This window comes from Alloprevotella sp. Lung230 (assembly GCF_014385435.1).
Taxonomy (GTDB): domain Bacteria; phylum Bacteroidota; class Bacteroidia; order Bacteroidales; family Bacteroidaceae; genus Alloprevotella.
Genome location: NZ_JACSUD010000011.1, coordinates 1 through 85,839 on the forward strand (window position 1 = coordinate 1; position 85,839 = coordinate 85,839).

Below are 85,839 nucleotides of genomic sequence, written 5' to 3' on the forward strand. Positions count from 1 at the left end.
ACTGTAGGCGATGAGGGCCATCGCCTGACGAACCTACGGAAAGCCGAAGGCGACATCCCCGGATGTTTCTGCATAGGTAAGCTCCCACGTTCCCATCATCTCCCCATCTCCCCAAAAGGGGCGGCACGTCGAATGAACGTGTCGCCCCTTTCGTTTTCAGTAGGTGTGTTCCCTTCACTTTCCCTTCCACCAATGATATATGCGGCGCACGATGCGTCCCAGAGAGGTGTAGCGGATGCCCCAATCGCGGATGGCTTCGGCGAAAAGGCTTTCGATGCGCGCATCGGTTTTCGGTTCGCGTGGTGAAAGGGCGAGAGGACGCTGCAACACAGGGCGGTCGTAACTGAAACGCTGCAAGCAGGAATAGGCGCGAGAGAAGTGGGTTCCGTCGTTCAGGCCGAGGTTGCGCACCAAGGTGTGGGCAGGCGCCAAAGCCAGTCCACCGGCCCGATAGACCGCGATTTCCCAGCACACATCCCAAGGGATAGGCCGGCGGTCGAGGGTGTTGAGGGCTGGAAATGCGCCGCCGTATTCCAGCGCATCGAGGTCGGAGGGGGTGAGTCCGCGGAGGGCTTCAGCGCGTGAGGTATAGTGGATGAAGTGCCCCTGCCAGCGGTCGCGCCACGTGCCCCAGCCCCAGCCGCCGACGTGGTGGGTGAAGTAGGCCTCGTTCTCGGCATCCACCAGTTCGGGGTGCTCGCCGAGGAGGTCGAGATGAGTGAAACCGGTGACGTGCATCACTTCCGGCCGGTCGCGATAGAGGGCGAAAGCTTGGTTCATATAGGCCAAGAAGTGGGGGGCGGTGCAGATGTCGTCCTCCAAGACGATGAGGGTGTCGTGGTGGGCAAACACCTGTGCGATGCCTTCGATGATGTTGCGCTCGAGGTAGAAATTTTCGGGACGCTCCACGAGGGTCACGCTCTTGAACCAGCCCTGGGCTTTGGCGCGATCGGCAAACTCGTGGAGCCAACTGCGTAGGCGGCGCACGGTCTGCCACGAAGCCTCATCGCGTCCGCCGTCGGAGAAGACGTAGAGGTCGGTGTCGGGCGCTAAGGTATTGGCCGCCAGCGCTTGCAGCGTTTGGCGGGTGTGATCGAGGCGGTTGTAGACAAAGAGGGCTACGGGCGAAAAGGAGTGTTCCATAGTGTCGGGCGGGTTTAATCGTCGATGGTGAACTCGGCGCTGTGCTGGTGGATGGTGTCGAGGTCGGGCAGGTGCATGTAGTTCCCAAATTTACGCCGCAGATAGGCATCGCTGTCGGCCGGGATGGGAGCAGAAAATCCATCGAAGTCGGCGCGCTTCAGCGGGAAAGTTTCGTGCGCATAGATGGTGTTGTCGTAGGGGATGCCGGGGCTGTAATTGAGTTTCTGTGTGGGCCAGAGTTTGGCCAAAAAGCGCAACACGGGAAACACCCACCGGTGGTTGAAACGATAGATGGCGTCGGTTTTGCGAATGAGCTGTTGGGTGTTGTATTCAGGATTGCGCATCACCTTGTAAATGCGACCGAAAGTGCGGTTGGAAATCCAGAGCAGGGGGAGGGGCATCTTTTCGTAGGGGAAGATGTCGATGAAAATCCCGCGATAGCGGAAGATGCGGTCGTAGTCGTTCGTCTCCGACAGGTGGCTTCGGGTGTCGCGCACCTTGGCAAAGCAGAAGAAATAGCCGGGGTCGGTGTCGTGGTTTTGCAGACGGAGGTGTTCGGGGAGTTCGCGCGGCAGGATTTCCATCAGTCGGTCGTAGTCCTCGCGCAGGACTTCGATGTCGAGATCGTCGTCCCAAGGGATGTAGCCGCCGTGGCGGATGCAGCCGAGCAACGTGCCCGAACAGAGCCAATAGCGGATGTTGTGTCGGCGGCAGATGGCGTCGATTTCGCGCAGCATTTCGGTCATGCGATCCTGCATGCGGCGCAGGGGCGACCCATCGGGGTTGAAGCGGACTTTGAGGGCTTCGGCATCGAAAGTGGGGGTGGACATAGGCAGAGGGTTTGGGGAGAGATTTACGGGGGCAGCGGGGCACTTAGGGGCTTCGGCGCGGCGTGCGTGTCTGAGGTAATCATCCTTTCAATGGGTGGAAAAAGTGTTTTCAACGTGTTGAAAAGGAACTTTCAACACGTAGAAAAATAATTTTCAACACGTTGAAAATTTGCCTGCCTCGTTCGAGAACGTCGCAGCACACCGCCGAAACGGCAACAGTCGTTGCCCTGAAAGCTGGAAAACACTTCACCCGCCGAAAGCTTGTGCGAGCGGCCGGCGCAAAGGAGCGCGCAGGCGGCAGAACAGGCTTTCGACGGGTGAGCCGAGAGAGACTATGCGTTGAGTTTTTGCTTGACTTCGACCTCTTGGAAGGTTTCGATGACGTCGCCTTCCTTGATGTCGTTGCAGCCTTGCAGGGAGATACCGCACTCGAAGTTGGTGGTCACTTCCTTGACGTCGTCCTTGAAGCGCTTGAGGGCCGCAATTTCGCCAGTGAAGACCACCACACCGTCGCGGATGAGGCGGGCTTTGTTCTGACGAGACACCTTGCCATCGACCACATAGGCACCGGCGATGTAGCCCACCTTGGAGATGTGGAACACCTGGCGCACTTCGACCATGGCGGTGACTTCTTCCTTGACGATGGGCTTGAGCATGCCTTCCATGGCTTCCTTAACTTCCTCAATGGCATCGTAGATGATGGAATACTGGCGGATGTCGACGCCATCCCTTTCGGCGAGCTTGCGCGCACCGGCCGAGGGGCGCACCTGGAAACCGATGATGACGGCCTTGGAAGCGGCGGCGAGGGTGACGTCGTTTTCGGAAATCTGTCCCACGCCCTTGTGGATGACGTTGATGGCGATGTTCTCGGTCGAAAGTTTGATGAACGAGTCGCTGAGCGCCTGCACAGAGCCGTCCACGTCGCCCTTGATGACGAGGTTGATTTCCTGATAGTCGCCGAGTTTCAAGCGGCGGCCGATTTCGTCGAGAGTGAGCATCTTGGAGGTGCGGAGGTTTTGCTCGCGCTGGAGTTGCAGACGCTTGTTGGCCACGTCGCGCGCTTCCTGTTCCGACTCCATGACGTTGAACTGGTCGCCGGCCTGGGGAGCGCCGTTGAAACCGAGCACCGTGGCGGCGTGGGCGGGACGCACCTCTTCGACACGCTGGCCGCGCTCGTTGAAGAGGGCTTTTACGCGGCCGTGGTTTGTGCCGGCCACAATGATGTCGCCCTGACGGAGCGTTCCGTTGGAAACGAGCACCGTGGAGACGTAACCGCGGCCCTTGTCGAGCGAACTTTCGATGACCGTACCGACGGCGCGGCGGTTGGGGTTGGCTTTGAGTTCGAGCATGTCGGCTTCGAGCAGCACCTTCTCAAGGAGTTCGTAGACACCGATGCCTTTCTTGGCCGCAATGTCTTGGCTCTGGTACTTACCGCCCCATTCTTCCACGAGGTAGTTCATCGAGGCGAGCGTGGTCTTGATGGCATCGGGGTTGGCGCCGTCTTTGTCAATCTTGTTGATGGCAAAGATGATGGGCACACCGGCTGCTGTGGCATGGTTGATGGCCTCCTTGGTTTGGGGCATCACGTTGTCGTCGGCCGCAATGATGATGATGGCAATGTCGGTGACCTGGGCACCACGGGCACGCATGGCGGTGAAAGCTTCGTGACCGGGAGTGTCTAGGAAGGTGATCTCGCGGCCGTTCTTGAGTTTCACGTTGTAGGCTCCGATGTGCTGAGTGATGCCGCCGGCTTCGCCTGCAATGACGTTGGCGTTGCGGATGTGGTCGAGCAGCGAAGTCTTACCGTGGTCGACGTGCCCCATGACGGTCACGATAGGAGCGCGCTCCACGAGGTCTTCGGGGTTGTCCTCCTCTTCGACGATGGCTTCCTGCACTTCGGCTGAAACAAACTCGGTGGTGAAGCCAAACTCTTCGGCCACCATTTCGATGGTCTCCTGGTCGAGGCGCTGGTTGATGGACACCATGATGCCGATGCTCATGCACGTTCCGATAACTTTTGTGACAGGCACGTCCATCATCGTGGCCAATTCGTTGGCCGTCACAAACTCGGTGAGTTTCAGTACGCTGCTTTCGGCATCGCGCTTCATGAGTTCCTCTTCCTGACGCTCGCGGGCGGCATCGCGCTTCTCCTTGCGGTACTTCGCGCCCTTGCCCTTGCTGGCGCCCTTGGCTTGAAGGCGGGCGAGGGTCTCCTTCACCTGCTTGGCTACGTCTTCGTCCGAAGGCGGTGTGACCACAGCGGGAGTCTTTCCCTTCTTGCCCTTGGTCTTCTGGCCCTGCTTCTGCGCGTTCTGTGCGTTGTTCCTGCCGCCCTGAGCACCCTTGCTGGCGTTGCCCTTCTTGGCTTCGGCGTTCACATCGACACGCTCGGTGCCGCCGATGCGGGTGCGCTTCTTCTTGTCGTCGCCTTGGTGGCGCTTGCCGTTGCGTTCCTGTCGTAATTCTTCCCTCGACTTCTTGGGCGGACGCGTACTGGAATTGATGCTCGACAAGTCGATGGTGCCGAGCACCTTCGGGCCTTCGAGCTGCGGACTGCTGTTGAGGCGATAGACACCCTCTTTATTCTCCGTGCCCATGGCTGCGGCGCGTTGCTCCACCGTGGGTTTGGCCGGGGCAGACGTGTCTTCTGCTTCGGGCATTGCGGTTTCGGCCGGCTGTGGGTCGGCAGTTTCCACGATGGGGGCAGGCTCGGGCGCTACGGTCGGAGCTTCCGCCACCTCTGGCTGTGGCTCGGGGGCGGGTGTCGCTACCGGTGCCGGCTCCTCGGCCTTCGGTTCGGGCGTTTCCTCCACGGCAGGCGCGGCAGGTTCGGGCACGACGGCCTCCGCCTTCTTCTGCTTCGGGGCAGAAGTGGTCTCCTTTTCTTCATGGTCGTGGCGACCTCCGAACAAGGCAGCTGCTTCTTCGCGCTGCTTCTTGTCTTGGCTGAACTGCGATTGGAGGATGGCGTATTGTTCGTCAGAGATTTTGGTGTTGAGATTTTCTTCAATCTCATGGCCTTGTTCTTTCAAAGCAGCCACGGCGCGTTGAAGCGTTACATTAAATTCTTTTAGAGCTTTGCTTAATCTCATTTTGTTGGGTTGTGATTGGGGGGAATGAAGAGGAGAAAAGGGAGGATAAGGGTGCGCCGGAGCGCGCAGTTTCAACAACGCGTTTTGCCGACGATGGTATAATCGTCGGCAAAACGGTGAAATCAGCTTTCTCCCTCTTCAAATTCAGCACGAAGCACACTGAGGACGTGGTCGACGGTGTCTTCTTCGAGGTCGGCCTTTTCGACAATCATGTCGCGAGGAGCATCGAGCACTTCTCGGGCAGTGCGGAGACCCATACCCTTGATGGCATCGATGACCCACTGATCGATTTCGTCGGCAAACTCGTCGAGATAAATGTCTTCTACGTTTTGTTCGCCTTCAATCTCGCGGAACACGTCGATGGTGTAGCCCGTGAGCATGGAGGCCAGTTTGATGTTTTGTCCCGCCTTACCGATGGCCAGGCTCACCTGGTCGGGTTGGAGGAACACTTCGGCTTTCTTTTCTTCCTCGTTGAGCACAATCTTCGACACGCGTGCCGGGTTGAGTGCACGCTGGATGTAGAGCGTGGGGTTGGAGGAATACTGCACCACGTCGATGTTTTCATTCTTGAGCTCACGCACGATGCCTTGGATGCGGTTGCCCTTCACGCCGACGCACGCTCCGACGGGGTCGATGTTCGGGTCGTTCGTGCCGACAGAAATCTTGGCGCGTTCGCCGGGGATGCGCGCCACGTCATAGAGCGTGATGATGCCTTGCTCAAACTCGGGCACTTCCTGCTCGAGGAGCGCGCGAAGAAATTCGGTGCTGGTACGCGAGAGGTAAATCTTTGGATTGCCGTTCGTGTTGTCCACACGATCGATGACGGCACGCACGAGTTCGCCTTTATGATAGAAGTCGCGGGGTATTTGCTGGTTCTTGGGCAGGAGCAGGTCGTTCTTGTCGGCATCGACCAAGAGCGTTTCGCTCTTCCATGTCTGATACACTTCGGCCGCCACAAGCTGTCCCACGCGGTCCTTATACTTATTATATAAGGAGTCGTGTTTGAGTTCGAGGATTTTCGAAGCCAACGTTTGGCGCAAGGTGAGAATGGCGCGGCGGCCGAAGCTCTCAAATTCGATGTGCTCCGACACCTCTTCGCCTTCCTCAAAGTCCGGCTCAATCTTTCGCGCTTCGGTCAGACCGATTTGTCGGTTGGGGTCTTCGACGGCATCGTCGGCCACAATCTCGCGTTCGCGCGTGATTTCGATGTCTCCCTTGTCGGGATTGACCACTACGATGAAGTTTTCGTCCGAGCCAAAGAGTTTGGCGATGACACTGCGGAAACTCTCTTCGAGCACCCCGAGCAGTGTGGTACTGTCGATGTTTTGCGTTTCGTTGAAATCGGTAAACGTCTCAAGCAATGAGCGCGTTTCTTCTTGTTTTTTTGCCATATTATCAGAGGGAGAGCAGACAATCGCGCGGCCCTTACAGGTTTTCATCCCCGCGGGTGGCGGTCGTCTTGTATCAGGGAGGGTTTACTTAAAATCGATGTAGAGTTTCGTCCACTTGATGTCGACAAAAGGAAGCGTGTGTTTCACCTCTTCCTGTCGGGGGCGCTTCTCGCCGGGGACTTTCACCTTCTCGGTCGTGGTGAGTACAAAAGCGTCGTCGCCCACTTCGGAAAGCACACCGGTGAGCTTGCGACCCGCGGCCGTGAGCACTTCTATCTGGTCGCCCACGTGGATGTCGTATTGTCGGCGCACCTTGAAAGGCTGTCCGATGCCGGCCGAACCCACTTCGAGCTCAAAGTCGGCTTCGTCGCGGTCAAGCCCCTCTTCAATGAAGCGGGAGAGCGCTACGCAGTCTTCAATCCATACGCCCTCCTCGTGGTCAATCTCCACAAGGATGCGGTCGTCGGCCGTGATGGTCAGGTCGCAGAGGAAATAGTCTTTGTCGGCCAGCCATTGGTCGACCAATGTTTGTACAACTTCTTTACTGATCATTCAGTTTGCTGATGTTTTTGAAGCAAGGGTCGCGTCGTTGCGCAACAGTCTTGCCGAAATCAATGGATAAGAAAAGACGTGAGGAGCTTGGTCAGCCCCTCACGTTCATATCTTGACACTGCAAAGATAGGCATTATGTGCGAAACTACAAAACATTTCTACGTTTTTGTCGCGATTTCTTAAAATTATCACCCGAAAGAAAGCCGAGAACGAGCAGTGCCGATGTCAAATCTCCTTATTCGCCCCAAGACGTACCTCCCTCCATATAAAAGCCACCATCTACACTGAATTCCTTCAAGTTCTCTTGAAGCGCTTCTTCCGGCATGCGTTCAAGCGTTTGCCATTCATAGACCAGAAGGGATTGTCCGGTCTTTTGATCATGAATTACACTGCCTCTAGGAGACAGCGTCTCCATAGTGTTCGCGGTCAGGCGCAGGATAATGACTTTCCAAAGTTCTTTTTTTACCAAACTTCCATTATCCAAAAGCAGTGCATTGCGGGAAGCATCGTAGGAAGAAACAGCATAGTCGGAATAATAATAAACAAGACGGCCGTCGGCAAGCATCCCGGAGGTAAACGCGCGCATCATCTCCTTTTTTAGGTAAAAGCTGTAATCATTCGGGGCTCCGATACGAGGATTTCTACCACGATAAACAACTCGACCATCAGCGGTAACACAAACATTGCCATAGTCATGTTGTTGGCTATTTACCTTACGCCGCCAACCATATCCGAGGGCATACTTCTCGAAATCCTCTTTGGAAACGGGGACGCGACGTTCGGCAATGATTTCTTTCAGCGTCAGTCTTTCTCGATTGCCGAGCAGCACCACGGGGCTGTTCGGGTTTGGTTGCATGTCCTGCTTTTCCGATGCCGTTTGTTCGGTTTTCGGCTTGTCGGGCACGGGAGAGGGCGTGTCGTTGTCGCAGTCGCAAAAGGCGAGCAACACGAACAAAGAATACAATAACTTTTTCATAGGCCGACATTTTTATGAATCGTGTGCTGCAAACTTACTGAAAAGAAATGAGGAAGGCAAGGGGAATTGCAGAAAAATGTTGATGTCCTGAAAAAATCTTTTATTGCTGCGTGGGCCACATTACTTTGCGTGTGGTGCCGTCGCTCATGCGGAGGAGATTCAAACCGGGACGCGGGGCGGAAAGACGGCGACCATCGGGGGAGTAGACCGCAAGAACCGTTGGGGGAGTGGGAGAATCCCCTATCGGAGCAATGGCCGAAAGCGTGGGACGAACGAGAATCTCGCGGGCGGCACGGCCGGCGGCATCGAGGACCACGTTTTCGTGCTTGTAGAGACCGATATGAGCACCCGAGGGCTCGGCAAAGGCGCAATCGGCCAACAGAATCTGCCCCCAGTGGCCGAGGGCAAAAGAATAGTCATAGGTGTTGCCCACGGCATGTACAGTCGCATTGCGGATGGAAAACGTGCTGGTATAGCAACCTTTGATGCCGTAAGTGCCTCCGCGCACATCGAGTGTACAATCCTCAATGCTCACAGTAAAGGTGGCGCAAGTGTTGAGGAGCAATCCGACGCCCGGCGCATCGATGGTGAGTCGTCCGCCTCCCGTGATGAGCATAGGGAAATTGGTGCAGATACCGGCAGAGGTCGCTGTATTGTACACGCGGATGGAGCAATCGCCCTTGACGACCAGCCGCAGGTCTTCGACCTTGTTGAAGAGGGCGGTTTCGTGGTGGGTGATGTGGGCGTTGTCGAGGGTGAGGATTTTGTTTTCGGCATCGTAGACGATACTGCCCGTGATGCCCGGCCCTTCGAGTTGTCCGCTTACGTCGTAAGTCTTGCCGGCGATGTCGACTTCTTGGGCGGAAGCGTGGAGATTCCAAGCGGCAGCGAGGAGGAAGGCGAGGAGGAGAAAAAATGTGTTTTGCTTCATGGCGTTGTAGGTAGTAGGGAAAGTGCTGCTAAGTAGGTGTCAAAGTAGAGAACCCCCTACGCAGAAGATAGTTACGTTTAATTTTGAAGATTTACTTATATATAAAATGTGTATCTGAAGTATAGGGTACAAATGGCAGCGGCTTTCGTCTGCCCATGTGCAAAGATACGGGTTTTGGGCGAGGGCGACAAGGGAGGTCTTCAAAAAGTCGGGCTCACACGAGATTTCTCTCTTTTTCGCCATCTCGCCTTTGTTTATCAGTCGTGTATCCGGAGGCTGCGGCATCTCCTGCCGCAGACGCTTTGTTTGCCCCTTTCCCACCTTGCGACCGAGCTATATGTCGAAGAAAGTGTCTCTGATTTCGTGTTATTTGGCTTTCCTTGCGATTGTTCGCTCCTTTTTGTGTATCTTTGCAGTAAAATACAGAATTATGTCAGCGCCCAAAATTCTCATCATCTACACCGGCGGAACCATCGGCATGATGGAGAACCCCAAGACCGGTGCTCTCGAGGCTTTCGACTGGGAGCACATCAGCAATTTTGTGCCCGAACTTCAGCGCTTCCACTACCGGATAGACACCATCACTTTCGGTCCGCCCATCGACTCTTCCGACATGGAACCGAAGTTTTGGGCGCGGATGGTCGAACTCATTGCCGAGCACTACGATGCCTACGATGGTTTTGTGCTCCTCCACGGCACCGACACGATGGCTTTCACGGCCTCGGCACTCAGTTTTATGCTCGAAAACCTCGCCAAGCCTGTCATCGTCACCGGCAGCCAGCTCCCCATCGGACAGCTCCGCACCGACGGCAAAGAAAATCTCCTCACCAGTATCGAGATTGCCGCTGCGCGCCATGCCGATGGCACACCTGTGGTGCCGGAAGTGTGCATCTTCTTTGAAAATCAGCTCATGCGCGGCAACCGCACCAGTAAAATCAACACCGAAGGGTTCAACGCCTTCCGTTCGCACAACTTCCCGGCTCTGGCCGATGTGGGCATCCACATCCGCTTCGATGAAAACCATATCCTCCGGCGCGACCCGGCGCTCCCCTTCAAGCCCCATTACATGCTCGACACCAACATCGCCATCCTCACCCTCTTCCCGGGCATCCCGCAGACGGTGGTCGATGCCGTCATCAACATCCCGGGCTTGCGTGGGCTGATCCTGAAGACCTATGGTGCCGGCAACGCTCCTCAGCGCCCTTGGCTGTTTGAGCGCCTCAAAGCCCTCAACGACCTCGGCGTCATTATCGTCAACACCACCCAATGCGCCCACGGCGCGGTGGAGATGGGGCGCTACGAAACCTCCCTCCAACTCATCGAAGCCGGAGTGCTTGACGGCCACGACATGACCCTCGAAGGCGTGGTGACGAAACTCATGTTCCTACTCGGCCACAACTGCTCGCCGAAGCACATCCAGCAACTCATGAACACGTCCATCGTGGGCGAAGTGACCCTCGCCACCCGCTAATCTCCCTTTTCTCCCCAATGCCCATTCTTTCCGCTCTTTTGCGCTCCACTTTCGGACTCGTACTGCTCCTTTCGGTGCTCGTGGGCTGTGCTCCCACGGTGCCTCATGAGGGCAGTAACCTGATGAAGCACGCCCGTCGGCTCACGCTCTTCGAGACTGACTCGATGGTGGTGGCCACCGTGCGCAACCCATGGGACACGACCGCTGTGCTGCAACAATATGTCCTCGTGCCGCGCGATCGCCCCCTGCCTCGCGTTTTGCCGAAAGGCATCCTGCTGCGCACGCCCCTTCGCCGCACCGTGATGCAGAGCAGCGTCCATGCCGCTTTGGCCGAACACCTCGGCACAGCGCGCCGGGTGCAGGGCATCTGCGATGCGCGTTTTGTGGTGAGTGAGCGAGTCAAATCCCTCCGGCTCACCGACTATGGCAGTTCCATGCAGCCAGATGTGGAGCGCCTTGTGGTCGACAGCGCCGATGCGATTTTTGTTTCGCCCTTTGAGAATGCCGGTCATGGTGCGCTTGACCGTATTGGCATTCCCCTCATCGAGTGTGCCGACTATATGGAGACGACGCCCCTCGGCCGCGCCGAATGGATGCGTTTCTATGGTCGCCTTTGGGGATGTGCCGAACGCGCAGACAGCCTGATGGCCGCCGAAACCGAACAGTACGAAAGTTTGTGCCGCAAGGTGGCTGCCGCCCGCGAGACCGCTCCCACGCTCCTCATCGACCGCAAAGAAGGGGCAACGTGGTACGTGCCGGGCGGCGACAGTTATTTGGCCACCCTCTATCGCGATGCCGGTGCCCGCTATGTTTTTGCCGCCCATCGTGGAGCGGGAAGTGTGGCGCTCGATGTCGAAACCGCCCTCGCCGAAGGACGAGATGCCGACCTTTGGGTCATTAAATATGGTGCACCGTCCGACCTCACCCTTACCGCACTGGCTGCCGACAACGCCGCCTATCGGCAATTTCGTGCCTTTCGAAAGGGGCACGTGATGGGTTGCAACACGCTCCACCGGCCTTACTATGAGGAGTTGCCCTTTGCCCCCTCGCGCTTGCTTGCCGAATGGGTGCGCCTGCTCCATCCCACGCTCGTGCCCTCCCCCGTTGCCGAACCTTTCTTCACACCGCTGCGAGAACGTTGACACCTCATGGTCGCATCCGCTGTGGGTGGCACAATGAGGCATAAGGAGCGAAAGCTTCACTCTCCGAGTAACCCCATCTAAAACGATAAAGAACCGATTTATGAATTGGCAGGAAAAAGCCTTAGCGCTCCTTGAGAGAACTCTGAAACCGATTCCCCAAGAACTCAATGAGATGGATTGGAAAGGCGGCCTTTCTAACGATAAAGAACGGCTGGCTCAACATATTTCGGCCTTCTCCAATCTGTCCGGAGGGGGTACACTCGTGTTTGGCATCCACAACGATGCCACTTTTGCCGAACTGATGCAAGCGGAAATAGAGAAGACGGTGACAAGGCTGGACAATATCGCTCAAAATCGGATGTCTATGCCCATCCAGATTGAACATGCCGTGTTGGAGTATGAGGGTCATCCACTTTTGTTTGTCCACATTCCGGAAGCTCGTGAAAAGCCGGTGCATCTGCGTGGAGGAGATATTTACAATTGCTACATCCGCTCTGCCGGTCATACCGTGAAGGCGGCTCGCCAGTTCGTACGCCGATTGGTGGCGGAATCAGAAGGAGTAACTTATGAGGAAAGAAGTGCAAAAAGCGGCCTTACGCCAGATGAAGTTCTGCGCTTATTGGACTATCATAAGGCGTTTGAACTTCTCGGTCGTCAAGTACCGTCTACTTCGGAGGCTGTTTTGAGTTTCATGGAGGAGTTGGGAATTTGCAGCAAAGAGATTGTGGGATATATGATTACTCACCTGGGGGCTGTTCTCTTTGCTCACTCATTGGCCGAATTCGACAATATGCAAGCACGAGCGGTCATCGTGCGGCGATATGTCGGGAATAACAACCGGCAACTGCTCTGGGAGCAAAAAGGTGTTATGGGGTATGCCGTAGGACTCGAAGGGCTGATTTCTTTTGTCATGAAGAATACAGGTTCCGAGAAGATAGATGGCGCCGTCAGAGAATTAGTGCCAACGTACCCTCGTGTCGCCATCCGAGAATTTATAGCAAATGCCCTCGTCCATCAGGATTTTGATGTCAAAGGTATGCCGATTACAATAGAAATCTATGGTAACAGACTGACCATCACTAATCCGGGCTACTCTTTGAATGACGTAAACCGCCTCATCGACCTGCCGCCTCATTCACGCAATGAAAAGATGGCACAGCTCATGCTGCAACTCGGATTGTGCGAACGCCGCGGCAGTGGTGTCGATCGTGCAGTAGAAGCCATGGAGAAAATGCTCCTTCCTGCTTATAAGGCAGAAAGTGGTAGCAATTTTACCCGCGTGACTCTCTATCCATTGAAACCTCTTGCAGAAATGACCAAGGAAGAGCGGGTGGAGGCTTGCTACCAGCACTGCTGTCTGACTTATACCGATAATGCGACGATGAACAATCAGTCTGTCCGAGAGCGTTTCGGATTGAACAAAAATCAGAGTACAATCGCATCTCATATCATCGCGGATACCGTGGCCAAGGGATTAATCAAATCGTCCAATCCTGATTCCGACTCAAGGAAGTTTGTTTCCTACGTGCCTTTCTATGCTTAGTTTTATTTTCGCAGAAACTCCAATAGGTTTGTAAGAGGCTGTAAAACAGCTCCTTTCTATCTTCGCAGAAACTCCCTGCAAGAAATGGCATGGCGAGAATAAACCCCAAAAGACCACTATAAGGCTTTGCTTGTCGTTCAAATTTTGTATCTTTGCTCCAAGGACAAAAAGTACCCATTTTCACCATCCTTCCCTACCCATAAAAAGAGATAACTTACCAGCCTTTGAAAAAAACATAGGTCGCAGAAAAAACTACCTCAGAGGTAGAAAATTTTAGCTCAGAGATAGAAAAAACTACCTCTGAGGTAAATTCACCCCCTCCTACGGCCGCCTTGTCCGGCCGTTGTTATCGTGTTTCCTCTTCAATGCCCTGCCCCATCATGATGCGCTTCCTTTTTCTTGTGGCCTTAGTGCTCCTGTTGGCTTTGGCCAATCTGCTCATGGGCAGTGTCCGGGTGAGTGTGGCAGAGGTGTGGCAGGTGCTCACGCATCCCGCGACGGAGAGCACCGCGAGCTTCATCGTGCTCCAACATCGGTTGCCCCAGTTGCTCACGGCCTTGCTGGCCGGGGCTTCGCTGGCCGTGGGAGGCGCGGTGCTGCAAACCCTCTTCCGCAATCCGCTGGCCGATCCCTCGCTCCTGGGCGTCAACGCTGGGGCGAGCCTCGGTGCTGCCGTAGCCCTGTTGCTTTGGGGTGGGGTGGTGAGTGCCGGAGGTTGGGTGCTGTCGGGCTTTGTGCTCACCTTGGTTTTTGCGCTGGCCGGTGCGCTGGCCGTGCTCTTCCTCCTCGTCGGGGTGGCGCGGCGCCTGTCGGGAGCGGGAGGACTGCTCATCGTGGGCGTGATGCTCTCCTTCATCGCCTCGTCGGCCGTGTCGCTGCTCAACTTTTTCGCCACGGCCGAGGGCGTTCGCTCCTATATGCTCTGGGGCATGGGCGACTTCTCCACCCTGGGAGCGGATCGTCTTCCCCTTGTGGCTGTAGCGCTACTGCCTGCCTGGATTGGTCTGATTGTGGCCATCAAGCCCCTTGATGCCCTCTTGCTGGGCAGCGACTATGCCCGCTCGATGGGAGTGGATGTGGGGCGCACGCGGTGGCTTCTGCTGCTGGCCGTGGGATGGCTCTCGGCCCTCGTCACCGCCACCTGCGGCCCGATCGCATTTTTAGGTTTGGCCGCCCCCCATCTGGCACGCCTGCTCTTTCGCACGGCCTTGCACCGCACCCTGCTGCCTGCGGCTTTCCTGACCGGAGCAGCACTGGCCTTGCTCTGCCTGCTCATCAGTCGATGGCCGGGGACAGACAGCATTCTCCCCATCAACGCCATCACCCCCCTCATCGGTGCACCGCTGGTCATCGTCCTGTTGCTCAAAAAATGAAGCACAGACCGCTGGACAGCCGAATGCATCTCCGATGGAGAAGACCGATTACGTCTTTCGTCGAAAGAACGCTTTCCGCCTTTTCCTTTCAAAACTTATCCCAAAATATTCTTCGCTTATGCGTCCGCTTATTCTCCTTTCCAACGACGACGGCTATCAAGCCCAAGGCATTAACGCCCTGATTGAAAGCCTCCGCCCCTTGGCCGATCTCTTGGTGGTCGCTCCCGACGGCCCACGTTCGGGCAATTCGGGTGCCATCACCTCTCTGCTGCCGCTCTACAACCGTTTGGTGAGCCGCAGTGAAGCCACCGACACGCTCGGTAGTGTAGAGGTTTATGCCTGCTCGGGCACACCGGTCGATTGCGTCAAAATGGCCTTCAACATCCTCTTGCCGCGCCTCGGCCGCACGCCGGCCTTGGTGGCTTCGGGCATCAACCACGGCGACAACTCCTCGGTCAATAATTTCTATTCCGGCACGATGGGTGCGGCTTCCGAAGCTGCGTTGCAAGGAGTGCCGGCGGTGGGATTTTCGCTCTGCAACGAGCACGCCCACGCCGACTTCTCGCCTTGTGCGCCCTACATCGCCGAAATCGTGGCCAAGGTGCTGCGCGAAGGGCTGCCGACTTTCTCGACGCTCAACGTCAATTTTCCCAACACACCCGAATATCGCGGTGTGCGCGTCTGCCGTATGGCACGCTCGCGGTGGGTCAAGGAAGTGGCGGAATCCCTTCGTCCCAATTCGCAAAAACCACATTATTGGCTTACGGGCGAACCCCTCGAACTCGAGCCCGAAGCCACCGACACCGACCGCTGGGCGTTGGCACACGGCTATGTGGCCGTCACTCCGCAAACGCTCGACGTGACCCACTACGGCCTGTTGAAAGACTGGAAACTGGACGGCGCAGAAGGGTAGTGGGGCATCGTGCGCTCTGACACCGATTGATTTTTGTTTTCACAAACCCTCTCTACTTCCCCTTTCTCGACCATGCGCTATTTTCTCATTGCCGGTGAAGCCTCGGGCGACCTCCATGCCGCCCACCTCATTGCCGCCCTCCGCCAAGCCGATGCGAAGGCCGAATTTGTCGGTTTCGGCGGCGATTTGATGGAAGCGGCCGGTATGCGCCTGCTGCGCCATTATTCCACCCTCGCTTTTATGGGATTTGTGCAGGTAGCGCTCCATTTGCCCACCTTGCTGGAAGGACTGCGCGAGTGCAAGGCCGCCATCCGCGAGAGTCGTCCGCACGCGGTGATTTTTGTGGACTATCCCGGTTTCAATCTCCGCATCGCCGCGTGGGTACGCCGCCATCTGCCCATCCCCACCATCTATTATATCGCCCCCAAAATTTGGGCGTGGAAGGAAGGGCGCATCCGCAACATCCGTCGCGACATCCAAATGCTCCTTTCCATTCTCCCCTTTGAAAAGGAGTTTTTTGAGGGCAAACACCACTATCCCATCCACTATGTGGGCAATCCCACGCTCGATGAGGTGGAGGCGTTTCGCGAAGCCTATGCCGAACCACGTGAGGACTTCTGCCGCCGTTTGGGACTCGACGAGCACCGTCCACTGCTGGTGCTGATGCCCGGTTCGCGCCAAAGTGAAATCCGTGCCAACCTCCCGCGGATGCTGCGTGCCGTGGGCTTGGCCGACCCTCAGGGGCTGCAACAACTGCTCTTGGTGGCCGCTCCCGGACTGACACCGGAGTTTTACACCCCTTATCAACAGGACAATTTGCGCCTGCTCTTGCAAACGGAGACTCCCCTCCCCGCTCACCCCGCTGCCTATCCTGCGCTGTTTCATGCCGATGCGGCGCTGGTGACCAGTGGAACGGCCACCCTCGAAACCGCCCTCTTCGGTACGCCTCAGGTGGTGTGCTATCATCTGCGCGGTGGGCGGCTCATCAATCGGTTGCGGCCGTATTTTCTGCGCTGTCCCTTCATCTCGCTCGTCAATCTCATTGCGGGGTGTGAGGTGGTGCCCGAACTCATTGCTGCCGACACTGCTCCTGCCGTCATCGCACGGCATCTCGCGCCCCTGCTCGACAACGCTTCGGTGGAGTGGCGCAACCAACAACTCCACTACGCCCAACTGCGTGAACGCCTCGGTGCCCTCGGTGCGCCCCACCACGCAGCACAACTCATCGTGGAGCGTCTCCACGAACGCCCCCAATAGTGCGCAGCGCCACTGCCTGCGATACTTTCTTCTGCCGGAAGACCGCTGTGCCTTCCTACGATATTCCTATCTTTCGTCAAAAAAAACAAACACAAGATAATGTACAAAAAGACCAAAATTGTCGCCACCATTTCGGATATGCGTTGCGACGTCGAATTGCTCCAAAAACTCTATGATGCCGGTATGAACGTGGTGCGTCTCAACACCGCCCACCAAGCCACCGAAGGTATGCGTCGTGTCATTGAAAACGTGCGCGCCGTCAGCCCCAACATCGGTATCCTCATCGACACCAAAGGCCCCGAAGTGCGCACCACGGCCTGCGAAGCACCCATCGAGTTCCAGAAGGGACAGACCGTGCGCATCGTGGGTAATCCTCAGCAACTCACCACGGCCGAATGTATCGCGGTGAACTACGTGGACTTCGTGAAGGACCTCAAGGTGGGTGCTCATGTGCTCATCGACGATGGCGAATTGGGTTTCATCGTTTACGGCAAAGAGGAAAACGAACTCATCTGCACCGTTGAAAATGACGGTACACTGGGTTCGCGCAAGAGCGTGAACGTGCCGGGAGTGCGCATCAACCTCCCTTCTCTCACCAAGAAAGACCGCGCCAATCTGGGCTTTGCCATCAACAACGGCATCGACTTCGTAGCCCATAGTTTCGTGCGGTCGAAGGAAGACGTGAACGATGTGCGCGCCATCCTCAATGCCGGCAACAGTGCCATCCGCATCATCGCCAAAATTGAGAACCAAGAGGGCGTGGACAACATTGATGAAATCATCGAGGCTGCCGACGGTATCATGGTGGCCCGTGGTGACTTGGGCATCGAGGTGGACTATAAGTTCATTCCCGGTATTCAGCGCCACATCATCGAGAAGTGCATCCGCGCCCATAAGCCGGTCATCGTGGCCACACAGATGCTCCAGAGCATGATCAAGAACCCGCGTCCCACGCGCACCGAAGTGACCGACATCGCCAATGCCGTTTATTCCCACACCGATGCCCTCATGCTCTCGGGCGAAACGGCCTATGGCGACTACCCCGTGCAGGCCGTGGAGGTGATGGCCAACATTGCTTTCCAGGCTGAGAAGGACATCCACGCCGACGGCGGTAAAATCGACATTCCCCTGCCTGCGCGCCCCTCAATCACCGAATTTTTCGCCAAAGAGGCCGTTCAGGCTACGCAGATGATGAACCTGCGCGCCATCATCATGGACAGCCTCACCGGTCGCACTGCCCGCATCGTTTCGTCCTATCGCGGACAAAACACCGTCTTGGCCATTTGCTACAAAGAGGAAACCACGCGTCACCTCGCCCTCAGCTACGGCGTGAGCGCCATATATATGCCCAACAAAAGTACAGGCCACGAGTTTCTCCAAGCCGCCCTGCAACACCTCCTCGACCACAAACTCCTCACGCTCGAAGACCGCATCTGCTACCTCGGTTCGCACCGCAAGGAGCAGAGCACGAGCTTTATGGAACTGGACGAAGTGCGCGACCTGCTGCCCGACTACGAAGCCACGTGTCAAATCTAAAATCTCGGTAGATGCGGGATGGGGAAGCAGCGTAGGCGCAGGAGATAGATGCTCGCTTTGACCTGCCGCCTATGCCCCATCTGCCCCCTCCCTCATCTGCTCTCGTTTTCCTATCTCCCCACCCTCCAATTTTTCCTGTTTATGTCTACCATCGCCCATCAATTTGCCGAACTCCTTCTCGACGTTCAGTGCATCAAACTCCAACCCGAACAGCCCTTCACTTGGGCCAGCGGATGGCTCAGTCCTTTCTATTGCGACAATCGAAAGACCCTCGCCTATCCTCACGTTCGCACCTTTGTGAAAGACCAATTGGCCGCCCTCGTTCGTGAGCGCTATCCGCAAGCCACAGCCATTGCCGGTGTGGCCACAGGTGCCATTGCACAAGGGGCTCTCGTGGCCGATGCCCTTAATCTTCCCATGTGCTACGTTCGTTCCAAGGCCAAGGACCACGGTATGGGCAATCTCATCGAAGGCACGCTGCCCGAAGGCGCCAAAGTGGTGGTGGTCGAAGATCTCATTTCCACCGGCGGCAGTTCGTTGAAAGCCGTTGAGGCGCTCCGTGCCGCCGGATTTGAAGTATTGGGCATGGTGGCCGCTTTCACCTACGGTTTCCCTATCGCTGCCGAAGCCTTTGCCGCTGCGGGCGTTGAACTCACCACGCTCACCCACTACGAAGCTGTGGTCGAAACCGCCCTTGCCTCAGGCTACATCAACGAAGCCCATAAGCCCCTCTTGGCGGAATGGCGCGCTAATCCCGGTGCGTGGGGCAAATAGGCTTTATTTACAACACATCCTTCTGACATGACTAAGTACGAATCGCAAATTTACACCATCAATGCGCCGCAGGATCAGGCTTATGCCCGCATGGCCGACCTCCGCAGTTTTGAGCGCATCAAACTCGCCCTTTCCAATCCCGCAGCGTTGGAGCAAATCCTCGCCCAACTGCCCGAAGGCAAGATCAAGCCGGAACAGATTGAGCAGGCACGTGAGCAAATCGAGAAAATGGAGTTTACCGAAGACACCCTTTCGGCCGATTCCAAACTGGGTCCCATCACGCTGGCCATTGTGGAGCGCGATGCCCCCAAACTCGTGAAACTTACCACGCAAAATGCTCCCGTCAGCGCCACGCTTTGGGTGCAGTTGCTCCCCAAGGGCGAAGCACAGACGGCACTGAAAGTGACGGTGGGGGCTGAACTCAATTTCTTCATTCGTAAAATGGTGGAAAAGCACCTCAAACAAGCGCCCGACGGCATTGCTTCTTTCCTGAGCAATGTCTTGGCCGTGGGGTAGCCCTTTCCGTACCTTCTTCTTTCTCGACAACGACGGAGCGCACCCCTATCCCTTAGAGGTGCGCTCCGTACTTTTTCTTTTCGTCCCGATGTTCAAAGCGTTTTTCTCCTTTCTCTGTGCGCTCCTGCTGGGGCTGATGAGTGCCTGCACGAACGATGTGGTGTCGGTCTATGCTCCGCACCCCGCCTTTCTGCGCTATGCTCCCGTGCCCACAGCGCCTCCGTTGCTGTCGGCGCTCAACAGTCCCGGCCAGTGGTGCTCCATCACCTACACCCACCTACAATACACCATCGCCGCGCCCGGCCACACGTCCATCACCACCCCGGCCACCGCGCTCGATGTCTACGGCCGCCCACGCAGCATTGCCGGTTTTATCGTGGGTACGCCCTCGCTGCCCGAAGCCACCGGTCTGCATGAAGCCCGGGCTTATGACCTCGTTTGCCCCTCCTGCTATCGGACTTTGAGCATCGCCCGTGCCCTCACCCTCAGCGCTACTACCCCCGATCGGGCTGACTGCCCGCGTTGTGCCCGCCGCTACAATCTGGCCACAGGCACGCAGGAAAATGCCCCCAAGGACAACCAAGACAATGCGCCCCTTTATCGCTACCGCTTGGCCTACAATCCCGCCCAAGGCGTGATGGTCATCCAAAATTGACCCTTCGCCTAAAAACTCTGCAATCTTCCTCTGTTCTCCTCGTTCTGCAAAAAATAAGACCGTACCCGAAGCTAAAAAGCTGGGCGCGGTCTTTTAGGTTGAAAAACCTTCGGCATATAGCCTTATTGTGATAAGATGTATAATCGCGAGCAAAAATAAGCAGAAAAAGTGATTCTTCAAAACTTTTTAAACAAAAAATTGTGGGGATAGAAAAATAAGTGTACTTTTGTGCTGTGAGAATGTGCTTTTTTGTGTTCTCTGGTTCTCTTTTGACGATACAACCTACTTACCATTTACAATCTCCTCATCATCTAATTTCCATATTTTTCTATGCAACGAGTTTTAGGCATCGATACCGGCACCAACAGCCTTGGATGGGCTGTCGTAGATCGCAACGCCAATGAACAAGGCGACTACGCTTTGATTGATAAAGGCGTCGTTATTTTCGAAGAAGGCGTGAACAAGGGCAAGGAATCTTCTAAGGCGGCCGAACGCACCGGGCATCATGCTCTTAGAACCGGCTATTTTCGTCGCCGACTGCGCAAAATCGAAACCCTGAAAGTGCTGATTGCCCACGAGCTTTGTCCGGCATTGAGTGAGGAGGACCTGCACCGCTGGAGAACAAAGAAGATCTATCCCTTGACAAAAGACTTCATGGCGTGGCAAAGTACGAACGAGCATGAAGGACGGAATCCCTATGCCTGCCGCCATCGGTGCCTACACGAACAACTCAATCTTGAAGACACGGCCGACCGCTTCGTGTTGGGTCGTGCGCTCTATCATCTCTCCCAACGAAGAGGCTTTTTGAGCAACCGTTTGGACAGTACGCCCGAAAAAGAGTCGGGGGCAGTCAAGGAGGGCATCAAAGATCTTTCGGCCGAAATGCAAAAAGCGGGTATGGAGTATTTGGGTGATTATTTCTACCACCTTTATGCTACAAAGGGCAACACCGTGCGCCTACGTGCGCGTTACACCCATCGCGAGGAGCATTATTATAAAGAGTTTCAAGCCATCTGCAGAAAGCAGCAGCTCCCCCAATCTCTGTGTAAAGCCTTGGAGCGCGCCCTTTATTTCCAACGTCCTTTGCGTTCGCAACGACAAACAGTGGGGAAGTGCCCCTTCGAACCCAACAAGTCACGGTGCGCCCTGTCGCATCCGGCCTATGAGGAGTTTCGGATGCTCCAGTTTGTCAACAACATCAAAGTGGTGGACATCGATGCTGCCACCGACCCGCTTGGCGAGCAGAAAAAACTCCCTATGCGCCCACTCAATCCGGAGGAGCGAGCACTGGCCATCAGTCGTTTCACCTTGAAATCGCACGCATCAAAATCGACCATCGACTTTGAAGACATTGCCAAAGCGATTGCCGGCAGGGGACAGTATCAGCATATTTCGGACCCCGGCGAACGTGCCTACCGCTTCAACTATCGTATGAAGCAAGGGTTTGCCCCTTCTCGTACCACCATTGCACTTCGCCAACTATTTGGTGAAGACTATCGCGCCGGTATTGCCGAATGTTACACCCAAAACACCCATCGCGACAACACACCCAAAACTTTGGACGAGATGGTGACCGATGTGTGGAACATCCTTTACTCCGTAGAAGAAGACAAACATGTGGTGCGTTGGGCAAAGCGCTACCTACAATTGTCGGATAAAGAGGCTGAGCAGTTTTCTGAAATTCGTTTGATTTCCGGTTTTGCAAGTTTGAGTCTTAGCGCCATTCAGAAGATGCTGCCTTTCTTGCGAGAAGGCTATCTCTATTCTCACGCCGCGTTCTTGGCCAATGTATCTACCATCGTGGGGAGTCAGACTTGGACAGCACACCAAGATGAGATTTTGCACGATATCCGTTGTATTTTCTCCGATGAAAGCATCCGCGGAAACGATGGCGTCTCACAAGCCATCAAGGATTATCTCAAAGACAATTGGACCGATGAGCCGGGGGCGACCGATCGACTCTACCACCCCTCGCAACTGGAAGTATATCCCGACGCCAAGCGCAATGCGCAAGGCATTCTGCAACTGGGGTCGCCACGCACTTCGTCCATCCGCAACCCCATGGCGATGCGTTCGCTTCACGAAGTGCGCAAACTCATAAACTTCCTGCTGCGTGAGGGGCTCATCACGCCCCAGACGGAGGTGCACATAGAGTATGCGCGTGAACTGAACGATTCCAACAAGCGCGCGGCCATCAGAGATTGGCAAAAAGATCAAGAAAAACTTCGTGCCAAGGCAGTGAAAGAGGTGAGTGCCGTGCTCAAAGGAGGTACGCCCACGGAAATGGACATTTTGAAATATCAGTTGTGGGAAGAACAAGGACGTTATTGTTTGTATACAGGAGATCAAATTGCGCCCAGCGACTTCCTCTGCGCCAATCCCCTTTACGATATTGAGCACACCATTCCCCGCAGTGTGGGTGGAGATAGTACCAAAGAAAACCTTACGCTTTGCAATCGTCGCTTCAATCGCGAAGTGAAACAGGCCAAACTGCCCACAGAACTGGCAAACTACGAAGACATCAAAGAGCGCCTGGAACCCTGGCGTGAGAAAGTGGAGAAACTGCGGAAGGCGCTCGACAAAGCGCGCACTTTCCAAGGCATGACGAAGAAGGCAAAAGATGACACCATCCAGAAACGCCACAAACTCAAGATGGAACTCGACTACTGGGAGGGTAAGTTGCGTCGCTTTGAGATGACGGAAGTGCCCGAAGGCTTCAGTCTGCGTCAAGGTATAGGGATTGGGTTGATCAGCAAATATGCCGGTCTGTTCTTGAAATCACTTTTCAAATCCGAACATCTTGACCGCAATGGAAAGAAAGTGCCCAATGTACGTGTGATTAAAAGCCCGCTTACAGCAGAGTTCCGCCGTTTGTGGGAACTGCAGGAAGATTATGAAAAGAAGTCGCGCGACAATCACGTGCACCATTGCATCGATGCCATCACGATTGCCTGTATCGGTGCTGCAGAAGCACGAGATATGGCTGAGTTTTATCGCGCAGAAGAGGCGATGCGTTGGGGACGTTCCGGCAAACCGCATTTCCGCAAACCATGGGCTACCTTCACTGAAGATGTTAAAGCCATCGCTCAAGATCTCCTTGTGGTGCACCATACCGCCGACAATCTGAACAAAGCAGCGCGGAGAAGGGTCAAGGGGAGTGATGGCAAACTTCACCTCTCCATCAGCGACTCTGCGCGGGCGAGCCTGCACAACGACACGTATTATGGTGCCATTCAACAAGGAGATATAGTGCGCTATGTGCAGCGTCGTCCATTGTCGGGTATGAAAGAAACCGATATTAAAAACATCATCGATGATGCTGTGCGCGAAAAGGTGGAAACCGCCATTCAAAAATGGGGAAGCCTTGCCAAAGCCATTGAACAAGGTATCTTTATGAACGAGGAAAAAGGGATACGCATTCAAAAAGTGCGCTGCTATGCACCATCTAAATACTCTAATTTAGCGCATATTCGTACCCACCGCGATGAGTCTCGCCATGATTATAAACGTACTTTCCATGTTGCTCCCGATGGTAACTATATGCTTGCCATTTATGAAGGCAAGGTAGGTTCCCGCATCAAACGCTCATCGCAAATCCTATCCTACCTCGAAGCCACCAAACTTTTCAAAAAAGGAGCAACTCGTTCCACATTGTTTCCTGCAACCTACGAGGGACTGAATTTGAAATACACCCTTACCAAAGGACAAATGGTACTATTGCTCAATGAAGGAGAAGAACATTTGGACTTCAGTAACAAGAAGCTGCTGGCTCAACGATTGTTTGAAGTGGTTGGAATAGCGTATGAAGTAGCAGCAAAACGAGGTTTTATTACGTTAAAACATCACCAAGAGGCTAAACCCTCTGGAGAGTTGCAGTTTCAAAAAGGTTCTTTTTCATCCGAATCTTGGAGAAGCACATATATACAAGCTCATACTCAATTCCGTGCGCTCATCGAAGGACGAGATTTTCTCATTTCCAACGATGGAAAAATCAGCCCCCGATGAAACGTGTGCTGGTTTTCACCCATCCGTGCCGGCTTAAACTGCATTTGAGCCAAATCGTCATTACTCGCGAAGAGGAGGAAGAGCGCAAAGTGCCCATAGAAGATGTAGGTCTATTACTATTGGAGCATCAGCAAATCTCCATTACCCTTCCCTTGCTCAATGCACTTGCCGATGCCGATGTGGCGGTCGTCATTTGCGATGAGGGGCATGTTCCCAACATCTACTGCCAAAGTATGAACAGCCATAGTTTGCAGGGCGAACAACTCCAACAGCAAATCGATGCAGGACGGGTGCTCAACAAACAGCTGTGGCAGCAAATCATTTCGCAAAAGATTGCCAATCAGGCTGCCGTACTCACTACAGTTGGGCAATCTCCACTTTCGCTCATTCACCTCTCCCGTCATGTAAAAAGTGGCGACGCAGATAATAAAGAAGGGCAGGCAGCCCGCATCTACTGGCCCCTACTAATGGGAAGCGATTTTCGCCGAGAGCGCGAGGCAAAGGGTGTCAATGCCTTGCTCAACTATGGTTACGCCATCCTGCGTGCCGCTACAATTCGTGCTTTAATCAGCTCTGGTCTGCTCCCGGCTTTGGGTATTTTTCATCACCATCGCAGCAATGCCTATCCTTTGGCCGATGATGTTATGGAGCCTTTTCGCCCTTTTGTTGACCACATTGTTTTCTCTTTGGTAAAAGAGGATGAAATGGAATTAACGACTTCTGTCAAACAGCGATTGGTGCGAGTGCTCTTCTCCGATACCATCATCAAGGAAGAACGTTCCCCTTTGATGATAGCCCTCACGCGTACCACCGCTTCATTGGCTAATTCATACGCAGAAAAGTCTCCTCTCCTCCTTCTTCCCTCTTTTGTGGAAATGGGGTAAGACTTCTTCTCTCGGCTTCACCATTCCTCTTAATTTCTCCCCATTATGTCTGAGGTTAGATTAAATGCTTATCATATCATGTGGCTGATAGCAATGTTCGATTTACCCACCATGACAAAGAAAGAGCGCAAAGATGCTGCGCTTTTCCGTAAGAATTTAGAGCAAGATGGGTTTGTGATGTTTCAGTTTAGTGTCTACATGCGTTTCTGTGCCTCGCTTGAAAGCGCAGAGGTTCATCTCGAGCGTGTACGCCTGTCTGTCCCAGATCATGGGAAGGTGAGTATCCTTACGATTACCGACCGACAATATGGCAATATCGTCAACATTTGGGGAGCTATCGAGAAAAAGAAAACGCCTCAACCCATACAACTGGAATTTTTTTAGTAATTTTGCCAAGATAAGATACTTACATTTCCACTTCTTAGAGAACTCTGCACTTGTTATTTCATTGTCTTTTAAACCTTTGCATTTCCTACGTTGTGGTTTGATGTATAACCGCCAATAGAAACACTTGAAGCGTCTACGACTCCATTGGCAAGACGGTTGTGGTTTGATGTATAACCGCCAATAGAAACACTTCGCGCTGCAAATTTAGCAAACAACTTACGGTTGTGGTTTGATGTATAACCGCCAATAGAAACACTCACTTCCCGGATCGTCTCCCCGAGATGAAGGTTGTGGTTTGATGTATAACCGCCAATAGAAACACTCAGTCGTAACCGAGTATGACGTGGATTATAGTTGTGGTTTGATGTATAACCGCCAATAGAAACACTAATCACTCGTACTAATGTCACCCTTGTTCAGTTGTGGTTTGATGTATAACCGCCAATAGAAACACTCAATCTCATTACGTTCCTTACCAAGCTTGGTTGTGGTTTGATGTATAACCGCCAATAGAAACACTAAATGTAACCCCACTTTGTAATCCCACGTGGTTGTGGTTTGATGTATAACCGCCAATAGAAACACTGCCATCGGTTCAGTCGTCCCAGTCATCGGGTTGTGGTTTGATGTATAACCGCCAATAGAAACACTGAAGCCGTCATATTCTCTTTACGCCAATCGGTTGTGGTTTGATGTATAACCGCCAATAGAAACACTGCATGTGATGGTGGTCGTGAGCAAGAGCGAGTTGTGGTTTGATGTATAACCGCCAATAGAAACACTCAAATAGTTGAAATCATGAAGAAATCACCGTTGTGGTTTGATGTATAACCGCCAATAGAAACACTGATGCTCGCCCAGGCTGGTCTTACCGAGTCGTTGTGGTTTGATGTATAACCGCCAATAGAAACACTGGAAATATGGACAGATAAACTCCGTATTCTGTTGTGGTTTGATGTATAACCCGGTAAGGCGAGCGGAAAAGTAGCAAAAGATATTTGAACAGATTTGTTGGATTTCTCACTCGACAGAGCGATCCCAAAAGGAGTGTCCTATGGACGGAAATCGAACAAATCTGTTCAAATCAAACAAATCGGAATGTTTTCGTTCAGCCGAACGTACTGAGACGAAAGAGGAGTTTTGAGCAATTCCGTGACGAGAAAACATCTGTAAAACGAATGTTTTCGTAGGATGAATCGGGACGAATACGCTGCTCGCGACATCGGGTTTCTGCTTATCTTCCTCAGAGGTAGTCTTTTCTATCTCAGAGGTAGTTGAATTTAGCTCTGAGGTAAAATTTCCCCGCTCCTATTGCTTTCTCTCGCGCGCGTATGCGCGCGTCACTACATGTAAGTCGTGTTTTTTGCCTTCACTGCCTTCACCTGGAGAGACAAACTGTTGAAAATAAAGATGTTATCAATGAAGGCGAAGCCGGTGAAGGAGGTGAAGGATGAAACACCTCTTGCCTTCACCCGCAACTCGCTGTCGCTCTGGGACTTAGTTCTTCGGGTGAAGGCAGTGAAGGCAAAATGCACACACTATTGTAGGGATACGCGCGCGAGGAAGGGGAAAGGATGGGCAGGTTTCGGGTGCGTTGCTCTTTGTGGAAATAGAGGTTTAAGAGTGGTTGGCCTACACCTCCATCGTGTACCATCCGGCCCAGGTGTCGCCGGGGGCAGTGTGCTGGATGTAGGGACGCCCCTCGATGTTGCCGGCAAATTCCTGCGGGTCGCAGAGGCCATACCAAGGTTCGACGCAGAGGAATGGGGCGTGCTGTCCCTGGGGCGACCATACGAGCCAAACCGGGGCCGAAGAGGCGAAGCGCGCGATGCGTTGCTTGCGAAGGTCAAGCACCTCGATGGCCGATAGTTGGTTGCGGTCGAAAATCAGTGCCTCGTTGGCAAAGGTGGTCACCGAGATGGGCACGAGGGCATTGACGGGCTGGTGGCGGGCAAGGGCGTTGGAGGTTTCGATGTCGTTGCTCCAGGGGATGGGCACGCGCTTCGGTTCGGTGCACCCTTGGAGGGAAGCGCGGAGGAGGTCGATGGGGCGACCTTCAAAGCGGAGGTAGCCCTGAACGTCCTGTCCTTCGGCTTTCCAGTCGGGGAGGAGGAGCGAGGGATGTCCGCCCATTTGGAAATAGAGGGTGGAGGCGGAGGAGGGGTTGTGCACACGGAGGTCGGCACGGAGTGTGCGGCTCGTGAGAGAATAGGTCACTTCGAGGTGATAGGGCCAGGGGAAGATGGCCAACTCTTCGGCCGTGTTTTCAATGGCAAAGGTGATGCTGTTGCCTGCGGGTGCATTTCGGGTTTCGGGAACGCGCGTCCATTCGCGCTTGCGCACAAACCCATGTTTGGGGATGGCGTAGGTTTGACCGTTGATGCGGCAAACACCGTTCCACATTCCGCCTACGATGGGGAAGAGGATGGGGGCACGGCCCTTCCAATAGGCTGGGTCGCCCTGCCAGCAGTATTCTTGGCCTGTGTTGCGGTCGGTGAGCGATTGGAGTTCTGCACCTTGGGCAGAGAACGTGGCTTGTAAGTGCTCGTTTTGGAGAGTGAAGAGTTTCTGCATAGTTCAGAGGATGTTGGTGGAGCAATCTCCTGTGGTTATACTTTTTCGTACTAAGGGTTACACGGGCAAAAATACAAATAAAATTCGGAAATGTGCGCTCTGACTGTTAAAAAAATCACGCCCCACATCTTTACGGATATGGGGCGTGTTGAGGAGATCAGAAAAAGGGGAATTTCCTTTTTGTAAAATAGCATCAATTCTTACTGATGCGCGCCTGCTGCCAAGTGCGCCAAAGCGCGAAAGCGAGGGCGAGTGCCAGCAGGGCGAGCGCAGCGTAGGCAATGGCATCGGTGGTGGCCACCGAAGTCGGGCGGAACTCCAGACGGAGTTCGTGGCGGCCGGCGGGGATGCGGAGGGCGCGGAGCACATAGTTGACCCGTCCGATTTCGACCGGCCGGCCATCGATGGTGGCCGTCCACCCCGGATAATAGATTTCCGAAAGTACAAGTACACCGCCCTTGTCGGTCTGTGCCGTGTAGTGGAGTTCGTTGGGGGCATAGTGGGTGAGCTGCACCGACCCTGTGCCGAGGGGCGAACCATCGAGTTGAGCCTTGAAGCGCACATCGGCCACGGCCGCCGTCTTCGTGTCGAGACCTTTGAGGGCCGCGATTTCGGCATCGGCGTTCGGCACGAAGCGAAGTCGGTCGACAAACCACGCATTGCCGTTGGCCGCGGGATTGCGCATCGCGATTTTGCCCTCGGAGAGGATGAACCAACGGGCGTTGAGCATGTTGAGGATGGGCGTTTGCGCCTGGTCGGCATAGGCTTTGCTCACTTCGGCCATCATCGAGGCTTCGTCATGGATGCCGCGCGCAGCAAAGTGGAGACTGTCGGCCATGACAGCCTTTTGGGCCGACTCGATGCCGCGGTGGGCAGCGTTGCACTCGGCGATGAGGTAGCGGTCGATGAGGTCCTGATAGCGGTGGAGTTTGGCCGCATGATAGCCGCCGATGGACTTGTGGCGGAAGGCCGTTTGGTTGGTCGATTCGTTGAAGGGGTTGCCCTGTGTGAGGTTGAGCACACGATAGTCGAGGGCTTTGTCGGAGAGGATGGTCTTGTCGGCCGGGGTTTCAGCAAAACCTTCGAGGCGTTCGTTGGGATCAGAGAAATTGTCGTCGTTGAGGTAGCGGCGATTGACATTCCACAAGTCGCCCAAGGTGAGGACGAGGAGCACGATCACTACGCTCCAAGCCGGCAACAACTTGGGTTTGCGTACATAGAGCAGCAAGAGAGCAGCGGCCACGGTGATGAGGGCGAAAGAGCGCCAAGCGGTGGTCGAGAGTATGGCGGCGTGCATCGTGGCGATGGCACTGCGGTAGCCCGTCAAGAAGTCGGCCGGCATACCGAGATTTTGCATTTGATCGAACATCTGCAGGTCTTGTGACGACATCAGGTTGGCCAGACTGGGGGCGAGGGCAAAAAGGAAGCAGACGCCTGCCGTAAGTGCTAAACTGATGCCGGCACCGATGCGGTTGCGGCGTTCTTTCCACACGCCTTCGGGGTCGCTCAGCACGCGCGACAGTCCGAGGATGGCGAGCAGCGGCAGGGTGAACTCTGCCACCACGAGGGCCGAGGAGACGGTGCGGAACTTGGCATACATCGGCAGATGGTCGATGAAGAAGTCGGTGAGAGGCATGGTGTTTTTTCCCCAAGCAAAGGCGAACGAGAGGAGGGTGGCGGCCAAGAGTGCCCACTTCATCGGTCCGCCCACGATGAAGAGGGCGAGCACGGCGAGAAAGACAATGATTGCGCCCACATAGACCGGTCCGACGGTCATGGGCTGGTCGCCCCAATACTGCGACATGCCGGGCAGATAACTGCCGCCGGTGGCTTGCTGCAACTGCGAGGCGTGTTGGTAGAAGTCGTCGTAGCCTTCGAGGTCTTCGACGCCCTCGCGGTCCATAATGCTCTGCGAACCGCCGCCTTTGAAGTCGGGCATGAGGAGGGTGAGCGTCTCGTCCACGCCATAGCTCCACTGCGTGATGTAGTCGCGCTCCAGTCCGCCGGTGGCCGCTTTGCCATCGGTGGGTTGCGCCTTCGTGGTGAGTTCTCCCTTTCCACGCATCGACTCTTTGGAGTATTCCCACGTGTGGTAGAGGTTGGGGAGGTTGATGAGCGCACCGAGCAATCCGCCCACCACCACAGCGGCAGTGGCTTTCGCCCAGTGTCCCCACTGTCGCTGCCGCAGGGCGTCAATGCCATAGGCCACGACGATGAAGAGCATCGGGAAGAGGAAATAGTAGGTCATCTGGATGTGGTTGCTCAGCACCTGCAAGGCGGTGAACAGCCCCGTGACAATCAGTCCCCAGAGGTATTTGCCGCGATAGGCGAGCACCAATCCGGCGATGGTGGGCGGGATGAAAGCAAGGGTATTGACCTTCCAAATGTGTCCTGCCGCGATGATAATCAGAAAGTAGGTCGAGAACGCCCACGCCGTAGCGCCAAACGCCGAAAGCAAGGGGCGGAAGCGGAAGGCACGCATGAGCAGATAGAACCCGAAGAGATAGAGAAAGAGGTAGGAGAGCGGACCGGTGGTGAACAAGCCCACGATGCGTCCCACCCAGCCGAGGGTTTCGGTCGGGCCGTAGGTCGGTGCAATCTGGTAGGTGGGCATCCCCGAAAAGATGCTGTTCGTCCAGCGCGTACGTTCGCCCGTGGCTTCATAGAAGGCCGCTTGTTCCTGCCCTTGCCCCATGCCGGCCACCGTGTCGTGACCACCGAGCACAAGCCCGTCCAGAATGGGCGTGGCAAAATAGAGGAAACTCAGCAGAAGAAAAGACAGCACGACCAGCACATCCGGCCATGAGCGTTTGAGGAGTTCTTTCATGATTTTGGAAGTTGGGTAATGGTTTTACGTGCAAAGATACATCAACCTCGGCGAAAAATACGTATATTTGCCGGAAAATATCATCCCCAACCTTATGAAACTTGGAATTATCTCTGCCATGACGGTAGAACACGAGCAAATGTGTCGTTTGCTTTCCCACGCCACCACGTTCACCGCTGCCCACTACACCTTCACCCAGGGGCGCATCGGACCCCACGAAGTCACCCTCATGCAGTGCGGCATCGGCAAGGTCAATGCCGCTATCGGCGCCACCCACCTCATCGCCCATACCCGCCCCGATGCCATCATCAGCACCGGTTGCGCGGGAGGCATCGACACGTGTTTGAACGTGATGGACGTTGTGGCGAGCAGCGCCCTGGTCTACCACGACGTGTGGTGCGGCGAAGGCAATGCCTACGGGCAGGTGCAAGGCTTGCCGGAGCAGTTTGCCGCAGATGCCCGCCTCCTGGCGGCTGCCCGTTCCTTGGCGGAACATCCCGAGGTGAGCACTCCCATCCACTGCGGCCTCATCTGCACGGGCGATAAGTTCATCACCGACCGCGCCCAACTCGATCACATCAAAAGCGAGTTTCCCGAAGGCTTGGCGGTCGACATGGAAAGTGCCGCCATCGCCCATACCTGCCACTTGCACAACGTCCCCTTCCTGAGTTTCCGCATCATCAGCGACACCCCCGGTGTTGAAGCCCACTGGGAACAATATCAGGACTTCTGGGGCGAAATGGCACACCGTTCCTTTGGTGTCACACACACATTCTTAGCACAACTGCCCGAACAATTGTAAGAGGTGCACTGCCCTCAGCGTCTACGCCCCTCCCCTTTCGTTTCATCCCCTTCCCGCCTTTTTGCACCATGTCTTCGTCTTCCTGCATTTTTCGCTTCAGTCTCCGCCTTTTCGGCCTCGCTTTCCTGCTCAGCACACTGCCGGCAGTCTTTTCTCTACGAACGAACGCACAGCCCTTGACGGCCGATACCCCTGCCGCTACTGCTGCCATCCTCGACACGGCTCAAAGTCGCACCCTACGTTTGGAGGTCGAGGGCATGGCGTTCTTTCACGACAACGAGTTCGACGGCACCATCAGCAAGGGCTATTCGCTCCCCGGATTTCGTGTGCAGCCCCGCTTGGTCTATCAGCCGTTGCCCCACCTCCGCTTGGAAGGAGGATTTCACGCACAGGTCTATGAGGGCGCGGGAAAATATCCCAACTACGCCTTCCACGACATCGCCACGTGGAAGGGCACACAATGGCAGGAAGGGGCTCACCTGCTCCCGCTCCTCCGCGCCACCGCCCGCCTCAGTCGCTCCACCACGCTCGTGCTGGGACAAGTCTACGGCAGCACGCACCACGACCTTTCCCTCCCCCTCTACAATCCCGAACTCGCTCTCAGTGCCGACCCTGAGATGGGCGCACAGTTGCTCGTCGACACCCGGCGCTGGCAGATGGACGCGTGGGTCGATTGGCAGAGTTTTATTTTTGAGCAGGACACCCACCAAGAGGCATTCACCGTGGGGATGACCCACCGCCTTTGGCTCACTCCGCGCGCCCACCGCAGTTTTACGCTCTCGCTGCCGGCGCGCCTCCTCGTGCAGCACCGCGGAGGCGAACAGGACCTGCCGAGTCTCAACCTCGGCGTGCAAACCCTCAGCAACGCTTCGCTGGGACTTGCTGCGCGGTGGGAGCGCCCTTCGGGAGCGTTGCGCGCGCTTGATGCCGAAGCCTCGGCGTTGGTGAGCTACCAGCAGGCCGGCCGGCTCTGGCCTTGGACTTCCGGTGGTGCGGGCTGGCTCTCCCTCACGGCCGACTGGCGCAGCGGCTGGCGCACACAGTTGGGGTTGCTCTATGCCCACCGCTTTGTTTCGCTCTATGGTGCCCCCTTCTTCGGTGCCCTCTCGCTGAAAGAAAAAGGCGGACGATTTTCCTATATGGGCACCGGCTACGTGGGGGCGGAATACGCTCGCTCTCTCGGCGCCGGTTACTCCTGGGGGGCGCACGTCTACCTCTATCTCACGCGGCAGGGACGGCTCACCTTCCCCGATGCCCGCCCTGCGCAGGCCGAGCGCTGGGGGAATGCCTTTTCCTTCGGCCTCTTCCTCCGTTTCCGTCCCTCTTTCCTGCTCAAGAGGTGGTGAATGCTGTTGATTCCGGCGTAAGGAGAAAATAGCAGATGGTAAGTAGGTCTTCAAAATTAGACATAGCAATCTCAGAGGAAGTAGAATTTATCTCAGAGGTAGTTTTTTCTATCTCAGAGGTAGTTGAATTTAGCTCTGAGGTAAATTTTCCCCGCTCCTATTGCTTTACTCCCTCGCGCGTACGCGCGCGTCACTACTATGTAAGTCGTGTTTTTTGCCTTCACTGCCTTCACAGGGAGAGACAAATGTCTGCAAATGAGGGAGTTTCCGGTGAAGGCAAAGCCGGTGAAGGAGGTGAAGGATGGGACATCTTTTGCCTTCACCCGCAACTCGCTGTCGTTCTGTGATTTATCTCATCGGGTGAAGGCGTGAAGGCAAAATGCACACACTATTGTAGGGTACGCGCGCGAGGAAGGGCGGGACTGTTTTCTCCTCTCGTTTTGTGCGAATTGCAGGAAGTCGGTGAACGAAATGAAATTATTGATGTCCGGTAAAAGTTTTTTTGCTGTAAAAAAATAAGGCTGAAATCCTCTTGTAGGATTTCAGCCCTGCACTTTCAAAATCGAAGTGCAAAAAAAGAATGAATCGTTACACTCCGATTTTTAAAGTACAAATTGACTCTACGTTGAAATTTATTGTTACATTTGAGGTGTCCTTAATCATTTAACCAACGTAAGCCCATGAAACGCTTTCTTTTTCTCCCTTTGTGGCTGATTTTATGCTGCTACTGTTGCATTTGCAATGCGCAAACTTCCTTACCTACCAATGCGATTAAGATAGGAAAATGTGTGGTACGAGGCAAAGTGCCTGCAATGCTCGCTATGAAGTTAAGTTTAACCGTGGTGTATAACGATTTCTTTGCCTCTAATGCTGACACGTATGATTTAAGTATTGACGCTGAAGGCAATGTAAGTGGAGAGCTTCCTCTGCATTCGCTTTATGCGCATGCTGCTGTGCAGCTTGATTTGGAGGAGAACAGTCAAACAGAGTTTGTTTTGCTTTCGCAAAATGATACTTTGAGAGTTTGGGTAGATAATCAAAAGAACTTGAAGGCAGAAGGGGCAAGATGTTCTTCTGTTTTTAAGAGTTTCGATTGGCTAACCTTTGTGTTTGCTTCTGATCGATACCTTCCCCAAAAGCAGTCAAGCGTAATCGCCAAGTTCCCTGTTAAAAAGATAAGTGGCTATCCTTCTGCAACTACTGCTGAAGATAGGAAGATTCTTGTGAATAAGTTGAAGATTAGCTATTATGCTTCTATGTTGAATATAATGAAAATTCGAAAGGTTAAACTACCTGCTAGTGCTTATGCTTTTCTCAACGATATTGTTTTTGACGACAAAATCCTCTATGCCTCACCTGACACTGATGATTTCTTCTATTTTCTTTTATCTGATAAATCACTGAAAATTCCAAGTATAGGCGATACTCCGATTCCGGAATGGAAAGAAAAATTGCGTTGTCAATTGGCTAAAATCCCCTACAAGCCGAACGAACTGTTTTGTGACTTGATGGCATTTAGCAGTTACTATTTTCAATTGGAGAATGGTAAACTATTAACAGCACAACAACTACAGAATATCCATACAGGATTTTCGAGTGGAGAATGGGATAAACTCTTGTTGTTGTATCACGAACAAGAGGTAAAAACGCAAGCGCGAAGTGGACACTTCGTGAACTGTGCAGAAAATGGACAACCTCAAACCCTGGAAGAGATATTGGTTCAGCACAAGGGAAAGCCTGTGATTGTTGATTTCTGGTATGGTGCTTGTGGACCTTGTGCCGTGATGAGCAAACTTCTCTATAAAGTGCTTGCAGAAGAGGGATTTGAGAATGTGGAACTCCTTGATATGACAAGTCCGAGACTGACGAGTATGGAAGCTTGGCAAAATATGAAAGGAAACCATGGAGGTTGGCACTATATGCTGAAAGATGCGGAATTAGAGCGCGTTATGCAGCAACAACAAGCAGAGGGTTTCCCCACTTTGATGTTCTATGACAAATCCCATCAATTGGTGAAAACAAAAGTAGGACAGATGAGTGAAAATGAATTGCGAAGTATTGTGCAACAAATAGTACACATCCATTAAGCGGTTCTTCATATTAGTGCCTTTTTGTTCAAGTTCAACTCATATTCTTTGCAGAAATCATCTGCAATACAATAAATTTCCGTAACTTTGCTGATAAGTTTTATAGAGGATTGTTATATCATTATCTGTTTGATTATCAATAATATATGTATGAAAAAACAATCCTCTTTTGGGGCTTTTTCTGAAACTATTTTAAGGCAAAAAACAAGAATTCCTTATCCCGAATTGGGGTTATTACGTGTCCTACCATAACGGTCTAATGATCGATTTGGGTTAATTTATCTATTTTGATTCACGACAACCTCCTTTTGTTCCTTTTATCGCTTACCTCTTCTCTGGTAAACAAAAAAATCCCCACTCATCTTTTGCAGGTGAGTGGGAATTTTGTTTATATTAGTCGTTAGAGATTAGAAAACAGTCCAATCAGGGTGGAGAGTTGTTCCAGTTTTTGGTCAATCAGTGAGAGGCGGCAGTCCAGTTGTTCGCGCTCACTGTCGTTCACCTCAAGATAAGAAGCACGGTTGTTGGCATACAACTGTTGTACCGCAGACACAGCACGCGTCAGCGCAGCATATTGTTCACGTCTGTGACCCTCCACCAACGACAAATGTTCCAATTTGGCGAGCGCAGCGTGCGTTTCTATAAAAGCCCCCAAAAGCGTCTTCTCATAGTTGTAGAGCGCATTGAGTTGCTGCGCATCAGCCTGAGCAAACTGTGCACGAATCGCCCGCTTGTTGATCAGCGGAGCCGTCAGACTTCCCAGCGCGTTCCACACCACCGACTCCGGCAGTCGCACCAAATACTTCGGGTTGAAAGCGTCCAACCCCAAAGAAGCCGACACATTCAGTTGCGGCAAAAACTCCTTGCGCGCTGTCTCCACATCCCATTTCGCAGCTGCCAGAGCGTGCTCAGCCTGCACCACGTCAGCCCTTTCCAGCAAACGCTCCACCGCCAAAGCCCCTTGGGCAGAAGGCAAAGACAAGTCCGCAAAATCTTTCTCCTTGCGCACAATCGCCTGCGGCAAACGCCCCAAGAGCAAGTTCAGCGCGTGCTCACGAGCCGAAATCTCCTCGCGCAGTCCACACTCATCCGCTTCCCCCTTCGCCACCTCAGCAGCAAATTTCTCCACCGCCAGTTGCGTACCAGCGTCCGCATCCTTTTGAATCTTAGCCAGTTGCACCGCCTTCTTTTGCAGCGCAACATATTGCAGCATCACCTTCCGTTTTTCGTCCAGTGCCAAGAGCGTGAAATAGTTTTCCACCACCTCAGCCACCAATTTATTCCTCACCGCCCGTTGTCCCGCTTCCGAAGCCAGATAGCGTTCCACCGCTGCCTTTTTGTCGCTTTGCAGTTTGTGCCAAAGGTCGATCGTCCAATCCAGTTGCACCCCCGGAGCCCAGTCCGGAACCACCGTCGGCACGTTGTGACCAGGCGTCATCTCCGTCGAAGCATTGCCTGCCCCTTCCGCCGTGTAGCGTCCAGGCTTCGAGAGTCCCAGTCCCACTTTGCCCGAGAGCACAGGGCGCAAAGCCCCCTCCTTCGCCAAGATGGTGCTTTTGGCAATCGCCAAATCCTGCACTGCCATTTTCACATCGTGATTGTTTGCCAAAGCCGTGTCGATGAGCGTTTGGAGCGTGGAGTCGTCAAAGCGTTTCCACCACATCAGCGTGTCCTGCGTGTCCTTGTGCGCAGTGTCCCCCTTGAGCAATCTCTCTTTCAAATCAGACTTCACCACAGTGGCTTGCGGCGTCTGGCAAGCTCCCAAGCCCAACAAAACCACCGCAGTGCACACTGCCACATTTATCTTATTTCTTTTCATCGTCGTCATCTTCTTGAACGTTTTGAGCATCATCTTGCGTCGAATCATCTTGGGCAAAATCATCTTGCGCCAAATCATTTTGCTCCAAATCATCTTGCGCTATCTCATCTTGCGCTGCACCCTCAGCCGCTTGTGCTGAATGCTGTCGAGACAAATCTTCCACCGACAGTTCTTCTAGGAAAAACACCTCATCGTCCCCAGTCTTCGTAGCCCTCCTCTTGCGGTAAGCCACATCCTTCTCCTCACTCAGCGGTTTCTCCTTCTGATAGTGCACCAATTTGTCGGCCATACCGGCAAAGAGATAATACAGTCCCGGTATCAACACCAGTCCGCCCAGCGTGCCGAGGAGCATCCCTCCCACAGCAGCCGTGCCGATGGTGCGGTTGCCAATGGCACCAGCTCCCGTGGCAAACACCAGCGGAAGGAGTCCTGCCACGAAGGCAATGCTCGTCATCAAGATGGGACGGAAACGCGCCACCGCTGCCGAGATGGCCGCCTGCACAATGCTCTCACCGGCATTCTTGCGCTGCACGGCATATTCCACCATCAGCACCGCATTCTTGCCCAGCAGCCCAATGAGCATCACCAGTGCAATCTGCGCATAGATGTTGTTTTCCAATCCACAGATTTTCAAAAGCAAGAACGCGCCCAAGATGCCCACCGGCAAGAAGATAATCACCGGCACGGGTAACAAGAAGTTTTCGTATTGTGCTGCCAAGATGAGATAGACAAACACCAAGCACACCATAAAGATGATGATAGCCGTGTTGCCCTGTTCAGCCTCGTCTTTCGAGATACCCGCCCAGTCGTAGTCATAGCCCTTGGGCAGCGTGCGCTGTGCCACCTCTTGAATGGCGCGCAACGCCTGACCGCTCGAATAGCCCGCAGCCTGCGCTCCCGTCACCTCAGAAGAGTTGTAGAGATTGTGGCGCGTGATTTCGCTCATACCATAAGTGCGCGACAGCGACATAAAGTCGGCATAAGGCACCATCTCTCCGTCCTCATTTTTCGTGTAAAGTCCCATCAAGTGTTCGGGGAAATCGCGATATTGCGGAGCCGCCTGCACAATCACCTTGTAGGGTTTGCCAAATCTGATGAAGCCCGTTTGATAGTCCGACCCCACCAAAATCGACAGGTTCTCCAAAGCCTTGCCCGGTTGCACACCCTTCTGCAAAGCCGCATTGTCGTCCACGTGGAGCATAAACTGCGGATAACTGGCGGAATAGAACGTGAAGGCATTGCCTATCTCGGGACGTTTGCGCAGTTCTTTCACAAAATCCTTGCTCACGCGCTCCATCTCGTGATAGTCATTCTTCCCCGTCTTGTCGAGCAGGCGGAGTTCAAAACCACTTGCCGCACCATAGCCCGGGATAGAAGGCGGTTCGAAGAACTCGATGTTGGCCTGCGTGATGGTCTTGCACTTTTCTTCCAAATCGCGGATAATCTCCTTGGCCGTGCGCTTGCGGTGCTTCCAATCTTTGAGGTTGATCAAGCAACTGCCGGAGTTGGCACTCGTGCCTTCCGAGAGGATTTCAAAGCCTGCCAACGACGACACACTCTCCACACCCTCTTCTTCCTTGGCAATTTTCAGAAAAGCCTGTGCAGCAGCGTTCGTGCGCTCTATCGTGGAACCCGGAGGCGTTTCCACCACGGCATAAATCATACCCTGGTCTTCTTGCGGAATAAAGCCTGAGGGCAAACCCAAGTTCACCCAGTAGGCGAGTCCGCAGCACGCCAATATCGCCCCAAGCGTCAGCGCCTTCATCCGTACAGTGCGACGCACCACGCGCTCATAGCGTTGGCTACCGCGGTCGAAACGCGCATTGAAGCGTTGCAAAGCCTTGCCCACAAAGCCCAACTTCACGTTGTGCTCTTGCTCTTTGGTCAAAATCAAGGCGCACAAAGCCGGTGTCAAGGTCAGTGCCACAAAGGCAGAGAACAAGATGCTCGATGCCATCGTGATGGAGAACTGGCGGTAGAACATACCCTCGGGCCCTCCCATAAAGGCCACGGGGATGAACACCGAAGCCATCACCAGCGAAATGGCAATGATGGCACCGCTGATCTCCTTCATCGCCTTCTCCGTGGCTTCCACAGGGGAGAGTTTATTGCGCAGCATCTCCACATTCACCGCTTCAATCACCACTATGGCGTCGTCCACCACAATACCGATGGCCATCACCAAGGCAAAGAGCGAAATCATATTGAGCGTGATGTTGAACACCATCATCGCGATGAAACTTCCCAACAGCGAGATGGGGATCGCCAAAATCGGAATCACCGAAGCGCGCCAGTCGCCCAAGAACACAAACACCACGATGCCCACCAGCACAAAGGCTTCAAAGAGGGTGTGAATCACCTTCTCGATGCTGGCGTCCAAGAAGCGGCTCACATCGTAGCTCACTTCATAGTGCATCCCTTTGGGCATATCTTTTTGCAAACGCGCCATAGCGGCTTTCACCTTGCCAATCACGTCGCGTGCGTTGCTGCCGTAGGCTTGTTTCAGCGTCACAGCAGCCGAAGGCCTACCGTTGAAACTGGAATAGATGTCATACACCTCGTTGCCCAAATGCACATCGGCAATGTCTTTCAAGCGCACGGCATTGCCGCCTTTCGTGCTTTTGATGATGATGTTCTTATATTCATCTTCTGTGGTGTATCGACCTGGATATTTCAACACATATTCCTTCACCTGTGGGCGCAGTCCGCCACTTTCCCCCAACTTACCCGGCGACACTTCCACATTTTGGTCTTCCAAGGCATCGCGCACATCGTCGGTGGAGAGACCATAGCTCATCATCTTGTCGGGATGCAACCACACGCGCATCGCATAGTTGCGCGTGCCCAAGATGTCGAGGTCGCCCACACCGTCCACGCGGAGCAGTTCGGGGGCTATGTTGATGTCGAAATAGTTGTAGAGAAAACCCTGATCCGCCGTGGGGTCATCGCTGTAGAGGTTGATATACATCAAGATGTTGGGCTCTTCGCGAGAGATTTTCACCCCTTCTCGGATCACCTCAGGCGGCAACTTGTTCGTGGCAGACGACACGCGGTTTTGCACATTCACAGCGTCCACATTGGGGTCTGTGCCCAACTTGAAGATCACGTTGAGTGCTGCTTCACCGTCATTGCCGGCATCGCTCTCTATGTATTTCATCCCTGGCACACCATTGAGGGCTTGTTCCAAGGGGATGATCACTGATTTCACCAACAATTCGTTGTTCGCTCCGGGATAGTTCGCCACCACATTCACCTTTGGGGGCGAAATGGAGGGAAACTGCGTCACCGGCAGATTGAACAACGCCAACACGCCAATGAAGGCGATGACCAGCGACACCACAATCGACAACACTGGTCGGCGAATAAAGATCTTAAACATAAGCGTTGGTTTTTAGTCTGCGCTGAGTTGATTCATTTTCATTGCCGTGCGAGGGTCCACTGTTTTGAAGCGCACCACATCGCCATCGTTCAGTTTTTGGAGACCATCCACCAAATAGCGTTCACCAGCCGAGAGACCACTGTTCACGACATAGCCCCCCGAAAATTCTGCCCCAATCGTCACTGCACGTTGGTGTACACGGCGTTGCTTGTCCACCACAAACACATATTTGCGATCTTGCTCCTCAAACACTGCCACTTGGGGTATCATCAGCGCGTTGCGCTTCTTCACCATCAACCGCACCGTCCCCATCTCGCCATTGCGCAGCAAATTGTCGGGATTGGCAAACTCCGCCCGCATCGCAATCGTCCCTGTGCTTGCATCAAACTGTCCACCCAGATCCACAATGCGGCCTTGCGCACCAAACACATCGCCGTTGGCCAACACCAGTTGCAGACCACTCTGCGTGTAGCGTTCAGGGTGCAGGCGATAGTCCAAATAGTCCGTTTCCGAGATGTTGAAATACACCATCACTCGGCGGTTGTCCGACAAACTCGTGAGCAAATCGCCATCGTCCACCAGACTCCCCACTTTGAGCGGAATGCGTCCCAAAATGCCCGAAAACGGTGCTTTGATGAGCGACAAATGTTTGCGCTTCACGGCCAATTGATAGTCCGCCTCTGCACTCCGCAGTTTCGCCTCTGCCATACGCTTCGCATTGACCGACACCACCTTGTTGTCCGCCAGTTTCGTCACATTTTGCAGGTCAATCCTCGTTTGTTCCATCTCCGCCTTCGCCTTGGCAATTTCCTCATCCACGCCCACGGCAGCAATTCGAAAGAGGGGTTGTCCGGCTTTCACATATTGTCCTTCGCTCACGTAGGCCGTTTGCAACAGCCCCTTCTGTTGGGAGCGAATCTCCACGTTGCGCAGCGAATTGATGTTGGCGGCATAGTCTTTGGGCAAATCGATGCTGTCCACCAGCGGGGTAGTGGCAGTGTAGGTGGTTTCCACCTGCTGTTCCGCTTTTTTTTGGCAGGCGGTCATCGTGAAGAGACCAGCGCAGAGTGCGGAGAGCAAAAATTGTTTCATCTTCATTGTTTGAAATAGCGTCTTAATTGCACAAAGGTCTTGTTCGACTCTTTGTTGCAAAGTCCTGTAAGGAAATGAGGGAGGCAGTGCCTTGGATTTCATCCTTCGTTTTCTCGCCATGGCATAACTCAAGCAAGCTCGATTATGCTCATTTGGCTTAACGAAAACGTTCCGATTGCGAGAGCAAAACTACATTTTTCCGTTTACCCTCCCTCAGTGCGATAGTAAAAAAAATGTTAGTCCGCTGTGTTTCGTTTCATTTTGTGGTGCTAGCCCCTCCAAATTGCGATTGGAGTTTACAATATCGGCTTTTAGACGTTAGAGATTAGACGTTAGAGGGTCGCAGACCCTTTTATGCTCGCCCCGACAAGCGGGGCTCGATTCCTCGGAGGGCTAGTGCTTCTAGTCTTTCTAGAGCTTCTAGAGTTTCTAGTCTTTCTAGAGTTTTCTAGTTTTTCTAGAGCTTATAGTCCAACCGCGCAGCCCGAGCCACTTCGTGGCGAGCGAAAATGGGTCCGTGACCCCGAGCGAAAAAGGGTCCGCGACCCCGAGCGAAAACGGGTAGTACTTTCAAAATCGAAGTGCAAAAAATCCCTCTGTTTTCCATAGGTTCTAATCTATGAAAAACACCTGGGGAGGCCTTCGCGGCCGGGGCGAGCAGCCCCAAGAGCGATACCAGCAATACGAAAAAAGGAGTTCCCCTTTGAGAACTCCTCGAGATTAATTATCTTTGTATTGCTTATGTATAAACAACTAACCTCAGAGCAAAGGTCGCAAATCTTTGCCTTACTGCAAAGAAAATGCCCAAGAAAAGAGATCGCACGTATCGTGGGAACCCGTAGAGTCAACCTTGTATATTTCGTTCTGCAACGGGGTATAGTTGTCCAGGCTGTGGTGCTCAAAGGGTTATTCATTCCTTGCTGCACGGGCACTTTGCAGAAGCTATCAGCTACAATTATTTTCTTCCTTTTGTTGCAGTGTTTTTGCTTGTTTTTCAGAGCCTTAGTTTTTTTGAAAAGGGTAAAGTTATTCGTACCAGACTTTCGAGCACTTCTGCTATCTTTGTCTATGTGTTGATAACCCTTTTCTGGGTCATCATCCGAAATTTATATCAGTGCTAACTACTTCATTCCACTGAAAATAGCCGTACCAATGCAGAGTATTGGTACGGCTATTTTTATTCTTCACCATCAAATTTTGTTGATGGCTAATTCAATGTGTAAGACAGTACATAAGTACCACTTAAGCATATTGACTAAGGGCAAGGAGCATTGATTGATAATTCTTCTCGCGAGTTGCATCCATAATCAAGAATAAATCGATGATAGCCCAAATTCCACAGCCGCCAGCGGTGAGAAGTTTTCCAACTCCGAGACCAACGTCACCGATGTAGAAGCGATCGACTCCGAGACCGCCTGCAAAGAGAGAAATCAATAATACTGTTGTTGGGTCTTTCAAATCAGAAGCTAAGAAAGGTACACTTGCAGTTTCTGGGAGTTGCAGCATGCGATTGCGCAAGTCTACACACTGTTGTGCAGTAAAATATTTGGAATTTGCTGCAAAAAAGTTGTTGATTTGATTAGCATCCATTGGTTAAATATTTTTAAGATGTGAATGTGCTGTGCTAATTTAGTGATAATGTTGGTTCCGACAAAGTGAAAGTGTATTTTTTATTGCTGTCTGGTAAAAGTTTTCTTGCAGTAAAAAATAAGGCTGAAATCCTCTTGCAGGATTTCAGCCTATTTTGTTACTTTGCTTGTTGCAAAAAAACGCTAGTAACATGAGCAAAAGTACACATTTTACCGGACAGCAATAGCTCAAAATGAATGGAGACAAGGATTGTAGTCATTCATTTTGAGCACCTATTTATGTTCTTAAGTGGAGAGGGAGGTCAGAAAACGTAGGTCTCGATGCAGGAGAAACGCTCGCAGTCGTGGGGTTCGATGCGGACACTACGATTGGTGGCCGGGAAGAGGATGCTTTCACCGGCACGCAGGGTGCTGGTGTTGCCCTCGCTGTCGATGAGGCGGGCAGCCCCTTCGAAAGCCACGAAGATGACAAAGGAGTCGATGTCCGAGAAGTCCGTTTCCACCGGCTGGGTGCAACGGTAGAGAGAGGTGGTGAACTCGGGGTGCGACTCCAGCACAACGCGGGCATTGTCGCGGGGCGTGTAGTGCGTGCGGTAGTCGGGACGCGAGGTGAAGTTGAGCGCTTGTCGGGCCTGTTCGGTGTGGAGCGGACGTTTTTGTCCGGAGGCATCGACGCGGTCGAAGTCGTAGACGCGGTAGGTGAGGTCGCTCGACTGCTGGATTTCCACGATGAAATTGCCGGCACCGATGCTGTGGATTTGTCCGGCGGGCAGGAAGAAGCAGTCGCCGGGGCGGGTGTTGTAGTGGGCGAGTGCCTCGGTGAAGCGGCCTTCGGCCATCAGTTGGTCGTAGGCCTCCGGCGAGAGGTCGCGGTTGAAACCCGAAAAAAGTTCTGCGCCTTCGTGCGTGCCAACCACGTACCACATCTCCGTCTTTCCGAAGGGTTTGCCTTCCACACGCTGTGCCATGGCATCGTCGGGGTGCACCTGGATGGAGAGGGCTTGGTCGGCGCTGATGAACTTGATGAGGAGGGGGAAGTCGGTGCCGAAGCGCTCGAAGTTGCGCCGACCGATGAGTTTTTCGCCATCGCGCTCGATGAGCCGGGCGAGGGTCATGCCTCGGTCGGGGCCTTCAGCCACCAGACTTTCGTCGCCGGGCACGCCAGAGATTTCCCAACTTTCGCCCACGAGTTCGGGCGAGGAAAGACCTTTGAGCTGCACGATGTCGCGACCGCCCCAAAGGGGAGTTTTCAGTACGGGTTGAAATTTGTAGGGTGTCATAGGATAAGTTTTTTAGGGAAGAGAAGCAATGCTGTCGGAACTTAGGGTGTCGCGAGGCGCACGGCTTTGGAAACTTGCGGAATGGCCGTAAGATGTGCCGTGAGGCGGCGCACATCGTCGGTGTTGTGGAGGGCGATGATGAGGTTGCCCTGGAAGATGCCGTCGTGGGCCGTGAGACTGATGGCGCGGAGATCAAAGTCGGGAAACTCCGTCAGAATGTCGGTGATGGAGCGGAGCACCCCTTGTGCCGAGCCCTCGTTGCCAATGGGCGTTTTGGCGTCTACGCCTTCCAGATAGATGTTGGTTTCGAAGGTGCGCACCGTGCTGCGGGCGGTGTCCCATTGCGCGGCAATGATGTTGTTGCCGTCCCGGGTCTTGTGTTTGAGGGCCAGCGGGCAGTCGCGGCGGTGGATTTCGAGGGTGTGTCGCGGAGTGATGTAGCCCATCACCTCATCGCCGCAAATGGGGTTGCAGTGGGGGCAGCAGACAGACTGTTCGAGCACGGCATCGGTGAGGAGGAGGGTCTCCTTGCGGTTGAGTTGCTTGACAAAATCGGTCGTGGCGGTGGGCAGTTGTTGCGGAGCCGGAAGGGGTTGTGCTTTGAGAAACGGCACAAAGCGTCGCCAACCTCGCGAGGGCTGAGTGCTCTTGCCGCGCAGATAGGCCAAGTCGAGTGGTGAGAGGGTGAGCGCCCCTTCGCCCAGCGCTTGGAGGAAAGCCGCCGGCGTGTCGAAATGGTGGAAGTCCTTGAGTTTGTTGATGAGTGCGGCCGTCGGTTCGAAGTCGTGCTTGCGCAAGAAGTCGTTGAGGAGGTCTTCGCCTTGTTTTTGCCTTTCGCGAGCGGTGCGGCGCAGTGCGGCAGCGATTTTTCCTTTGGCCTTTCCTGTGGTGACATAGGAGAGCCACTCGGTGCGGATGGTGGGCGTCTGGGAAGTGAGGATTTCAATTTGGTCGCCGCTGGTGAGGCGGTGGCTCATCGGGACGAGGTGGTGGTTGACTTTTGCACCGATGCAGTGACTGCCAATCATGGTGTGGATGGCAAAGGCAAAGTCGAGCACGGTGGCGCCTTGTGGGAGGGTGATGATTTCGCCCTTGGGGGTGAAGACGTTGAGCTCGCGGGCAAAGAGGTTGAGCTTGATGGTGTCGAGCAGGTCGAGCGTGTCGGGCTGTGGGTCGTCGAGGATTTCCTTGATGGAGTTGATCCACGTGTCGAGTTCATGCTCATCGTAGGCCGCGTTCTTGTCCTTATACTTCCAGTGGGCGGCAAATCCCCCTTCGGCAATGTCGTCCATGCGGTCGGAGCGGATTTGCACCTCAATCCACTTGCCTTGGTGGGACATGAAGGTGTTGTGGAGGGCCTGGTAGCCGTTGGCTTTGGGAGTGGAGAGCCAGTCGCGGAAGCGCGAGGGATGCGGCTTGTAGATTTGCGTGAGTGCGGCGTAGATGCGGTAGCACTCATCGATTTCCTGTTGGCGGTCGCGAGGTCGGAAGATGATGCGGATGGCCAAGATGTCGTAGACCTCCTCAAAGGGGATGTTCTTGCGCTGCATCTTCTGCCAGATGCTGTAAGGGCTCTTGATGCGGGCTTTGAGTTCGTAGTCCACGTCCATCCGGTCGAGCGCCTCGCGGATGGCTGGTGTGAAGTCGTTGATGGCATCGTCGCGCTCCATCTCGGAGCGTTTGAGGTTGTCGAGCATGAGCTGATAGTCGTCGGGATGCTCGTATTTGAAGGAAAGGTCTTCCAGTTCGGTCTTGATGCGGTTGAGTCCGAGACGGTCGGCAAGGGGCGCGAAGATGTAGAGGGTTTCGCCCACAATCTTGTACTGCTTGGAGGGCAGCATGGACGAAAGTGTGCGCATGTTGTGAAGGCGGTCGGCAATCTTGACGAGGATGACGCGGATGTCGTCGCTCATGGTGAGGAGAATCTTCTTGAACGTCTCTGCCTGCATCGAGGCGCGGTCGCCAAGGAGGCCACCCGACACCTTGGTGACGCCTTCCACGATGTTGGCCACCTTCTCGCCGAAGAGATTGGCCACGTCTTCGCGGGTGTAGTCGGTGTCTTCGACCACATCGTGGAGCAAGGCGGCACAGATGCTCGTGGAGCCGAGTCCGATTTCACCGCAGATGATTTGTGCCACCGCGAGCGGGTGGAGGATGTAGGGTTCGCCGCTACGCCGACGGACGCCTTTGTGAGCCGCCTTTGCAAAGTGGAAGGCGCGGGTGATGATGTCGGTCTTTTTGCGATGGGGAGAGGCGAGGTAAGTGTCCAGCAAGCGCTGGAAGGCGGCCTGGATTTTGGCTTCGTCTTGCTGTTCTTGAGGGGTGAGAGGGCGGGTTTGGTCCATGGGTCGAAAGGGAGGAGGGGAGAAGCGCCAAGGGCACCGGGGCAAATGGTATGGTTGCACCCAGTGCCCTTGTGTAGAGGGAGGTTGTGTTTTTTTATTTGAGGCGGAGCTTTTCGCCGGGCTTGATTCGGTCGCCTTTGATTTTGTTGGCTTTGCGAAGTTTGGCCACGGTGGTACCGTGCTTCTTGGCAATCTCTTCGAGGGTGTCGCCCGAGCGCACGCTCACCTGTCGAGATGTGCGCTCTTTCTTGTGCTTCTTGGAGCGGCGGGCTTCACGCTCTTCTTTCTTGCTGTGCCTTTTTTCGTGCTTACTGCTCTTTCGGTCGGGGGCAGTGGTCGGTGTGTCGACCGGAGTCTCGGCCGTAGTCCGGGCTTCGGCCTGCGCCTCGGCACGTGCGGCAGCGCGCTCACGGCGGGAGAGGGGGCGTGCCGTTTCGGCCACTTCCACTTGTGTGCGGCGGGTGAGATAGCGTTCGGCCTCGTAGTTGTAGACCGAGTCGCCCAATTCGATGAAGTAAGAGATGGCGCGTTCGGGCAGGCGCAGCGCACAGGGTTGGCTGTAGCCCGGGATGAGGTCCGTGCGATACTGTGGGTTCATCGCCACGAGGGCTTCCATCGAGACGTTGCACAAAGCCGAAACCTGATGCAGGCTGAGGTCGCGCGTTATGGTGACGGTATCGGTCTCCGCCGGTTGGATGATGGTCATCGGCGGAATGTTGTGCTGGCAGTAGTAGTGCATCACGTAGTTGGCCGCGATGAAGGCCGGCACGTATCCGCGCGTCTCGTTGGGGAGATAGGGGTAGATTTTCCAATAGTCGCGCTCCCCTCCGGCACGGGTGATGGCTTTGCGCACCATCTTCGGACCGCAGTTGTAGGCGGCCAAAGCCAGTGCCCAATCGTCAAACTCATCGTGGAGCTCTTTCAGATACTGTGCGGCGGCGGTACTGGATTTGAGCGGGTCGCGGCGCTCATCGAGGAGGCTGTTGATGGTCAGGTTGAAGCGCTTCGCGGTGGGCGTCATAAATTGCCAAAGACCGGTGGCACCGACACGACTCACCGCGGTGGGGTCGAGTGCACTTTCGACGATGGGGAGGTATTTCAGTTCGAGCGGAAGGCCTTCGGCTTCGAGGGCTTCTTCAAAGATGGGGATGTAGAAGTTTTGCGCGCCGAGCATGAAACTCACCGATGAGCGCAGCGTGCCGGTGTACTGCTCAATGTACTCTCGCACCACCTCGTTGTAGGGCATCTCAATGACTGTGGGCAGGCGGCGCAGACGGTCGGTATAGACCTCGGGAGTGACTGCCGGGTTGGGGCCATCGGGCAGAGAGGGATCGATACGCATGTATTCCTTGACGTACCACGCATCGAGCAGACCCTCGGTGGCGTGAATCATCCCTTCCGTGGGGACGATGCGCGGAGCGCGTGCCGAGATGAGGGGGTGCTGTGTGGAGCGTCCGCCTTCGAGGTCGTCCTCGTCGGGCACATCGTCTTGCTGCGTGGTGTTGTGGAGTTGCGGGTCGCGGTGTTGCGCACGGAGGGGCACCGTGGCTATGAGGAAAAGGAGAGAAAGCAGGAGGGGGAAGGATTTCATGCGTCTGGGCTCAAAAAGTGAGGATGGCACCCACGCCGGTGGTGAGCGCGCCATTGCGGGTTTCGAAAGTGGTGGGGGTGATGCGCAGCGAGAGGTCGGGACTGATGTCGAACACCGAAAGTTGCGCATCGACGTAGGCATCGATGACCGACAGCAGATAGACTCCGACAAAGCAAAAGGCACTTAAATCGCGATAGCGGCGGTAGCGGTCTTTGCGGTTTTTGAAAATCGTCTTGAAGCGGTCGAGGTTGCTGTTGAGGTCATACCCCGGAGGGAACATGTTGCGGAAACTATTGGTCGTAGGGTCATCGTCCATGATGTCGAGATAGGCTTGCGAATAGTCCATGTACATCTGCTGATTCCAAAGGAAAGCGTAGGTGCATCCCAAGAAGCCTCCATAGACTAAGGGCAACTTCCAATACTTCCGATTGTAGATTTGCCCGGCTCCGGGGAGGATGAGCGAGAGCCAAAGTGCGCGCTGAGGGTCGGGGAGAAATTGCTTTTTACCCGCCGTCTGCAGCGTCTGCACCGCCTTTTGCACCTCGTTGGGCTTGAGGGCAGAGGGGCGCAAGGCCGCGGTGTCGGCCGGGAGCATCATTTGCTGCAACGTCTCGACTTGCGCAGCGGTGTGCACCCCGATGGTGTCGGTCGAGTCGACCGGTGCAACCGCCGTGTCAAACGCTTCAGCCGTGGGCGCAAACGGCAAATGCAGTGTCCGAGCTGTCGAGCACAACCCTTGCACCGCCAGGCACAACAAGAGAACCGCAACAAGGCGGCACCGGGAGAAGTTCATGTCAGGAAAAGGGAGAAGGTCCGCGCTGCACAATCAGCGCATTTTGTCGAAAAGGGTGATGATGCGTTCCAGTTCTTCTTCGCTGGCAAAGGGGATGGAGATGCTGCCTTTGCCTTCGTGGCAGGTCATGGCTACCTTCGTTTGGAAAAAGTCGGAGAGGCGGTCGCGCAGGGGCACATACTCTTCGGCCAACATCTTCTTGCGATCTTTAAGCGCTTTGCGACCGCTCTTCACCGTCTCGCCGGCATTGATGGCCTTCACCATCTCCTCAACCTGACGCACGGAGTAGCCTTTCTGCACAATTTCGTTGAAGAGCTTCACTTGCAGGGCGGGCTGCTGGATGCCGAGTAGGGCACGGGCGTGCCCTTGGTCCATCACGCCTTTTTGGATGGCCATTTGTACTTGTGCCGGCAGTTTGAGCAGGCGTAGGTAGTTGGCCACGGTGGCGCGTTTCTTGCCCACCTTTTCGGAGAGGGCGTCCTGCGTGAGATCGTATTGTTCAATGAGGTTCTGGTAGGCCAGTGCGATTTCGATGGAGTTGAGGTCCTCGCGCTGGATGTTTTCGACCAGTGCCATCTGCATCATGCCTTCGTCGTCGGCCGTACGGATGTAGGCCGGAATGCTCGTCAGACCGGCAATCTGAGAAGCGCGCCAACGGCGTTCGCCGGCAATGATTTGATAGGTCCCATCCTCCATCTGGCGGAGAGTGATGGGCTGAATGATGCCAATCTGGCGAATGCTTTCGGCCAACTCCTCCATCGCTTCGGGGTCGAAGTCGCGGCGCGGCTGGTTGGGGTTGGCTTTGATTTGATAGATGTCGACTTCGTTGATGCTCGACGAACCGTTGGTTTTCACTTCGCCCGTCGAAATGATGGCGTCGAGCCCACGTCCCAGTGCGGGAAATTTCTTTTTTACGGCCATAGGAAGGTAGGTAGGAATAGGCTTTGGAGAAGACGTTTTTTAGCTGTTGCGCTGGATGATTTCGCGTGCCAGGCTCAAGTGGTTGACCGCACCGATGGACTCGGCATCGTAGAGGATGGCGGGGATGCCGTGGGAGGGTGCTTCGGAGAGCTTGACATTGCGCTGGATGACGGTTTTGAACACCAACTCTTGGAAGTGGCGCTTCACTTCATCGTAAATCTGGTTGGCCAAACGCAGGCGGCGGTCGTACATGGTGAGTAGGAAACCTTCAATCTCAAGGTCGGGATTGAGGTGCATCTTAATCATACGGATGGTGTTGAGCAACTGGGTGATGCCTTCCAAAGCGAAATACTCACACTGCACGGGGATAATCACCGAGTCGGCGGCCGTGAGGGCGTTGACGGTGATGAGACCGAGGGAGGGGGAGCAGTCGATGAGGATGTAGTCGTACTCCTCTTTGACGGCAGCGAGCATGTTGCGCACCACGTATTCGCGGTTGTCCACTTGCAGGAGCTCCACATCGGCACCGGTGAGGTTGACGTGCGAAGGCACAATGTCCAGCCCCTCAATGTCGGTGGTGTAGATGTTTTCGTGCACATCCACTTTTCCAATCATGCTCTCATAAATCGATGATTCGATTTTGCCCACATCGACACCGATGCCGCTCGATGCGTTGGCTTGGGGGTCGCAGTCAACGAGGAGCACTTTCTTTTCGAGCGTAGCCAAAGAGGCCGCAAGGTTCATCGAGGTGGTGGTTTTGCCCACGCCTCCTTTCTGATTGGCGATAGCGATGATTTTTCCCATACGTTTTGTCGGTATTGGGGCAATGCCCTGATTTTGGGGCAAAGTTACTAAAAAAAGCGCTGTTTCACGCTGTTTCACGCGTTAATTTTGTTTTTTGCTCCTTCCATTTGCTCTTCTGCAACCCTTCTGCAACAGCGAAGCCAGAGAGAAGGTGGCAGGGGCCTTCTATCCGTAAGTAGATGAAGGAGGTGCTTAAAATAATTTTGAACGCCTACTTACAAGCACAAAAGAGGAGACGGCAGCGAGTGCCGTCTCCTCTTAGTGAGCGTCTTAGGGAGGCTAAGCCTTAGGGCAGGCGCACCTTAGCGACTTGGTTGTTCACCTTCACCACGTAGATGCCGGGGAGGAGGTGGAGAGAAGTGGTGGAGGCAGAAGCCTGGCCGGTGAAGGCCTGACGACCGTCGAGGGTGTAGACATTGATGCTGCTGTGGACAGGAGCGTCGATGAGGAGTGTGCCGGCGGTGGCTTTGATGCTCACTTGGTCGGCAGCAACTTGCTCGATGGCAGTGGGCACAACCTTCACAAAGTTGGTGTACTGATAGAGGTTGGGATACTTCTCGTTGGTCATCACGCAGACGAGCTTGTCATAGGCAGTGGCAACCTTGAAAGTGGTCACGCCGTTGTCGAGCGTGAATTCATCGTTGAGTTCCAACTCTTCGCCTTGAAGCATACCTTTGACTACATTGACGTTGCCGATGAACCAGTGGAAGACAGTGGGCGTGCCTCCTACAGCGGCTTCAGTGCTGAGGTCAACTTTGCCATCGGCACTCTGCTGCACCTCAATGGGTGCTTGGAGACCATAACTGAAGGTGTTCTTGTAAGTACCATCGGGCGCAGGAAGCGTGGAGAAACGGAACTTATTGCCCACGAGGTTGAGCACCTGGAGTTTCGTATTCTTCGATACGTCGATGTGGCAGAGTTGGTTTCTCATCACCCAAAGTTGGTTGAGTTCGGGCAGGCGACTGAGATCTACGCTCTCAAGCACATTGTCGGCGAGGTCGAGGCTCCAGAGGTCGGGGTTGTCGAAAGTGACCTTGCTGAGGTAGTTTCGCGTGAGGTCGACCACTTGCAACTTCTTGCTGTTGCTCAAGTCGATAGTCGTGAGCTTGTTGCCGTTGAGAGAGAGGGCGGTGAGTTCGGGATATTTGTCGAGGTCCAGCTTTCTTAGAGAGTTACCTGTGAGATTGAGTTGGCGAAGGGTGGATGACTGCGGGAAGTTGAAGCTGGTAAAACCGGCATCGGCAAGGGTGAGCGTACGCACTCCCTCAAGCTTGTCAAAGTTGGGATCGGTCATTTTAGCTCCTGAAATGCTGAAGACAGTGAGTGTGTCGGTGTCTTCGGCAACAAGCACACGCACCTTGGCACCGGGCTTCGTTGTGGCTGCGAATCGGGTGTAGGTCGTGGTGAGGGGATATTGCGTCACGGTGCCGTCTCCCTTCCAGTCGAAGTAGACGGAAGTATCGTTGTTCTTTGCCGCGAGGGAGAGTTCCACCTTGTCGCCATCGTTGGGAGTGGTGAACGAGGCGATTTCGATGGCAGGCATAGCAATGGGCTGCACGAGGGTTGTCTTGAGCACCTTATTGCCTGTGAACGAGGGGAGTGCAGGATGGCTCATTTCACAGTAAACCTTGCCGGCCGTGAGCGTGATGAATTTGGCCACACCATTCTTCATCGTGTAGTCTGTACCGGGAACGAGCGTTTGTCCGCCCTCGGTCTTCCACACATATTGCGTTTGATGGCCGTTGCGGGTGACGTTCTGCTCAGAGAGGTCGATACCCGGAGATTTAGTAGCAATCTTCAGCGCCTGCTGAGGGGCATAGATGAAGTGGGCATCATCCAGTCCAAATCCATCGGGGAGGTTGGCCAAAGTGAAGAGGTTGCCACTGAGGTCGTAGTACTGCAGAGGCGCTACGGCGGGGATGTAAATCTGCGTGAGTTTGTTGTTCGACACGTCCACTCGTTGGAGCAGTTCACTGTGGTTGATGGCCAACTTGGTGAGCTTATTGTGCGAGAGGTTGAGGGTGAGCAGCGCATCGGCATTGCCGATGGGGATGTTGGCAATGTTGTTGTAGCTCAAGTCGAGATGCTCAATCGAAGCAATCTGATCGAAGGAGAGCGAGTCGAGTTTGTTGTGGCTCGCGTTGAGATAGGTGAGATGCCCTTTGTAGAAGTAGCTGGTCGGGCCTTTGAGCGAGAACTTGGTCAAGTTGTTTCCACTAATATCGATTGTCCGCAGCTCGTAGTTGTGGCCGAGGTCGATGCTGTAGAGATCTGCGTTCTTCAGCTTGACGGAACGGAGGTCGGAGAGGTCGGAGAGGTCGATGGAGGAAATGTTCAGGCCATCGCTGTGGAAGGCGGTGACGTATTCATCCTGAGGCACGAAGATGCGGATGTTGGCATTGCCGTTGCGCACGCCCTCCACATTAGGAGTGGTGGGGATTTCGTCCGTGACCACCTTGTCGACGAGGGTGCCGTCGCCGAAGTCCACTTTGACCGTGATGGGGCGAGTGACCGAAGCGTTCTTCACACCCACGCCCAGTTTCACCGTTGTGCCGGTGGAGGCAATGGTAGAGAAGTCGATGGCTTTGATGTCTTTGCCAAAATCGGCGGCACTTCTCACGGTGAAGGGCTCAGTGACCATATCGTAGTCCTTGAGGATGGTGTTGTTGTAGCGGAGCATCACCTGCCCGTTGGTGGGTTTGAGAAGGGTGATTTTGCCGTTCTTGTATTCGTAGTAGCTCTCATCGAGGGGCACCATGTTGACGGGGTTGTCCTTGGGGATGCTGAACAAGCGGGCCAAGGTCACTGTGCCTCCACGGAGCACACGGCTGCTGAGGTCGATGACATCGCCCACCTTGTAGGTGTCGTTGAGGACGAAGGGATGTTGATCATAGTAGTACTCATTCCACGTGCCGGGGTTGAAGGGCAGCGTGGAGAAGTCCATATCGTTACGACGGAGATTGACGATGTAGAGGTTCTTGTTGTTGCTCACATCGAGACGGGTGAGGTGGTTGTCGTTGCAAGAGAAGGTGAAGAGTTTGGGGTTCTTGCTGATGTCGAGACTGGTAAGGTTGTTGCCGGCACAGTTGAAGTGGTAGAGCTCAGGGTTGTGGGTGAGGTCGATTTGGTCGAACTTCACATCGGTGTTCACCGAAGCCGAAGCGTGCGACATGTAGAGTTCACTCAAATAGGGGTTCTGGCTCAAATCGAGCGTCTTGACACGGGTGTCGCTGACATTGAGCACACGGAGCTTTGGGTTTTTCGTGACATCAACGCTTTCTACTTTCGTCATGTCCAGACTCAGACGTTGCAACTCGGGGCACTGCGTAGGATCGGCCGTCAGCAAGTTGGTGCAGTGGAAGGCATCGAACGAGACGAGCGAGGGGAAGTTCTTCAAGTCGAAGTGAGGAGACACGTATTCGCATTGTGCCATTTCGAGCACGATGAGTTTGGGAAGTTTGCCAATCATCAGTGGAGTTTCGCGCGTAAAAGGATTGTCGCGAAGGTAGACGAACTGCAGGTTTTGAAGATGGTCGATGTTCAATGCCTTGATGGTGTTGTACTCCAAGTCGAGGATATGGAGATTCAAGTCCTTGTGAAACTCGATCTTGTCGATGCTGCAGCCCGTGGCTCTGAAGTAGTCAATCTTTTTGGGATCGCCATAAATCTTGACCACTCCTTTGCTCGATACGGTGCTGGCGTAGTCTGTGGCTTGCACATTCTGTTCGCTTAGACGGGCGAAGCCGACTTCCAAAAAATCCCTGCCAAAACCGCAGTCGATGTCGACAGGCACATCTTTTTCCACTGCACCCAGAGAGAAAGACACCTTGGGAGAGGCTCCCTTGCTGTCGTCATAGACCGTGGTGTGGAAAGTGATGATGGGCTCCTCGCCCTGGCTTTGTGCCAGGACGGGGAGAGACATCATCGCCATCAATCCGAGAAGGATTGAGGAGAAGAGGGAGAAACTTTTTTTCATACGAGGTTTAATAGATAATGACGCGTTGAGCATCGTTGTTGTTCACCTTGATGAGATAGACGCCTTTGTTCCATTGACTGCCATCGAGATGGGCTTCGTTGCCCTCTTTATGCAGGCTGTGGATAAGTTGTCCGCTGAGGCCGTAGACGCTCACATTCATTTCGTGAGCACCGGCCAAGAAGAGGTTGAAAGCACGGTCGCCGGCAGGCGTGATGAGCACCTGCGGCTTTTCGGCATAGAGCTGTCCGACGCTGCTCGTTCCCTTGCGACGGAGCACTTCCTTCAGTCCGGCGTAAGCATCGAATTTGCCGGCTCCCCATTGCACGGGGTCGCCTGCGCGAACATCGTCGTCGACGACTGCCGTCTTGCGCACAATGTCGATGACATCATCAATCTTGAGAGTGGGGTCGGCTTCGAGCCAAAGGCCGATAGAGCCAGCCACAACAGGAGTGGCCATCGAGGTGCCGAGCGATTGATGCCAGTAGAGCTTCTTGCCGTCGACTTCGGCCTTGCCTTGGAGGGTGGCATCGGTAACGCCTATTTTGGGGTTTTCGGCGTAGTAGCTGTTGACGGACGAAATGATGGACGCACCGGGAGCACAAACGTGGGGCAGGTTGCGGCCGTCCTTCAGCGTGCCGTAGGAGGAGAAGAGAGAGGCTTGCCCTACGGGGAATTCGTTGTGATTGTAGCCATAGACATTGCCATCGAGCGAAGCCCAGTGGTCGCGGATGTTGTAGCTGCCCACGGTCAGGACGTTTCTGGCGCAGGCCATGTCGCTGATGGTGCCGTTGCGTGATCCGTTGGTAAATCCGGGGATGTCGTAGTTGTCGAAATAGACAAACTGTGCATCGCTGTAGACGTCGACACGCTTACCGGGTTTGCCACTCACGAGGAGCCCAAGTTTGTACTTGCCATCGGCATTGTTCGTTTGGTTGTCGGTGGTGAGCAGGCGCACGAGCACTTGGTAGCGCTTCGTCTCGGGATCGATGTTGGATCCGAGCGCCACGTAACCATCAAAGTAGCGCTTGAAGTTGGGATTTTCGATGGCATCTTGAATCTTGTAGTCGCCGCCTGAGGAGTAGACCACGGGCTTACCTTGCGTGTTGCTGTCGATGCCCAGACGGGCCACAATTCTCTTGCGCACCTCACTGTAGATGACCACTTGCACCGAGATTTCGCTCTCATCGCCGCTATAAGCGATGAGTTGGCCGGTGCGCAGGTTGTGATAGACTGTGCTGCCGCCGGGAGGCGTAAATTCTCCTTCATAAACTGGGCGAAGGAAGGTCTGCACCTGTTCGTCTTTTTCAGCAAAAATCTTGGTGAGTGCCACGGTGCGGTCGGCTTCATTGCCGGCTGCCAAGCAGATGATGGCTTCCTCACCGCAAGCCCCCAAGAATTTGTTCATGATACTTGTAGAGTCGTGGGGACCGAGATTGCTGCCCAAGGAGAGGTTGATGACGCAGGGTTTGCGATTGTTGCTGGAGAGGTGGGCATAGTTGATGATGTCGTTCATGCCCAGGGCTATGAACTGGTCATAAAGGTTGCCGCAAGAAGCCACAAGTTCCGACTCGGTGGCAATCCCATAGAAGGGATTTTTGCCCGTCAGGTTCTGTGCCGTCTTGTTGTCTTCGGTTTGGGCAAAAGAGATGTTGCCCAGATAGCCACCGGCCATGATGCCCATGGTGTGGGTGCCGTGGAAGGTTTCACTGTTGTCGGTGGTGAAGTCCTCGATGGCAAAGTCGTTTTGGTCCTTGTTGGGAAGGCGGTCCAAGTCGACCTTGGGATAGTAGTTCTCATAGAGATACCCATCTTTGGCAGCCTTGTTCTCAGTGATTTTGCTCAGATAGCCGAAGCGCGTTTTGCCGTCGGGAGTGAGGAAATTGAGGTTGTTGGGGTCCAGGCCGCTGTCCACGATGCCCGTCACCACGCCCTTACCGGTGTAGGCTTGAGGCAGGCCGATGCCTTGGTGGATTTTATTAATGCCCAAGGCTTCGCGCACAAGGTTCATCTTCTGCTGCACCTTGCGAGGCAGTTGTAGACGCTTCACATACTTCTGTTCGGAAATGCGTTCCACGTCAGCAATGCGCATGGTCACAATGGCAATGCCTCCACGCACACAGAGCACTTTCACATCCTTGTTGGCTTCGAGTTGCTGCTGAGCATCTGGGCTGTTGAACTCAATCATAGCCATCGTGTGCGTGCGTTGGGGAGCAATGCGTTCAAAACTACGCGTGCGAGCGTTGTAAGTTGGGATGGGCTTTTGGCTATTGAGCTCAAGCAGCGTCATCTGACTTTCCAAATCGAGTTTCGACTGTGCGAAAGCCGAACCTACGAATCCTGCGAAGAGGAGAGGGAGATAAAATTTTTTCATACTTATTTGAGGATAGTTTTCTTGCCATTGATGATATACAAACCACCACGTGAGGGGGCCGATACGTGTCGGCCGTCGAGGGTGTAGATGGTTTGCTGTTGTGGAGCGTTGAGCGTGTCGGCAATGCCGGAAACCACGCCTTTGAGCAGGATTTCGATGCGGTCGCCGTTCTTGATGTTGAGCTGAAGGGCAGCATTACCCTTGTAGGTGGCGTCTACCACCTTTCCATTTTGCTTCACCACCATTTTGCTCAAATCGCTGCCGTACACTCCGAGCATGAAGGGATTGTCGGCGGTCGAGAATTGGATTTCGTTTTCACCCGTCTTCACTTCCACATTGGAGCGGTCGGTGCGTTGGAGGTAGAAGGTGTAGTTGGCCACCGTGATGTCGTCAATGTAGACCGTAGCTTTCTGGTCGCGCACAATGGCCGATGTGGTCACCTCAATCTCCATGCCTTCTTTGAGCCTGATTTGATAGGCGCCGCTGTAGTCGGGGCTCATGGTCGTGCCGTTGACGGTGAGCGACTCGATTTTGCAACCGCTGTTGGGCTTCACCTCGACAACGCTGTTGGTTTCGCTCACCTCCAGCGCGTTAAGGCCGGCTTTCACGGCAATCTGCTTGCCCGACCAACTGCTGCCTTCGTAAACGGTGATGTTGGCCGGATTGTCCACACGGAAGTTGGCCTTGATGGTGCCATACTTGTGGGCTGCAATGTCGAAGGTCGTGGCAGCGGTGATGATGAAGCTGATTTCGCCATAGACATTGTGGCGCACACCGTCGTGCTTGAGGCTGTCGAGGGAATAGTTCTGTTGGTCGAACACCAAGGTGATTTTCGAACCCGCTTTGACAGCATAGTTGTTGTCAAGGTAGTTGGTCACCACAACATCGTTGACCTTCACGGCTTTGAGCGCCTCCTTGGCTTCTTCTTTGGAGAAGTTGAACACCACGGGGAAGTCCACATCAGGATATTCGGCCAAGATTTCGATGACGCAACCCTGGGTAGGCTTCACTGTGTAGCGACCTTCCAGCCCCAGCACGTTTTGGCCGTCTTTCAGGACTTTGTAGAGCGGTACGGGATTGCCGGAAGCAGCCGAAAACAAGAAGGGTTCTTCCACGCCGGGCATCCATTTCACCGTGTTCTCGCCGTCTTGCAAAGGCACTTGTTCGTAAGAGCCCGTCCGCATAAAGCCGATTTTTGCAGCCTTGTCCGTCTTGATGGTGCATGAAGCGGTGCGTGCCGCATCGAGATTGCCCGAAGTGATGGTGATGACAGCGCCTTCATCTGCACCTTCATTGACGTAGACCGAACTGGTTTTCATCGAACTGATGTACTGTTCGGAGGCTTTGCCCTTGGCATCGGTCTTCATGACCTTGCGCAGGAAGTTGCCGGCCTTGGCTTCCACCTGTACAGAACCATATTGTGGCACCGTGAGGTCGTTCATGCCGGTCACCATGCCCTGTACTTCTTGGTTGTTGACCATCACTTTGACACGTGAAGCATCGTCCACGTCGACTTTGACGTGGGTGTCTGCGACGGCACGTTGTGTAAAGCAACATAACAACGTGAGCAAGAGAAAAGAGTAGATTTTCTTCATAAACATTGAATTTTAGAAATGAAAGAAATATAGGAGCGTTCGAATTTGTTTATGTAAGAGGAGCAGCGGGGGCTGAAGTTAGATTTAGAAGAAGGCTAAATTGTCAATGATATTTTCGTCACTACGAAAAAAAACCGTGTGCGGCAAAGTTAAACAAAAAAAGAGAAATAAAAGCCCTTGTGCGTACTTTTTTTTAATTCTCCTCAAAAAAAAATACATTTCTCTCCTTTTTCTCGCGAGGATGTGGTGTACAAATCATAACCGAAGGAAGGGGCGCGGTGAAGGCTGGGAGGGAGCGCTGCCCGGCTCCGAGAGGAACAAGACGTGGGCAAAAAAAACGCAGCGGCAACCCGAAGGCTGCCGCTGCACGGGAGGGGAGAAGAATGTGGTCAAAATGGATCGCTGCGATTTTAGTCGTAGGCGGTTCTCTACTCTGACACTATCTTTGCTTCCCTTTTCCGTCATCTCGCGTTTGTTGATCAGTCGGGTAGCTCGCTACACTCCTTTTTCACAAAGACGACCTGACGAAAAATGGAAACAAATCTAGTATCAATTCACTTCGAACATCTACTTATCAACAGAGGATTTCGCTATCGGAGTGGATCAGTGCAAACGCAACTGTGCCGAAACGGATAGCGCGGAGCAGTCCATTTCGGCACGGATAAAGGGGGGCTCTCTGTTTTGAGGGTATCTTAGTTTCAGAAAGAAAGAGATTTAGCAAAGATACCCCAACCATTGTTGGAAAGGGAGGTAGCTTAATCCAAACATTGCCACCAAACAGCACAATAGTCCGGCGGCATGCAGCATCACTTTGCGCCAATTCTGCAGACGGAGGTTCACGAAGCCTTTCCTCAATTCGTCATACCATCTATGCCCTACGTGGGCCGGGGGCACTAGGGTCAGCAAGAGCAGTATGCGAGCCCAGAAATCCACACCGCAATCGGAAGTCGGAGCAGTGGCCACGATATAGGTGAGAAATAGTGCAAAACACAAGGAAAGCAGTGCCCCCAATAGACGCCAAAGGTAGTCTGTTCGCTTCCCTTTTCTATCCCATAAGCTATGCAAGAAAAGATAGGTCACTGAGAGGGGAGGAAACAGGAATATAAGCATTCCTATGCGTTGAAATAGTGAAAGTTCATCCATTATTAACTGGCAATAGCTAAACAAACGCCAAATTCAGCAACAGTAATCGAAACTCCGATGACACCTGACAGCCGAGTGGCTACTTTTTTGATACTTTTCTTGAGAACTCTCTCCACAATTTCTCTTGTCATCCTTTTGCCTGTTAAAGCTTTACGCATATCTTCAAGAACATCTAAGCCTAATGCAGCAGCACCACAACTAGCAACATCGTTCCAATCGAGACTTCTTGTTGCGACAGATGTACGTTGCACTTCTATCTTTATCTTGAAATACAGGACGCGGTGGAACTTTCGTCTTACAGACGTTTTCTTGCCACGGCAGTGCGTTTCGCAAAAGGGATGAAGGAGCGCGGAAAATTTACATAGGAGATAGAAAAATTTACCTCAGAGGTAGTTTTTTCTATCTCTGAGGTAAAAAAAACTATCTCTGAGGTAAATTTCAGGGGGTGTAGATGCCCTCAATTTCGATGACGTAGAGGGTGTGCAAACCGCCTTGTTCGGGGCGGTAGCAGCGGTCGAGGATAGTGCGGTCGATGAAGTCCTCCGCACGCAGGTCGGTCTGGAAGAGTTTGCGCCCTTCGAGGGTGAGCCGTGCCTGAGCGTAGGTGGTGCTTCCCAAAGGTGTGGCAATGGGAGTCAATCCTGTAGCCGCCGCTTTGTCGAGGTCGCGCCCACTGCGCGTACCGATGAGTTTGTAGGCCTCCCGCGCCTGGGGTTCGTTGCCCAAGAAAGCGAGGGAGATGCGTTCGTTGCGGGCGATAAACTCGTGAGTGTAACGCTCAGGACGTACGAAAATGAAGGCCACGGGCTTGTTCCACAAATGGCCGATACCGCCCCAAGAAGCGGTGAGCATATTGAAGTCGTCGGGAGTACCGGCGCTCACCAGCATCCATTCCTGCCCGATGGCAGCAATGATGTCTTCTTCCGCAAGGCGTGAAAGCGGTTGTTGTTGCATGGAGAAAAGGAAAAAGTAAAGAGTGGTTCTGAAAACTGTTTTTGAAGTGCGGTGGATTTCGGAAGAAGCGCCCGCTTCCCCCTTTCACCGCTTATCCCACACTACCTTCGAGCGAAACGGCAAGGAGTTTCTGCGCTTCGACGGCAAACTCCATGGGGAGTTTGTTGATGACTTCGCGCGCATAGCCGCCCACAATGAGATTGACGGCATCTTCAACAGGAATGCCGCGCTGTTGGCAGTAGAGGAGCTGGTCTTCGGAGATTTTGGACGTGGTGGCTTCGTGCTCTACAATGGAGTCGTTGTTGTCCACATCAATATAAGGGAAGGTGTGCGCGCCGCTCGTGGAACTGAGCAGCAGGGAGTCGCAGGAAGAATAGTTGCGGGAGTTGTGCGCCTTTTTTGACATACGCACCAATCCGCGATAAGAATTCTGGCTTTTACCGGCCGAGATACCTTTGGAAATAATGGTGGAACGCGTGCCGGGGGCAAGGTGAATCATCTTTGTACCCGTATCGGCCTCTTGGTGGTTGTTGGTGACGGCCACGGAGTAGAATTCCGCTTGTGAACCTTCGCCGGAGAGAATGCAGGAGGGGTATTTCCAAGTGATGGCGCTGCCCGTTTCGACCTGTGTCCAAGAGAGGCGGGCGTTTTTGCCGCGCAGATGACCGCGTTTGGTCACGAGATTGAGCACACCGCCGTTGCCATCGGCATCGCCCGGATACCAGTTTTGCACGGTGGAATACTTCACCTCGGCATCGGCATTGACCACAATCTCAACGATGGCGGCATGGAGTTGGTTTTCATCGCGCATGGGGGCGGTGCAGCCTTCGAGATAAGACACGTAGCCACCCTCGTCGCAAACGATGAGGGTGCGCTCAAACTGCCCCGTGTTGCGCGCGTTGATGCGGAAATAGGTGGAGAGTTCCATCGGACAGCGCACGCCTTTGGGAATAAAGACGAAGGAACCGTCGGAGAAGACAGCCGAGTTGAGGGCAGCGAAGTAGTTGTCGCGATAGGGGACAACGCTGCCCAAGTATTTGCGCACGAGTTCGGGATTTTCCTTGACGGCTTCCGAAAAACTGCTGAAAATGACGCCCTTCTCTTGAAGGCGCTCTTTGAAGGTGGTCTTGACGCTCACCGAGTCCATCACGGCATCAACGGCTATTCCTGCCAATGCCATGCGCTCGTGGAGAGGAATGCCGAGTTTGTCGAAGGTTTTCATCAGTTCAGGGTCAATCTCCTTCTTGTCGTTCTTCTTTTTCGTAGGGTCGGCATAATAAGAGATGGCCTGATAGTCGATTTCGGGCAAACGCACGTGCGCCCAATCGGGCTGAGGGAGCGTTTGCCAGTAGCGAAAGGCGGTGAGTCGAAACTCCAGCAGCCATTCGGGTTCTTCCTTTTTGGCGCTGATTTGGCGGATGACGTCTTCCGACAGACCGGCTTCGATGATTTCGGTCTCCACGTCGGTAACAAATCCGGCTTCATATTTTTGTTGCGTAAAGTCGCGTAGATATTCGTTGGCCATGGGCGGTGATAGCGTATATATAAGAGATGGGTGAATGAAGATGTGCAATGAGGCAATGGCCTCCTGACAAGGAGAAAATCCACTGCGGCATCGGGCTACAAAATTACGATAAATGCAGGGGCGCTCCAAATTTTCTTTAGCTTTTTTGCCACCCATGGACGCAATTTTGAATAAGTTGTGAAATGAAAGTCAAAAGGCGAAAGTCGGCCGTGGGATAGGCACCGCCGGCACTCCTGTGGCAGGACGATGCACCGAGTGCCGACGAGAGAGGGAGCACAAAAGCAGAAATCCAGCACCTTTTGCCGACAAAAAGCGTGGGAGGGAGGTGTTTTTCAGAAAGAATGCGTAATTTTGTCTCCACATTGCCGATGGAACGGCAAAGCACAACGCGAAAACCGGAAAGGACAGCGGCAAAGGACGTTGCGCCCATCCGAGCCCCATTTACTTAATCATAAAATTTAGATTATGCTCATCCTCCACTATCCCAAATGCAGCACCTGCCGCAAAGCCCTGAAATGGGTGGAAGACCACGGCCTGCAAGCCGAAACACGCCACATCGTGGAACAACGCCCCACCGAGGCCGAACTGGCCGAATGGATCGACCGCAGCGGTCTGCCGATACAGCGATTTTTCAACACCTCCGGTATCCTCTATCGGGAGCGCGGACTGAAAGACGTGGTGAAAACCGCCTCGCGCGAAGAACTCCTGCACCTGTTGGCTGAAGACGGCAAACTGGTGAAACGTCCTCTCGTGGTGCTCCCCGACCGCGTGCTGGTGGGCTTCAAAGAGGCCGAGTGGGAAGCCGCTCTGCTGTAATCTACACTGAGGCAGGTGGAGAGAGGGTGCAACAACCGTCTGTCCGCCTGCCTTTTTTGTTGTTCTGCTGTCTGTCCCCCTTCAATTCCCACCGCTATGCTGTCCAAACAAAAGCTCAATCAGATTTTTCTGAAAGACACTTCGTTCGTCAATTTGATGACGCGCCGCGTGTTTAACATCCTCATCTTGGCCAACCCCTACGATGCCTTCATGCTGGAGGACGATGGGCGCATTGACGAGAAACTCTTCGACGAATATGCCGCACTCTCGCTGCGATATCCGCCTCGCTTCATGCTGGCCGCCTCGGCCGAAGAAGCGTGGGGCGAACTGGAGCGCACACCGTTCGACCTCGTCATTGTCATGCCGGGCACGGACAACGGCGAAACCTTCGACATCGCCCGCGCCATCAAAGAGCGCTACACCGCCATCCCCCTCGTGGTGCTCACGCCCTTCAGCCACGGCATCACTGCGCGTATGGAGCACGAGGACCTGAGTATCTTCGAATACGTCTTCTGCTGGCTGGGCAACACCGACCTCCTCCTCTCCATCATCAAGCTCATTGAGGACAAAATGAACCTCGATCACGACATCGAGGAGGGGGGCGTGCAGATGATTCTCCTCGTGGAGGACAGCATCCGCTTCTACTCCTCTGTGCTGCCGGAACTCTACAAGTTTGTGCTGCAACAAAGTAAGGATTTTGCCACCGAAGCCCTCAACGGCCACCAACGTACCCTGCGCATGCGCGGTCGGCCGAAGATTGTGTTGGCACGCAACTACGAAGAAGCCCTCGCCCTCTACGAGCGCCACCCCAAACAGGTGCTGGGCGTCATCACCGATGCGCGCTATCCCAAAGCCGGACAGGTCGATGCGCGAGCGGGCGTGAAACTGCTGGCCGAACTCCGGACGCGCGACCCTTTCCTCCCCCTCATTCTCCAATCGGCCGAGACGGAGAACATGCATAGTGCTGCCATCTATGGAGCCGACTTCATCGACAAAAATTCGAAGAAGATGAACATCGACCTGCGCGACGCCATCAAGGTGCACTTCGGCTTCGGCGACTTCGTCTTCCGCGACCCCACGACCTTCGAACCTGTGGCGCGGGTGCGGACGCTCAAAGAACTGCAAACCGCCATTTTCAAAGTGCCCGCCCAATCGCTGCTCTACCACATCTCCCGCAACCACGTGTCGCGCTGGTTGCGCAGCCGCGCCATGTTTCCGTTGGCCGAACTCATCCGCTCCCTCTCGTGGAATGAGTTGCAGGACCTCGATGCCCACCGACAAATCATCTTTGATGCCATCGTGAGCTACCGCCGCATGAAGAACCAAGGCGTGGTGGCGGTGTTCGAACGCAATCGCTTCGACCAATACTCCAACTTTGCCCGTATCGGCGAAGGCTCGCTGGGTGGAAAAGGACGCGGTTTGGCCTTTATCGACAACATCATCAAGCGCCATCCCACGGTCAACCGCTTCGACAATGCCACGGTGATGATTCCGAAGACGGTGGTCCTCTGCACCGACATCTTCGAGGAGTTCATGGACACCAACGACCTTTATCCCATCGCCCTCTCCGATGCCGACGACAGCGAAATCCTCGCCGCCTTCCGCGCTGCCCATCTGCCGCGCCGCCTGCTGGGCGATTTCCTCACCTACATCGAAGCCACGCAAAGTCCTGTGGCCGTGCGCTCAAGTTCGCTCCTCGAAGACAGCCACTACCAGCCTTTTGCCGGTATCTACAACACTTATATGGTGCCCTATCTCGACGACCGCCGCCGGATGCTCCTCATGCTTTCTGATGCCATCAAGGGCGTCTATGCTTCGGTCTACTTCAAGGACTCGAAAGCCTACATGCAGGCCACGCGCAACGTCATCGACCAAGAGAAGATGGCCGTCATCATCCAAGAGGTCGTGGGGCAGCAACACGGCACGCGCTTCTATCCTGCCATCTCGGGCGTGGGGCGCTCGCTCAACTACTATCCCATCAACGATGAGCGCGCCGACGAAGGCATCGTCAGCCTCGCCCTCGGTCTGGGCAAGTACATCGTCGACGGCGGCCTCACCCTCCGCGTCTGCCCTCACCATCCGGCCAAGGTGCTCCAAACATCCGAAACGGAGATTGCTCTGCGCGAAACGCAGACGCGCTTCTACGCCCTTGACCTCACCAACAGGGGCGACAACTTCTCCATCGACGACAGTTTCAATCTCCTTCGCCTCCCCGTCAAGGAGGCCGAAAAGGACGGCAGCCTCCAATTCATCGCCTCCACCTACAATGCGACCGACCAAGTCATCTATCCCGGCGTCTATCCCGGCGGCCGCAAAATCATGAGCTTCGTGGGCGTGTTGGAACACGACGTGGTGCCGCTTCCCACCCTCCTGCAAGAGATTTTGCACCTCGGACAGCAAGAAATGCGCCGCCCCGTCGAGATTGAGTTTGCCGTCAATATCAACGCTGCCGACCGCTCCTGCACTTTCTATCTCCTGCAAATCCGTCCGATGGTCGATGTGAAAAGCGACGTCCACATCGACCTGTCCACCATCGACGATGCCCGCGTTATCCTCCGCAGCGACAACAGCCTCGGCCACGGACAGCCGGACGACATTGCCGACATCGTCTACGTCAAAACCGAAGGCTACCGCCCCGCCGACAATCCCACCATCGCGCAGGAGATTGAGCGCATCAACGCCCGCTTCCTTGCCGAAGGCCGCCACTACGTCCTCGTCGGCCCCGGCCGTTGGGGCTCGAGTGACCCTTGGCTCGGCATCCCCGTGAAGTGGCCGGCCATCTCCGCTGCCCGCATCATCGTGGAAGCCGGACTCACCCACCACCGCGTCGAACCCTCCCAGGGCACACATTTCTTCCAAAACCTCACCTCTTTCGGGGTGGGCTATTTCACCATCAACGACTTCATCGGCGACGGCACGTACCACCAAGCCCTCCTCAACGACCTCCCTGCCGTCGAGGAGACGGACCACGTGCGCCACGTGCGCTTTCCCCGTCCGCTCACCATCAAGATGGACGGCAAGAAAAAGCTCGGTTTCGTCCTCCTCCCCGAGGAGTGATGCCGTGATGTGCCGCGTTCATTGCGGCATACAGTCATCGACATTTACGACGGCAGCCCGCGTTGCTGCGCCTGAATTGTGCATCGTCCCCTCGCGAAGGAACAAACGTCTCTTCGCGAGGGGACGAATGTCTCTTCCCGAAGGAACGAATGTCCCTTCCCGAAGGGACGAACGCTGCCTGAGGTTTGCGGGCGCGGGCGACACAGCGCAGGACGTGCGGCAGCTTTTGCGAAACGCTGAAACGGCTCTCGCGGCAAAAAAACTCCCTGCAAAATTTGGTGCGCTCAAAAGTTTGCCGTACTTTTGCAGCAGACATGACGACAACGTGCCGAATGAAGCCCGCAAAGCTCCATTCGGCATCTCATCTACCCACATACATAACATACACATAACTCTTTAAATTCTTATCACAATGGCTCACATTATCTCTAACGATTGCATTGCCTGCGGCACTTGCATCGACGAATGTCCCACTGCCTCCATCAGCGAAGGCGAAATCTATGCTATCGCTGCCGACACCTGCATCGACTGCGGCGCTTGCGCAGACGTTTGTCCCACAGGCTCGATTTCTCAGGCTTAATCGCACTTCGGTGCTCACCCCAACGACAACGGCCGGCTTTCCTTGCGGAGAGCCGGCCGTTGTCGTATGGGCGAGGGTGGTGCGGAGGGGAGATTGCGCGAAGCATGCTGCCCGAAGCGAGGAGCGCGTGCGTGTCGCTATTCGGGGTGCAACTCGCCGGCGAGAGGGAGCGGCCTCCAGCCTTCGCCGTAGGTGGCTTGGGCATCGCTCACAATCACAAAGGCGCGAGGGTCAACCTCTTGCACCTTGGTCTTGACCGCCGTAATTTCCTTGTTCGACACGACGAGGAAAAGCATTTCCTTATCTTCCTGCGTGTAGAGGCCGCTGCTTTTGATGCGGGTGGCCGAGCGGTCGAGCGTTTGGAGAATGAATTCGCGCAACTCCTCATTGGGGCGGCTGGAGATGACGAACACGAGTTTGTCGTCCTGCGCTCCGTTGATGACATAGGCGATGGTTTTTGATGAAACGAAGATAGCGATGAGCGAATAGAACGACAAGTGCCATGAGGGAGCGTCGCCGCCGGCTTCCACATTGCCCAAACCGAGGCCGAACACGAGCAAACCGGAAAGCACCACGATGGCATCGCAAATCAGAATGCCGTTGGAGAAGCGCACGTTGAGGTATTTTTGCAGGAACATCGCCACGATGTCCGTACCTCCCGTGGTGGCTTGTTGGCGCACCACAAAACCGCAACCCAATCCGATGGTGGCCGCACCGATAATGGTGGTGAGCATCAGGTGTTGGCTCATGTTGATCACCCCTCCGCAAAGTTCGGCAGGATTGAGCGCGTGGAGCGCTTCGGCATTGGGATAGGCCAAATCAGAGAGGATGTTCATAATCAGAGGCGTGATGAGCGCCGCAAAGATGGTGCGCGACCCAATTTTAGAGCCTAAGAAAATGGCCGCAAGGATGAGGAGGGGGACATCGAAAAACCAACCGAAAGTTCCGACCTGGATGGTGGGAAACAAACTGTGGAGCACGATGCCGGCGCCATACACACCGCCGGGAACAATGCGGTAAGGGTTGATGAAAAACACGAAGCCGGCACACATAATCGTGATGCCCACAATGATTTTAATCCAAGTGAACCACCAGTTGAATTGTCGGGCGGGCTGCGTCCAATGCGCCATGCCTGTTTTGAAGTTGTTCATGCGTTAAGTTGAGGTTGAGGCAAGGGCGGAAGGCCGATGCCGAGAGTGTGAAGTGAGGGAAGAAAATTAAGACTTGACCACTTTCTTTTCGCGGAAGATGATGAGGAAAGCCACCGCTACGAGCAGCGCGTAAACCGCAAAGATGCCCCACACCGTAGACCAGTTGCCCACCATCACGCCGCCTTCGTTGCTGACGTAGCAATTGACCACCCATTGTGCGCCGAGTGTACCCACCGAAGCACCGATGCCGTTGGTCATGAGCATAAAGAGCCCCTGTGCACTGGAGCGAAGGGCAGGATCGGCCTCCTTGTCGACGAAGAGCGAGCCGGAGACATTGAAGAAGTCGAAGGCCACGCCGTAGACAATCATAGAGAGGATGAAGAGGGTAACACCCGGGAAGGCGGGATTGCCCACGGAGAAGAATCCAAAGCGAAGCACCCAGGCAAACATGGCGATGAGCATCACCGTCTTGATGCCGAAGCGGCGGAGGAAGAAGGGGATGAGCAGGATGCAGAAGGTCTCGGAGATTTGCGAGAGAGAGATGAGCAGATTGGCGTGGTCTACGAAAAACTCACCCTTATAGGCTGCATCGACACCGAAACTGGTGATGAAGGGGTTGGCATAGCCGTTGGTGATTTGCAGGCTCACGCCCAGCAACATCGAGAAGATGAAGAAAAGTGCCATGCGACGTTGCCCGAACAAACGGAAAGCGTCCAGTCCCAAAGCCTGAACGAGGTCTTTGCGTTCGCCCTTCGGTGCCGTGGGGCAGGAGGGGAGGGTCAGCGCATAGGCTGCCAACAGCAAACTCCAAGCGGCGGAGACGAAAAATTGGATTTCGGTGCTTTGCCAGCCCGACAAGTCCACAATCCACATGGAAATGATGAACCCGATCGTACCGAAGATGCGGATGGGCGGGAAAGCCTTGACCGTGTCGAGCCCTGCGCGGTCGAGGGCGTTGTAGGAAACGGAATTGGTCAACGCGAGCGTGGGCATATAGGCCGCTACGCTGAGGGTGTAAACCGGAAAGAGGGTGCTGAAATTATGGTGTCCCAAAGCGGCCAACACACCTACGGCAATCATCGAAATCGCCGCGACGAAATGGCAGAGGGAGAGCATGCGTTGTGCCGGTATCCAGCGGTCGGCCACAATGCCGACAATGGCGGGCATGAAGATGGACACAAGTCCTTGTACGGTGTAAAACCAACCGATGTGAGCACCCATACCGACACCTGCAAGGAAAGTTCCCATGGAAATCAGGTAGGCACCCCAAACGGCAAATTCGAGAAAATTCATCGCGATGAGTCTCGCTTTGATGAAATTGTTGTTCATGTTGTTTTGGTAAAGATTAGGGTTGTGAAGTGAGTTCGAAATGCAAATTTAGTGCAAAAGCCGAAGAATGCCAAGTAGACGTGCAAGTTTTTTCGATATTATGCGCACAAAGGCGGTGTTTCAGCGCGAAAAGCCCTGAAACACCGCCTTTTTCGGGGAGGGAGGGAAGTCAATTCAATTTCTCACTCAGGTAGCGAGCGGTGTAGCCCTTGCCGGCGCGCACCATCTCTTCGGGCGTACCGGCAAACACGAGTTCGCCGCCGGCAGCACCGCCTTCGGGGCCGAGGTCGATGACGTGGTCGGCGGTTTTCACCACATCAAGGTTGTGCTCGATCACCACCAGCGTGTGGCCGCGCTCGATGAGGGCATCGAAAGCGCGGAGCAGGCGGTGGATGTCGTGGAAGTGAAGACCCGTGGTGGGCTCGTCGAAGATGAAAAGCGTGGGTTCGCTGCGCTCCTGGCTGAGGTAGTAAGCCAGTTTGACGCGCTGGTTTTCACCGCCCGAAAGGGTGGACGACGACTGCCCCAGTTTGATGTAGCCCAGCCCCACGTCTTGCAGCGGCCGCAGGCGTTTGGTCACCTTCTTGGCCTGATGGGCATCGAAAAACTCGATGGCCTGATCGACCGTCATGTCGAGGATGTCGTAGATGTTCTTGTCGTGGAATTTCACTTCCAATACCTCGGATTTGAAGCGCTGACCGTGGCAACTCTCGCACTCCAGCACGAGGTCGGCCATAAACTGCATCTCGATGCGCACGGTGCCCTCGCCCTTGCACTCCTCGCACCGACCGCCGTCGGTATTGAAGGAGAAGAAGGCGGGTGTCATCTCCATTTGTTTGGCCAAAGGCTGGTCGGCCATCAAGCGCCGGATTTCGTCGTAGGCCTTGACGTAGGTCACGGGGTTGGAGCGCGAGGACTTGCCGATGGGGTTTTGGTCGATGAAGTCGACAGCCCGGAGGGCATCGAGATCGCCGGTGAGGTCGATGTGCTCCCCGGGGCGGTCGGCACCCTCCCCGAGGTGGCGTTGCAGTGCACGGTAGAAGATGTCGCGCACAAGGGTGGATTTGCCCGAACCCGACACACCGGTCACCACGGTGAGCACATTGAGCGGGAAGTCCACGTCGATGCCTTTCAGATTGTTGTGGCGCGCACCGACCACGCGGATGGCGCGATTCCACCGGCGGCGTGTGGCGGGGACGTCTATCCTTTCTGCCCCCGTGAGAAAGTTGAGGGTGTGGCTCTGCGGGTGGGGTGAATTTACCTCAGAGGTAGTTTTTTCTAGCTCTGAGGTAGAATTTTTTACCTCTGAGGTAGATTTTTTTAGTACTGAGGTAGTTTTTGCGGCAGTGCTTTTCCCCTTCAAAGCCGTGGTCACTTGTCCCTTCCAGACCACCTCGCCGCCCAAGCGTCCGGCATCGGGACCAATGTCGATGAGATAGTCGGCCGCGCGCATAATGTCCTCATCGTGTTCCACCACAATCACCGTGTTGCCCAAGTCGCGGAGGGCTTTGAGGACGTGGATGAGGCGGTCGGTGTCGCGAGAGTGAAGCCCGATGGAGGGCTCGTCGAGGATGTAGAGGCTGCCCACGAGCGAACTGCCCAAAGAGGTGGCGAGGTTGATGCGCTGACTTTCGCCGCCAGAGAGGGAGTTGCTCAGGCGGTCGAGGGTGAGGTAGGACAGGCCCACCTCTTGGAGGAAGCGCAGGCGGGTGCGGATTTCGGTGAGCAGCCGCGTGGCCACCTGTGTCTCGTGGGGCGTGAGGGTGAGGGCGTCAAACCACGCCGCGAGTTCGCTCACGGGACGGCGCACCAGTTCGGCGATGGTCGCGCCTCCCACCCGCACATAGAGGGCTTCGGGGCGCAGTCGGGCACCGTGGCACGCAGGGCAGTCGGTCTTGCCGCGATAGCGCGCGAGCATGACGCGGTATTGGATTTTGTACTGATTTTCTTCGAGCATACGGAAGAACGTGTCGATGCAGACATCGCCTTCTTCGTCGCTCCATGCCATCCCTTCACCGCCATGCCAGAGGAGGTCGCGCTGTGCGGGGGTGAGGTTGAAGTAGGGCTCAAAGATGGGGAAATTGTGGGCAGCGGCTTTGCGCATGAACTCTTGCAGCCAGATGCCCATCTTCTCTCCGCGCCAGCACATCACCGCCCCATCATGGACGGAGAGGGCACGGTTGGGCACGACAAGACTCTCGTCGATGCCGATGACGCGGCCGAAACCCTCGCACTTGGGGCAGGCACCCACAGGGGAGTTGAAGGAAAAAAAATTGTCGCTCGGGTCTTCAAATTTGATACCGTCGGCTTCAAAGCGGGTCGAGAACCTTTCGAGCGCGCCGTCCGGATAGAAGCGCAACAGGCATTCCCCATCGCCTTCAAAGAGTGCCGTTTCGACAGAGTCGGTGAGGCGCGAAACGCCGTCCTTCGAACTGTCCACCACCAAGCGGTCGAGCAGCAGGAACAAACGGCCTTCGGCCTGCGCGGCTTCGTGGCGGGCAATGGCGGCTTCGCTTTCTATCGCCTCGTCCATGCGCACCATCTCGCCGTCGAAATCGAGACGTGAGAGTCCTTGCTGCATCAGCACCTCCATTTGCTCTTTGAAACTGCGGTCTGTGCGGGGTGGGAGAGGGGCGAGCACCGTAAATCGTGTGCCGGCAGGGTGGCGGAGGGCGGCGGCTACGACATCGTCGGCACTGTGGCGGCGCACCTCCTCACCGCTCACAGGCGAAAAGGTGCGGCCGATGCGGGCAAAGAGGAGGCGGAGATATTCGTAGATTTCGGTGCTTGTGCCCACGGTGGAACGAGGGTTGCGGCTTGTCACCTTCTGCTCAATGGCAATGGCGGGAGGCAGCCCTTTGATGTAGTCGCATTCGGGTTTGTTCATGCGGCCGAGAAACTGGCGGGCATAGGCCGAAAGGCTCTCTACATAGCGGCGCTGCCCTTCGGCATAGAGGGTGTCGAAAGCCAACGACGACTTGCCCGACCCCGAAAGGCCGGTAATGACCACCAGTTTGTCGCGCGGGATGTCGATGTCGATATTCTTCAGGTTGTTCACGCGCGCGCCTTTCACGATGATGGCATTGTCCATAAGCAGAGAGGATGAGTAGGTGTTCAAAATAATGTACGGATGAGTAGGCAAAGGTACGAAAAAAGTTTGATGCTGCACCGCTTGCATTTCCTTTTTCCCCTTCCACGTGGTGGTTGCTCCTGCTTTTGCTTTCCCTAAAATACACTTGCGACGCAACTACTCAAAAAGTAATTGCGTCGCAAGAAAACGTCTGTAAGACGAATGCTTAGGGTCGGTTCAAAGTTTCCTCGTTGTCCCAGATAGAACTGCCATCGTAGCCGTTGCTGAGTCCGCCGGGTGAGGTGGCTTCTTCTTGGTGGGAGGAAAGTGCCATCATGTGTTCAGAAGCAATATGGAGAAGGGTAACTTTGGGGGCGATATAGGATTTCATAAGTAGAATTTGCTGAATATAAGGTGTATGAGGTGGATTGTGCGGAGCGTGGGGGAAATGGTCTTTTGGAATAAGATGCCGGAGGTTTTGCCTCCCACGCTTCGCCAATCGTTGTTTTTTATTTCATAACTTTCTTGCCGCCGACAATGTAAATGCCGTGGGTGGGGTGGGTTACGCGGCGACCGGAGAGGTCGTAGATGGGGGCATCTTGCGTGTTGGGAGTTTCAACGGCTTCAATGCCGGTCACGATGGGATCCACGAGTGAGAAACCTTGTGCGCCACCGCTGGCGAAGGGAAGGCTGAGGTAGGCGTGTCCGGCTTGAACGGTAGCACTGTTGCCGCCAGTACCCATTTCCCAATAGAAACCCACGCCTTTGCTACCTTTGTTGAGGATATAAATCTTTTGACCGGCTGTTGCCGTAACATCTTTCTCTTCAAGGCAGCCTTGGAGGATATTGCCAGTGGTATTCGCTGTACCTTCTGCAGTTTCAAGAGGTTCAGCTACATAAGCACCGGCCTTAGCTTGGAGCAGTACAGCAGTATTGGCATTAACCACTTGTTCTGCGAGTTCTTTTACCTTAATTCCATTACCATCGGCTTCAACAATGCTGGCTTTCACTCCTTGAGGGAAGCGAACATTTTTGTTAGCATAGAAGGTGGCATATCCTGCGCTTGTAATGGTAAAAGGAACAACTTCTTCGATGTGAAGACCACCAATTCCGATATTTCCTGTTTTTTTCTTGTTATAGAGTAGTTTTACAGCTGTAACTCCTGCAGAAATTGATACTACATATCGATTTGTCTGTAATAATGTGGGGGTAACGTCACTAAAGATTTTGTGTTTAGGGTCGGTAGAAATTTGTACGTGAAAAGTATTCGATGTGACATTACCATTTTCTCTGTAATTATACCAAAAAGTTAATCCTTGGTGAGAGGGTAAATGAAAGGTAAGAGATGATCCTTTTTTATCAAATTTGAGTTTAGTTTCTGGATGGCTTTTATAATCACTGCCTAATTTATCTTGAATCACTCCTTCAGGAAGGTCTTTCTGACCGCCATCATAACTAAAAGGCAAACTAATGGTCTGAGCCATCACAAAGAATGGTATCAGCGCAAGAAACAATGTCGTAAAAATTTTTTTCATAAGAATAGAGGTCTTTATGGGTTGAATAAGTATATCTGCAGGCAAAGATAAGGAATTATTTTGAAATGGGAAGAGTTATTTAGAAAAAATTCCACTTATGCTTCTCTAATGAGTTGGGAGGATTCCGAAGGATATCAGCGCGTGCTGAAAGCCTTGCATTTTCTGCCAAATTCGTTATGCATTTTCTACCGATTTCTTTATTTCGATATAAAAAGCATCTTTTTTGGCTTTCATCCTCAAAAATGAGGAGAAAATGGTGGTAGAAGAAAGAAAAGTTGTTTATATTTGCACCATCTCAACAACCATAGACATCATGATAACGAACAGATTCCTACAACGACTACCGCGCTTAGGCCACCGCGCCAAGGTGGCTCTGCTGCTCGTGAGTGGGGTTGTGGTGGGCTTAGGCGGACTTTTCCTCTATCTGCTCAGGTTTCACACCTATTTGGGAGATGACCCCTCGGCCTGTGTCAACTGCCACATCATGACCCCCTACTACGCCACGTGGATGCATGGGGCGCACGCCCGCAACACCACGTGCAACGACTGCCACGTGCCGCACGACAATGTCTTTCGGAAGTATTTCTTCAAAGGCAAAGACGGCATGAACCACGTTTACAAGTTTGTCACGCGCCAAGAGCGACAGGCCATCCGCGCCATTGACGAGAGCGCTGAGGTCATCATGGAAAACTGCGTGAGGTGTCACGCCACGCTCAACACCGAACTGGTCAATACGGGGCGCATCACTTACATGGACGTCAAGTGCGATGCCGGAAAAGCCTGCTGGGACTGCCACCGCGATGTGGCGCACGGCAAGATGAACTCCCTCTCTTCGACGCCCAACGCCGAGGTGCCGCTGCCCGACTCTCCGGTTCCCGACTGGCTCCAGAAGATGGTGAAGTAAGTTCCCTCTTTTCTCTTTATGTAAAAACAACATCTGCATAACAACAACATAAAAGACACACAAAATCATGGCACAACAATTGAAACGCTGGCAAGGATGGCTCCTGTTCGGAGGCTCAATGGTCGCAGTCTTCGTCCTCGGACTCATCGTTTCCTCCCTCCTCGAGCGTCGCGCCGAGGTGGTGAGCATCTACAACAATCGCAAACACATGTTTAAGGACTCCATCGTGTCGCAAAACGAGAAGTTTGCCGAAGATTTCCCCCGCGAATATCAAACGTGGAAAACGACCGAAGACACCACCTACCAAGGTGAGTTCAACAGTTCGCAACGTGTCGATGTGCTGGCCGCACGCCCGGAAATGGTCGTGCTTTGGGCGGGCTATTCCTTCTCGATGGAGTACAACACGCCGCGCGGTCACAAGCACGCCATTGACGACATGCGCGAAATCCTCCGCACCGGTGCGCCCGGTGTGAACGGCAACAAGGACACGCAGCCCGGCACCTGCTGGACCTGCAAAGGTCCCGACGTGCCCCGCATCATGAAGGAGAAGGGCATCGCCGAGTTTTACAAAGCCCCTTGGAGCCAATGGGGCGGCGAGATTGTGAACACCATTGGTTGCTCCGACTGTCACGATGCCCGCACCATGAACCTCAAACCGGCACGTCCCGCCCTCTACGAAGCCTGGGCTCGTCGTGGTCAGGACGTCGACAAGCAGTCGCACCAACACATGCGTTCACTCGTTTGTGCACAATGCCACACGGAATACTACTTCAAGGGCGATGGCAAATATCTCACCTTCCCACAGGACAAAGGTTGGACGGTCGACGACATAGAGAAGTACTATGATGAAATGGACTACTCCGACTACACCCACTCCCTCTCGCGCGCTCCTATCCTCAAAGCCCAGCACCCCGACTACGAACTCTGGCGCATGGGCATCCACGGCCAGCGCGGCGTGTCGTGTGCCGACTGCCACATGCCCTATGTGAGCGAAGGCGGCGTGAAGTATACCGACCACCAGGTTATCAGTCCGCTTGCCCGCATCGACAAGACCTGCCAAACCTGCCACCGCGAAGATGCAGAAACCCTTCGCCAAAACGTCTATGATCGCCAGCGCATGGCCAACGACGTGCGCAACCGCGTAGAGAAAGAACTCGCCAAAGCCCACATCGAGGCCAAATATGCTTGGGACAAGGGCGCCACAGAAGCTGAAATGAAGGCCGCTCTGCAGGCCATCCGCAAGAGTCAGTGGCGTTGGGACTTTGCCGTGGCCAGCCATGGTGCGTCCTTCCACGCTCCTCAGGAAGTGACACGCATGCTCGGCCAGAGCCTCGGCTACGCCCAAGAAGCGCGCATCGCCATTGCCAAAGTGTTGGCCAAACACGGATTCTCCGGCGATGTGCCGATGCCCGACATTTCGAGTAAGGAAAAGGCTTGGGCTTACATCGGTGTCGATGGCAAAAAACTCCAAGCTGACAAGGCCAAGTTCCTCAACACCGTTGTGCCCAAGTGGGTACAGTCGGCCAAACGCCAGGGCAAGCTCATCGAACTCTGAGTGGAATCCCTCGGCCTGAGACATCCTTGAATTTCCTCATCAGCGCGGCGGCAGACTTTCCTCCTCTGTCGCCGCGTTCACTCCAATCTCTCTCGCTCCCATGTTCAACCATATTTGGAAAATGAAAGAAGGTTTTGCCTTCGGCGCAGGACTCCTCCTCGTCGGGCTGGCGCTGCAATCGGCCGTCGGGCCTGTGCGGTGGTCGGACTTCGCCTTCCCGCTCAACGCCATTTTCCTCGTTCTCTTCCTCCTCGCCCTCCTTGCGGTCTATGTGCTGCGCCGCCGGGTGCGCCTGTTCCGTTTCCTCCTCACCACCGAAGCCGCCGTGCCCACTCTTCTCTATGCTGCCGTGCTCACCGTGGTGATGGGGCTCACTCGCCAAGTGTCTGCCCACGAGCGAGCCATCGATCCCATCGGACTCACGCAGATGCTCGCCTTTTGGCCGTTTGTGCTCATCTATCTCCTCCTCGCCGCCATCGTGGGGCTCATTGCCTTGCGGCAGATGTGTCATTTTCGCCTGCGGCAGGTACCCTCGCTGCTCTGCCACCTCGGTCTTTTCATCGCCATTGTGGCCGCCACGCTCGGCAGTGCCGACATGGAGCGCGTGAAGCTCAAGGCCGGCACCGACATGCCCGAATGGCGTGCCACCCACGAACAGGGCTTTGTCGAACTTCCTCTGGCCATCCAGCTCGAGAAGTTCACCATCGACGAATATCCGCCCAAGCTCCTCCTCATCAACAGCCAAACCGGACAAACCATTCCCGCCAAAAAGCCCGAAATCGTGCTCGTCGACAAGCACTTCCGCGAAGGGTGCCTCTCGCAGTGGCGCATCCGGGTGCGCAAAAATCTTCCCCTTGCTGCTCCTGTGGTGACGGGCGACACAACAAAATACGTGGCCTGGGGCTCGTCAGGCGCTGTGACGGCTCTCTTCGTCGAAGCCCAACGTATGGAAGGCGATCGTCCTGTGGGCCGGCCCTCTGTGGGATGGGTGACCTGTGGCAGTTACCTCTTCCCCTTCCAAGAACTCAAGCTCACCCAACATCTGAGCTTGGTCATGGCTCGCCGCGAACCGGAGCGCTATGCCTCGCGCATCCACATCTACACTCGCTCGCAAAAGAACATTGTCGCCACCGTCGAGGTGAACAAACCGGTCGCCGTAGACGGCTGGCGCATCTATCAGCTCAGCTACGATGAGGCCATGGGCCGATGGAGCGAAACCAGCACTTTCGAACTCGTCAAAGATCCTTGGTTGCCGGCCGTCTACGTAGGCATTTATCTGCTGCTCGCCGGTGCTGTGCTCATCTTCGTTGTGGCGCAAAAGCGGCGCTGAGGCAGCCTCGCCCTTCTCTCCACCTCCTTCAACTCTCCCACCATGACTTGGAATTCCTTCCTCTTCTTTGCTCTGCCCGCCCTCGCGCTGTGGGCAGGCGGTGCTTGGACGGCTTGGAAAAAGCGTCCCCTCCCCACCTATCTCCTCACCCTGGCCGGTCTGCTGGTCTACTTTGCCTTCATCCTCGGTCTGTGGATTTCGCTGGAGCGTCCGCCCCTCCGCACCATGGGTGAAACCCGCTTGTGGTATGCCTTCTTCCTGCCCACCGCCGGTCTGATTGTCTATTCCCGCTGGCGCTATCCTTGGATTTTGGCTTTCAGCACCCTCCTTGCCGGTGTGTTCACCACCATCAACCTCGTCAATCCCGACATCCACAACAAGACGCTCATGCCCGCGCTGCAAAGCCCTTGGTTTGCACCACACGTCATCGTCTACATGTTTGCCTACGCCATGCTCGGTGCCGCCGCACTGATGGCCGCCTACCTGCTGTGGTTCAAAAAGGACGCCACCACCGACCACGAACTCGACATCTGCGACAACCTTGTTCACGTGGGTTGGGCGTTCATGACCGTCGGCATCCTCTTCGGGGCGCTTTGGGCAAAAGAGGCTTGGGGGCACTACTGGGCGTGGGACCCGAAAGAGACGTGGGCGGCCGCCACGTGGTTTGCCTATTTGGCCTACATCCATCTGCGTCTGCGCACCGACCGCCACCGTCGTGTCGCGCTGTGGGGGCTGCTCCTCTCCTTTGTCCTCCTCCAAATGTGCTGGTGGGGCATCAACTATCTGCCCTCCGCACAAGGCACGAGCGTCCACACCTATAATATGGGCTGACGTCCCGCGGCTTCCCGAGCGCTTTCGCCCCTCGCGCTCTAAAAAGAATGTCCCTATGCGCTGCACCCATAGCGCATAGGGACATTTGATGTTTAGACCTTGAAAAAAGGCAGGTAAGAGAGGCTATTTCACCGTTGCCACCACATATTCCGACTGTGTGCCGATGCGAAACTTGCCGCCCCAGATGCCGATGCCCGAACTGATGTAGTAGTGCGTGCGGCCTTTGGTCATCGAGCCGTAAGCCTTTTCGTAGATGGCATCCGTCACCCAGTTGAGCGGCCACACCTGCCCGTGGTGGGTGTGTCCCGCCAGTTCGAAGTCCACCCCGTTTTGCGCAGCCTCTTCAAGGTGGTAGGGCTGATGGTCCATCTCGATGATGTACTTGCTGCGGTCGATGCCCGCCATCACCTCGCGGAGCGAGCGGCGCCGGCGGTTGGTGCGGTCGTCGCGCCCCACGATGGCCACATCGCCCAAGTAGGCCACGTTGTCTTGCAACATCGTGATGCCCGCCCGTCGGCAAAACGCCTTGTCGGCCTCCGTGCCGGCATAGTAGTCGTGGTTGCCCAAGACAGCAAAGACGGGGATGCCGAGACGGCGAAACTCTTCGGCCGACTCCTCTTCAAGGACGGGCTTCAGCGTCTGGTCGATGAGGTCGCCGGCGATGAGGATGGCATCGGGACGTTCGGCCTTGATGAGTTCGAGCCAGCGGTGGAGGTCGCTGCGGCGGTTGTGGTAGCCCAGATGAAGGTCGCTCATCATCACCAGCTTCAAGGGGCGGCTCACCCGCCCGCCCGAGTCGAGCGTGAGTTCCACCCGCTGCTTGTGCTCAAAGTGCAGGTAGGCGTAGGTGAATAGTCCCACGAGCAGCGCCCCGATCGCCACGCTGCCCATGACGCTCCCTTTGACCCACGCGCGGGGGAGGAGGTGGAGCGCCAGTGCGAGGTCGATTACGGCAAAGAGCAATATCAGATAAAGCAGGAGGATGACCCACGAAGTGCCCACCTCGTAGGCCAACGTGGCCGGGCCGATGGGCATGCGGTCGAGCGCACCGCTCATCGCCACAAAGAAGGTGGCAAAAGCCAGCGCCATCAGCACCACTGCCGTCAAACGGAGGAGAAGGAGGTCGGGCAGGAGCTGCCACACCCGCAGCGAAATGTAAATCTGTCCCGCCAGCGGGAGGAGCAGCAAGAGGAGTTGCCAGGAGAAATTCATCTGTGTTTAGTCTTTGTGTCTGTGTCTGCGAGGAGGTTTATTGCTGCACTTCCATCTGCATCCGCATGCCTTCCATCACCCCGGGGACGCTCATGCTCATCGTGATCTTGGCGTTGTTCTGCCCGGGGATTTCCCAGCCTGTGGTGCGGCTGTAGTAGGTGCGGCCGGAGATGTTGCCGTCTATATTGACCGCCATGCCCGGCTGGGTTTCCGTCACAGTGCCTCTCATCAGCCCATCGTAGGCCACCACGTAGGCATCGGGCGTCACCTCAACGAGACGGAAGGTGATTTCGCTCGCAAGGCCCTGCACCTCCATGGTCGCCGTCCAATTCTCGCCCACGGCCACCGGACGTTCGGGGAAGGCGGCGGGAAGAGTGGCACTGTTGAGCATTTTCTGCATCGAAGGGTCGATGCCCATCGCCTTTGTCTCTGCCATTAGCGGACCTTCCGGCTTCCGCAGGTCGTTGTATCTCATGATGAAAGGCTTGTTGATGAGCGCCTTTATGGGCTCCATGTCGCGGAGGTTGATGGACTGCCCCTTGGCACTCGAGCCGGTGCCGGCGGTCGGAGTCATCACGCCATCGATGGCAGTGAAGGTGGTAGACACGATGTAGTTTCGGTCGGACATGTTCTGCGCTTCTTGATCCTGCTCGATGGTCGTTTGCATCTGCATCGGCCCCACTTGCGGGACCTCCATGGTCATGTTGATTTGCGTGCGATAGTGCAACACTTGATTGAGCACGGGGTTGAAACGCAGGAGGTAGCGCTGCTGGGCGGCTGCGGTGAGGGCCGTGAGCGCAAGGACGAGGGTGAAAATCGTTTTTCTCATCACGAAAAAGTATTAAAAGATTATTTTTGCAAAGATAGTCATTCGTTGGAAATCCCCCAAGCCTTTTTTGGAAAAAACACGGCATGAGATGAGGGGCGGGCGTACAGGTACAGTGTACGATGGTTTCTGTCTTGAAAAGAAAGGTAGGAAGTAGATTTTTTTACCTCAGAGGTAGTTTTTTCTAGCTCTGAGGTAAAAAAATCTACCTCTGAGGTAAATTTCAGTGTGTGAGAAGAGGAGAACAACATGTCCCTTTCTCCTTCTTGCCGGAGCACAAAGCGGGCAAACCTTCTTTGTCTGATGATAGGTTTTGACAACTCAGAATATCGAAAATGAATGAAAAATATTTTTTCTGTCGCTTTTCTGATATTTTTCTTGCGCGGCGTGGGGGAAGGTCGTATCTTTGCAATGTGTTTTTCATAGTATTAGATTTAAGGTTAACAAGGTTGGGATACAGTGGTATCCCATTTTTTTTGCCCTTTTTGGGGGTGAAGAAACTCTGGAAGGCACTTTTTTACAGGTCTACTTGCTTTTTCTGCCTCAAAAAGGAGAGGTTTTTCCAAAGTTTTTGTAACTTAGCGCCAAGAAACCCTACATTTCCTTTTTAAGTAGGTGTTCAAAACTAATTGATACCGGATTTGTTTCAATTTGTCGTCAGGTCGTCTTTGTGAAGAAGGAGTGTAGCGAGCTACACGACCGGTGAACAAAGGCGAGATGGCGGAAAAGGGGAGCAAAGATGGCATCAAAGTAGAGAACATCCTACGCAGAAGATAGTTACAATCAATTTTGAACACCTACTTATGCAAGCACAAAGTCCTACTTTTCTTGACCTCTTTCTCCAGAACTCCATGTACTATATCTATTGGGGAGCGGCCATCGTGGCCAGCGCCGTCTTCTTGGTGCAGACCATTTCGCTCTTCATCGGCTTCGACACCGACCACGATTTCAGCGGCGGCGACACCGATTTTGATGCCGATGGGCTCAATCTCGTCTCCGTCAAGACGGTGGCCTGCTTCATCTTGGGTTTCGGCTGGACGGGAGTGATTTTCTATCCCATCATCGACAACAAACTCTGGTTGGCGGCACTGGCTGTGCTCATCGGTCTGGTGTTTATGGTGCTCATCGCCTTTTTGTTGCAGCAGGTGCTCCGCCTTTCGCAGGACAACACTTTCCGCGTGGAGAAAACGCTCGGCCATGTGGGCGAAGTCTACCTCAACATCCCCGCTGCTCCCGGCAAGAGCGGCAAGGTGATGGTGAGCATCGACGGCTCGGTGCATGAACTGCTGGCCGTCACCACCCATACGGCCGACTTGCAGACGGGCGCTCGCGTGCGCATCGTCGAAGTCATCGACCAAGACACCGTGCGGGTTGAGCCGACCTCTCTACACAACGCTTAATCTTTTCTATTTTTTTTCGCTATGGACCCTATTCTCCTTCCCATCATCATCGTCATCGTGGCCTTTGTCATCTTGGCCGCCCTCCTCAATCGCTATCGCCGCTGTCCGTCGGACAAAATCCTCGTCATCTACGGCACCACGTCCAATGGCGGTTCGGCCAAATGTATTCACGGCGGCGGTGCGTTCGTCTGGCCTGTGGTGCAGGACTATGCCTACCTCAGCCTCACGCCCATCTCCATCGAAGCCAACCTGACCAACGCCCTTTCGCGTCAAAACATCCGCGTTGATGTGCCCTGCCGCTTCACGGTGGGTATCTCCACCGAGGGCGACTCGATGAACAATGCCGCAGAACGTCTGCTCGGACTTTCGGCCAACGACATCCAAGAGATGGCGCGCGACATCCTCTTCGGTCAGCTCCGTCTGGTGATTGCCTCAATGAGCATCGAAGAACTGAACAGCGACCGCGACAAGTTTCAGGAAAACATCATGACCAACGTGGAGATCGAACTCAAGAAGATTGGTCTCAAACTCATCAACGTCAATGTCACCGACATCAAGGACGAGAGCGGCTACATCGAAGCCCTCGGTAAAGAAGCTGCTGCCAAGGCCATCAACGAGGCCAAGGTGAGCGTGGCCGAACAAGACAAAATTGGTGAAATCGGACGTGCCGAAGCGCAAAAGGAAACGCGTATCCGCACCTCCGAAGCCAACGCCAAAGCCATCGCGGGTGAAAACAACGCAAAGGTTGAAATTGCCAACTCCGATGCCGAACGCCGCGAAAAGGAGGCCGAAGCCGGTCGGCGTGCCGTGGCTGCCGAAAAGGTGGCACAGGCCAAAGCGCTCGAAGAAGCCTATTCTGCCGAACGTCAAGCCGAATTGGCGCGTGCTGAGCGTGAACGTGCTTCGCAGCAGGCCAATGTGATTGTGGCACAAGAAGTAGAAAAGCAACGTCTCGTCATCGAAGCCGAAGCCGAAGCCGAACAGAAGCGCGTCAACGCCAAGGGTGAAGCCGATGCTATTTTTGCCAAGATGGAGGCCGAAGCCAAGGGTTTATATGAAGTACTCACCAAGCAGGCACAAGGTTACGACAAGATGATTCAAGCCGCCGGCGGTGACCCCACGCAAGCCTACACGCTCCTGTTACTCGAAAAGCTCCCCGAACTCGTACGCACGCAGGTCGAAGCCATCAAGGGCATCAATATCGACAAGGTGACCGTTTGGGACAATGGTGCAGCCGGCGGCGACGGCAAGAGTTCGACAGCCGGATTTGTGAGCGGACTGATGAAGGCGGTACCCCCGCTTTCCGACCTCTTTGAACAGGCCGGCATGAGCCTGCCCGAGTATCTCGGCCGCCGCAAGGAAGCGACCGAAGTCGAAGCCACGGAAGAATAATGTCCGAAGTGCGCTGTTCCCTACGATAGCCATTTACCGGCAGAGGGTGTGTCCCACATTTCCACGAGGGAATGTGCGGACGCATCCTCTTGTCTTTTATCTTTTACCTCTATCCCTATCTCTCCATGAACTCAATTTCCCGCCATGCCCTCCTGCCCTGTCTTTTGGGGCTGGGGCTCGCGATGCCACAAGACGTTGTGGCGCAAACCACCACGCCGGGCAGCGAAACTTTCGTCCTGCTCCGCGACGGCCGTCTCCGCGTCTTTGACGACGCTATCCTACTCCGCACCGACACCGTGGCCGGGCAGGTGCAATTTCACTTAGCCCCCCAAGGGCAAACCACCGCCGCGCAGGTAGTGCGCTTCGACCTGAAGGATGTGGTGAGCCTCACCGCCGCTCTCCCCACGGAGGTGAAACTGCCGCGCTTTGCGGCCTACAAAGTGACGACCAAGGCCAATGCCAACGTGGCAAAAGAGGCCGTGGGCAAAATCGCTGCCGATGGCAACACCGTGAGTCTCAGCATTGCTGCCATCGACCGCACGGTGCGCCCCACCTTTGCACTGGACAAGGCCGATGCCGATCGCGGTGTCGCAGTCTACGTGGCCGATAAGCGCCAACAAAGCGAGGTGAACTGGGTGCACTTTGGCGCGCCCGTCCGCTACCTCCTGGCCGACCCGAACCATGAGCGCATCACGCAGGTGGAGACTGCGGCGGCCATCCCTCCCAGACCGGCCGGCAATACAGAAAAAGCCACACGCCTCAACCTCACCGCCGCGATGCTCAGTTCCAACTACGCTTCCCCTTGGGCGAACGAAGCGTTGGCCAACTTAGTGGATGGCAATCCCGGCACCTACTTCCACACCGTCTGGGGCGAGGGGCTGGACGAGAGTGTCGTCCCCTATGTCGACATTGCCCTGCCCGAAGCACTGAAAACCTTCAAGTTCGACTACCTCACCCGAGCTTCGTCGACTAACAACATGCCCTCTGTCTTCACCCTTCTCACCTCGACCGACGGCATGACGTGGAGCGAATTGCACACCTTCACCGAAGCCGACGGTGTGCCGCAATCAGGGGCGGCACAGCGCTTTCAATCCAACACTCTCACGGCCGCAACACCCTTTACCCACTTGCGCCTGCGCTGCGACAAGAGCACACGCCGCAACTACTTGGTGCTGGCCGAACTCAACCTCTACACCGTGGAGCAGGTGGCAGTACCGGCCACTCCCGGCACACCGGCCACTTATGCCCTCAAAACCCTGCCTTATGGCCGCACGGTGAGTGTGACGGCCGACTTCCCCGCCCGCAAGGCCGACCGCGTGCCGCGCATCGACATCACCCTCAAAGACGGCGTGACGGTGCAGGACATTCACAACAACAAGAGCAAATATCGCCGGGCGGACATCGCCATTGACGGCGTGGGTGTGTGGAGCAACCTCACCGACAGCGTGAGCATCAAAGGCCGTGGCAATTCCACTTGGGGCATGTACAAAAAGCCCTACCGCCTCAAGTTTGCCAAGGGTGTCAAGCCTTTCGGCCTCCACAAAGGCAAAAGCTGGGTGCTGCTCGCCAATGCGTTGAGCGATTACAGCACCGGCGGCGGTGCGCACTTGAACAATGCCATCGCCATGAAAGCCGCGCAGATTGTGGGAACGGCGGCGGTCAATCACATCATCCCTGTCGACCTCTACATCAACGGCGACTACATGGGGGCGTATAGTTTCACAGAGCAGGTGGGCATCTCGGGCAACAGCGTCGACCTGCCCAACGACTCCACCGCGGCACTTCTCGAACTCGACACCTATGACCAAGACGGCGACCCCTTCTTCTACGATACGGCCTACAACCTCCGCACCAAATACAAAGACCCCGAGCCCAAAGACTACCTCAAAGACTTCGGCAAGGAGGCGTACGACAACTTTTATGCCACCCTCCACAGCGAGTTTCGTGCCTTCACCGAAGCCGTCAAAGCCGGCGACTACGACCACCTCATCGACATTCCCTCGCTCGTGCGCTATTTCATGGTCAACGACTTGATCGGCAACCTCGAGTTTGGTCATCCGAAGAGCACCTACCTCCATCGTTCCGACATCTTCGACGCTTCGACGCGCTGGATTTTCGGTCCCGTGTGGGACTGCGACTGGGCGTATGGTTACGAACACAGCGGCGAGTTCGGCATTGCTTCTCCCGAATTTGATGTGTTCAAGGTGGCACCTGCCGGCAACGGTCGTGCCCTCTTCAATCAACTGCTGCAAGGTTCGGACGAAGTGCGCAAACAGTACTACCTCTTGTGGAACGACTTTGTCAACAACGGCGGCCTCGATGCCTTGACCCACTACATCGACGACTACCAACAGTTTGTGCAGCCCTCGCTGACGCTCGACTACGAGCGTTACCACCGCGGTCCCGGCAACTATGCCGGTATGGCGGCGCGCTTGAAGTCTTGGCTCACCCGTCGCGCCCACTACATCTTCGACCACCTCGAAGTCTTCCCCGACACGCCTACGGGGCTTGAAACGGTGCTTGCCCCTGATCCCGTCGCTCCTACGCCCCCGAAGGCGGTGCGCCGCGGCATCTTCACCCTCACGGGACAGCGCATCACGACGCCGCGCCACGCCTTGCAGAGCGGCCTCTACATCATCGACGGCCGTAAGGTCGTGGTGAAATAGT

At 54.7% G+C, this 85,839-nt stretch carries 60 protein-coding genes and 1 CRISPR repeat array; of the genes, 27 read left to right on the forward strand and 33 right to left on the reverse strand.

The window, feature by feature from the left end; genetic code table 11:
- Positions 1-174 precede the first annotated feature (174 nt).
- From H8527_RS06845 to H8527_RS06875, 7 genes are all read right to left on the reverse strand, one after another.
- Positions 175-1,143: a glycosyltransferase gene (locus H8527_RS06845; RefSeq protein WP_187546774.1), complete on the reverse strand. Its 969-nt coding sequence runs from the start codon at positions 1,141-1,143 to the stop codon at positions 175-177.
- Between the two features lie 14 nt (positions 1,144-1,157).
- Positions 1,158-1,973: a phosphorylcholine transferase LicD gene (locus tag H8527_RS06850; protein WP_187546776.1), complete on the reverse strand. Its 816-nt coding sequence runs from the start codon at positions 1,971-1,973 to the stop codon at positions 1,158-1,160.
- 332 nt (positions 1,974-2,305) lie between these two features.
- Positions 2,306-5,065 carry a translation initiation factor IF-2 gene (gene infB / locus H8527_RS06855; RefSeq protein WP_187546778.1) on the reverse strand — a complete coding sequence of 920 codons (2,760 nt, stop codon included), beginning with the start codon at positions 5,063-5,065 and terminating at the stop codon, positions 2,306-2,308.
- Between the two features lie 122 nt (positions 5,066-5,187).
- Positions 5,188-6,456 (reverse strand): transcription termination factor NusA, encoded by a 1,269-nt coding sequence (gene nusA, locus H8527_RS06860; RefSeq protein ID WP_187546779.1) that lies wholly within the window; start codon positions 6,454-6,456, stop codon positions 5,188-5,190.
- An 84-nt stretch (positions 6,457-6,540) separates the two neighbouring features.
- Positions 6,541-7,008 carry a ribosome assembly cofactor RimP gene (rimP, locus tag H8527_RS06865; protein ID WP_187546781.1) on the reverse strand — a complete coding sequence of 156 codons (468 nt, stop codon included), beginning with the start codon at positions 7,006-7,008 and terminating at the stop codon, positions 6,541-6,543.
- A gap of 235 nt (positions 7,009-7,243) precedes the next feature.
- Entirely contained in the window at positions 7,244-7,984 is a 741-nt protein-coding gene (locus H8527_RS06870; protein WP_187546783.1) for a hypothetical protein, read from the reverse strand.
- A gap of 100 nt (positions 7,985-8,084) precedes the next feature.
- Positions 8,085-8,915, reverse strand: coding sequence for a hypothetical protein (locus H8527_RS06875; RefSeq protein ID WP_187546785.1), 831 nt, complete (start codon positions 8,913-8,915; stop codon positions 8,085-8,087).
- Between the two features lie 430 nt (positions 8,916-9,345).
- Between H8527_RS06875 and H8527_RS06880 the strand changes: the two genes are divergently transcribed.
- The 13 genes from H8527_RS06880 (at position 9,346) to cas2 (ending at position 25,368) form a co-directional block, all read left to right on the forward strand.
- Positions 9,346-10,386 (forward strand): asparaginase, encoded by a 1,041-nt coding sequence (locus H8527_RS06880; RefSeq protein WP_187546786.1) that lies wholly within the window; start codon positions 9,346-9,348, stop codon positions 10,384-10,386.
- 17 nt (positions 10,387-10,403) lie between these two features.
- Complete coding sequence (locus tag H8527_RS06885) at positions 10,404-11,528, forward strand: ABC transporter substrate-binding protein (protein ID WP_187546788.1); 1,125 nt, start codon at positions 10,404-10,406, stop codon at positions 11,526-11,528.
- Between the two features lie 100 nt (positions 11,529-11,628).
- Positions 11,629-13,071 (forward strand): ATP-binding protein, encoded by a 1,443-nt coding sequence (locus H8527_RS06890; RefSeq protein ID WP_187546790.1) that lies wholly within the window; start codon positions 11,629-11,631, stop codon positions 13,069-13,071.
- Positions 13,072-13,451: 380 nt separating this feature from the next.
- Positions 13,452-14,444 (forward strand): iron ABC transporter permease, encoded by a 993-nt coding sequence (locus tag H8527_RS06895; protein WP_255498545.1) that lies wholly within the window; start codon positions 13,452-13,454, stop codon positions 14,442-14,444.
- Positions 14,445-14,562: 118 nt separating this feature from the next.
- Entirely contained in the window at positions 14,563-15,357 is a 795-nt protein-coding gene (surE, locus tag H8527_RS06900; protein ID WP_187546792.1) for a 5'/3'-nucleotidase SurE, read from the forward strand.
- Positions 15,358-15,429: 72 nt separating this feature from the next.
- Complete coding sequence (gene lpxB, locus H8527_RS06905; RefSeq protein ID WP_187546793.1) at positions 15,430-16,614, forward strand: lipid-A-disaccharide synthase; 1,185 nt, start codon at positions 15,430-15,432, stop codon at positions 16,612-16,614.
- 96 nt (positions 16,615-16,710) lie between these two features.
- On the forward strand, positions 16,711-18,150 hold the full coding sequence (pyk, locus tag H8527_RS06910; RefSeq protein WP_187546868.1) for a pyruvate kinase: 1,440 nt from the start codon (positions 16,711-16,713) through the stop codon (positions 18,148-18,150).
- Positions 18,151-18,291: 141 nt separating this feature from the next.
- Complete coding sequence (pyrE, locus tag H8527_RS06915; RefSeq protein WP_187546870.1) at positions 18,292-18,924, forward strand: orotate phosphoribosyltransferase; 633 nt, start codon at positions 18,292-18,294, stop codon at positions 18,922-18,924.
- 27 nt (positions 18,925-18,951) lie between these two features.
- On the forward strand, positions 18,952-19,440 hold the full coding sequence (locus H8527_RS06920; RefSeq protein WP_187546795.1) for a hypothetical protein: 489 nt from the start codon (positions 18,952-18,954) through the stop codon (positions 19,438-19,440).
- A complete protein-coding gene (locus tag H8527_RS06925; protein WP_187546797.1) occupies positions 19,421-20,095 on the forward strand; it encodes a hypothetical protein in 675 nt (224 codons plus the stop codon). Before H8527_RS06920 ends, H8527_RS06925 begins: the two co-directional genes overlap by 20 nt.
- A gap of 330 nt (positions 20,096-20,425) precedes the next feature.
- Entirely contained in the window at positions 20,426-24,100 is a 3,675-nt protein-coding gene (cas9, locus tag H8527_RS06930; protein ID WP_187546798.1) for a type II CRISPR RNA-guided endonuclease Cas9, read from the forward strand.
- A complete protein-coding gene (gene cas1, locus H8527_RS06935) occupies positions 24,097-24,984 on the forward strand; it encodes a type II CRISPR-associated endonuclease Cas1 (RefSeq protein WP_187546799.1) in 888 nt (295 codons plus the stop codon). Before cas9 ends, cas1 begins: the two co-directional genes overlap by 4 nt.
- Before the next feature lie 45 nt (positions 24,985-25,029).
- Positions 25,030-25,368, forward strand: a complete 339-nt coding sequence (cas2, locus tag H8527_RS06940; RefSeq protein WP_187546800.1) for a CRISPR-associated endonuclease Cas2 — start codon at positions 25,030-25,032, stop codon at positions 25,366-25,368.
- Positions 25,369-25,460: 92 nt separating this feature from the next.
- Positions 25,461-26,351: direct repeats of the CRISPR family, unit length 36 nt; unit sequence GTTGTGGTTTGATGTATAACCGCCAATAGAAACACT.
- Between the two features lie 652 nt (positions 26,352-27,003).
- On the opposite strand, the gene H8527_RS06945 is transcribed toward cas2, so the two are convergent.
- The gene (locus tag H8527_RS06945) at positions 27,004-27,945 is read right to left on the reverse strand and encodes a hypothetical protein (RefSeq protein ID WP_187546801.1); all 942 of its coding nucleotides are present in this window, start codon (positions 27,943-27,945) and stop codon (positions 27,004-27,006) included.
- A 193-nt stretch (positions 27,946-28,138) separates the two neighbouring features.
- Positions 28,139-30,772, reverse strand: a complete 2,634-nt coding sequence (locus H8527_RS06950) for a YfhO family protein (RefSeq protein ID WP_187546802.1) — start codon at positions 30,770-30,772, stop codon at positions 28,139-28,141.
- Between the two features lie 94 nt (positions 30,773-30,866).
- Here H8527_RS06950 and H8527_RS06955 point away from each other — a divergent pair, with 94 nt between their 5' ends.
- From H8527_RS06955 to H8527_RS06965, 3 genes are all read left to right on the forward strand, one after another.
- Positions 30,867-31,574: a 5'-methylthioadenosine/adenosylhomocysteine nucleosidase gene (locus tag H8527_RS06955; RefSeq protein WP_187546803.1), complete on the forward strand. Its 708-nt coding sequence runs from the start codon at positions 30,867-30,869 to the stop codon at positions 31,572-31,574.
- Positions 31,575-31,642: 68 nt separating this feature from the next.
- A complete protein-coding gene (locus tag H8527_RS06960; protein ID WP_187546804.1) occupies positions 31,643-32,920 on the forward strand; it encodes a hypothetical protein in 1,278 nt (425 codons plus the stop codon).
- A 680-nt stretch (positions 32,921-33,600) separates the two neighbouring features.
- Positions 33,601-35,007: a thioredoxin fold domain-containing protein gene (locus H8527_RS06965; protein ID WP_187546805.1), complete on the forward strand. Its 1,407-nt coding sequence runs from the start codon at positions 33,601-33,603 to the stop codon at positions 35,005-35,007.
- A 400-nt stretch (positions 35,008-35,407) separates the two neighbouring features.
- Here H8527_RS06965 and H8527_RS06970 read toward each other — a convergent pair whose 3' ends face one another.
- Genes H8527_RS06970 through H8527_RS06980 form a run of 3 tightly spaced genes read right to left on the reverse strand, consistent with a single transcriptional unit; the run spans position 35,408 to position 41,297 of the window.
- The gene (locus tag H8527_RS06970) at positions 35,408-36,835 is read right to left on the reverse strand and encodes a TolC family protein (RefSeq protein ID WP_187546872.1); all 1,428 of its coding nucleotides are present in this window, start codon (positions 36,833-36,835) and stop codon (positions 35,408-35,410) included.
- A complete protein-coding gene (locus tag H8527_RS06975) occupies positions 36,813-40,205 on the reverse strand; it encodes an efflux RND transporter permease subunit (RefSeq protein ID WP_187546806.1) in 3,393 nt (1,130 codons plus the stop codon). The genes H8527_RS06970 and H8527_RS06975 overlap by 23 nt, the downstream gene beginning before the upstream one ends.
- Positions 40,206-40,217: 12 nt before the next feature.
- Positions 40,218-41,297: an efflux RND transporter periplasmic adaptor subunit gene (locus H8527_RS06980; protein ID WP_187546808.1), complete on the reverse strand. Its 1,080-nt coding sequence runs from the start codon at positions 41,295-41,297 to the stop codon at positions 40,218-40,220.
- A 908-nt stretch (positions 41,298-42,205) separates the two neighbouring features.
- On the opposite strand from H8527_RS06980, the gene H8527_RS10045 reads away from it, so the two are divergent.
- Positions 42,206-42,418: a DUF2752 domain-containing protein gene (locus tag H8527_RS10045; RefSeq protein WP_370539234.1), complete on the forward strand. Its 213-nt coding sequence runs from the start codon at positions 42,206-42,208 to the stop codon at positions 42,416-42,418.
- A gap of 121 nt (positions 42,419-42,539) precedes the next feature.
- On the opposite strand, the gene H8527_RS06990 is transcribed toward H8527_RS10045, so the two are convergent.
- The 14 genes from H8527_RS06990 to H8527_RS07055 form a co-directional block, all read right to left on the reverse strand.
- Positions 42,540-42,887, reverse strand: a complete 348-nt coding sequence (locus tag H8527_RS06990; protein WP_187546810.1) for a TM2 domain-containing protein — start codon at positions 42,885-42,887, stop codon at positions 42,540-42,542.
- 301 nt (positions 42,888-43,188) lie between these two features.
- The gene (locus tag H8527_RS06995; protein ID WP_187546812.1) at positions 43,189-44,166 is read right to left on the reverse strand and encodes a type I phosphomannose isomerase catalytic subunit; all 978 of its coding nucleotides are present in this window, start codon (positions 44,164-44,166) and stop codon (positions 43,189-43,191) included.
- 41 nt (positions 44,167-44,207) lie between these two features.
- Positions 44,208-46,511 carry a bifunctional (p)ppGpp synthetase/guanosine-3',5'-bis(diphosphate) 3'-pyrophosphohydrolase gene (locus H8527_RS07000; protein ID WP_187546813.1) on the reverse strand — a complete coding sequence of 768 codons (2,304 nt, stop codon included), beginning with the start codon at positions 46,509-46,511 and terminating at the stop codon, positions 44,208-44,210.
- Positions 46,512-46,605: 94 nt separating this feature from the next.
- A complete protein-coding gene (locus H8527_RS07005) occupies positions 46,606-48,102 on the reverse strand; it encodes a lytic transglycosylase domain-containing protein (protein WP_187546815.1) in 1,497 nt (498 codons plus the stop codon).
- 10 nt (positions 48,103-48,112) lie between these two features.
- On the reverse strand, positions 48,113-48,895 hold the full coding sequence (locus tag H8527_RS07010) for a DUF5683 domain-containing protein (protein WP_222935128.1): 783 nt from the start codon (positions 48,893-48,895) through the stop codon (positions 48,113-48,115).
- 33 nt (positions 48,896-48,928) lie between these two features.
- Positions 48,929-49,816, reverse strand: a complete 888-nt coding sequence (locus H8527_RS07015) for a ParB/RepB/Spo0J family partition protein (protein ID WP_187546817.1) — start codon at positions 49,814-49,816, stop codon at positions 48,929-48,931.
- Positions 49,817-49,855: 39 nt separating this feature from the next.
- Positions 49,856-50,620 (reverse strand): ParA family protein, encoded by a 765-nt coding sequence (locus tag H8527_RS07020; RefSeq protein ID WP_187546819.1) that lies wholly within the window; start codon positions 50,618-50,620, stop codon positions 49,856-49,858.
- Positions 50,621-50,906: 286 nt separating this feature from the next.
- Positions 50,907-54,596, reverse strand: coding sequence for a leucine-rich repeat domain-containing protein (locus tag H8527_RS07025; RefSeq protein ID WP_187546820.1), 3,690 nt, complete (start codon positions 54,594-54,596; stop codon positions 50,907-50,909).
- A gap of 7 nt (positions 54,597-54,603) precedes the next feature.
- Positions 54,604-56,967: a S8 family peptidase gene (locus H8527_RS07030; protein ID WP_187546825.1), complete on the reverse strand. Its 2,364-nt coding sequence runs from the start codon at positions 56,965-56,967 to the stop codon at positions 54,604-54,606.
- Positions 56,968-56,969: 2 nt separating this feature from the next.
- Positions 56,970-58,562: a hypothetical protein gene (locus H8527_RS07035; protein WP_187546827.1), complete on the reverse strand. Its 1,593-nt coding sequence runs from the start codon at positions 58,560-58,562 to the stop codon at positions 56,970-56,972.
- A 1,145-nt stretch (positions 58,563-59,707) separates the two neighbouring features.
- The gene (locus H8527_RS07040; RefSeq protein ID WP_187546829.1) at positions 59,708-59,956 is read right to left on the reverse strand and encodes a hypothetical protein; all 249 of its coding nucleotides are present in this window, start codon (positions 59,954-59,956) and stop codon (positions 59,708-59,710) included.
- A gap of 187 nt (positions 59,957-60,143) precedes the next feature.
- Positions 60,144-60,659, reverse strand: coding sequence for a flavin reductase (locus tag H8527_RS07045; RefSeq protein ID WP_187546831.1), 516 nt, complete (start codon positions 60,657-60,659; stop codon positions 60,144-60,146).
- A gap of 91 nt (positions 60,660-60,750) precedes the next feature.
- Positions 60,751-62,184, reverse strand: coding sequence for a Fe-S cluster assembly protein SufB (sufB, locus tag H8527_RS07050; protein ID WP_187546833.1), 1,434 nt, complete (start codon positions 62,182-62,184; stop codon positions 60,751-60,753).
- A 136-nt stretch (positions 62,185-62,320) separates the two neighbouring features.
- Positions 62,321-62,614, reverse strand: a complete 294-nt coding sequence (locus H8527_RS07055; protein WP_187546835.1) for a hypothetical protein — start codon at positions 62,612-62,614, stop codon at positions 62,321-62,323.
- A gap of 35 nt (positions 62,615-62,649) precedes the next feature.
- Here H8527_RS07055 and H8527_RS07060 point away from each other — a divergent pair, with 35 nt between their 5' ends.
- The 3 genes from H8527_RS07060 to H8527_RS07070 all read left to right on the forward strand — a co-directional run bounded on the left by H8527_RS07060 (position 62,650) and on the right by H8527_RS07070 (position 66,637).
- A complete protein-coding gene (locus H8527_RS07060) occupies positions 62,650-63,000 on the forward strand; it encodes an arsenate reductase family protein (RefSeq protein ID WP_187546837.1) in 351 nt (116 codons plus the stop codon).
- Between the two features lie 96 nt (positions 63,001-63,096).
- The gene (locus H8527_RS07065) at positions 63,097-66,057 is read left to right on the forward strand and encodes a PEP/pyruvate-binding domain-containing protein (protein ID WP_187546838.1); all 2,961 of its coding nucleotides are present in this window, start codon (positions 63,097-63,099) and stop codon (positions 66,055-66,057) included.
- A gap of 412 nt (positions 66,058-66,469) precedes the next feature.
- Positions 66,470-66,637, forward strand: a complete 168-nt coding sequence (locus H8527_RS07070) for a DUF362 domain-containing protein (protein ID WP_187546840.1) — start codon at positions 66,470-66,472, stop codon at positions 66,635-66,637.
- Between the two features lie 137 nt (positions 66,638-66,774).
- On the opposite strand, the gene H8527_RS07075 is transcribed toward H8527_RS07070, so the two are convergent.
- The 5 genes from H8527_RS07075 to H8527_RS07095 all read right to left on the reverse strand — a co-directional run bounded on the left by H8527_RS07075 (position 66,775) and on the right by H8527_RS07095 (position 73,722).
- The gene (locus H8527_RS07075; protein ID WP_187546877.1) at positions 66,775-67,767 is read right to left on the reverse strand and encodes a YitT family protein; all 993 of its coding nucleotides are present in this window, start codon (positions 67,765-67,767) and stop codon (positions 66,775-66,777) included.
- Positions 67,768-67,854: 87 nt separating this feature from the next.
- On the reverse strand, positions 67,855-69,117 hold the full coding sequence (locus tag H8527_RS07080; RefSeq protein ID WP_187546841.1) for a nucleoside permease: 1,263 nt from the start codon (positions 69,115-69,117) through the stop codon (positions 67,855-67,857).
- 169 nt (positions 69,118-69,286) lie between these two features.
- The gene (locus H8527_RS07085) at positions 69,287-72,208 is read right to left on the reverse strand and encodes an excinuclease ABC subunit UvrA (protein WP_187546879.1); all 2,922 of its coding nucleotides are present in this window, start codon (positions 72,206-72,208) and stop codon (positions 69,287-69,289) included.
- Positions 72,209-72,413: 205 nt separating this feature from the next.
- A complete protein-coding gene (locus H8527_RS07090; protein WP_187546842.1) occupies positions 72,414-72,578 on the reverse strand; it encodes a hypothetical protein in 165 nt (54 codons plus the stop codon).
- Positions 72,579-72,696: 118 nt separating this feature from the next.
- Positions 72,697-73,722 carry a hypothetical protein gene (locus tag H8527_RS07095; RefSeq protein WP_187546843.1) on the reverse strand — a complete coding sequence of 342 codons (1,026 nt, stop codon included), beginning with the start codon at positions 73,720-73,722 and terminating at the stop codon, positions 72,697-72,699.
- 313 nt (positions 73,723-74,035) lie between these two features.
- Here H8527_RS07095 and nrfH point away from each other — a divergent pair, with 313 nt between their 5' ends.
- From nrfH to ccsA, 4 genes are all read left to right on the forward strand, one after another.
- Positions 74,036-74,626, forward strand: a complete 591-nt coding sequence (gene nrfH, locus H8527_RS07100) for a cytochrome c nitrite reductase small subunit (RefSeq protein WP_187546845.1) — start codon at positions 74,036-74,038, stop codon at positions 74,624-74,626.
- Positions 74,627-74,693: 67 nt separating this feature from the next.
- Positions 74,694-76,181 carry an ammonia-forming cytochrome c nitrite reductase gene (gene nrfA / locus H8527_RS07105; RefSeq protein WP_187546847.1) on the forward strand — a complete coding sequence of 496 codons (1,488 nt, stop codon included), beginning with the start codon at positions 74,694-74,696 and terminating at the stop codon, positions 76,179-76,181.
- 121 nt (positions 76,182-76,302) lie between these two features.
- A complete protein-coding gene (locus H8527_RS07110; RefSeq protein ID WP_255498546.1) occupies positions 76,303-77,511 on the forward strand; it encodes a cytochrome c biogenesis protein ResB in 1,209 nt (402 codons plus the stop codon).
- Between the two features lie 42 nt (positions 77,512-77,553).
- Positions 77,554-78,342 (forward strand): cytochrome c biogenesis protein CcsA, encoded by a 789-nt coding sequence (ccsA, locus tag H8527_RS07115; RefSeq protein ID WP_187546855.1) that lies wholly within the window; start codon positions 77,554-77,556, stop codon positions 78,340-78,342.
- 123 nt (positions 78,343-78,465) lie between these two features.
- On the opposite strand, the gene H8527_RS07120 is transcribed toward ccsA, so the two are convergent.
- Complete coding sequence (locus H8527_RS07120) at positions 78,466-79,554, reverse strand: metallophosphoesterase (RefSeq protein WP_187546857.1); 1,089 nt, start codon at positions 79,552-79,554, stop codon at positions 78,466-78,468.
- Positions 79,555-79,591: 37 nt separating this feature from the next.
- Complete coding sequence (locus tag H8527_RS07125) at positions 79,592-80,383, reverse strand: DUF6263 family protein (protein WP_187546859.1); 792 nt, start codon at positions 80,381-80,383, stop codon at positions 79,592-79,594.
- Between the two features lie 848 nt (positions 80,384-81,231).
- On the opposite strand from H8527_RS07125, the gene H8527_RS07130 reads away from it, so the two are divergent.
- The 3 genes from H8527_RS07130 (at position 81,232) to H8527_RS07140 (ending at position 85,838) form a co-directional block, all read left to right on the forward strand.
- The gene (locus H8527_RS07130) at positions 81,232-81,780 is read left to right on the forward strand and encodes a serine protease (RefSeq protein ID WP_187546860.1); all 549 of its coding nucleotides are present in this window, start codon (positions 81,232-81,234) and stop codon (positions 81,778-81,780) included.
- A 21-nt stretch (positions 81,781-81,801) separates the two neighbouring features.
- The gene (locus tag H8527_RS07135) at positions 81,802-83,172 is read left to right on the forward strand and encodes a flotillin family protein (RefSeq protein ID WP_187546862.1); all 1,371 of its coding nucleotides are present in this window, start codon (positions 81,802-81,804) and stop codon (positions 83,170-83,172) included.
- A gap of 125 nt (positions 83,173-83,297) precedes the next feature.
- Positions 83,298-85,838, forward strand: coding sequence for a CotH kinase family protein (locus tag H8527_RS07140; protein WP_187546864.1), 2,541 nt, complete (start codon positions 83,298-83,300; stop codon positions 85,836-85,838).
- Position 85,839 lies beyond the last annotated feature (1 nt).

Excerpts from the sequence above, each read along its gene's own strand:
- H8527_RS07000 (WP_187546813.1), bottom strand. The coding sequence starts at position 46,511 with ATGGACCAAACCCGCCCTCTCACCCCTCAAGAACAGCAAGACGAAGCC.
- H8527_RS07015 (WP_187546817.1), bottom strand. The coding sequence starts at position 49,816 with ATGGCCGTAAAAAAGAAATTTCCCGCACTGGGACGTGGGCTCGACGCC.
- H8527_RS07025 (WP_187546820.1), bottom strand. The coding sequence starts at position 54,596 with ATGAAAAAAAGTTTCTCCCTCTTCTCCTCAATCCTTCTCGGATTGATG.
- surE (WP_187546792.1), top strand. The coding sequence starts at position 14,563 with ATGCGTCCGCTTATTCTCCTTTCCAACGACGACGGCTATCAAGCCCAA.
- H8527_RS07055 (WP_187546835.1), bottom strand. The coding sequence starts at position 62,614 with ATGGGCGCAACGTCCTTTGCCGCTGTCCTTTCCGGTTTTCGCGTTGTG.
- cas9 (WP_187546798.1), top strand. The coding sequence starts at position 20,426 with ATGCAACGAGTTTTAGGCATCGATACCGGCACCAACAGCCTTGGATGG.
- H8527_RS07030 (WP_187546825.1), bottom strand. The coding sequence starts at position 56,967 with ATGAAAAAATTTTATCTCCCTCTCCTCTTCGCAGGATTCGTAGGTTCG.
- H8527_RS06995 (WP_187546812.1), bottom strand. The coding sequence starts at position 44,166 with ATGACACCCTACAAATTTCAACCCGTACTGAAAACTCCCCTTTGGGGC.
- H8527_RS06920 (WP_187546795.1), top strand. The coding sequence starts at position 18,952 with ATGACTAAGTACGAATCGCAAATTTACACCATCAATGCGCCGCAGGAT.
- H8527_RS07045 (WP_187546831.1), bottom strand. The coding sequence starts at position 60,659 with ATGCAACAACAACCGCTTTCACGCCTTGCGGAAGAAGACATCATTGCT.
- infB (WP_187546778.1), bottom strand. The coding sequence starts at position 5,065 with ATGAGATTAAGCAAAGCTCTAAAAGAATTTAATGTAACGCTTCAACGC.
- H8527_RS06945 (WP_187546801.1), bottom strand. The coding sequence starts at position 27,945 with ATGCAGAAACTCTTCACTCTCCAAAACGAGCACTTACAAGCCACGTTC.
- lpxB (WP_187546793.1), top strand. The coding sequence starts at position 15,430 with ATGCGCTATTTTCTCATTGCCGGTGAAGCCTCGGGCGACCTCCATGCC.
- H8527_RS06885 (WP_187546788.1), top strand. The coding sequence starts at position 10,404 with ATGCCCATTCTTTCCGCTCTTTTGCGCTCCACTTTCGGACTCGTACTG.
- H8527_RS07080 (WP_187546841.1), bottom strand. The coding sequence starts at position 69,117 with ATGAACAACAATTTCATCAAAGCGAGACTCATCGCGATGAATTTTCTC.
- H8527_RS07120 (WP_187546857.1), bottom strand. The coding sequence starts at position 79,554 with ATGAATTTCTCCTGGCAACTCCTCTTGCTGCTCCTCCCGCTGGCGGGA.
- H8527_RS06990 (WP_187546810.1), bottom strand. The coding sequence starts at position 42,887 with ATGGATGCTAATCAAATCAACAACTTTTTTGCAGCAAATTCCAAATAT.
- H8527_RS07060 (WP_187546837.1), top strand. The coding sequence starts at position 62,650 with ATGCTCATCCTCCACTATCCCAAATGCAGCACCTGCCGCAAAGCCCTG.
- H8527_RS07075 (WP_187546877.1), bottom strand. The coding sequence starts at position 67,767 with ATGGCGCATTGGACGCAGCCCGCCCGACAATTCAACTGGTGGTTCACT.
- nusA (WP_187546779.1), bottom strand. The coding sequence starts at position 6,456 with ATGGCAAAAAAACAAGAAGAAACGCGCTCATTGCTTGAGACGTTTACC.
- H8527_RS06950 (WP_187546802.1), bottom strand. The coding sequence starts at position 30,772 with ATGAAAGAACTCCTCAAACGCTCATGGCCGGATGTGCTGGTCGTGCTG.
- H8527_RS06850 (WP_187546776.1), bottom strand. The coding sequence starts at position 1,973 with ATGTCCACCCCCACTTTCGATGCCGAAGCCCTCAAAGTCCGCTTCAAC.
- H8527_RS07135 (WP_187546862.1), top strand. The coding sequence starts at position 81,802 with ATGGACCCTATTCTCCTTCCCATCATCATCGTCATCGTGGCCTTTGTC.
- H8527_RS06980 (WP_187546808.1), bottom strand. The coding sequence starts at position 41,297 with ATGAAACAATTTTTGCTCTCCGCACTCTGCGCTGGTCTCTTCACGATG.
- H8527_RS06955 (WP_187546803.1), top strand. The coding sequence starts at position 30,867 with ATGAAACTTGGAATTATCTCTGCCATGACGGTAGAACACGAGCAAATG.
- H8527_RS07130 (WP_187546860.1), top strand. The coding sequence starts at position 81,232 with ATGTACTATATCTATTGGGGAGCGGCCATCGTGGCCAGCGCCGTCTTC.
- H8527_RS06845 (WP_187546774.1), bottom strand. The coding sequence starts at position 1,143 with ATGGAACACTCCTTTTCGCCCGTAGCCCTCTTTGTCTACAACCGCCTC.
- H8527_RS06975 (WP_187546806.1), bottom strand. The coding sequence starts at position 40,205 with ATGTTTAAGATCTTTATTCGCCGACCAGTGTTGTCGATTGTGGTGTCG.
- H8527_RS06965 (WP_187546805.1), top strand. The coding sequence starts at position 33,601 with ATGAAACGCTTTCTTTTTCTCCCTTTGTGGCTGATTTTATGCTGCTAC.
- H8527_RS07140 (WP_187546864.1), top strand. The coding sequence starts at position 83,298 with ATGAACTCAATTTCCCGCCATGCCCTCCTGCCCTGTCTTTTGGGGCTG.
- H8527_RS07010 (WP_222935128.1), bottom strand. The coding sequence starts at position 48,895 with ATGAACTTCTCCCGGTGCCGCCTTGTTGCGGTTCTCTTGTTGTGCCTG.
- H8527_RS07085 (WP_187546879.1), bottom strand. The coding sequence starts at position 72,208 with ATGGACAATGCCATCATCGTGAAAGGCGCGCGCGTGAACAACCTGAAG.
- H8527_RS06895 (WP_255498545.1), top strand. The coding sequence starts at position 13,452 with ATGATGCGCTTCCTTTTTCTTGTGGCCTTAGTGCTCCTGTTGGCTTTG.
- H8527_RS07035 (WP_187546827.1), bottom strand. The coding sequence starts at position 58,562 with ATGAAGAAAATCTACTCTTTTCTCTTGCTCACGTTGTTATGTTGCTTT.
- H8527_RS07090 (WP_187546842.1), bottom strand. The coding sequence starts at position 72,578 with ATGAAATCCTATATCGCCCCCAAAGTTACCCTTCTCCATATTGCTTCT.
- H8527_RS07020 (WP_187546819.1), bottom strand. The coding sequence starts at position 50,620 with ATGGGAAAAATCATCGCTATCGCCAATCAGAAAGGAGGCGTGGGCAAA.
- ccsA (WP_187546855.1), top strand. The coding sequence starts at position 77,554 with ATGACTTGGAATTCCTTCCTCTTCTTTGCTCTGCCCGCCCTCGCGCTG.
- H8527_RS07095 (WP_187546843.1), bottom strand. The coding sequence starts at position 73,722 with ATGAAAAAAATTTTTACGACATTGTTTCTTGCGCTGATACCATTCTTT.
- nrfH (WP_187546845.1), top strand. The coding sequence starts at position 74,036 with ATGATAACGAACAGATTCCTACAACGACTACCGCGCTTAGGCCACCGC.
- H8527_RS06970 (WP_187546872.1), bottom strand. The coding sequence starts at position 36,835 with ATGACGACGATGAAAAGAAATAAGATAAATGTGGCAGTGTGCACTGCG.
- H8527_RS06925 (WP_187546797.1), top strand. The coding sequence starts at position 19,421 with ATGTCTTGGCCGTGGGGTAGCCCTTTCCGTACCTTCTTCTTTCTCGAC.
- pyrE (WP_187546870.1), top strand. The coding sequence starts at position 18,292 with ATGTCTACCATCGCCCATCAATTTGCCGAACTCCTTCTCGACGTTCAG.
- H8527_RS07065 (WP_187546838.1), top strand. The coding sequence starts at position 63,097 with ATGCTGTCCAAACAAAAGCTCAATCAGATTTTTCTGAAAGACACTTCG.
- H8527_RS06880 (WP_187546786.1), top strand. The coding sequence starts at position 9,346 with ATGTCAGCGCCCAAAATTCTCATCATCTACACCGGCGGAACCATCGGC.
- H8527_RS06960 (WP_187546804.1), top strand. The coding sequence starts at position 31,643 with ATGTCTTCGTCTTCCTGCATTTTTCGCTTCAGTCTCCGCCTTTTCGGC.
- H8527_RS07070 (WP_187546840.1), top strand. The coding sequence starts at position 66,470 with ATGGCTCACATTATCTCTAACGATTGCATTGCCTGCGGCACTTGCATC.
- H8527_RS07110 (WP_255498546.1), top strand. The coding sequence starts at position 76,303 with ATGAAAGAAGGTTTTGCCTTCGGCGCAGGACTCCTCCTCGTCGGGCTG.
- sufB (WP_187546833.1), bottom strand. The coding sequence starts at position 62,184 with ATGGCCAACGAATATCTACGCGACTTTACGCAACAAAAATATGAAGCC.
- rimP (WP_187546781.1), bottom strand. The coding sequence starts at position 7,008 with ATGATCAGTAAAGAAGTTGTACAAACATTGGTCGACCAATGGCTGGCC.
- H8527_RS06875 (WP_187546785.1), bottom strand. The coding sequence starts at position 8,915 with ATGAAGCAAAACACATTTTTTCTCCTCCTCGCCTTCCTCCTCGCTGCC.
- cas2 (WP_187546800.1), top strand. The coding sequence starts at position 25,030 with ATGTCTGAGGTTAGATTAAATGCTTATCATATCATGTGGCTGATAGCA.
- H8527_RS06890 (WP_187546790.1), top strand. The coding sequence starts at position 11,629 with ATGAATTGGCAGGAAAAAGCCTTAGCGCTCCTTGAGAGAACTCTGAAA.
- nrfA (WP_187546847.1), top strand. The coding sequence starts at position 74,694 with ATGGCACAACAATTGAAACGCTGGCAAGGATGGCTCCTGTTCGGAGGC.
- cas1 (WP_187546799.1), top strand. The coding sequence starts at position 24,097 with ATGAAACGTGTGCTGGTTTTCACCCATCCGTGCCGGCTTAAACTGCAT.
- H8527_RS06870 (WP_187546783.1), bottom strand. The coding sequence starts at position 7,984 with ATGAAAAAGTTATTGTATTCTTTGTTCGTGTTGCTCGCCTTTTGCGAC.
- H8527_RS07005 (WP_187546815.1), bottom strand. The coding sequence starts at position 48,102 with ATGAAATCCTTCCCCCTCCTGCTTTCTCTCCTTTTCCTCATAGCCACG.
- H8527_RS07125 (WP_187546859.1), bottom strand. The coding sequence starts at position 80,383 with ATGAGAAAAACGATTTTCACCCTCGTCCTTGCGCTCACGGCCCTCACC.